The organism is Streptomyces sp. NPDC005962 (assembly GCF_040629205.1).
GTDB lineage: Bacteria > Actinomycetota > Actinomycetes > Streptomycetales > Streptomycetaceae > Streptomyces.
This window is the reverse complement of record NZ_JBEXVE010000010.1, coordinates 169780-283627: the sequence shown is the minus strand read 5'-3', so window position 1 is coordinate 283627 and position 113848 is coordinate 169780. Positions and strand designations below refer to the sequence as shown.

The 113848-nt window shown below is 71.9% G+C and carries 104 protein-coding genes and 1 pseudogene (2 of these 105 running past the window's edge); 63 read left to right on the top strand and 42 right to left on the bottom strand.

Translation table 11 applies throughout. The annotated features are described in order from the left end of the window. Positions 1–1299: the 3' portion of an RICIN domain-containing protein gene (locus ABZ370_RS19480; protein WP_358622166.1), read on the top strand. Its footprint begins 636 nt before the window's first position; 1299 of the gene's 1935 nt are visible here — the last part of the coding sequence; its start codon lies off the left edge, out of view; the stop codon is at positions 1297–1299. Between the two features lie 31 nt (positions 1300–1330). On the opposite strand, the gene ABZ370_RS19475 is transcribed toward ABZ370_RS19480, so the two are convergent. Beyond that, positions 1331–1915 carry a helix-turn-helix domain-containing protein gene (locus ABZ370_RS19475; protein WP_358622163.1) on the bottom strand — a complete coding sequence of 195 codons (585 nt, stop codon included), beginning with the start codon at positions 1913–1915 and terminating at the stop codon, positions 1331–1333. A gap of 110 nt (positions 1916–2025) precedes the next feature. Here ABZ370_RS19475 and ABZ370_RS19470 point away from each other — a divergent pair, with 110 nt between their 5' ends. After that, a complete protein-coding gene (locus tag ABZ370_RS19470) occupies positions 2026–2862 on the top strand; it encodes an oxidoreductase (RefSeq protein ID WP_358622160.1) in 837 nt (278 codons plus the stop codon). A gap of 41 nt (positions 2863–2903) precedes the next feature. Here ABZ370_RS19470 and ABZ370_RS19465 read toward each other — a convergent pair whose 3' ends face one another. Next, entirely contained in the window at positions 2904–3296 is a 393-nt protein-coding gene (locus tag ABZ370_RS19465; RefSeq protein ID WP_358622289.1) for a MerR family transcriptional regulator, read from the bottom strand. 362 nt (positions 3297–3658) lie between these two features. On the opposite strand from ABZ370_RS19465, the gene ABZ370_RS19460 reads away from it, so the two are divergent. From ABZ370_RS19460 to ABZ370_RS19410, 11 genes are all read left to right on the top strand, one after another. Further along, positions 3659–5164 carry a SulP family inorganic anion transporter gene (locus ABZ370_RS19460; RefSeq protein ID WP_358622158.1) on the top strand — a complete coding sequence of 502 codons (1506 nt, stop codon included), beginning with the start codon at positions 3659–3661 and terminating at the stop codon, positions 5162–5164. Positions 5165–5363: 199 nt separating this feature from the next. Further along, positions 5364–6530 carry a cation diffusion facilitator family transporter gene (locus tag ABZ370_RS19455; RefSeq protein ID WP_358622155.1) on the top strand — a complete coding sequence of 389 codons (1167 nt, stop codon included), beginning with the start codon at positions 5364–5366 and terminating at the stop codon, positions 6528–6530. Between the two features lie 460 nt (positions 6531–6990). Then, positions 6991–8409 (top strand): ABC transporter substrate-binding protein, encoded by a 1419-nt coding sequence (locus tag ABZ370_RS19450; RefSeq protein ID WP_358622152.1) that lies wholly within the window; start codon positions 6991–6993, stop codon positions 8407–8409. Between the two features lie 55 nt (positions 8410–8464). After that, positions 8465–9133 carry a haloacid dehalogenase type II gene (locus tag ABZ370_RS19445; protein WP_358622149.1) on the top strand — a complete coding sequence of 223 codons (669 nt, stop codon included), beginning with the start codon at positions 8465–8467 and terminating at the stop codon, positions 9131–9133. Then, positions 9130–10416: an FAD-binding oxidoreductase gene (locus tag ABZ370_RS19440; protein WP_358622147.1), complete on the top strand. Its 1287-nt coding sequence runs from the start codon at positions 9130–9132 to the stop codon at positions 10414–10416. The genes ABZ370_RS19445 and ABZ370_RS19440 overlap by 4 nt, the downstream gene beginning before the upstream one ends. Before the next feature lie 44 nt (positions 10417–10460). Next, entirely contained in the window at positions 10461–11408 is a 948-nt protein-coding gene (locus ABZ370_RS19435) for an ABC transporter permease (RefSeq protein WP_358622145.1), read from the top strand. Then, positions 11395–12300 (top strand): ABC transporter permease, encoded by a 906-nt coding sequence (locus ABZ370_RS19430; protein ID WP_358622143.1) that lies wholly within the window; start codon positions 11395–11397, stop codon positions 12298–12300. Before ABZ370_RS19435 ends, ABZ370_RS19430 begins: the two co-directional genes overlap by 14 nt. Beyond that, positions 12290–13003, top strand: a complete 714-nt coding sequence (locus ABZ370_RS19425; RefSeq protein ID WP_358622141.1) for a GntR family transcriptional regulator — start codon at positions 12290–12292, stop codon at positions 13001–13003. The genes ABZ370_RS19430 and ABZ370_RS19425 overlap by 11 nt, the downstream gene beginning before the upstream one ends. Positions 13004–13016: 13 nt before the next feature. After that, entirely contained in the window at positions 13017–14075 is a 1059-nt protein-coding gene (locus ABZ370_RS19420; protein ID WP_358622139.1) for an ABC transporter ATP-binding protein, read from the top strand. Further along, complete coding sequence (locus ABZ370_RS19415) at positions 14072–15082, top strand: ABC transporter ATP-binding protein (protein ID WP_358622137.1); 1011 nt, start codon at positions 14072–14074, stop codon at positions 15080–15082. Before ABZ370_RS19420 ends, ABZ370_RS19415 begins: the two co-directional genes overlap by 4 nt. 29 nt (positions 15083–15111) lie before the next feature. Continuing rightward, positions 15112–16590: an aldehyde dehydrogenase family protein gene (locus ABZ370_RS19410; RefSeq protein ID WP_358622135.1), complete on the top strand. Its 1479-nt coding sequence runs from the start codon at positions 15112–15114 to the stop codon at positions 16588–16590. Positions 16591–16617: 27 nt separating this feature from the next. Here ABZ370_RS19410 and ABZ370_RS19405 read toward each other — a convergent pair whose 3' ends face one another. The 8 genes from ABZ370_RS19405 to ABZ370_RS19370 form a co-directional block, all read right to left on the bottom strand. Further along, positions 16618–16977 carry a metalloregulator ArsR/SmtB family transcription factor gene (locus ABZ370_RS19405; RefSeq protein WP_358622133.1) on the bottom strand — a complete coding sequence of 120 codons (360 nt, stop codon included), beginning with the start codon at positions 16975–16977 and terminating at the stop codon, positions 16618–16620. A 143-nt stretch (positions 16978–17120) separates the two neighbouring features. Continuing rightward, on the bottom strand, positions 17121–17501 hold the full coding sequence (locus ABZ370_RS19400; protein ID WP_358622131.1) for a VOC family protein: 381 nt from the start codon (positions 17499–17501) through the stop codon (positions 17121–17123). Positions 17502–17650: 149 nt separating this feature from the next. Then, the gene (locus ABZ370_RS19395) at positions 17651–18493 is read right to left on the bottom strand and encodes a sugar phosphate isomerase/epimerase (protein WP_358622128.1); all 843 of its coding nucleotides are present in this window, start codon (positions 18491–18493) and stop codon (positions 17651–17653) included. Positions 18494–18577: 84 nt separating this feature from the next. Continuing rightward, positions 18578–20713 carry an ABC transporter ATP-binding protein gene (locus tag ABZ370_RS19390; protein WP_358622126.1) on the bottom strand — a complete coding sequence of 712 codons (2136 nt, stop codon included), beginning with the start codon at positions 20711–20713 and terminating at the stop codon, positions 18578–18580. Continuing rightward, complete coding sequence (locus ABZ370_RS19385) at positions 20710–21627, bottom strand: ABC transporter permease (RefSeq protein ID WP_358622123.1); 918 nt, start codon at positions 21625–21627, stop codon at positions 20710–20712. The genes ABZ370_RS19390 and ABZ370_RS19385 overlap by 4 nt, the downstream gene beginning before the upstream one ends. Then, the gene (locus ABZ370_RS19380; protein ID WP_358622121.1) at positions 21624–22565 is read right to left on the bottom strand and encodes an ABC transporter permease; all 942 of its coding nucleotides are present in this window, start codon (positions 22563–22565) and stop codon (positions 21624–21626) included. Before ABZ370_RS19380 ends, ABZ370_RS19385 begins: the two co-directional genes overlap by 4 nt. A 19-nt stretch (positions 22566–22584) precedes the next feature. Continuing rightward, positions 22585–24159, bottom strand: coding sequence for an ABC transporter substrate-binding protein (locus tag ABZ370_RS19375; RefSeq protein WP_358622119.1), 1575 nt, complete (start codon positions 24157–24159; stop codon positions 22585–22587). A gap of 185 nt (positions 24160–24344) precedes the next feature. Beyond that, positions 24345–25448 carry a Gfo/Idh/MocA family oxidoreductase gene (locus ABZ370_RS19370; protein WP_358622117.1) on the bottom strand — a complete coding sequence of 368 codons (1104 nt, stop codon included), beginning with the start codon at positions 25446–25448 and terminating at the stop codon, positions 24345–24347. Positions 25449–25665: 217 nt separating this feature from the next. On the opposite strand from ABZ370_RS19370, the gene ABZ370_RS19365 reads away from it, so the two are divergent. Further along, positions 25666–26898 (top strand): ROK family protein, encoded by a 1233-nt coding sequence (locus ABZ370_RS19365; RefSeq protein WP_358622114.1) that lies wholly within the window; start codon positions 25666–25668, stop codon positions 26896–26898. Between the two features lie 56 nt (positions 26899–26954). On the opposite strand, the gene ABZ370_RS19360 is transcribed toward ABZ370_RS19365, so the two are convergent. Both ABZ370_RS19360 and ABZ370_RS19355 read right to left on the bottom strand, forming a co-directional pair. Further along, on the bottom strand, positions 26955–27614 hold the full coding sequence (locus tag ABZ370_RS19360; RefSeq protein ID WP_358622112.1) for a hypothetical protein: 660 nt from the start codon (positions 27612–27614) through the stop codon (positions 26955–26957). A gap of 74 nt (positions 27615–27688) precedes the next feature. Beyond that, the gene (locus ABZ370_RS19355; RefSeq protein ID WP_358622110.1) at positions 27689–28888 is read right to left on the bottom strand and encodes a molybdopterin molybdotransferase MoeA; all 1200 of its coding nucleotides are present in this window, start codon (positions 28886–28888) and stop codon (positions 27689–27691) included. A 198-nt stretch (positions 28889–29086) separates the two neighbouring features. Between ABZ370_RS19355 and ABZ370_RS19350 the strand changes: the two genes are divergently transcribed. Further along, a complete protein-coding gene (locus ABZ370_RS19350; protein WP_358622107.1) occupies positions 29087–29506 on the top strand; it encodes a TOBE domain-containing protein in 420 nt (139 codons plus the stop codon). A 91-nt stretch (positions 29507–29597) separates the two neighbouring features. Beyond that, positions 29598–30206, top strand: a complete 609-nt coding sequence (locus ABZ370_RS19345) for a molybdopterin-dependent oxidoreductase (RefSeq protein WP_358622105.1) — start codon at positions 29598–29600, stop codon at positions 30204–30206. Between the two features lie 55 nt (positions 30207–30261). On the opposite strand, the gene ABZ370_RS19340 is transcribed toward ABZ370_RS19345, so the two are convergent. Both ABZ370_RS19340 and ABZ370_RS19335 read right to left on the bottom strand, forming a co-directional pair. Then, on the bottom strand, positions 30262–30462 hold the full coding sequence (locus tag ABZ370_RS19340; protein WP_358622102.1) for a hypothetical protein: 201 nt from the start codon (positions 30460–30462) through the stop codon (positions 30262–30264). Between the two features lie 81 nt (positions 30463–30543). Next, on the bottom strand, positions 30544–31785 hold the full coding sequence (locus ABZ370_RS19335; protein ID WP_358622100.1) for an MFS transporter: 1242 nt from the start codon (positions 31783–31785) through the stop codon (positions 30544–30546). Between the two features lie 249 nt (positions 31786–32034). Here ABZ370_RS19335 and ABZ370_RS19330 point away from each other — a divergent pair, with 249 nt between their 5' ends. The 3 genes from ABZ370_RS19330 to ABZ370_RS19320 all read left to right on the top strand — a co-directional run bounded on the left by ABZ370_RS19330 (position 32035) and on the right by ABZ370_RS19320 (position 35115). After that, positions 32035–32442: a YciI family protein gene (locus tag ABZ370_RS19330; protein WP_358622098.1), complete on the top strand. Its 408-nt coding sequence runs from the start codon at positions 32035–32037 to the stop codon at positions 32440–32442. 8 nt (positions 32443–32450) lie between these two features. Next, positions 32451–33599 (top strand): DUF6596 domain-containing protein, encoded by a 1149-nt coding sequence (locus tag ABZ370_RS19325; protein ID WP_358622287.1) that lies wholly within the window; start codon positions 32451–32453, stop codon positions 33597–33599. 160 nt (positions 33600–33759) lie between these two features. Further along, positions 33760–35115 (top strand): phosphatase PAP2 family protein, encoded by a 1356-nt coding sequence (locus ABZ370_RS19320; RefSeq protein WP_358622095.1) that lies wholly within the window; start codon positions 33760–33762, stop codon positions 35113–35115. A 15-nt stretch (positions 35116–35130) separates the two neighbouring features. On the opposite strand, the gene ABZ370_RS19315 is transcribed toward ABZ370_RS19320, so the two are convergent. Continuing rightward, complete coding sequence (locus ABZ370_RS19315; RefSeq protein ID WP_358622094.1) at positions 35131–36033, bottom strand: EamA family transporter; 903 nt, start codon at positions 36031–36033, stop codon at positions 35131–35133. A 136-nt stretch (positions 36034–36169) separates the two neighbouring features. On the opposite strand from ABZ370_RS19315, the gene ABZ370_RS19310 reads away from it, so the two are divergent. From ABZ370_RS19310 to ABZ370_RS19300, 3 genes are all read left to right on the top strand, one after another. Beyond that, on the top strand, positions 36170–37546 hold the full coding sequence (locus ABZ370_RS19310; protein ID WP_358622091.1) for an IS1380 family transposase: 1377 nt from the start codon (positions 36170–36172) through the stop codon (positions 37544–37546). Between the two features lie 220 nt (positions 37547–37766). Beyond that, positions 37767–38642, top strand: coding sequence for a LysR family transcriptional regulator (locus ABZ370_RS19305; RefSeq protein WP_358622088.1), 876 nt, complete (start codon positions 37767–37769; stop codon positions 38640–38642). A 144-nt stretch (positions 38643–38786) separates the two neighbouring features. After that, positions 38787–39431 (top strand): helix-turn-helix domain-containing protein, encoded by a 645-nt coding sequence (locus ABZ370_RS19300; RefSeq protein ID WP_358622086.1) that lies wholly within the window; start codon positions 38787–38789, stop codon positions 39429–39431. Between the two features lie 29 nt (positions 39432–39460). On the opposite strand, the gene ABZ370_RS19295 is transcribed toward ABZ370_RS19300, so the two are convergent. Further along, entirely contained in the window at positions 39461–40945 is a 1485-nt protein-coding gene (locus ABZ370_RS19295; protein ID WP_358622083.1) for a hypothetical protein, read from the bottom strand. Between the two features lie 139 nt (positions 40946–41084). Here ABZ370_RS19295 and ABZ370_RS19290 point away from each other — a divergent pair, with 139 nt between their 5' ends. Next, on the top strand, positions 41085–41756 hold the full coding sequence (locus ABZ370_RS19290) for a DUF305 domain-containing protein (RefSeq protein WP_358622081.1): 672 nt from the start codon (positions 41085–41087) through the stop codon (positions 41754–41756). Between the two features lie 157 nt (positions 41757–41913). Next, on the top strand, positions 41914–43257 hold the full coding sequence (locus tag ABZ370_RS19285; protein WP_358622078.1) for an FAD-dependent oxidoreductase: 1344 nt from the start codon (positions 41914–41916) through the stop codon (positions 43255–43257). A gap of 29 nt (positions 43258–43286) precedes the next feature. On the opposite strand, the gene ABZ370_RS19280 is transcribed toward ABZ370_RS19285, so the two are convergent. Beyond that, a complete protein-coding gene (locus ABZ370_RS19280; protein WP_358622076.1) occupies positions 43287–43652 on the bottom strand; it encodes an ArsR family transcriptional regulator in 366 nt (121 codons plus the stop codon). Positions 43653–43780: 128 nt separating this feature from the next. Here ABZ370_RS19280 and ABZ370_RS19275 point away from each other — a divergent pair, with 128 nt between their 5' ends. The 6 genes from ABZ370_RS19275 (at position 43781) to ABZ370_RS19250 (ending at position 50030) form a co-directional block, all read left to right on the top strand. Beyond that, a complete protein-coding gene (locus ABZ370_RS19275; RefSeq protein ID WP_358622073.1) occupies positions 43781–44896 on the top strand; it encodes an NADH:flavin oxidoreductase/NADH oxidase in 1116 nt (371 codons plus the stop codon). A 141-nt stretch (positions 44897–45037) separates the two neighbouring features. Then, complete coding sequence (locus ABZ370_RS19270; protein WP_358622070.1) at positions 45038–46129, top strand: exo-alpha-sialidase; 1092 nt, start codon at positions 45038–45040, stop codon at positions 46127–46129. A 58-nt stretch (positions 46130–46187) separates the two neighbouring features. After that, positions 46188–46865, top strand: coding sequence for a uracil-DNA glycosylase (locus tag ABZ370_RS19265; RefSeq protein ID WP_358622068.1), 678 nt, complete (start codon positions 46188–46190; stop codon positions 46863–46865). A gap of 39 nt (positions 46866–46904) precedes the next feature. Then, positions 46905–47768, top strand: coding sequence for a phospholipid scramblase-related protein (locus ABZ370_RS19260; protein ID WP_358622065.1), 864 nt, complete (start codon positions 46905–46907; stop codon positions 47766–47768). A gap of 22 nt (positions 47769–47790) precedes the next feature. Further along, positions 47791–48840 carry a BadF/BadG/BcrA/BcrD ATPase family protein gene (locus ABZ370_RS19255; protein WP_358622285.1) on the top strand — a complete coding sequence of 350 codons (1050 nt, stop codon included), beginning with the start codon at positions 47791–47793 and terminating at the stop codon, positions 48838–48840. Positions 48841–49028: 188 nt separating this feature from the next. Then, positions 49029–50030 carry a hypothetical protein gene (locus ABZ370_RS19250; protein ID WP_358622062.1) on the top strand — a complete coding sequence of 334 codons (1002 nt, stop codon included), beginning with the start codon at positions 49029–49031 and terminating at the stop codon, positions 50028–50030. A gap of 121 nt (positions 50031–50151) precedes the next feature. Here ABZ370_RS19250 and ABZ370_RS19245 read toward each other — a convergent pair whose 3' ends face one another. Next, positions 50152–51195, bottom strand: a complete 1044-nt coding sequence (locus tag ABZ370_RS19245) for a lactonase family protein (protein ID WP_358622059.1) — start codon at positions 51193–51195, stop codon at positions 50152–50154. Between the two features lie 136 nt (positions 51196–51331). After that, positions 51332–51646 (bottom strand): annotated as a pseudogene (locus ABZ370_RS19240) (FUSC family protein); the annotation flags it as partial. A 241-nt stretch (positions 51647–51887) separates the two neighbouring features. Here ABZ370_RS19240 and ABZ370_RS19235 point away from each other — a divergent pair. Beyond that, a complete protein-coding gene (locus ABZ370_RS19235; RefSeq protein ID WP_358622058.1) occupies positions 51888–52589 on the top strand; it encodes an HAD family phosphatase in 702 nt (233 codons plus the stop codon). 76 nt (positions 52590–52665) lie between these two features. Next, a complete protein-coding gene (locus ABZ370_RS19230) occupies positions 52666–53631 on the top strand; it encodes a serine hydrolase (protein WP_358622057.1) in 966 nt (321 codons plus the stop codon). A gap of 67 nt (positions 53632–53698) precedes the next feature. Here ABZ370_RS19230 and ABZ370_RS19225 read toward each other — a convergent pair whose 3' ends face one another. The 5 genes from ABZ370_RS19225 to ABZ370_RS19205 form a co-directional block, all read right to left on the bottom strand. Further along, the gene (locus tag ABZ370_RS19225) at positions 53699–54031 is read right to left on the bottom strand and encodes a hypothetical protein (RefSeq protein ID WP_358622055.1); all 333 of its coding nucleotides are present in this window, start codon (positions 54029–54031) and stop codon (positions 53699–53701) included. Between the two features lie 366 nt (positions 54032–54397). Beyond that, entirely contained in the window at positions 54398–55579 is a 1182-nt protein-coding gene (locus tag ABZ370_RS19220) for an XdhC/CoxI family protein (protein WP_358622054.1), read from the bottom strand. Further along, positions 55572–57710 (bottom strand): xanthine dehydrogenase family protein molybdopterin-binding subunit, encoded by a 2139-nt coding sequence (locus tag ABZ370_RS19215; RefSeq protein WP_358622052.1) that lies wholly within the window; start codon positions 57708–57710, stop codon positions 55572–55574. The genes ABZ370_RS19220 and ABZ370_RS19215 overlap by 8 nt, the downstream gene beginning before the upstream one ends. Further along, positions 57707–58699, bottom strand: a complete 993-nt coding sequence (locus ABZ370_RS19210; protein WP_358622050.1) for a xanthine dehydrogenase family protein subunit M — start codon at positions 58697–58699, stop codon at positions 57707–57709. The genes ABZ370_RS19215 and ABZ370_RS19210 overlap by 4 nt, the downstream gene beginning before the upstream one ends. Further along, positions 58696–59295 carry a 2Fe-2S iron-sulfur cluster-binding protein gene (locus ABZ370_RS19205; RefSeq protein WP_358622049.1) on the bottom strand — a complete coding sequence of 200 codons (600 nt, stop codon included), beginning with the start codon at positions 59293–59295 and terminating at the stop codon, positions 58696–58698. Before ABZ370_RS19205 ends, ABZ370_RS19210 begins: the two co-directional genes overlap by 4 nt. Before the next feature lie 265 nt (positions 59296–59560). On the opposite strand from ABZ370_RS19205, the gene ABZ370_RS19200 reads away from it, so the two are divergent. After that, positions 59561–60139 (top strand): TetR/AcrR family transcriptional regulator, encoded by a 579-nt coding sequence (locus ABZ370_RS19200; RefSeq protein WP_358622047.1) that lies wholly within the window; start codon positions 59561–59563, stop codon positions 60137–60139. Here the strand turns inward: ABZ370_RS19200 and ABZ370_RS19195 are convergent. Then, the gene (locus ABZ370_RS19195) at positions 60136–60933 is read right to left on the bottom strand and encodes a LysR family substrate-binding domain-containing protein (protein ID WP_358622044.1); all 798 of its coding nucleotides are present in this window, start codon (positions 60931–60933) and stop codon (positions 60136–60138) included. The genes ABZ370_RS19200 and ABZ370_RS19195 overlap by 4 nt on opposite strands. Positions 60934–61006: 73 nt before the next feature. On the opposite strand from ABZ370_RS19195, the gene ABZ370_RS19190 reads away from it, so the two are divergent. After that, on the top strand, positions 61007–61408 hold the full coding sequence (locus ABZ370_RS19190) for a DUF5997 family protein (RefSeq protein ID WP_358622042.1): 402 nt from the start codon (positions 61007–61009) through the stop codon (positions 61406–61408). A 68-nt stretch (positions 61409–61476) separates the two neighbouring features. On the opposite strand, the gene ABZ370_RS19185 is transcribed toward ABZ370_RS19190, so the two are convergent. After that, positions 61477–62268 (bottom strand): class II aldolase/adducin family protein, encoded by a 792-nt coding sequence (locus ABZ370_RS19185; protein ID WP_358622039.1) that lies wholly within the window; start codon positions 62266–62268, stop codon positions 61477–61479. 153 nt (positions 62269–62421) lie between these two features. Here ABZ370_RS19185 and ABZ370_RS19180 point away from each other — a divergent pair, with 153 nt between their 5' ends. Further along, the gene (locus tag ABZ370_RS19180) at positions 62422–64053 is read left to right on the top strand and encodes a PucR family transcriptional regulator (RefSeq protein ID WP_358622036.1); all 1632 of its coding nucleotides are present in this window, start codon (positions 62422–62424) and stop codon (positions 64051–64053) included. Positions 64054–64059: 6 nt separating this feature from the next. Here ABZ370_RS19180 and ABZ370_RS19175 read toward each other — a convergent pair whose 3' ends face one another. Both ABZ370_RS19175 and ABZ370_RS19170 read right to left on the bottom strand, forming a co-directional pair. Beyond that, a complete protein-coding gene (locus ABZ370_RS19175) occupies positions 64060–66393 on the bottom strand; it encodes a glycoside hydrolase family 95-like protein (protein ID WP_358622034.1) in 2334 nt (777 codons plus the stop codon). Positions 66394–66601: 208 nt separating this feature from the next. Next, complete coding sequence (locus ABZ370_RS19170) at positions 66602–66892, bottom strand: hypothetical protein (RefSeq protein ID WP_358622032.1); 291 nt, start codon at positions 66890–66892, stop codon at positions 66602–66604. A 142-nt stretch (positions 66893–67034) separates the two neighbouring features. On the opposite strand from ABZ370_RS19170, the gene ABZ370_RS19165 reads away from it, so the two are divergent. From ABZ370_RS19165 to ABZ370_RS19155, 3 genes are all read left to right on the top strand, one after another. Beyond that, positions 67035–68297, top strand: coding sequence for a hypothetical protein (locus tag ABZ370_RS19165; RefSeq protein WP_358622030.1), 1263 nt, complete (start codon positions 67035–67037; stop codon positions 68295–68297). 180 nt (positions 68298–68477) lie between these two features. Next, on the top strand, positions 68478–69098 hold the full coding sequence (locus ABZ370_RS19160) for a DUF4255 domain-containing protein (protein WP_358622283.1): 621 nt from the start codon (positions 68478–68480) through the stop codon (positions 69096–69098). Next, positions 69095–71287 carry an AAA family ATPase gene (locus tag ABZ370_RS19155; protein ID WP_358622027.1) on the top strand — a complete coding sequence of 731 codons (2193 nt, stop codon included), beginning with the start codon at positions 69095–69097 and terminating at the stop codon, positions 71285–71287. The genes ABZ370_RS19160 and ABZ370_RS19155 overlap by 4 nt, the downstream gene beginning before the upstream one ends. On the opposite strand, the gene ABZ370_RS19150 is transcribed toward ABZ370_RS19155, so the two are convergent. Then, positions 71281–72867: a helix-turn-helix domain-containing protein gene (locus tag ABZ370_RS19150; protein WP_358622024.1), complete on the bottom strand. Its 1587-nt coding sequence runs from the start codon at positions 72865–72867 to the stop codon at positions 71281–71283. The genes ABZ370_RS19155 and ABZ370_RS19150 overlap by 7 nt on opposite strands. Before the next feature lie 306 nt (positions 72868–73173). Between ABZ370_RS19150 and ABZ370_RS19145 the strand changes: the two genes are divergently transcribed. Next, positions 73174–73803, top strand: coding sequence for a response regulator transcription factor (locus tag ABZ370_RS19145; protein ID WP_358622022.1), 630 nt, complete (start codon positions 73174–73176; stop codon positions 73801–73803). Between the two features lie 61 nt (positions 73804–73864). Here ABZ370_RS19145 and ABZ370_RS19140 read toward each other — a convergent pair whose 3' ends face one another. Then, positions 73865–75178: an RICIN domain-containing protein gene (locus tag ABZ370_RS19140; RefSeq protein WP_358622019.1), complete on the bottom strand. Its 1314-nt coding sequence runs from the start codon at positions 75176–75178 to the stop codon at positions 73865–73867. 342 nt (positions 75179–75520) lie between these two features. Here ABZ370_RS19140 and ABZ370_RS19135 point away from each other — a divergent pair, with 342 nt between their 5' ends. The 4 genes from ABZ370_RS19135 to ABZ370_RS19120 all read left to right on the top strand — a co-directional run bounded on the left by ABZ370_RS19135 (position 75521) and on the right by ABZ370_RS19120 (position 78296). Further along, positions 75521–77128 carry a phage tail sheath family protein gene (locus ABZ370_RS19135; protein WP_358622016.1) on the top strand — a complete coding sequence of 536 codons (1608 nt, stop codon included), beginning with the start codon at positions 75521–75523 and terminating at the stop codon, positions 77126–77128. Positions 77129–77194: 66 nt separating this feature from the next. Continuing rightward, on the top strand, positions 77195–77638 hold the full coding sequence (locus tag ABZ370_RS19130; RefSeq protein ID WP_358622014.1) for a phage tail protein: 444 nt from the start codon (positions 77195–77197) through the stop codon (positions 77636–77638). Beyond that, complete coding sequence (locus ABZ370_RS19125; RefSeq protein WP_358622012.1) at positions 77638–78138, top strand: hypothetical protein; 501 nt, start codon at positions 77638–77640, stop codon at positions 78136–78138. The genes ABZ370_RS19130 and ABZ370_RS19125 overlap by 1 nt, the downstream gene beginning before the upstream one ends. Next, entirely contained in the window at positions 78135–78296 is a 162-nt protein-coding gene (locus ABZ370_RS19120) for a DUF6760 family protein (RefSeq protein WP_358622010.1), read from the top strand. The genes ABZ370_RS19125 and ABZ370_RS19120 overlap by 4 nt, the downstream gene beginning before the upstream one ends. Positions 78297–79223: 927 nt before the next feature. Here ABZ370_RS19120 and ABZ370_RS19115 read toward each other — a convergent pair. Both ABZ370_RS19115 and ABZ370_RS19110 read right to left on the bottom strand, forming a co-directional pair. Beyond that, the gene (locus ABZ370_RS19115) at positions 79224–79601 is read right to left on the bottom strand and encodes a hypothetical protein (RefSeq protein ID WP_358622008.1); all 378 of its coding nucleotides are present in this window, start codon (positions 79599–79601) and stop codon (positions 79224–79226) included. A gap of 222 nt (positions 79602–79823) precedes the next feature. Then, on the bottom strand, positions 79824–80495 hold the full coding sequence (locus tag ABZ370_RS19110; protein WP_358622005.1) for a hypothetical protein: 672 nt from the start codon (positions 80493–80495) through the stop codon (positions 79824–79826). A gap of 298 nt (positions 80496–80793) precedes the next feature. Between ABZ370_RS19110 and ABZ370_RS19105 the strand changes: the two genes are divergently transcribed. The 9 genes from ABZ370_RS19105 (at position 80794) to ABZ370_RS19065 (ending at position 90322) form a co-directional block, all read left to right on the top strand. Then, the gene (locus ABZ370_RS19105; RefSeq protein WP_358622002.1) at positions 80794–81312 is read left to right on the top strand and encodes an extensin; all 519 of its coding nucleotides are present in this window, start codon (positions 80794–80796) and stop codon (positions 81310–81312) included. A 111-nt stretch (positions 81313–81423) separates the two neighbouring features. Then, positions 81424–81861, top strand: a complete 438-nt coding sequence (locus tag ABZ370_RS19100; RefSeq protein ID WP_358621999.1) for a phage tail protein — start codon at positions 81424–81426, stop codon at positions 81859–81861. After that, complete coding sequence (locus tag ABZ370_RS19095; RefSeq protein WP_358621996.1) at positions 81861–82586, top strand: LysM peptidoglycan-binding domain-containing protein; 726 nt, start codon at positions 81861–81863, stop codon at positions 82584–82586. Before ABZ370_RS19100 ends, ABZ370_RS19095 begins: the two co-directional genes overlap by 1 nt. A 70-nt stretch (positions 82587–82656) precedes the next feature. Further along, a complete protein-coding gene (locus ABZ370_RS19090; RefSeq protein ID WP_358621993.1) occupies positions 82657–84561 on the top strand; it encodes a VgrG-related protein in 1905 nt (634 codons plus the stop codon). A gap of 69 nt (positions 84562–84630) precedes the next feature. Then, on the top strand, positions 84631–85101 hold the full coding sequence (locus tag ABZ370_RS19085) for a GPW/gp25 family protein (RefSeq protein ID WP_358621990.1): 471 nt from the start codon (positions 84631–84633) through the stop codon (positions 85099–85101). Continuing rightward, a complete protein-coding gene (locus ABZ370_RS19080; RefSeq protein WP_358621987.1) occupies positions 85101–87122 on the top strand; it encodes a putative baseplate assembly protein in 2022 nt (673 codons plus the stop codon). The genes ABZ370_RS19085 and ABZ370_RS19080 overlap by 1 nt, the downstream gene beginning before the upstream one ends. A gap of 1 nt (position 87123) precedes the next feature. Beyond that, entirely contained in the window at positions 87124–87690 is a 567-nt protein-coding gene (locus ABZ370_RS19075; protein WP_358621984.1) for a phage tail protein, read from the top strand. Then, on the top strand, positions 87687–88892 hold the full coding sequence (locus tag ABZ370_RS19070) for a zinc ribbon domain-containing protein (RefSeq protein WP_358621981.1): 1206 nt from the start codon (positions 87687–87689) through the stop codon (positions 88890–88892). The genes ABZ370_RS19075 and ABZ370_RS19070 overlap by 4 nt, the downstream gene beginning before the upstream one ends. Positions 88893–88981: 89 nt before the next feature. Further along, the gene (locus tag ABZ370_RS19065) at positions 88982–90322 is read left to right on the top strand and encodes a DUF4157 domain-containing protein (RefSeq protein WP_358621978.1); all 1341 of its coding nucleotides are present in this window, start codon (positions 88982–88984) and stop codon (positions 90320–90322) included. A gap of 17 nt (positions 90323–90339) precedes the next feature. Here ABZ370_RS19065 and ABZ370_RS19060 read toward each other — a convergent pair whose 3' ends face one another. From ABZ370_RS19060 to ABZ370_RS19045, 4 genes are all read right to left on the bottom strand, one after another. Continuing rightward, positions 90340–91878 carry a HAMP domain-containing sensor histidine kinase gene (locus ABZ370_RS19060; RefSeq protein WP_358621976.1) on the bottom strand — a complete coding sequence of 513 codons (1539 nt, stop codon included), beginning with the start codon at positions 91876–91878 and terminating at the stop codon, positions 90340–90342. Continuing rightward, positions 91875–92624, bottom strand: a complete 750-nt coding sequence (locus tag ABZ370_RS19055; protein ID WP_358621973.1) for a response regulator transcription factor — start codon at positions 92622–92624, stop codon at positions 91875–91877. The genes ABZ370_RS19060 and ABZ370_RS19055 overlap by 4 nt, the downstream gene beginning before the upstream one ends. A 42-nt stretch (positions 92625–92666) precedes the next feature. Continuing rightward, the gene (locus tag ABZ370_RS19050; RefSeq protein ID WP_358621971.1) at positions 92667–94835 is read right to left on the bottom strand and encodes a glycosyltransferase family 39 protein; all 2169 of its coding nucleotides are present in this window, start codon (positions 94833–94835) and stop codon (positions 92667–92669) included. A 101-nt stretch (positions 94836–94936) separates the two neighbouring features. Beyond that, positions 94937–96247, bottom strand: coding sequence for a bifunctional glycosyltransferase family 2/GtrA family protein (locus ABZ370_RS19045; RefSeq protein ID WP_358621969.1), 1311 nt, complete (start codon positions 96245–96247; stop codon positions 94937–94939). Between the two features lie 214 nt (positions 96248–96461). Here ABZ370_RS19045 and ABZ370_RS19040 point away from each other — a divergent pair, with 214 nt between their 5' ends. The 4 genes from ABZ370_RS19040 (at position 96462) to ABZ370_RS19025 (ending at position 100396) form a co-directional block, all read left to right on the top strand. Then, a complete protein-coding gene (locus ABZ370_RS19040; protein ID WP_358621967.1) occupies positions 96462–97391 on the top strand; it encodes an ATP-binding cassette domain-containing protein in 930 nt (309 codons plus the stop codon). Then, the gene (locus tag ABZ370_RS19035) at positions 97391–98254 is read left to right on the top strand and encodes an ABC transporter permease (protein ID WP_358621964.1); all 864 of its coding nucleotides are present in this window, start codon (positions 97391–97393) and stop codon (positions 98252–98254) included. The genes ABZ370_RS19040 and ABZ370_RS19035 overlap by 1 nt, the downstream gene beginning before the upstream one ends. Positions 98255–98342: 88 nt before the next feature. After that, positions 98343–99725: a histidine kinase gene (locus tag ABZ370_RS19030; protein ID WP_358621961.1), complete on the top strand. Its 1383-nt coding sequence runs from the start codon at positions 98343–98345 to the stop codon at positions 99723–99725. Further along, a complete protein-coding gene (locus tag ABZ370_RS19025) occupies positions 99722–100396 on the top strand; it encodes a response regulator transcription factor (RefSeq protein WP_358621958.1) in 675 nt (224 codons plus the stop codon). Before ABZ370_RS19030 ends, ABZ370_RS19025 begins: the two co-directional genes overlap by 4 nt. A 132-nt stretch (positions 100397–100528) precedes the next feature. Here ABZ370_RS19025 and ABZ370_RS19020 read toward each other — a convergent pair whose 3' ends face one another. Together ABZ370_RS19020 and ABZ370_RS19015 are read right to left on the bottom strand one after the other, a co-directional pair. Continuing rightward, positions 100529–101155, bottom strand: coding sequence for a hypothetical protein (locus ABZ370_RS19020; protein ID WP_358621956.1), 627 nt, complete (start codon positions 101153–101155; stop codon positions 100529–100531). Positions 101156–101316: 161 nt separating this feature from the next. Next, on the bottom strand, positions 101317–101721 hold the full coding sequence (locus ABZ370_RS19015; RefSeq protein ID WP_358621953.1) for a pyridoxamine 5'-phosphate oxidase family protein: 405 nt from the start codon (positions 101719–101721) through the stop codon (positions 101317–101319). Positions 101722–101911: 190 nt separating this feature from the next. Here ABZ370_RS19015 and ABZ370_RS19010 point away from each other — a divergent pair, with 190 nt between their 5' ends. Both ABZ370_RS19010 and ABZ370_RS19005 read left to right on the top strand, forming a co-directional pair. Then, positions 101912–104029 (top strand): non-reducing end alpha-L-arabinofuranosidase family hydrolase, encoded by a 2118-nt coding sequence (locus ABZ370_RS19010; RefSeq protein WP_358621950.1) that lies wholly within the window; start codon positions 101912–101914, stop codon positions 104027–104029. 274 nt (positions 104030–104303) lie between these two features. Continuing rightward, a complete protein-coding gene (locus ABZ370_RS19005) occupies positions 104304–106244 on the top strand; it encodes a beta-N-acetylglucosaminidase domain-containing protein (protein WP_358621947.1) in 1941 nt (646 codons plus the stop codon). A 49-nt stretch (positions 106245–106293) separates the two neighbouring features. Here ABZ370_RS19005 and ABZ370_RS19000 read toward each other — a convergent pair whose 3' ends face one another. Further along, complete coding sequence (locus ABZ370_RS19000) at positions 106294–106965, bottom strand: DUF5134 domain-containing protein (RefSeq protein WP_358621944.1); 672 nt, start codon at positions 106963–106965, stop codon at positions 106294–106296. A gap of 432 nt (positions 106966–107397) precedes the next feature. On the opposite strand from ABZ370_RS19000, the gene ABZ370_RS18995 reads away from it, so the two are divergent. The 5 genes from ABZ370_RS18995 to ABZ370_RS18975 are packed head-to-tail and all read left to right on the top strand — an operon-like array spanning position 107398 to position 111721. Further along, entirely contained in the window at positions 107398–107673 is a 276-nt protein-coding gene (locus ABZ370_RS18995; RefSeq protein WP_358621942.1) for a hypothetical protein, read from the top strand. Further along, a complete protein-coding gene (locus ABZ370_RS18990) occupies positions 107670–110057 on the top strand; it encodes a heavy metal translocating P-type ATPase (protein WP_358621940.1) in 2388 nt (795 codons plus the stop codon). Before ABZ370_RS18995 ends, ABZ370_RS18990 begins: the two co-directional genes overlap by 4 nt. After that, positions 110029–110565, top strand: a complete 537-nt coding sequence (locus ABZ370_RS18985) for a copper chaperone PCu(A)C (protein WP_358621938.1) — start codon at positions 110029–110031, stop codon at positions 110563–110565. The genes ABZ370_RS18990 and ABZ370_RS18985 overlap by 29 nt, the downstream gene beginning before the upstream one ends. Positions 110566–110619: 54 nt before the next feature. After that, entirely contained in the window at positions 110620–111240 is a 621-nt protein-coding gene (locus ABZ370_RS18980) for a hypothetical protein (RefSeq protein ID WP_358621936.1), read from the top strand. Positions 111241–111268: 28 nt separating this feature from the next. Then, positions 111269–111721 carry a hypothetical protein gene (locus tag ABZ370_RS18975; protein ID WP_358621934.1) on the top strand — a complete coding sequence of 151 codons (453 nt, stop codon included), beginning with the start codon at positions 111269–111271 and terminating at the stop codon, positions 111719–111721. On the opposite strand, the gene ABZ370_RS18970 is transcribed toward ABZ370_RS18975, so the two are convergent. The 3 genes in view from ABZ370_RS18970 to ABZ370_RS18960 are tightly spaced (at most 15 nt apart) and all read right to left on the bottom strand, a layout consistent with a single transcriptional unit that may run on beyond the window. After that, a complete protein-coding gene (locus ABZ370_RS18970) occupies positions 111667–112062 on the bottom strand; it encodes a GNAT family N-acetyltransferase (protein WP_358621932.1) in 396 nt (131 codons plus the stop codon). The two genes, ABZ370_RS18975 and ABZ370_RS18970, sit on opposite strands and share 55 nt — an antisense overlap. 15 nt (positions 112063–112077) lie before the next feature. Further along, positions 112078–112893, bottom strand: a complete 816-nt coding sequence (locus ABZ370_RS18965) for an alpha/beta fold hydrolase (protein WP_358621929.1) — start codon at positions 112891–112893, stop codon at positions 112078–112080. Between the two features lie 8 nt (positions 112894–112901). Beyond that, a protein-coding gene (locus ABZ370_RS18960; protein ID WP_358621927.1) for an SDR family NAD(P)-dependent oxidoreductase crosses the window boundary here: on the bottom strand, positions 112902–113848 show its end. Its footprint extends 6400 nt past the window's final position; 947 of the gene's 7347 nt are visible here — the last part of the coding sequence; its start codon lies beyond the right edge, outside the window; it ends in the stop codon at positions 112902–112904.

Here is a 113848-nt window from a genome sequence, read left to right as displayed (position 1 = left end):
TACCAGCGCATCCGCGAGCATGTGAAGTCCCTCCAGCCGGACATCGTCATGATCGACCATGGCGCACTCTCGGTGCCGTTCCTCGGTGACGCGATCTACTTCGAGGAGCCGTTGGGCATCACGGCGCCGGAGGGCAACACACACGCCGCGCTGCAGGGACAGACGATCAGCAACGGATGGTTCTGGCATCCCTCGACGCCGGACACCAACCCGATGAGCAAGGCGTCGATCCTGTCCCATCTCCTCGACCTGGAGCCGAAATACACGTCGTTCATCCTGAACTGCCCGCCGGGCCGCGGCGGAAGGCTGGACGGCAACATCGTGGGGCGGCTGGCCGAGGTCGGCGCGGCCTGGCGCCCCGACACCTCCCGTCGGCCGCTTCCGGCCCAGCCGCCACGCGCCGAGCACCCGGTGACACCGGTGAGCGCCTATGCCACCGGCTTCCACGCGGGCGAGGGGCCGATGAACGCGATCGACGGGCTCAGCGACAAGAACTTCGAGACCTGCTGGTCCACATGGGGTCTGACCCTGCCGCACTCGATCACCATCAACCTCGGCGGGGTCTGGAGCGATGTCTCCACACTCGAGTACCTGCCCAAGCAGTGGAACCGCGACAACTCCACCGACGGCGACATCGTGGCGTACACGATCCACACCAGCACCGACGGCATCCGCTTCGCACAGGTCGCCGGCGGCCTCTGGGGCGGCAGCCGGGCGACGAAGGTCGTGGAATGGAGTCCGCGGAAGGTGGGTTACGTGCGCGTCCAGGTCGAGGAGGGCACCGGCGGCTACGCGAACGTGGGCGGGGTGCGCATCGGCGGCAGAAGGCGGAAGCCCGCCCTGGTGTCACGCGTGCTGCCGGGAGACGCGACGGTGTACCGGCTGGTGAACCGCGACAGCGGTGAGGTGGCCGATGTCCTCGGCAGCGGAACCGCCGACGGCACCGACGTGCGCCAGCAGCCCTGGCGGAACCAGGCGAACCAGGCGAACCAGAAATGGACGTTCACCTCTACCGGCGACGGCTACTACAAGATCCGGAACGTGAACAGCGGCACACTCCTGGAAGTGGCGGGACTGTCGCGGGCGGACGGCGGCAACGTCGGCATCTGGTCGGACGACAACGTCCCGCAACAGCACTGGGCGGTGACGCCGACCGGTGATGGCCACTACTACCTCACCAACCGGCTCTCCGGGCTCGCCCTCAACGTCGACGGCGGCTCGACAGCGGACGGCGCCGACATCAACCAATGGGCCTACGCCCGGGCAGCGCGGCAACAGTGGCAGATCATGACCGGGTGACCTGCTCCAGGGACGCGCCCCGTGCCGATCTTCAGCCGTGGTGAGTGCTTGTGGGGCGGGCGTGGGTGGTGAGGCCGACGAGAACAAGCGTGAGCCAGCGGGCACGGGCGGTGGGTGGCTGGTCGGTGGGGGCGGTGGAGATGAGGAGGTAGATGTCGTCGACGGTGACATCGGGGTGGATGTCTCCTTCGGATTTGCCGGCCTGAAGGAGTTCGGTGAGTGCGGTGCCGGCGCGTGATTCCGCGGCGGTGTCGGCAGGGCGTGCGCCGAGGGTCCGGGCGGCGGCCTTGACGGCATGGTTGGTGGCAGTGGCCTCGACGACGCGCCCGAGGAAGCCGGTGATCTCCTCCAGCGCGCGGGAACCGCCGGCGGCACGTTCGCGGGCGGCGTCGACGTCGTCGGCGACATGGGTGGTGTATTCGGCGATGACGGCGGCGACGAGGTCGGTCTTGGTGGGGAAGTGCCGGTAGAGGGTGCCCACGGCCACACCCGCGGCGGCGGCGATCTCATCCATGCCCGCGTCGGGCCCGTGCAGTGTGATCTGTTCGCGGGCGGCGTCGAGGATCTTCTTGCGGTTGCGGACCGCGTCGGCGCGGGGCGCTCGGGCCTGGGCCATGGGGGCTCACTCTCCAGATGCGGATTCCGGGGCTCGGGACTTGCAATAACCTGAACCGAGGTTCACAGTAGTTTATGAACCAACGTTCATCTTAACTGACGGGATCTGTCATGACCACGAAGACCGCCCTGGTCACCGGCGCCTCCTCCGGCATCGGTGAAGCCACCGCCGTGAAGCTGCACGCCCTGGGTTACACCGTCTACGCCGCCGCCCGCCGCACCGACCGCATGCGCATGCTGGCCGACCGCGGCATGCGGCTCCTGGCCATGGACGTCACCGACGACGACTCCATGCGCTCGGGCATCGACCGCGTCGCCGCGGACACCGGCCGCCTCGATGTCCTGGTCAACAACGCCGGTTACGGCTCCTTCGGTGCCATCGAGGACGTCCCCCTGGACGAGGCCCGCTACCAGTTCGAGGTCAACGTCTTCGGTGCCATGCGCCTGGCCCAGCTCGCCCTGCCGCACATGCGCGCCCAGCACGCCGGCACGATCATCAACATCACCTCCATGGGCGGGAAGATCCACACCCCGCTCGGCGGCTGGTACCACGGCACCAAGTTCGCCCTCGAAGCCCTCAGCGACTGCCTGCGCATGGAGGCCAAGCCCTTCGGTATCGACGTCGTGGTCATCGAACCCGGCGGCATCAAAACCGAATGGGGAGCCATCGCCGCCGACCACCTGACCAAGACCTCCAGCAACGGCGCCTACGCCCAACAGGCCGACGCCGTCGCCACCGCTCTCAGCTCCGAAGCCAACGCCAAGCGCCTGTCCTCCCCCCAGGTCATCGCCGACGCCATCGGCAGGGCCGTCACCGCCCGCCGCCCCAAAACCCGCTACGCCACCGGCTTCGGCGCCCGCCCCATGATCACCCTCCGCCGCGTCCTCCCCGACCGCGCCTTCGACACCTTCATCACCCGCGCCACCGGCGTCCCGCGAGCGGCCTGACACGCCTGCCGGTCTGATCGCGCCAGACCAGGGAAGCCTCGTCAGGGGGAACGCTGTGCCGAGGTGAGGCGCTCGCTCAGGGTGGCGGCGAATTCCTCCGCCCGGGCCAGCTGGGTGCGCAGGTCCGCCACTCGCTGCCGCGCGGCCTCGTGGAAACCGTTCACCCGCTCCAGCAGCTCCTCCCGCTCACCGGGCGGCACCCGCGCACCGGAGTCGAGGCGGTCGGTGGCCTCCAGCAGGTCGCGCATCTGGTCCAGGGTGAAGCCGAGCGGCTTCATGCGCCGGATGACCATCAGGCGGGCGACATCGGCCTCGGTGTAGAGGCGGAAGCCGCCCTGGGAACGGGCGGAGGGGACCACGAGGCCGGTCTCCTCGTAGTGCCGGATGGTGCGCAGGGACAGCTCGGTCCGCGCGGCGACCTCACCGATCTGCATGTGCTTGCCGTCCACGCCCGTGATCCTCCGGCCCTTCTCCACTCCGGCGGGCCGCGTCCCGTCGCCGCCCTCTCCCGATCTCTACCCTAACGTTAGGGTAGAGTTGCCGGCGGTGCGGGCGGCCTGTCGCCGTCCCGCCGTTGCCGTGTCGGGGCCGATGGCGCCCCCGGCGAAGATCCGATTCCTGCGGGAAGAACCGCGTGCGCGAGCCCATGACGCCCGCCGCCGCGGCCTGCCCGCCGTGACGCCTCGTACCCGGATGTGAGTCCCGCCGGACCATCGCGTCACGCTCCCCCGCACCGTTTCCGCACGCCCCGGCCTTGCCGGCAAGGGCGCGCCCGAGCTTGAGGTTGCTCCTCCCCTTGTCTGGTTCCGTTGCGTCCCCGGCCGCGCGCCTGCGCGGACTGAAGCCCGATTGGCTGTCCGATCCGAAGGTCTGGCGTACCGAGGTCCTGGCCGGACTGGTGGTCGGGCTCGCGCTGATTCCCGAGGCGATCTCGTTCTCGATCATCGCCGGGGTCGACCCGGCCATCGGCCTGTTCGCCGCCTTCACCATGGCCGTCACCATCTCGCTCGTCGGCGGGCGCCGGGCGATGATCTCCGCCGCCACCGGCGCCGTGGCGCTGGTGATCGCGCCGATGAACCGTGAACACGGCCTGGGCTACCTGGTCGCCACGGTGATCCTCGCCGGTGTCTTCCAGATCGCGCTCGGCGCGCTGGGGGTGGCGAAGCTGATGCGGTTCATCCCCCGCTCGGTCATGGTCGGCTTCGTCAACGCCCTCGCCATCCTGGTCTTCATGGCCCAGGTCCCCGAGATGACCGGTGTGCCCTGGGCCGTCTACCCGCTGCTCATCGGCGGGCTGGCGCTGATGGTGTTCTTCCCGAAGGTCACCACCGTGATCCCGGCCCCGCTGGTGTCGATCGTGATCCTCACCGTCATCACGGTCGCGGCCGGGATCGCGGTCCCCACCGTCGGGGACAAGGGCGACCTGCCGTCCTCCCTGCCGGTGCCCGGTCTGCCCGACGTGCCCTTCACCCTGGACACCCTGACCACCATCGCGCCCTACGCCATGGCCATGGCCCTGGTCGGTCTGATGGAGTCGCTGATGACGGCCAAGCTGGTCGACGACATCACCGACACCCACTCCAACAAGACCCGCGAATCCATCGGCCAGGGCATCGCCAACATCGTCACCGGCTTCCTCGGCGGCATGGGCGGCTGCGCCATGATCGGCCAGACGATGATCAACGTGAAGGTCTCCGGCGCCCGTACCCGTCTGTCGACGTTCCTGGCGGGCGCGTTCCTGATGGTGCTGTGCATCGTCTTCGGGCCGGTCGTCTCCGACATCCCCATGGCCGCCCTGGTCGCCGTCATGGTCATGGTGTCGTTCACGACCTTCGACTGGCACTCGATCGCCCCCAAGACCCTCAAGCGGATGCCCGCCGGGGAGATCGCCGTCATGGTGATCACCGTCGCGGTCGTCGTGGCCACCCGCAACCTGGCCATCGGTGTCGTCGTCGGTTCGATCACCGCCATCGTCGTCTTCGCCAAGCGCGTCGCCCACCTCGCCGAGGTCACCGCCGTCACCGACCCCGACCACACGACCGTCGTCTACCGGGTCACGGGCGAGCTGTTCTTCGCCTCCTCCAACGACCTCGTCGGCCAGTTCGATTACGCCACCGACCCGGAGAAGGTCGTCATCGACCTGTCCGCCGCCCACATCTGGGACGCCTCCTCCGTCGCCGCCCTCGACGCGATCGAGACCAAGTACGCCCAGCGCGGCAAGACCGTCGAGATCACCGGCCTGAACGACCCCAGCGCCCGCCTCCACGGCAAACTCAGCGGCGAACTCACGGCCAACACCTGACCCCGGCCCGGACCCGGGGAAACCGCGGCTGAGTCGTCGGAGATCCGCGGCATCGCCGCGAGGGGCGCCGGTCGCCACGGCGCGGTACGCATTCTGTGCGATCCAACAAGTGCATTGGTGCACTCGTATGCACATAATAGAAGTACGGTGCCTCTGCACCCCTCCCTCCGCGGCGACGTTCCTAGAAGGTGAGCCCTACGTGAAGGCCCATGAGCACCCCCATCCCCCTGCGACAGCGCACGGCCACCCGAAGGCCCACGCGTCGGCCCAGGCCCCCGGGCATCAGCACGGAAACGGGCATGGCCACGGGCATGACCACGGCCACGAGCACGGACACGACCACGGCGCCGGGCACGACCACGGGCATGGCAAAAGCCGCTGGTCGCAGTGGAAGCACCAGATCACGCACGTAGTGAAGCCGCACTCGCACGAGGCGGCGGACAAGGTCGACTCCGTGATGGAGTCCTCGGCCGAGGGCATGCGCGCCCTGTGGCTCTCCCTCGCCATCCTGGGCGCCACCGCGATCATCCAGACGGTCGTCGTCATCATCTCCGGGTCGGTGGCGCTGCTCGGCGACACCATCCACAACTTCGCCGACGCGATGACCGCGCTGCCGCTCGGAGTGGCGTTCGTCCTCGGGCGGCGGGCGGCGAACCGCAAGTTCACCTATGGATACGGCCGCGCCGAGGATCTGGCGGGCATCGTCATCGTCCTCACCATCGCCGCTTCGGCGGCCGTGGCCGCCTACCAGGCCATCGACCGGCTGTTGAACCCGCGCGACATCTCCCATCTGGGCATCGTCGCCATCGCGGCGGTCGTCGGGTTCATCGGCAACGAGTGGGTGGCCCGCTACCGCATCGGCGTAGGACGCAAGATCGGTTCGGCCGCGCTGGTCGCCGACGGTCTGCACGCCCGCACCGACGGGTTCACCTCGCTGGCCGTGCTGGCGGGCGCCGGTGGTGCCGCGCTCGGCTGGCAGACTGCCGACCCCATCGTCGGTCTGCTCATCACGGGAGCGATCCTGCTCGTCCTCAAGGACGCGGCACGTGAGGTCTTCCGCCGCCTCATGGACTCCGTCGACCCGGCCCTCATCGACACGGGCGAGGAAACGGTGCGCGCTGTACCCGGAGTCCTGAGGGTGACGGAGCTGCGGATGCGGTGGATCGGGCACAAGCTGCGCGCCGAGTCCACGGTCGAGGTGGACGGCGATCTGAGCGTGCAGGAGTCCCATGCCGTGGCGGTCGAGGTCGAGCATGCGCTGATGCACGCCGTGCCACGGCTGACCGCCGCCATGGTGCACACCGACCCGGCCGTCGGCCCGGACGCGGAGGACCCGCATCTCAAGCTGGTGCGCCATATGACCTGAGCCCGGGCGGTCCCGGCCGCCACGGCCGGGACCGGCACGGCCCCTTGAGCATCCGGACGAGTATCCGGCCGGGCATCCAGACCGAATTGGCGTGACGGTCGTGGATTTTCTTTGGCATGCCATTTCGCCTGCCCCTGCCGCCGTCTCGCCCATTGCTGCCCTGGTGAACGGGGTGACCCGACGGAAATGGCTTGTTTACAAAATATCGTCGACAACGTATCGACACCGCCGTCATCACCTCTTACCTTCGTCAACCAAGCGCCGCCACCCCCATTCCGGCCATCCCCGCCGCGCACTCCCCGCCGACTGGGAAGTTCCCGTAGCTCCGATCGGACCAGTGAGATCCATGAAAAAACCGCGCTTGGCTCTTGTACTGACGGCGACAACCCTGACTCTCGCGTCCTGCGGAATGGGCGGCCAGGCTTCCAATACCGGCGGCGCCACCGGAGCTCGGAGCATCGTGATCGACGAGCCGTTCGGCCCGGCCGCCGACTGGGCCCTGGAGACCGATGACTCCTTCGTCCTCTCCAAGGCGGGCTGTCTGGAAACTCTGGTCAAGTACGAGACCGGCGGGACCATCCATCCGATGCTCGCCACGTCCTGGCGCCAGACCAGCCCGACCGCCTGGGACATCAATCTCCGCGCCGGCGTGAAGTTCCAGGACGGCACCCCGCTCGACGCCAAGGCCGTCGTCGGCGCCCTGAAGCACGCACTCGCCGCGAAGACACCCGCCCCCGGCCTCTCCCCCGACACGATCGCCGGTGTCACGGCGGTGGGCGGTTCGAAGGTCCGGATCACCACGCCCGCCCCCGACGCCCTCCTGCCGTACCGCCTCGCCTCCCCCAACACCGGAATCCTCGCCCCGAAGGCATACACCGGATCGTCGACCAATCCCGAGGGTACGTGCACCGGCCCCTTCCGGATCACCAAGGAAATTCCGCAGCAGGCCATTGAGCTCAAGCGCAACTCCTCGTACTGGGGCGGCCCGGTGAAACTGGCCTCCGCCGAAGTGCGGTTCATCGCCGACGCCGCCAAACGGGCCACCCAGATACAGACCGACGAGGCCCAGATATCCAGAAAGATATCCGTGCCGAGCGTGCAGGACCTCAAGGGAAGCAGCAACGTCACGGTGAAGACCGAGCAGCTTCCCCGGACCACGGAACTCGTCCTGAACAACAAGAAGGCCCCGTTCACCAACGAAAAGGTGCGGAAGGCATTCCAGGCCGCGATCGACACCAAGGCCATCACCGACGCCGTCTACAAGGGAGCCGGGCGACCGGCCGTCGGCCCCTTCGCCCCCGGTGAACCCTGGACTCCCCAGGCCGCCACCCCGGTCAAGGCCGACCCGGCGAAGGCCAAGGCGCTGCTCCACGAGGCCGGAGTCTCCCCCTCGTCCCTCACGGTGCGGCTCATCGCGTACAACGAGGGGTCAGGCTTCTCCGACCTGGCGGCGGTCATCCAGCAGGAGCTGAAGGCCATCGGCGTCAAGGCGACCATCCGCACCGCCGACTACGCCTCGGTGGAACCCGACCTGCTCTCCGGCGACTTCCAGGCCGCGCTGCTCTCCCGCAACCACCTCGGCGACATGCCCGACCCGCTCGGCTATCTGACCGCCGACTACACGTGCAAGGGCAGCTACAACATCTCGCACTACTGCGACCCGAAGACCGACTCCCTCATAAGGAAGGCGGCGGCCACCAAGGACCCGAAGGCCCGCTACGCCTACTACGCCCAGGTCGCCACCAGGCTGCAGTCCCGCGCGGTGAACGTCTTCCTCCTCCACGAGACCGAATCCGTCGCGGTCGCCTCCGGGATCAAGGGCTTCGCCGTCCACCCGTACTACACCCTCACCTCGGATCTGTCCCGCTCCGCGAAGTGACCCCCGTCCCCCCGCGTCACACCCACACCCACACCCACGCCCACAGGAGTACGTCGTGATCGACTTCCGGCCCAAGTACATCACCTTCGACTGCTACGGCACCCTCACCGCGTTCGGAATGTCCGCCCTCACCCGCGAGCTGTTCGCCGACCGCATCGCCGCGGACCGCATGGAGGACTTCCTGGACGACTTCGAGGCGTACCGGATCGACGAGGTGCTGGGCGCCTACCAGCTCTACCCCGACGTCATCGCGAGCGCGCTGAAGCGGGCCTGCGCGCTGTGGGGTGTGGAGTTCCACGACGCGGACAGCGAGAAGATCGTCGCCTCGGTGCCCTCCTGGGGCCCGCACCCCGATGTGCCGGACGCGCTGCGCACCCTCGCCGAGAGCTACCCCCTGGTCATCCTCTCCAATGCTGCGAATGACCAGATCGGCGGCAACGTCGAAAAGCTGGGCGCTCCGTTCCACGCGGTGTACACGGCGGAGCACGCACGCGCGTACAAGCCGCGCTTCCAGGCGTTCGAGTACATGCTCGACCAACTGGGCTGCGGGCCGGGCGAGATACTGCACGTCTCCTCCAGCCTGCGGTACGACCTCATCCCCGCGCACGATCTGCGGATTCCCCACAAGGTCTACGTCAACCGTGGTTACGAGCCCAGCGTGCCGTACTTCGGGTACCACGAGGTCTCGGTACTGTCCGAACTGCCCCCGCTGCTGGGGCTGTGAGTGCGGTGAAGACCGTTCCGTACTGGCTGGACACGGCCCCGGCCGGTCCCGACCGCACGGCGGCGGAGATCGGCGGCCGGACCGATGTGGCGATCGTCGGCGCGGGGCTGACCGGCCTGTCGGCCGCCGTCCATCTGGCCCGCAAGGGCGCCCAGGTCACGGTGGTGGAACAGGAGACCGTGGGCTGGGGAGCCTCGGGACGCAACGGCGGGATGTGCACCACGGGCCTGGCCATCGGCTTCCTCACCGCCGTGGCCCGCTACGGCATCCCGACCGCCAAGGCGGCCTACCTGGCCTATAGCGAGGCGATCGACACCGTCGAGCAGCTGGTGGACGAGGAGGGCATCGACTGCGACTTCGCCCGTACCGGGAAGCTCAACCTCGCCGCCAAACCCGAGCACTACGAGCGGCTGGCCCGCACGCATGAGGCGCTCGCCGACCTGATCGGCTACAAGACCCACCTGATCCCCAAGAGGGACCTCAGGTCCGAGATCGGCTCCGACCGCTACCACGGTGCGATGGCCGACCCCCGGGGTGCCGGTCTGCACGTGGGCAAGTTCGTCCGGGGGCTCGGCGAGGCCGCCGCGGGCCTGGGGGTACGCATCCACGAGAAGGCCCCGGTGACGAAGGTGCGCCGGGTCGGCGGCACCGTGCACGATCTGACCACCCCGGTCGGCACGCTGCGTGCCGACAAGGTGCTGGTCGCCACGAGCGGCTACACCGGGTCCCCGTTCCGCTGGCTGCGCAACCGTATCGTCCCGGTCGGCAGCTTCATCATCGTGACCGAGCCGCTGCGGCAGGAGGTGGTCGACGAGCTGATGCCCACCCGCCGTATGGCGTCCGACTCCAAGAACCTCCTCTACTACTTCCGCATCACCCCGGACAACCGGCTGCTCTTCGGCGGCCGGGCACGGTTCGCGATGTCCGGCCCGGAGTCGGACGCCAAGAGCGGACGCATCCTGCGCAAGGGCATGCTCTCGGTGTTTCCGCAGCTCGACGGCGTGCGCATCGACTACTGCTGGGGCGGGCTCGTCGACATCAGCCTCGATCAGATGGTCCACTCCGGCGAGCAGGACGGCCTGTTCTACTCCGTGGGCTACTCGGGCCACGGGGTCCAGATGGCCACCCACATGGGGCGGCAGATGGCCGAGGTCATCGAGGGCAGGCCCGAGGCCAACATCTGGCGGGGCATGAAGTTCCCGCGGGTACCCGGACACTTCGGACCGCCCTGGTTCCTGCCCTTCGCCGGGGCCTACTACCGGACGCTCGACGTCATCAAGTGAACGCCGCCTCGAACCGGGAGAGAGCCCGGAAGGAGGAGTGAAAGATGGTCAGATTCGCCGTCCGGCGGCTGCTGGTGCTGCTGGTCACCCTGCTCGCCGTGTCCGCCGCCACCTTCGCCATCCCGTACGCCGGAGGCGGCGACCCCGTGCGGACGATCCTGCGGTCCAGGGTCGCCGACCAGGCCCTCGATCCCTCGGCGATCGCGGCCCTGCGCTCCGATCTCGGGCTCGACCGGCCGGTCGTCGTGCAGTATCTGAGCTGGCTCGGCCGAGCGGCACACGGCGACTTCGGGCTGTCCTTCACCAGCCGGACGCCCGTCGACCAACTGCTGGGCACCGCGCTGGGGGTGTCCGCCACCCTCGCCGTCATAGCGATCGGGCTGGCGTTCCTCTCCGCGCTCCCGCTGGGCACGCTCGCGGCGATGCGGCCGGGCAAGCGGATCGACAACGGAGTGACCCTGCTGACGCAGAGCTTCGTCGCCGTCCCCGAATACTGGCTGGCCCCGGTGCTGGTGCTGGTCTTCTCCCGCTATCTGGGCTGGCTGCCCTCGGCCGGCTGGCGAGATCCGGCCTCCATCGTCCTGCCCGCCCTCACTCTCGCCCTGCGGCCCATGGCCTACTTCGCCCAGGTCACCCGGGCGGCGATGAGCGACGTCCTGGCCTCCCCGTACATGGTCGCCGCCCGCAGCCGCGGCCTGAGCGGGCGTCAAGCGATGCTGCGGCACGGACTGCGCAACGCGCTGCTGCCGGTGATGACGCTGTTCTCGCTCTGGTTCGCCGGACTCCTCGGCGGATCGGTGGTGGTGGAGGTGATCTTCGCTGTCCCCGGTATGGGCCGACTCGTCTACAACGCGGTGGTCAACCACGACGTCCCGCTGATCCAGGGCGGAATCCTCAGCATCGTGGCGCTCGCGGTCCTCATCACCACCGCGACCGACCTTCTCTACGCCCTGATCAACCCGGCCGTAAGGGTTCGCGATGGCGCTGTCTAGCACTCTTCCGCACAACCGCGCGCCCCGCCCCGCGGCACGCGGCCTCTCCCACCGCGCCGCCACCGTCCTGCGCGCGCTCACCGGGCGCCACTGGACCCTGCACGCCGGTGCCGTCGTCCTGGTCCTCGTCATCGCCGTCCTCCTGCTCACCCCCTGGATCGCCCCCTACGACCCCGCCCACCAGGACCTCGCCCACCGGCTCGCCGCACCCAGTGCCCAGCACTGGCTCGGTACGGACCAGCTCGGCCGGGACGTGCTCAGCCGGCTGATGTACGGCGGGCGGTTCTCGGTCTCCATCGCCGCCATCACCCTGGTGCTCTCCGTCGTCGCAGGCACGGTCATCGGGGCGTTCAGCGCGCGGCGCGGCGGGATCGTGGACGAGATCGTCATGCGCACCACCGACCTGTTCATCTCCATCCCCGACGTGGTCGTCGCACTGTTCCTCATCGCCGCCTTCGGCGCCGGGTACGGCATACTCATCGCCGCCCTGACCCTCGTCGGCTGGACCCCGTTCGCCCGCCTCATGCGCGGACTCGCCCTGGACATCAACAGCCGGGAGTACATCGAGGCCGCCGAGGCCCTGGGCTGCTCCAAGACCTTCATCATCTTCCGCCATGTCATCCCCAACGCGCTGCGGCCGGTGCTGTCCCTGGGCTTCCTGCGGTTCGGCCACAAGCTCATCACCGTCGGCGGACTGTCCTACCTGGGGCTGGGCGTACAGCCGCCCGACTCCGACTGGGGCGCCATGCTCCTCGACGCCCAGCCGTACATGGAGCACGTCCCGCTCCTCGTCATCGCCCCCGGCGCCACGATCTTCATCACCGCGCTCAGCGTCACGCTCATCGGCCACGGCCTGGAGCTGAAGCGGAAGCGGAGGGCAGATGCCGTATGAGCCCACGCCGTCGGCACCGCAGGCACCGTCCGCACCGCCGGTTCCCGCGGTCCGCCGCACGACGCTCACCTCGCAGGTCGCCGAACAGATCCGGGCCGACCTCCTCACCGGAAAGTTCCCGCCCGGCTCCCAGCTGGGCGAAGCCGAACTCGCCGAGTCCCTGGGGGTCAGCCGCGGTCCGGTACGCGAAACCCTCGCCCAACTCGTCCACGAGGGGCTGCTGCTGAGCCGTCCCCACCGCGGCGTCTTCGTGCCCCGGCCCGGGGAGGACGACATCCTCGACATCTTCTTCGCCCGGGAGGCGCTCGAAGCCGCCGCCGTCCGCCGCGTCATCACCTCGCCCACGCCACCCGGATTCCTGTCCTCGCTCGACGAGACCGTGGACGAGATCGCCCGCGCCGCCGGCCGCGGTGACTGGCCCGCGGTGGCGGATCTCGATGTGCGGTTCCACTCCCTGCTGATCGAGGCGGCCGGGAGCCCCCGTCTCAGCCGCATGTTCAGCACCGTGATCGCCGAGACCCGGCTCTGCCTCAGCCTCATCGCCGATGTCGACCCGGACCGGCGCTGCCTCCTCGACGAGCACCGTGAACTCGCGCGGATGGTCGCGGGCGACGACGTCGACGCCGCGCTGGCGGCCCTCTCCGAACACTTCGCGGGAGCCACCGCGACCCTGCGGAACCGCCTTCGAGCGGTCCGCCGCTGAAAGGAACCGGGAAATGCGCCTGTACCACCGTCCCCCTCCGGGCCCCGGCACCACACTCGACACCGCGCTCGACATCCGGGGCCTGCGGGTGGATTTCGCCGAGCCCGGTGCCGCCTCCACCACCCCGGCCGTCGACGGACTCGACCTGACCGTCCGGCGCGGCGAGATCGTCGCCCTGGTCGGCGAGTCGGGTTCCGGCAAGACCCTGACCGCGCTCGGTGTCATGGGGCTCCTGCCGCCGGGCGCCCGGGTCACCGGCGGCCGGATCACCCTCGGCGACGAGGACCTGGCCGCCCTCCCGCCGAAGCGGATGGACCGCATCCGCGGCCATCGGATCGCCATGCTCTTCCAGCAGCCCAAGGCCATGCTCGACCCCACCGCCACCGTTCGCAGCCAGGTCGCCGAACCCCTGCGGCTGCACCAGGGGCTCAGCCGCCGCCGGGCCGCGTCGCGGGTCGTGGAACTCCTGCGCGACGTCGGCATCCCCGAACCCGAGCGCCGGGCCTCGGCGTACGCGCACCAGCTCTCCGGAGGCATGGCGCAGCGTGTGATGATCGCGGCCGCCCTCGCCGGTGAGCCCGGGCTGCTGATCGCCGACGAGCCCACCACAGCGCTCGACGCCACGGTCCAGGCCCAGATCCTGCAACTGCTCCGCCGCAAGCAGCGGGAGTCGGGCATGTCCGTGCTGCTCATCACGCACGACCTCGGCATCGTCACCTCGATCGCCGATCGCGTCGCCGTCATGTACGCGGGGCGGGTCGTGGAGGAGGGGTCGGTGCACGAGGTCTTCGACGAGCCCGAACACCCCTATACCCGGGCCCTGTTGAAGGCGTCGCTGCTGCAGTCGGAGGCGGGCCGGTTCTTCTCCATTCCGGGCAGCGCGACCCAGTCCCGCAGCCTGGACCACGGATGCCGCTACCAGAACCGGTGTCAGCTCGCCCAGGCTCTCGGCATCACCGGCGAATGTTCGGGCACCGAGCCCCCGCTGCACACCTGCGGCGGCGGGCACCGCTGCCGCTGCTGGGCGTCCCGGCCCGGTGCCGAGCCCGTCGGCGAGGCGGTGGGCGTATGACCGCGCCCGCGGCGGCGGACCGTGTGCCTTCTCCCCTGGCACGGCCCCCGCTCGTCACCGTCGAGGACCTGGTCAAACACTTCCCGCTGAAGGGCGGGGCGTTCGGCCGCAGACAACACGTCCACTCCGTCGACCATGTCTCGTTCGCCATCGCGCCCGGCGAGGTGCTGGGTCTTGTGGGCGAGTCGGGCTGCGGCAAGAGCACGCTGGCCAGGGCCATGCTGGGGCTGACGCCGGTCGACTCCGGGCGGGTGCTGTTCGACGGGATCGACGTCGCCGGTACCAAGGGCCGTGGGCGCAAGGCGCTGCGCCGGTCGATGCAGCTGGTCTTCCAGGACCCGTTCGCCGCGCTGGACCCCCGGATGCGCCTGGGCACCAGCCTGGACGCACCGCTGGCCCAGCACCGCCTCGGCTCCCGGGAGGAGCGTCACGAGCGGATCGTCCAGGTGCTCGATCAGGTGGGGCTCGACGCCTCGTTCCTCGACCGGCGACCCGGTGAATGCTCCGGCGGCCAGCTCCAACGTGTCGTCGTGGCCCGTGCCCTGCTGCTCCGTCCCCGCCTGCTGATCTGCGACGAACCCACCTCGGCCCTCGACGCCTCGGTGCGCGCCCAGATCCTCAATCTGCTCATCGAGCTGAAGGACGAACTCGACCTCACGCTGCTGATGATCTCGCACGACCTGCGCGTCGTCCGCCACATCTGCGACCGGGTCGCGGTGATGTACCTCGGGGAGATCGTCGAAGTCGCCTCCCGGGAGGACCTGTTCGAACGTCCCGCTCACCCCTATACCCAGGCTCTGCTGACGGCCTCGCTGCCGGAGGTGCCCGGCGCCGAGGCGGGCCTCGACGCCCCGCGCGGTGAGCCGCCCAGCCCGGTGGACCCGCCCTCCGGATGCCGCTTCCACCCGCGCTGCCCCCTGGCCCGCGACCGGTGCCGCACCGAGGCGCCCGCGCTGGGCGCCATCCCTCCGGGGCGCGCCGTCTCGTGCCACTACCCGAGCGCGTGACGCGCCGTAACGACGAAGAGAGCGTTCCGATGACGACAGTCGAGACCGCGCCCATCGCCCCACTGGCCTGGCAGCCGCCCGCCGGGGCGGTGTGGTCCGGCAGATGGGTGGACGGCGCTTCCGCCATGCCCGTACACGACCCGGAGGACGGCACCCTCCTCGGCCACGTCACCGACGCCAGTCCGGCCGAGGTCGATCAGGCCGTCACCGGAGTGGCCACCGCCGTCGCCGCCGTCGGCTCCGGGGCGGGCTGGGCCGCCTGGCAGCGGCGGGAGGCGCTGGAGGCGGCCTCCCGGCTGGTGGCGCGGCACCACGAGGTGCTGGCCGAGCTGATCTCCCGGGAGGGCTGCAAGACCGTACGGGAAGCGAGGGGCGAGGTGTCCCGCGCCGCCGAGACACTGCGTCTTTCGGCTCAGCAGACCGGGCTCCTCACCGGTGAGACCCTGCCGTTCTCCGACACCGCCCGTGGTGCGGGCCGCCTGGGCTGGTACACCCGGGAGCCGGTCGGGGTGGTCGCCGCCATCACCCCCTTCAACGACCCGCTCAACCTGGTGGCGCACAAGCTGGGCCCGGCCCTGGCGGGCGGCAACGGCGTCGTCCTGAAACCGGCCGAGGCCACTCCGCTCACCGCCCTGGCGTTCGTCCAGATCCTGCTGGACGCGGGGGTGCCCGCCGACTACGTCGCGGTCGTCCCCGGCACCGGCGCCACGGCCGGGCGCGCGCTCGTCAGCCACCCCCTGGTCGACCTGGTGTCCTTCACCGGGGGCTTCCGCACCGGGAACGAGGTGGCGCGCGCGGCGGGGGCCAAGAAGACCCTCATGGAGCTGGGCGGCAACAACGCCGTGCTGGTGCTCGACGACGCGGACCGTGAGGCGGCGGCGCGGGCGGTGGTGGCGGGCGCGTTCGGGGTGGCCGGGCAGAACTGCCTCTCGGTGCAGCGCGTCTTCGTCGCCGCCCCGATCGCCGACCGCTTCGTCCAGGACGTGGTGGACGCCACCGAAACGCTGCGGGTGGGCAGCAAGTCCGACCCGCGTACGGACATCGGCCCGCTCATCGGCGAACGCGAGGCACGCCGGGTCCAGGAGTGGGTGGCCGAGGCGTGCGACGGCGGCGCGGAGCTGCGTACGGGCGGGCGCCGGGAGGGCGCGTTCCACTGGCCGACGGTGCTGACGAACGTGCCCGCCCGGGCCCGGGTGATGACCGAGGAGATCTTCGGACCGGTGCTGGTGATCGAGCGGTTCGACACGCTGGACGAGGCCGTCGCCCGGGCGAACGACACCCGCTTCGGGCTCCAGGCGGGCGTCTTCACCGCCGGTCTGGAGAGCGCCCTGTCCGTGGCGGAACGGCTGCGGGTCGGCGCGGTGATGATCAACGACAGCAGCGACTTCCGGATCGACGCCATGCCCTTCGGCGGGCCCAAGCAGTCGGGCGTCGGCCGCGAGGGTGTGCGCTACGCCGTGGAAGCCATGACCGAGCCGAAGATCATCGCTGTCCGCCACGGTGGGTGACAGCCGGCCCCGGCCCGGTCGTGGGGCTCAGTCGTGGGGCGGGGCCCCGGAGACCATGTGGTCGGCATGGTTGACGGCCTCGGTGACCAGGCGGCGCAGGTGACCGTCGTGCAGGGAGTAGACCGAGCGACGGCCCTCCTTGCGGACGTCCACCAGCCCGGCGAGCCGCAGCTTGGCCAGGTGCTGGCTCACCGCCGGGCGGGCCGCCCCGCTGGCCTCCGTGAGCGTGTTCACGTCGGCCTCGCCCCGGGCGAGGGACCAGACCAGATGCAGCCGGGTCTGGTCGGAGAGCAAGGAGAAGACATTGGCGGCGGTGGCGAATTGCGCCGCGCCACTGGGATGCGTATGGGATTTCGTCGCAGTGGAGGATTCATCGCTCACCGACATGCACCCATCCTAGAGTCCGCCCCGTGAGGCCATCTTAACGCGTGCATTCATGCGCACGTAATGGTCGGCCGTCGAGGCGGACGCCGCCGTGAGGGGTGCGGCGAGGCTCAGGACAGCGGCGGAAGCGGCGGCTCGGGGGCTGCTCAGACCGGGTTGAGGCGGCCCTTGAGCAGGCAGAACTCGTTGCCCTCCGGGTCGGCGAGGACGTGCCAGGACGCCTCCGCGGGCTGGCCGATGTCGATGCGTTCGGCCCCGGCGGCCAGGAGGCGTTCGAGCTCGGCGTCCTGGTCGCGGTCGGTGGGGTTGACGTCGATGTGCAGCCGGAGATTCCCGTCCCGCGGCCCGTCGTCGCGGATGAGGAAGATCGTCGGCTGGGGGCCGCCGAACCCTTCGCGCGGGCCGATCTCGATGCAGCCCTCCGCCTCGCGATCGAGCTCGACGAAGTCCAGGACCTCGCACCAGAACCGCGCCAGTGCCTCGGGGTCGTGGCACTTGAGCACGATCTCACCGATACGACATGCCATTGACGGAACCTACTCTCACCGTGGGTCTGTTGGGCTCTCGCGGGGAGAACACTTCGGCGACCGTACCGGGCGAGGCGGGCAGGGGCGACGGGTTTTCCAGGGACCTCGCCCGGGCGCACGGCGCCCGGGCCGGTGGGCGGACGGGTGCCTTACGACCGTGCCCGCATCCAGCGCGCCGATTCGACCGCGCTCTCGTAGGGGTCGGCGATGTCCGGGCGGTCGACCTCGACCATCAGCCAGCCGTCGAACGTGGCGGGCAGGTTGCCGATGATTCCGTTGAGGTCGAGCTCGCCGCGGCCGGGTTCGACCCAGAGGCCGGACAGGACGGTCTGCTGATAGCCCCAGCCCATTTCACGGCCCCGCGCCGCGACGCTGAGTCGGCAGTCCTTCACGTGTACGAAGGGAATCCGCTCCGCGTAGTCCTTGATGAACGCGCCGACGTCGGACCCCGACCAGGCCAGGTGTCCGGTGTCGGGCAGAAAGCCGAGCCGGGATGCGGGCAGGGCGTCGAGCACGGCCCGGCCCTCCTCCTCGGTCTCGATCCAGGTGCCGATGTGCGGGTGCAGATTGGGGCGGACGCCTTCGGCGGTCATGGCGTCGGCGATCTTCCCGATCAGCGCCGTCACGGCCTCGACGCGCGACGGGTCCGCGTCGTGGGCCTGTGCCGGGTGCGCCACGCGCGGCATGTCCTTGCCCATCGCCAGGCCGAGGCCGATCTCGGTCATGCCGAGTTCGGCGTGCTGGCGCGCGGTGGCGGCGGCGTTCGCGACGACGTCGTTCTCGTTGCCGTCCCGGCCGTCCGACCGGCATACGAAGTAGCCGGGCGCCGGGGCGAGGCCGAGCTCGTCCAGGACCGCCCGGTAGTGGGCGACGGTCCAGTCGGCGGGGACCTCGGCCATCACCTCGTCGAAACCGGACTGCTTGATCAGCGACAGCAGCTGCTTGCGCTCGGGTGCCTTGGACGGGTCGATCCAGCCGTCGTCGCTGGCCATCCACTGGATGGGATTGAGCGCGATACGCGGGGCCACAGAAGTTCCCTTCGATGATGGGGAGATGACGGGGGTACGGGACGTGGTTCAGGCGTGACGGGCGAGTTCACCGGCGAAGTGGCAGGCGGCACGCTGCCCGGCGGGGGTGACGGTGAGTTCCGGGGCGGTCTCCGCACAGATCGTCCGCTCCGGACGCGTCAGCGGGCCGATGGGGCACCGGGTGCGGAACCGGCAGCCCGAGGGCGGGTTCGCGGGGCTCGGCAGGTCGCCGCGCAGGACGATGCGTTCGCGCGCACGCGCCGAGACGCTCGGGATCGGTGACGACGAGAGCAGCGACGCGGTGTAGGGGTGCTGCGGGTTGCCGTAGACCTCGTCGACGTCGCCGTGCTCGACGATCCTGCCCAGGTACATGACGGCGACCGTGTCGCTGAGGTGGCGCACGACCGACAAGTCGTGGGCGATGAACAGGTACGCCAGGCCGAGTTCGTTCTGCAGTTTCTCCAGCAGGTTGATGATCTGCGCCTGGATCGACATGTCCAGCGCGGAGACCGGTTCGTCGAGGATGAGCGTCCGCGGTTGGCGGGCCAGCGCTCGTGCGATGCCGATGCGCTGGCGCTGTCCGCCCGAGAACGCGTGCGGGTAGCGGTCGAGGTGGTCCGGGCGCAGCCCCACCTGCGTCATCAGGGAGTGCGCCGCCGCTTCGAGCGCCCCCGCGCGGATGCCCCGGAACGCGAGCGCCTCGGTGAGGGACTGGCGGATCGTGCGCCGTGGGTTGAGTGACGCGTAGGGGTCCTGGAACAGGTACTGCACCGAGGACCGGACCCGTCCGAGGTCGTCCTCGCGCATGGCGCTCACGTCGGTTCCGTCGACGTGAATCGAGCCGCCCGCGATCCGGTTGATGCCGACGACGCTGCGGGACAGCGTCGATTTTCCGCAGCCGCTCTCGCCGACGAGCCCGAGGGTGCGGCCCGCGTGGACGGACAGGCTCACCGAGTCGACGGCGTACACCGGAGGTTCGCGGCGGAACAGCCCGCGCCCGCGCGATCCGACGTCGACCCTGAGGTCGCGGATCTCCAGTACGGGTACGGACGCCACGGATTCCGCGCGCGTTGCTGGTGCGGGGGCGGGGGCCGGTGCCTCTTGAACGGCGTTCGCGGAGACGGCGGAGATAGCGGAGGTGGCGGAGATGTCCGCGCCCCGCTGGGCGACGAAGCACGCCGCGGTCTGCCCCGCGTCCCCGATCCGCAGCAGCGCCGGTTGTTCCCGGCCGCACACGTCCTCGGCGTACCGGCAGCGCGGTGCGAACGCGCAGCCGGGCGCGGGCGCCGCGGGGTCGGGCGGGCTGCCGGGAATCGCCGGGAGCGGCTGCCCGTTCCGGTCGTCGTCGAGGCGTGGCATGGCCTCCAGCAGCGCCGCGGTGTAGGGGTGGCGCGGATGGTTGAAGACCTGCTCGGCGGTTCCCTTCTCGACGGTGCGTCCGCCGTACATCACGACGACGTCCGTACAGAGCTCGGCGACCACGCCCATGTCGTGGGTGATGATCGCGATGGCGATGCCGAGTTCGGTGCGCAGCCGGGCCAGCAGCCGCAGGATCTGGGCCTGGATGGTGACGTCGAGGGCGGTCGTCGGCTCGTCGGCGATGAGCAGCGCGGGATCGTTCGCCAGGGCGATGGCGATGACGACGCGCTGTCGCATGCCGCCGGAGAACTGATGCGGGTACTGGTCGATCTTCGTCGGCACGTCGGGAATGCCGACCTGTTCGAGGAGTTCGACCGCCCGCCCGCGCGCGGTCTTCTTGTCGACGCCGTGGACCGTCATGGCCTCGACGATCTGGTCGCCGACCTTGAGGACGGGGTTGAGCGCGGCCTGCGGGTCCTGGAAGACCATCGCCACCTTGGCTCCGCGCCGCCGCCGCATCTCGCGTTCGGGGAGCGCGAGCAGGTCCTCGCCGTCGAACCGCACCGACCCGGCGACGACTTCGCCCGGCGGGCGCAGCATCCGCATGAGGGAGCGCGCGGTGACCGACTTGCCGGAGCCGGACTCGCCGACGATGCCGAGGATGTCGCCCGGGTGGATGTCGAAGCTGACGTCGTTGACGGCCTTGACGCTGCCGTTCTTCAGCTTGAATTCCGTCTTCAGGCCCTCGACGCGCAGCAGGGGCGCGTCCTTGTGTGTCACGGGCGTCGGCGGTTCCGCCATCGCCGAGCTGGTCGTCGAGATCACCGACGGTTCACCGCCTCGTTGAGCGCGTCCGATATCAGGCTGAAGCCCACCGAGAGCAGCAGAAGCACCACTCCGGGGCCGATGATGTACGTGGGGGCCTGGGTCACGAACCGGAGTCCGTTGTTGAGCAGTACGCCGATCGACGGCGTCGGCGGCTGTACGCCGAGGCCGACGATGGACAGTCCCGCCTCGATGTAGACGCCGATGACCATCCAGACGGCGCCGTTCACGACGATGGCGTCCATCGCGTTCGGCAGTACGTGCCGGACGAGCAGCTGCCGTCGCGGGACGCCGAGCACCCGGGCGGCCAGGACGTACTCCCTCCCCTGCTGGGTGAGCCAGGCGCTGCGGGCCTGGCGCCCGGCGGTGGGCAGGCCGCCGAGGAGGATGGTGAGGAACAACGGGAGCCAGCCGGGGCCGAGGATGGCCACCAGGCAGACGCCGAGGATCAGCCCGGGGAAGCCGATGATCACGTCGAGCACCCGCTGCAACCCGGCGCCGAGCCATTCGGAGATGGCGCCGGAGAGGCCGATCAGTGTGCCGAGCGCCATGCTGAGCGGGACGGCGGTGAGGATGAGGCTCAGGTCGACGCGGAGCCCGTAGACGCTGCGGATGAAGATGTCGCGGCCGAACTCGTCGACGCCGAAGATGTGCTGTGCCGACGGGCCGGTCAGGGCGTTCGGGCCTTGCTGATCGTAGCCGCCCGGGAACAGGACGGGGGCGAGGAGGGCGGCGAGCACCAGGACCCCGAGGATCGAGAGTCCGACGACGCCCCTCGGGGTGCGGAAGGCGGACAGATAGCGGGCCAGCGTCGGATTGAGCCTGCGGCGGGCCTTCGCGGCGGTCGCGCCGGGCGCACCGGGCGCACCGGGCGCACCGGGCGCACCGGGCGCTGACAGGGGTACGTCGGTCATGACTGGTCTCCCAACCTGATCCGCGGGTCGAGCGTCGCGAGGACCATCTCGGTGACGATTTGGCAGATCACCGCCACGAAGACCACCCCGAGGATCAGCACCTGGAGGACGGTGAAGTCGCGCGACTGCACACTGGAGACGGCGAGTTGGCCGAGACCGTTGCGGTTGAAGATCGACTCGATGATCACGGCACCGGCGAGCAGGGTGCCGATCTCCAGCCCGATCGAGACGACGGCGGTGCCGAAGCTGTTGCGCAGCACATGGCGCAGCGTGATCCGTTTGGCCGAGGCCCCCTTGGCCAGGGCGAGATCGACGTAGTCCTCGTTGCGGACCCTGGTCATCTCCGTCTGGAGCAGCCGGGCCACGATCCCGGAGGGTGACAGGGCCAGGGCGACCGCGGGGAGGGTCAGGTACTGGATGCCGATCGCGGGGTTCTCCAGCACGCTCACCTCGCCGCTGACCGGCAGCCAGCGGTGGTACACACCGAAGATCAGGATCAGCGCCAGGGCCGTGAGGAACGCGGGGATGGCGACCAGGAAGCTGTTGCCCAGGTCGAAGGTCACCCGCGTCCACCGGCGCCTGGTCGAACCGGCGAGCACTCCCAGTACGGTCCCGGCGACGATGACGAGCAGGGTGGCGAACACGGCCAGCTCCACCGTGCTCTCCAGCCGGTCCCCGATGAGACTGGCCACGCTGCGGTGCAGACGGTAGGACTGGCCCAGGTCGCCGTGGAACAGGCCGGAGATCCAGTCCCAGTACTGCACGACGGGCGAGCGGTCCAGCCCCAGCTCCCCACGGATGGCGGCGACGTTGGCGGGCGTCGGGTCCGTTCCGGCGAGGCTGACGGCGACGTCCCCCGGGGCGAGCCGGGGCAGGGCGAAGGCGACGATGGAGCTGGCGAAGAGGACGAACACCACCGACGGCGCCTTGCGCATCATGAACCGGATCATCGACTCGCTACCCCTGGTTCGGATCGGACAGCCACGCCTGGCCGAGGTTCAGGAAGCCCGCCTGGGTGGGCGCGATGCCTCCGACGGATGTCGACCGGACCGTCAGGGTCGGGCGGGTGATCAGCGGAACCGTGAACGCCTGGTCGAGGAAGTAGGCGTTGTACGCGTGCAGCGCCTTCTTCTGCGCGTCGGGCGTGGTCGCACGGGTGACGTTCTGGACGAGCTTCGAATACGCGGGGCTCTTGAAACCCAGGAGATTGCCGTTCGGGACGAATTCCGGCCGGCTGGTGACCGCGCTCGCGGGAAGAAGGGCGTTGCTGTTCATCATGAGGACGGCGGGCGTACCCATGTCCCGCTTGGCGATCCGCCCGTCGTATTCGGTCGCGCTGAGCACTTCGGGCTTGGCGTTCAGCCCGACGGCGGCGAGGTTGTTCTTGACGATCTGGAAGATGCTGGTGGCTTCGGGGGTGTTGAGCGTGACGACCTTGAACGAGGCGCCCTTCACCCCCGCCTTGGCGAGCAGCTTCTTGGCCTTGTCCGGCTGATACGTGTAATGCCCCGCCTGAGCGCGGTCGTAGCCGACGGCGGAGGTCTTCCACGGCAGGTCCGTCGCGTCCGCGTGACCGCCCTCGACCTGCTGGACGATGCGGCGGCGGTCGATCGCGTACTGGACCGCCTGGCGCACCGCCTTCTTGTCGAACGGCGCCTTGGTCACGTCCAGGGAGAGCGGGATCGCCGATCCGCCGGACGACAGCAGGGCGTAGCCCGGCTGGCGGCTCAGGCTGCGGGCGTCGAGGGCGGCCGCGCCGACGCCGTACTGGACGCGACCGCTGCGGATCGCCGAGACGATGGCGGTCGGGTCGTTGATGACCTCGATGTTGATCTTGTTGAGATGGGTGTTCTTGGCGTCGCGGTACTTGGCGTACTTGGTGAGTACGACGCGGCCCCCGGGCGTCCACGACTTCCAGACGAAGCGGCCGGTGCCGTCGACGACCTTGCCCGCCGCGTAGTCGGAGTACGTCGCGGGGTTGAGGATCGGAGCCGTCTCGAACAGGTCGAAGATGTTCGGCGTGGGCTTGGTGAAGGTGAGCGTGAGCTCGTGGTCGCCCTTGGCCCGCATCGACTTGATCTGGTCGGCGATCGCCATGCCCGCCGCGCCCGTCGCCGGGTCCTGCGCCTTCTTCAGCGTGAAGATGACGTCCTGCGCCGTCAGCTTGCGGCCGCTGTGGAACGTCACATCGTCGCGGAGGGTGATGTCGATGCTCTTGGCGTCGGGGGCGAGCTTCCACGACTTCGCGAGGACGCCCTTGGGTTTACCGGTCTTGGCGTCCATGAGGGTCAGCGTCTCGAGGACCGTGTACTCGGACAGGATGTTGCCGACCGAGGTCTTGAGGAACGAGCCGGGATCGGCGTCGCTCGTCTGCGCGACGGTGAGGGTGCCGCCGTCGCGTACCGGGCCGGTGGTCGCGGATTGACCGGCCGCGGGGTGGGTCGCGGCGCTGCATCCGGAGGTGAGCAGCGCCGCGCCCGCGGCGGCGCCTGCTATCAGACGGCTCTGCCAGGCTGAAGTTCTCAGCGACATCGATACTCCTTGAGGGTCCGGGGGGGGATTACGTGCAGTGATATTGGCCGTTTTGAAAATCTTCGCCCGTTTTATGCCGCTGGGAATCGATCCTGATTTACTGCCTAAACGGGCGCAACCCCCGGTTTTGGGTTTTCCTGGCATGTGCCGCGGAAGCCGTGGTCGCGGCCCCGCGCGAGCGGGGCTCAGACGGGGTATCGCGGCTGCGGGCGTTCGCACGTGCTGCTCAGGCGGACGACGCGTTCCCCCTGGGACGCCTCCTCGACGGCGCACAGCGCTTCGAGTACGTGGAAGGCGAACGAGGCGGTCGCGCGGTGCGGGCCGCCCTCGATCGCGTCCGCGAGGTCACGGACGCCGAGGCCGCGGCGGGCCTGCTCCTTGGTGCCGACGGCGCCGAACAGGCCGACCACCGGTTCCAGCACCGTCCACTCGGCGTCGCTGTGCCGCTTGAGCCGCACCTCGCCGTCGAAGTGGTTCGGGTTGCCCAGGGAGAGCGTGCCCTCGGTGCCGTAGATCTCCATGTAGGGCAGGTCCGCGTCCCACACGTCGAAGCTCATCTGCGCCGTCCCGATGACTCCCGAGGCGAACGTCAGCACTGCCGCGGCGTGGGTGGGAACCGTGACCTCGATGGAGTCGACGGCCCGGCCGGGCGAGGTCACCGCCCGGTGCGGGGCGCCGATCCGGCTCGCCGCGGCTATGGCCTGGACCGGGCCCAGGCAGTTCACCAGGATGGCGACGTAGTACGGGCCCATGTCCATCACCGGGCCGCCGCCCTCCGCGAAGAGGAAGCGCGGGTCCGGGTGCCAGGTCTCCGCCTTGCTGTGGCCGATGAAGGCCGAGGCACCGACCGGTGTGCCGATGAGCCCGTCGTCGACGGCCTTGCGCGCCGTCTGGCTCGCGCTGCCGAGGAACGTGTCCGGCGCCGAGCCGAGGACGCGCCCGCTCCGGGCGGCCGCCGCCAGGACGGCGCGACCCTCCTCCACCGTCGTGGCCAGCGGCTTTTCGACGTAGACGTGCTTGCCCGCCTCCAGCGCGGCGATGATGGTGCGCGCGTGGTGCACCGGCGGGGTGAGGTTCACGATGATGTCCACCGACTCATCGGCGTACAGCTCCGCGTCGTCTCCCCAGGCCGGAATGGCGTGATCGGCGGCCGCCTGCTTGGCCCGGGCCGTGTCGATGTCTCCCACCCGCACGATCTCAAGCTCCGGGTAGCGGGCCAGACCGGCGACGTACCGGCCGAAGATGTTGCCGCTGCCCAGGATTCCGATCCGGTGCGTTTGCCTGGCCATAGCCGTGGTTCCTCTCGGGAGAGCGACGCTTCCGTGTCCGGCATCACCATCGTTTAGTTCGTCCAGCAAGAACAAGACGTCATTTTTAATCTCTTGAATGGACTAAAAAAGGAGCCCACGCACAGGAGAAGATCGCGTTCACTGGTGGTGCCGAGTTCCTGATGAGTGGCTGTCGCACTTATTGACGGCACAAGGCGGCGAAATTATGGTCACGAAGGTGCCTAAAGACGAGGATCACCCCGCCGGTCCGCCCCTGCTGCCCGCCGTACCCGCCGGGCTGCGCACGGTGCTGGATTTCGTCGTATCGGGCAAGGCGACCAGCCGTGCCGAGATCGCGCGGCGCAGCGGTCTGGTCCGGACGACGGTCGGCAAGCATGTGGACCATCTCGTCGAGCGCGGCATTCTGCGGGAGTTCGAGGCCAACGAGTCGGTACGGGGCCGACCGCCGCGGGTGCTGGCGCTCAGCCCTCGGGCGGGGACCGTCGCCGTGGCGGACATCGACACGCTGGCGTCACGCATCGCGATCGCCGATCTCTCGGGGCGGGTGCTCGCGCAGGAGACCGTGGAGATCCGGGCCGACGCCGGACCGGAGGTCGTCCTGGACGCGGTGACCGAACGTCTGCTGGGCCTGCTGGTACGGAACGGACATGACCCCGGCCGGGTGCGCGAAGTGGTGGCGGGCCTGCCCTCACCGGTGGACTTCGAGCGCGGCTGCGCGGTCCGGCCGACCGGGATGCCCGGCTGGGGCAGCTATCCCGTGGCCCAGGAGTTGAGCGACCGGTTCCACGCTCCCGCCGTGGTGGACAACGACGCCAACCTCATGGCCCTCGGCGAGGCCTGCCAGGAGCGGGCCGACACTCCGCTGCTGGGCATCAAGATCTCCACAGGGGTGGGGGCCGGGATCGTCACCGCGGCGGGCGAGGTGTACCGGGGGGCGGACGGGGCCGCCGGCGACATCGGCCACATCCGGGCCGTCGGGGGCAGCGACGTCCAGTGCGCCTGCGGCAACGTCGGCTGCCTCAGCGCGGTCGCCTCCCACCGGAGCGTCCTGCACAGCCTCGGCATCCCCGAGACGGCCGACGGCGATCTCCTGCACGGCGCGCGCGTGCTGGCGGAGCGCGTCGCCCACAACGATCCGCCCGCCGTACGCGCCCTCCAGCAGGCCGCGACCGAGATAGGCGAGGTCGTGGCCATGCTGATCTACATGTTCAACCCGCGCACGCTGGTCATCGGCGGTCCGCTGAGCGAACTGCGCGACAACCTCCTCTCCGGCATCCGCGCCGTGGTCTACCAGCGCGCCCAGACCCTGACCACCCGTGATCTCACCATCATCCCGACCCGGCTCGGCGAGAGCTCCGGAATCCACGGCGCCATCGCCCTCGCCACCCGGGATGTGTTCGGCCCCCAGGGCATCGCCCGGATGCTGGTCGACGACCCCCCGGACGGCTGACACGGACGGCTGGCACTGACGGCTGACACGGACAGCTGACGCCGAAGGCGGCCGGTTCAGCCGCCGACGGTACGGAGGAAGTGGTCGGCGTCCTCGGCTTCGTCCAGCCGTCCCAACTCCAGCCAGGAGCCATCGGCGAAGCAGAGCCGGAACGTGGCGAATCCGCGCGGCTGGCCCGCCTCGCCCTCGACACGGACCTCATCGAAGGAGAACTCGGAGACGGCCTGGAAATCACCGGCCTTGGTGGGCGACAGCCGCCGACGCGGGGAGGTGGCGATGCAGACACGGTCCCGGGCCAGCATGACCAGACGCTTGGGGTTGGGCGAGTGCCCGTACCAGCGCAGCAGCAGCTGGCCCGCGGTCAGATTCCAGTCGCCGTCGAAGACGCCGTTGGCCGGGTCGTCCCGACGCGGGTCGTCTCGGCGCGGCTCATTTCGGCGCCCGCCGGCCCGGCCACGGCCACGCCCACGGCTGGGCGGGTCGAACAGGCCATCCACCTTGTCGATCAGCATCATCGGGATGACGACGAAGAAGAACACGACGGCCCCGACATACAGCAGCCAGTGACGGCCGGGCTTCAGCCGCCCCTTGCCCGCGGCGCGGTGCACGTCCTCGGGCGGCGTGGGGATGGGCTTGCGGATCTCGCACCAGACCAGGGCCACGGGCTCCTCGCCCAGAACCTTCCGGGCCCGCCGGTGTACCGCGCGCTTCGCCATGCCGAAGATCCTAGGTCACGCTCTGCCCTCGCGATCGGCCTGCGGTTGCCACTCCCACCGCGGCACACGGGAGTTCAGGAGAGCAGGAGCAGCGGTACGGCCTCGCCCGGCTGCCACTTCGGGGGTACGGCGGCGAGCGCGTCGGCCAGCGCGGCGCCCTGGAGGAACGCGGGCCGGTGGCCACCGGCGGGCCGGGCGGTGGCGCCGTCCCAGACGACGGGGATGAGCCGGGTGCGCCCCGGGGCGGTACGGATGTCACCGGTCAGCGGGATATGGGGCAGGGCGGGCAACGGGCGCCCGGTCAGGCCCGCGAGGAGCGGGGCCAGCAGGGTGTACGCGGCGGCGAGGGCTGCGTACGGGTTGCCGGGCAGGCCCAGAATCCAGCGGCCGTCCGGGAGTTGGGCGAGCAGCTGGGGATGGCCGGGACGGCAGGCGACCATGTCCACGATCCACCGGGCACCGCTCCCGCCCAGCAGTGCCCGCAACTGGTCGGTGGCGCCGACCGAGGTGGAGCCGGTCACCAGGACCACGTCCGCCTCGTACGGCGTGGTGTGCACGGCGGTGGCCAGCGATCCGGCGGGACGGTCGGGGATGTGGCGGACGGCGGTGACCTCGCCGCCGAAGGCGTCGACCAGCGGGGGCACCAGCGGGCCGAGCGCGTCGCGTACGCGTCCGGGTCCGGGCGGCCCGGTGTGGATCAGCTCGTCGCCGGTGACCAGGACGCACACCCGGGGACGGCGCCGTACGGGAAGGGTGTCGTGGCCGCAGGCGGCGGCCAGCCCGACGAGGGCGGGGCCGATCCGGGTCCCGGGCGGGGCCAGGCACGCACCGGCCGGGGCGTCCTCGCCCGCGCGCCGGATGTGCTTGTCCTCGGCCGGGGCGGGGCCGCGGACCGTCGTCGCGTCCCGCCGGGCGTGCTCCAGCGGCAGCACGCCGCGCGCACCGGGCGGGACGGGCGCGCCGGTGGAGATCTCCACCGCCTCCCCCGCCGCCAGCGCGTCGCCCACCGGGTCGGCGCCCGCGCGTACCGTGCCCCGCAGCCGCCAGGGGCCGGGCCCGGGGCCGACGGCGTAGCCGTCCATGGCCGCGGTGTCGAAACCGGGCAGCGGCTGCGGGGTGCACAGCTCCTCGGCCAGCGTCAGCCCGGCGGCCTCCGCGAGCGGGACGTGGCGTACGGGCACGGGACGCGGGGCCGCGTGGGCCAGTTCCCGCGCCCGCGCCCACGGCACATCGCGGCACGAGGCTGTCGCCGGGTCTGCGGCAAGGAGGGACATGCCTCCCACTGTGCCACCGGCCCATTACCCTCGACGACCCGTCACCTTGCCGGTGCGCGCCGGTGCGCCCTGCTCCGCCCCGGGCCGCCGTGTGCTCCGCGATCCGGGCTTCGACGCACAAACGCATGTGCTCGCTTACGATAATCATCATGAAACGGTGTAAATACTGGCGAATCCCCCATCGACTGTGAGGTTCCCATGGGCCTGAGCATCCGCAACCAGCTCCCCGGCACCGTCACCGCCGTCACCCCCGGCGAGGCCATGGCCACGGTCAAGGTCCACCTCGACGGCGGCCAGGACCTCACCTCGGCGATCACCCTGGACGCCGTCGAAGAACTCCGCCTCGCCACCGGGTCCGCCGTGAACGCCCTGGTCAAATCCACGGAAGTATCCCTCGCCACCGGCACCGTCAACGGCCTGTCCATCCGCAACCGGCTGCCCGGCACGGTGAGCGGACTCGCCGTCGGCGCCGCGATGGCCTCCGTCAAGGTCACCGTCGAGGGCGCCGAACTGACCGCCGCCATCACCAAGGACGCCGTCAGCGAGCTCGGCCTGACCGTCGGCTCCCCGGTCACCGCGCTGATCAAGTCGACCGAGGTGTCCCTGGCCACCGCCTGACCCGGCCCCGCGACCCGCTGTCGGTGCCGCGCGGTACGAGCGCCTACGCTGTTCCGGGAGATCGTAACGGCGGGGCAGCGGGGAGCGGACAGTGGCAGGTGAGCGTTCCGGCACCGCCGGCACACCCCGCCACATCCCTCCCGGCCAGCGCCGCGTGAGCGGATGGCCCGTCTCGCACTACGGCCCCGTCCCCCGCTTCCGCCCCGAGCGCTGGAACCTGCGCGTCCACGGCACCACCGCCTCCGGCGCCGAGCACAGCTGGACGTTCGACGAACTGTCCGGCCTGCCGTACGCCACCGTCACCGCCGATCTGCACTGCGCGACCGGCCCCACCTCCACCGGCCACGAGTGGTACGGAATCCCCGCGACGGCCGTCGTGGACCTGGTCCCGCCGGCGCCGGAGGTCACCCACGTCATGGCCTGGGCTGAGTACGGCTACGCCGCCAACCTCCGCCTCGCCGACTTCACCGCCCCCGAAACCCTCCTGGCCACCCACCACAACGGCGAACACCTCACCGCCGAACACGGCTTCCCGCTGCGCCTGGTCGTGCCGCATCTGTACGGCTACAAGAGCCCCAAGTGGCTGCGCGCCATCGAGTACCTCACCGAGGACCGGCGCGGCTTCTGGGAGGAACGCGGCTACCACAACATCGGCGACCCCTGGAAAGAACAGCGCTACGCCCACCAGGAACACGAGTAACCGGATTGCCCTGGGGCCTCCCGGCCCGGTGCGGAGCATGGCCCGGTAGAGGGCGTCACGCTCCGGCGAGTCGGGCAGCGGGAGCCTCGAAGGACTGGACCATCAGGGCGACCACGCGCCGCCAGGCATCGGGAGCGGCGTCGCCCGTGGCGTTGACGACACCGGCGTTGGCCATGTGCATCAGCACCAGGTCCGCGGGGTCGAAGTCCTCGCGCAGACGGCTCGTCGCCTTGGCCCGGCCGATGAGCCGCACCATGGCCTCGTACGCCTCGTACGCCTCGTACGCCTCGTCGCGGCGCGCGCGGCGGCGACGATCCTCCCCCGGTTGCGCTCGGCGTCACTGCGCAGCGGCGGGGCGGACGCGGCGCCGGGTGAGGGCGATGGCGACCGTGGGCACCAGGGTCAGTGCGGCCATTCCGGTGCCGATCATGGCAGGACCGGTGGCCCCGAGGGTGGAGTCGAGGGCGACTCCGGCGATCGACGAGCCCACCGCGGTACCAAGGTTGAACGCCGAGACGGTCAGGGCGGACCCCAGGGTGGGAGCCCGGCCCGCGAACCGTACGGCCAGGGAGATCAGCACCGGATTGGCGCCGAGCCCGAAGAGCCCGAGCAGGGCGACCAGCACGACCGTGGGCGCGGCGAAGTCCGACAGCAGGCAGATCGCCAGCAGGACGACCGTGGTCACCGCGGCCGCCGCGATGGTCGTCGCATACGGGCGGACGTCGCCGAGACGGCCCCCGACGAGGAAGCCCATCAGGGCGCCACCGCCGAACCCGACGAGCACCAGCGGCACGAGACCGGCGGCGACACCCGCCCGGTCGGTCAGCAGCGGCGAGATGTAGGTGTACGTCGACAGCACACCGCCGGTGGTGGTCGCGCAGGCCGTCAGCGTCAGCCACAGGTGTCCGGAGCGCAGCGCGAACAGCTCGGCCCGGATCGACACCGCCTGCTGGTCAGGGCCGTCCTGCGGGACATGGCGGGCGATGAGGGCGATGGCGGCCGCCGCGAGGGCCGCGAGCGCCCAGAAGGGACCCCGCCAGCTCGCGAGGTGTCCGGCGAACGCGCCCAGCGGCACGCCGACGACGTTGGCGAGCATCGCGCCCGAGCCGACGACGCCCACCGCACGCGAGCTCGCGGCGGGCCCGGCGGCGCGGGAGGCCACCACATTGGCCACCGTCCAGAACGCGCCGGTCGCCAGCGCCGTCAGGAACCGCGCCGCCAGCAGCAGCGGGAAGCTGGAGCTGAGCGCGACGATGACATGACCGGCGGCGAAGACGCCCAGGGCGAGCACCAGCGTCAGCCGCCTGGGCAGCCGCAGCGTGAGCATGGACATCAGCGGCGCGCCGATGATCATCCCGACGGCGAAGACGGTGATCAGCAGCCCGGTCCGGGCCACGCTCACCCGCAGATCACCCGCGATCTCCGGCAGCAGGCCCGCGACGACGAACTCGGTCGTGCCCATCAGGAAGGTGCCCAGCGCCAGCACGTGGATGACGAGCGGCAGCCGGGCGGGCGCACGTTCGCGCTCGTCCACATCTATGTCGCCGGGGGCGTCGAGGACTTCTCCTCGCGTGGTCATGGTGGTTCTCCAGAGGGGACGGGTTCGGGCTTTCGTCCCCCAGAAGACCGTGGTGGCCGCGTACGAGGAAGGCCGTGCTTATCGGGGGTACAAGCCCGACCTCCCTGCGCGGCCCGAGTCCGCGCGGGCTCGCCGGAGACCCGGCGCCAAAAAATCTTCGGATGACGATGTCGAGAACCCGTGATCGGCTCCGTCCCCGGGGTGAACGCGACCACAATGGGGGTCGCACCAGCACCGAGGAGAATCACGATGGCCAAGTACCTGCTGCTGAAGCACTACCGCGGCGCCCCGGCAGCGGTCAACGACGTGCCGATGGCCCAGTGGAAGCCGGAGGAGATCACGGCCCACGTGCAGTACATGCAGGACTTCGCGAACCGGCTCGAGGGGACCGGCGAGTTCGTCGACGGTCAGGCGCTCGCCCCCGAGGGGACGTGGGTCCGGTACGACGGCGCGGGCCGCCCGCCGGTGACCGACGGACCGTTCGCCGAGACCAAGGACCTGATCGCCGGGTGGATGGTGATCGACGTCGACAGCTACGAGCGCGCCGTCGAGCTGGCCGGGGAGCTGTCGGCCGCCCCTGGTGCGGGCGGGCAGCCGATCCACGAGTGGCTGGAGCTGCGCCCGTTCCTGACCGCTCCGCCCACCGTCACGGAATGACCTCGTCGATGGACGAGGCCCTGCTCCGGAGCCTCACCCCGAGCGTGCTCGCCATCCTCGTCCGCCGCGGAGCCTCCTTCGCGGCGGCCGAGGACGCCGTGCAGGACGCGCTGGTCGAGGCGGTCCGGGTCTGGCCGGGCGACACCCCGCGCGACCCCAAGGGCTGGCTGGTCACCGTGGCCTGGCGGCGGTTCCTCGACGCGACCCGGGCGGACGCCGCCCGCCGCCGCCGGGAGGACCTCGTCGACGAGGAGCCGGAGCCCGGGTCCGCGCCCGCGGTGGACGACACGCTGCGGCTCTACTTCCTGTGCGCCCACCCGTCGCTGACGCCGTCGTCGGCGGTCGCGCTCACGCTGCGCGCCGTCGGCGGGCTGACCACGCGCCAGATCGCCCAGGCCTACCTGGTGCCCGAGGCGACCATGGCGCAGCGCATCAGCCGGGCCAAGCGCACCGTCTCGGGCATAAGGTTCGACGAGCCCGGCGACGTCGCCACCGTACTGCGCGTCCTCTATCTGGTCTTCAACGAGGGCTACTCGGGCGACGTCGACCTCGCCGCCGAGGCCATCCGGCTCACCCGCCAGGTCGCGGCCGCGATCGACCACCCCGAGGTGGCGGGGCTGCTCGCCCTCATGCTGCTCCACCACGCCCGGCGGGCCGCCCGGACCGCGCCCGACGGCAGCCTGGTGCCGCTCGCCGAGCAGGACCGTGGCCGGTGGGACACCGCGTCGATCGCCGAGGGCGTCGAGATCCTGCAAGCGGCCCTCGCCCGTGACCGGTTGGGCGAGTTCCAGGCCCAGGCCGCCATCGCGGCACTCCACGCCGACGCACCCGCCGCCGGGGAGACCGACTGGGTGCAGATCGTCGAGTGGTACGACGAGCTGGTGCGTCTGACCGACAGCCCGGTCGTCCGGCTCAACCGCGTGGTGGCCGTCGGTGAGGCCGACGGCCCGCGCGCCGGTCTGGCGGCGCTCGCGGCGCTGGACGACAGCGGTCTGCCCCGCCGCGCCGCGGTGGCGGCGTACCTCCACGAGCGCGACGGCGACCTGACGACGGCGGCCCGGCTGTACGCGGAGGCGGCCCAAAAGGCGCCCAACCTCGCCGAGCGCGACCATCTGACGCGTCAGGCCGCCCGGCTCAATGCCCGCCGGTCGCGATGATGAGACGCGCCGGGACGCGCCGGGACTTTCCCGCAGCTGTTCGACGCGCTGCTCCGATAACATGATCGAAGTCATGATGAGTACTCTCATCGCTCGCCTTTGATCCACTCAACCGTCATCTCACAAATCGGCCACACCATTGATACGAATACCATCGCGGATGTTCTCGCGAATGAGCAGCAGAATTCCCTTCGCCGCGTGGCGTGAGCCACGGGCGATTCTGTGGGCCATGGCGGGTGCGGCGACCCTCGCATTCCTCATCGCAATGGAGATCGCCGCACGCCGCTACGGCCAGCCGGGGCCGATCACCAACCAGGTGCGAGAGGTGATATTCACCCCCAAATCGGGCTTCATGCTGTATGCCGGTATGGCGTTGATGATGGTGGTGCTCACCCGGCGGCAACGGCTCATCGCGGTCGGGGCCGCGATCGGCATCGACGCCGTCTTCTTCCTGGTGCGGTGGGCGGTCGACGCGAAGGCGGCCGACGGCCACCCCTTCGGCAACGGCGCGTTGTGGGTGATCCTGGCCCACGCGGTCATCGCCGTCACCCGCCGCACGGGCCGCGAACGCGTCCTGCTGCTGAAGGGCGTCGGGCTGGGTCTGCTGCTGGTGGCGGGCCGCAAGATCGGCGACACCTGGCTGCTCGTCACGTCGAAGACCCGTCCGATGGTGCTCGACCAGTACCTGGCGACCGCCGATCACGCGCTGGGCAGCCCCTCATGGGCGGCAGGCCGGATCGTCGCGGCCACCGGCCCGATCGGCGCCCATGTCCTCGACTACGTCTACATCCAGCTCCCGGTGGCCGCGGCCCTCGTCGCCGCCTACCAGCTGCGCAACGTGGCGGTGGAGCGCCGCTTCCCGGGCCATCACCTGGTGCGTACCTTTCTGGTCATCGGCCTGGTCGGACCGGCCGTTTACATGATCTTCCCGGTGGTCGGCCCGATCTTCGCCTACGGCGGCGGCGCGTTCGGCACCGGCGGTGTGCACTGGGCGATAGCCGACCTGTGGCCGCACACGCCCCCGCCGGTCGGTGCCCCGCACCCGGTGCTCTACGACGAGGTCACCCCGCGCAACTGCATGCCCAGCCTGCACACCGCGTGGGCCACGGCGATCTTCATTCATTCCCGCCAGGGCCCGCGGATTCTGCGATTCGCGGGCACCTTCTGGCTGATGGCCACGCTCGGCGCGACGCTGGGATTCGGCTACCACTACGGCGTCGATCTCATTGCCGGTGTGGTGTTCACGATCACGATCGAGACAGTCCTGCGCTCGCTCGCCCGTGGCTGGGACCGGGCGGGAATCCAACTGGTCGCCCACGGCACAGCGGTCTTCGCCGCACTCCTGGTGGCCTATCGCTATCTGCCGGTGGAGATGGCCGAACACCCGTGGATCTTCGGACCGCTTCTCCTTCTGGCGATGGCCTCGGTGATCCACGGCTACGTACGGACCACCAGACTGTGGGACCCGAAGCCCGCCCCGGCGCTGCCCAAGGAACCACAGCCCGAACCGGCGTGACCCCGCCTGGAAGGCTCAGCGGTTGCCCGTGCGTACCGCGCCCGCGCTGGCCGCGACCACCATCGCGATCGCGGCGCACTGCGGCAGCGACAGCCCCTGGTCCAGCACCAGATAGCCCGCCACCGCGGCGATGGCCGGTGCCAGGCTCGTCAGCACCGCGAAGGTCGCCGCGGGCAGGCGACGCAGGGCGAGCAGTTCCAGGGTGTAGGGGACGCCCGAGCTCATCACCGCGATCGCCAGACCCAGGCCGAGTGCCACCGGTTCCAGCAGTGCCCCGCCCGATGCCCCGATGCCCAGCGGCAGGCTGACCAGCGCGGCGACGGACATCGCGATCGCCAGGCCGTCCAGCCTCGGGAAGCGGGCCCCGGCGCGGGCGTTGAGCACGATGTACGCCGCCCACATCACCCCGGCGCCGAGCGCGAAGGCCACGCCCGCGGCGTTGAGCTGGCCGAAGCCACCGTGGCCCAGCAGAAACACCCCGGCCAGGGCGAGACCGGCCCACAGCAGGCTGACGGCGCGGCGCGAGGCGACGACCGACAGCAGCAGCGGGCCGAGGACTTCGATCGTGACCGCCGTCCCCAGGGGGACGCGGTCGATCGCCTGGTAGAAGAGGATGTTCATGCCGCCGAGGGCCACGCCGAACCCGCAGACCACGGCCCAGTCGGTGCACGTGTATCCGCGCAGCCGGGGCCGGGTGATCGCCAGCAGCAGCAACGCGGCCATCGTCACCCGCAGCGCGACCGTGCCCAGCGCCCCGGCCCGGGGGAACAGCAGCGCGGCGAACGCCGCCCCGAACTGCACGGACACGGAGCCGGCCAGCACCAGGCCGACGCCGCCCAGAGAGCCGCGGCCGGGGGCGTGACGGAGGAGAACAGGAGGGGACGTCGTCGCGGAAGCGCTGGGCGCCGGGGATTTCATGACCCTCACGCTAACCTCGCGCTTTCACGAGGCGGGGTGTCCGATGCTTGATCAAATAAGCGGAGAGTGCTCCTGAACTGCAACGATGGGACTTGTCTAGGGTCCTGTTGGCTGCACGGAAAGAAGCACTCTCCAGGTGAAGAAGCGTATCGGGTCGTACCCGCGTGTCCGCATTGAGGGCGGCGGCCGGGCGGTGGTCTCGCAGGCCGGGGGCGTGCTGCTGGTCGAGACCGTCCGCAAGGCCGGCTTGGACACCGCGATATCAGCGGCGCTGACGCCGTGGAGGAAGGCCCGGGCGGTGCACGATCCGGGCAAGATCCTGCTGGACGTGGCCCTGGCGGTCGCGCTGGGCGGGGACTGCCTCGCGGATGTCGGCATGCCGCGGGCCGAGCCCGCCGTGTTCGGGCCGGTGGCCTCCGACCCGACGGTCTCCCGCCTCATCGACACCCTCGCAGCCTCCGGAGAGAAGGCCCTGCGGGCTATCCGTGCCGCGCGAGCTGAAGTCCGCCGACATGCCTGGCGGTTGGCCGACCGGGAAGCGCCTGATGCGGGCGGGACGGTGACCGTGGACCTCGACGGGGTGCTGGTGATCGCGCACTCGGACAAGGAGGACGCCGCACCCACGTGGAAGCGAACCTACGGACACCACCCGCTGATGGGGTTCGTCGACCACGGACCGGGCGGCACGGGTGAACCGGTCGCGGCCCTGCTCAGACCAGGCAACGCGGGATCGAACACGGCCACCGACCACATCACGGCCACCCAACTGGCCCTGGCCCAGCTACCGAAGAAGTACCGGCGCGGGCGGCGGACCCTGATCCGCACCGATTCCGCGGGCGGCACCCACGACTTCGTCGCCTGGCTCGCTCAGCGGGGACGGTGGCTGTCCTACTCGGTCGGCATGGTGATCACCGAGGCGATTCACCAGCATGTGCTGAAGGTTCCGGCATCGGCCTGGACGGCGGCCGTCGAGGCGGACGGCGAGATCCGTGACGGGGCCTGGGTCGCTGAACTCACCGGCGACGTCCTGGACGGCTGGCCCACGGGCATGCGACTGATCGTCAGGAAGGAACGACCGCATCCCGGGGCCCAGTTGCGGCTCACGGATGCGGACGGCATGCGGCTGACCTGTTTCGCCACCAACACCTTGGGCCCGCCGATCGCCGAACTCGAGCTCCGTCACCGGCTGCGGGCCCGGGCCGAGGACCGCATCCGCGCCGCCCGGGCCACCGGCCTGCGGAATCTCCCTCTGCACCGGACCGCCCAGAACCGGATCTGGCTGGAGATCGTGCAGATCGCTCTCGACCTGCTGGCCTGGATGCCGATGCTCGCCCTCACCGGCAAGGCCCGTCTCTGGGAGCCCCGCCGACTACGGCTCCGCCTGTTCACCGCGGCCGGACAACTCGTGACCACCGGCCGTCGGCGAATCCTCCGCCTGGCCCGGCACTGGCCCTGGACCGCTCACATCACCGCAGCCCTCGACCGGCTCACCCGGCTGACCGACCCCGGCTGACCATCGAATTCTCATCCCTTCGACAGCACCTCAACACCCGGAGCAGTGGAATCCGGCGCCACTCCGAGGCGAAACTCGGGTCTTCGGCCTGCACAGCCTCAGCCCACAGCACGAAAACGGTCCACCGACTCCGTCGGCGGACCGTCACGAAACTTCGAGGCTAAGGACCCGGCCCACGCCGTGGGAAATGCGGAATTCCCTGCGGTTATGCTTCTCGGGCATGACCATCGAGCTGCGGCATCTGCGCGCCTTCCTCGCCATCGCCGAGGAGGGCAACGTCACCCGTGCCGCCGCCCGTCTCCCCCTGAGCCAGCCCGCGCTCTCGCGCACGCTGCGCCAGCTGGAGGATCACTTCGGCGCCCGGCTCGTCGACCGCTCCACGCATCACCTGGAGCTGACCGCGGAGGGCCATACGTTCCGCGACAAGGCCCGCGCCGCCCTGGCCGCCGTCGAGACCGCCCTCGACCCCCGGGGCCTGCGAAGCCGACCCCTGCGGCTGGGCCATCCCTGGGCGGCACTCGGCGACCACACCGTCCCGCTGCTGCGCCGCTGGGACGAGACCCACCCCGGCACTCCGCTGGAGCTGCTGCGCATCGACGACCGCACCGCGGGCCTCACCCAGGGGAAGGTCGACGCGGCCCTGCTGCGCGGCGAGGTCACCGCGGCCGGACTCCGTACGGAGTCACTGATGTCGGAGGAGCGGGTGGTGGTCATGCCCGTGGACAGCCCCCTGGCGGCTCTCCCCCGGGTGACCCTGGCGGACCTCGCCGCCCATCCGATCGCACTCAACACCGTCTCCGGCACCACCACGATGGACCTGTGGCCGCCGGCGGCCCGGCCGGTCGCGACCATCGAGGTGACCAACACCGACGAGTGGCTGATCGCCATCGCGGCGGGCCGCGCGGTGGGAATCTCCACCTCGGCCACCCCGAGTCATCACACCCACCCCTCGCTGGCCTTCCGCCCGCTCGCGGACGCACCGGCCATTCCCGTCGTCCTGGCCTGGCGCGAGGGGCTGGGGCATCCGGCCATCCCGGACCTGGTGGCACTCGCCCACCAGGTCATCGCCGCCGATCGGACGGCCGGAACGCCATGAGCTCGAAACGGACACCGCCGGTTCGGACGATCCCCCGCGTCGCCCGAACCGGCGGAGGTAACAAGCCATCCTCGAAAGATCGCCGGACAGCATCTCGCCGCCTGAGTATATTGGCTCGCAGCCAGCCAACGCAGGAGTTACAGCATGTCCCCCCGCAGCCCGTCGGTCAATGAGGAGTTGCGCCGCCGCTCCCAGGCCCGTCTGTTACAGGCGACGGTCGAACTGGTCGGTGAGCGCGGCTACGAGGCGACGACGCTCGCCGACATCGCCGACCGGGCGGGGGCCGCCCGCGGCCTGGTCTCGTACTACTTCCCGGGCAAGCGCCAGCTGCTGCAGACCGCCGTGCACCGGCTGATGCACCTGGAACTGGCCAGGGCCCTGGAGCGTGAGCCGCGCCCGGAGGGCGAGGACGCGGGGCGCGAGCTGCTGGCCCGCGCGATCGACGCGATCCTGGGGCTCGCCCGGGACCAACCGCGGCTGATGCGTACGCATATGGCGGGCATCCTCATGGCGGACGGGTTCATCCAGTGCCCGGAGCAGCAGATGCTGGCCGCCCTGCTGCGCGAGACGGTGACCCGCTACGGCGCCCGGGACCCGGAGGCCGACTACCGGCTGCTGCGGGCGCTGTTGATGGGCGCGGTGGTCGCGGTGCTGCTGCCGGGGGCGCCGATGGAGCCCGAGCGGCTGCGGAGGGAACTGTTCCAGCGCTACGGGCTGGACTGGGAGCTGGGTGTCCCGCCGGGCGGGGAACCGCCCGGCGGGACACCGGAGAGCGATCAGCCGGTCTGAGCGATCTGGCCGGTCTGTAGGTCAGCCGGTCAGCGGTAGTCCGGCTGCGTCTGGACGTTCAGCTCGCGCAGCCGCACCGACCGGGCGCTGTCCGTGCGCCGGTCGTCGATCTTCAGGACGTCGAAGCCCTTGGTGATGTCGTTCGAGTAGATGTAGCCGTTGTAGTAGTACGCGGACCAGGAGCCGCCGGTGACGAGTGTGTCGGCGGAGACCGGGCCGCGCTCGAAGTAGCCGATCTCCTTGGGGCGGGTGGAGTCGGTGAAGTCCCAGATGGACACGCCGCCCTGGTACCACGCCTGGACCATGATGTCGCGGCCCTTGACGGGGATCAGCGAACCGTTGTGGGCGACGCAGTTCTCGGTGGCGGCCTGGTGGCGCGGGATCTTGTAGTAGCCCCGGAACACCAACTTCCGCTTGTCGCCCTTGCCGGTGATGTCGTAGATGCCGTCGGCCCCGCGCGTCGAGCCGGTCGCTTCGTCGCAGGTCGCGGCGACGCCACCGCCCAGCTCATCGGTGAACACGACCTTGTTGCCGCGCTCGTTGAAGGTCGCCGAGTGCCAGAACGCGAAGTTGACGTTGTCCTCGACCCGGTCGATGACCCGTGGCTTCGCGGGGTCGGCGATGTCCAGCAGGATGCCGTCACCCATGCACGCGCCCGCCGCCAGCTTCAGCTTGGGGAAGGTGGTGAGGTCATGGCAGCCGGTGGTCTGGGAGACGCCCGGGTTGGTGGTGCCGCCGGGGTTGCCGCCGTCCGGGAAGAGGACGGGGAAGTCGATGACCGCGGCCTTCTCGGGCGCCTTGCGGGGCACCTTGATGACGGAGATGCCGTCGTGCGGGGGCCGGCAGTCCGGGAAGGTCTCGCTGGGGGAGTACGAGGAGACGTAGACGTAGACGTTCTTGCGGTCGGGCGCCAGGGTGTGGGTGTGCGAACCGCATGAGGTCTCGACGGCGGCGACGTACCGCGGGTTGCGCTTGTCGCTGATGTCGAAGACCTTCATGCCCTCCCACGAGGACTTCTCGGTGGCGGGCTGCGTGGTGCTGTTGCAGGAGTTGTCGCTGCGCGAGGAGTCGGTGGAGAGAAAGAGCAGGTCCCCGGAGACCGATACGTCGTTCTGCGAACCGGGGCAGAGCACCTGACTGACGATCCGCGGCCGCTTCGGACGGCTGATGTCGTAGATGACGAAGCCGTCGTAGTTGCCCGCGAAGGCGTACTCGCCCTGGAAGGCGAGGTCCGAGTTGGTTCCCTTGAGGTCCTGCTTGGGGATGTTGGTGAGGTGACTGACGTTGTCGCTGTGAACGATCTCGTCCACCCCGGGGATCTCGCCGCTCTCGATGGCTGCCCTGGTGTCGTCGGCTGCCTGACTGCTCGTCACCCGCCCGCTGCTCGGCGCGTCACCGGGGTCCGGTGTCGCGGCGGCGGGGCTCACCGCCAGCAACGAGGCCACCAGGCCGAAGGCGGCTACGGCCGCACCGAGGTATCTGCGCCGCTGCGGGGATCTTTCCCACGGCTTCACTGCGTCCTCCCTTACGTCCCTTGTTCCCGCTCGGAGTTGAACGGTTCATTGGACGTGGGCAGTATCGCGCCTCTCATGTACACCACAACAGGCGGCAACATAGTCGTCAACAAAATCCCGACTTCCCCTGGAGGCAACGGTGTTGCACCGGCGTACGAGGCTTCACGCCGCATCTCTCGCGTTTGTGGCGACGGCCGCCGCCGTGACGCTCGCCCTCACCGGCTGTGAGCCGGAGGGCGGCAGGCAGGACACCGGGAAGGGGCAGGACGGTAAGCCCGCGGTGATCGCCCCGGGGCGGCCGGGCGAGGCGGCGAAGACGCTGTCGGCCGAGGAGGCGGCGAAGGCGGGCGACGACGACTCCCCCAACGCCGCAGACCGCGCGTACGTCGCGATGATGATCGAGCACCATCAGCAGGCCCTGGTCATGACCGACCTGGCCCCGGACCGCGCGAGATCGGCCAAGGTCAGACGGATCGCCGAGCGCATCGCGGCGGCGCAGGGGCCGGAGATCGACGCGATGCGGGGCTGGCAGCAGACCACCGGCGGCGCGGCGAAGGGCGGGCACGACCACGGCGGGATGGCGGACATGCCCGGCATGGCGACGCCGAAGCAGCTGGACGCGCTCCGCGCCGCCGAGGGCGCGAGCTTCGACAGGCTCTTCCTCAAGCTGATGATCGCCCACCACCGGGGCGCGGTCTCCATGGCCACGGATGTACTGGGCCGGGGGAACAACATCCGAGTGGAGGAGATGGCCGCCGATGTCATCGCACAGCAGACCAGCGAGATCCGCCGGATGCGGCTCGTGAGGTGAGCGAGCGCCGTGAGCGAGGGCGCGAGCGGGTGGCGTGAGCGGGGAGCAGGAGCCGGTGGCGTGAGCGGGTGGCGTGAGTTCTCGTCCGGCGCGTGGTGCCGGACACCGCCGCCCGCCGGGTGCGATGCTGGAGACAGCCTGCGGAAGGAGCTCCTCCGTGCTTCGCGTCGCCGTCGTGGGATCGGGGCCGAGCGGCGTTTACGCCGCCCAGGCACTCGTCCAGCAGCAGGCCGTACCCGAGGTGTCGGTGCATGTGCTGGACCGGCTGCCCTGCCCGTACGGGCTGGTGCGCTACGGCGTCGCGCCCGACCACGAGAAGATCAAGTCGCTGCAGAACACCCTGCGCGCGGTCCTGGAGCACCCACGGGTGAGCTTCCTCGGCAATGTGCACGTGGGTCCCCCGCCGCTGGTGCCGCAGCGGCTGCTCGGGCTCTACCACGCGGTGGTCTACTGCGTGGGCGCGGCGACCGACCGGCGGCTCGGCGTGCCCGGTGAGGAGCTGCCCGGCAGTTGCTCCGCCACCGATTTCGTCTCCTGGTACAGCGCCCATCCGGACGCCCCCGGCGACGCCTTCGCGCTCGGCGCGCGCTCCGCCGTCGTCGTCGGGGTCGGCAATGTCGCGGTGGACGTGGCGCGCATCCTGGCCCGCGGGGCGGAGGAGCTGCGGCCCACCGACGTCCCCCACCTGGCCCTGGGTGCGCTCGCCGACAGCCGGGTCGCCGATGTCCATGTGGTCGGCCGTCGCGGCCCGTCGCAGGCGAAGTTCACCACCAAGGAGCTGCGCGAGCTGGGTTCGCTGACCGGTGCCGATGTGCTCGTGGAGCCCGAGGAGCTGGCGCTGGACCCGGCGTACGGCGACCCCTCGGAGCTGCCCGCGGCCAACCGTCGCAACGTCGAGGTGCTGCGCGACTGGGCGCGGCGCGCGCCCATGGGCCGTCCGCGCCGTATCCATCTGCGCTTCTTCCTGCGGCCCGCGGCGCTGCTCGGCGAGGGCGCGGTGCGCGCCGTGCGGTTCGAGCGGACCGCGCCGGACGGGCGGGGCGGGGTGGCGGGCACGGGCGTCTTCGAGGACATCCCGGCGCAGCTGGTGCTGCGGTCGGTGGGCTACCGGGGTGTGCCGCTGCCGGGGCTGCCGTTCGACGAGCGGCGGGGCACCGTGCCGAACGCGGCGGGGCGGGTGCTGCGCGGCGGGGTGCCCGCGCCCGGCGAATACGTGGCGGGGTGGATCAAGCGCGGGCCGACCGGGGTGATCGGCACCAACCGTCCGTGCGCCAAGGAGACGATCGCCTCGCTGCTCGCCGACGCGGACGCCCTGGCGGCGCGGCCGGTGGCCGAGGACCCTCGCGCCGCGCTGCGCGCGGCGGGTGTGGAGCCGGTCGAGTGGACCGGCTGGCTGCGGATCGAGGCGGCGGAGGCCACGCTCGGGGAGGCGCTGGGCCGTACGAGGGTGAAGATCCCGGAGTGGACGGAACTGCTGGGCGCGGCACGCGGGGAGGGCTGAACCGGCGCGGGTCCAGGGGGGTGTCCGCCTCAGCCGTCCGCCCGGTCGTCCTGGCGGGCGGCGGCGGCCAGGACGCTGTCGAGCAGTCCGGGGAACAGCGCGTCCAGGTCCGCCCGGCGCAGGGCGTTCATCTTGGCGGTGCCCCGGTAGATCTGATTGATCACGCCGCATTCGCGCAGCACGCGGAAGTGGTGGGTGGTGGTCGATTTGCTCACGGGCAGGTCGAAGACCGAACAGGACAGGTCGCAGCTCTCCTCGGCGAGGGTGCGCACGACCCGCAGCCGCATGGGGTCGGACAGCGCGTGGAGCACGTCCTCCAGCCGGATGTCCTGGCGCCGCGGATGCTCCAGCGAACGGCCCGGCGCCTGCGCCTGAGGTGTGGTCTGCGTCTGCACGACTGCTGCTCCTCGTCGCGTCGTTCCGGACCCACCATTGTACGAAGCTTCTCGTAGTTTGACATCCACCGTACTACGACGCCTATCGTACTAGGTATCCCTGGTGGAAACCTGATACGGAGCCTGCCGTGAGCACCCTCTTCACGCCCCTTTCCCTGCGCTCGCTGACCATCCCGAACCGGATCTGGATGGCGCCGATGTGCCAGTACTCCGCCGAGGCCTCGGGGCCGGACGCGGGGGCGCCCGGCCCCTGGCACTTCTCCCACTACACCTCGCGCGCCACCGGCGGCACCGGGCTGATCCTCGTCGAGGCGACCGCGGTGAGCCCCGAGGGCCGGATCAGCCCGGCGGACCTGGGCATCTGGAACGACACCCAGGTCGAGGCGTTCCGCCCGATCACCGCGTTCCTCAAGGAGCGCGGCACGACGCCCGGCGTCCAGCTCGCCCATGCCGGGCGCAAGGGATCGACCGACCGGCCGTGGCGGGGCGGCGGGCCGCTCGGGGCCGGGGAGCAGGGCTGGCGGCCGGTGCTCGGACCCAGCCCGGTGCCGTTCGACACCGGCCACCCGGTCCCGGAGGAGCTGACCACCGAGCGGATCGACGAGATCGTGGATCAGTTCGCGGACGCGGCGCGGCGCGCGCTGGCAGCGGGCTTCGAGGTCGCCGAGATCCACGGCGCCCACGGCTATCTGATCGGCGAGTTCCTTTCGCCGTACAGCAACCACCGCACCGACGAGTACGGCGGATCGTTTGAGAACCGGACGCGGTTCGCCCTCCGGGTCGTGGACGCGGTGCGCGCGGTGTGGCCGGACGAGCTGCCGCTGTTCTTCCGGATCTCCGCCACCGACTGGCTCACCGAGACCCGCCGGGACCGGAACGCGGACGCCGGTGAGCGGGACGGCTGGACGGTCGACGAGACCGTACGGCTGGCCGCGGAGCTGCGGGCGCACGGCGTCGATCTGCTGGATGTCTCCAGCGGCGGCAACGCGACCCGGGTCCCGATCCCGGTGGGCCCGGGCTACCAGGTGCCGTTCGCGTCACGCGTCCGGGCCGAGACCGGGCTGCCGGTCGGCGCGGTCGGGCTGATCACCGAGCCGGAGCAGGCCGAGAAGATCGTGGCGGCCGGGGAGGCGGACGCGGTACTGCTCGGCCGTGAGCTGCTGCGCGACCCGTACTGGGCGCGGCGCGCCGCGCGCGAGCTGGGCGGGGACGCGCCGGTCCCGCCGCAGTACGCGCGCGCCTGAGACACCCCCGCTCCCACCTGCGGGAAGACACGCCCCTGGGCCGTTGTCAGTGGTGGGGTGCAGACTCTGTGATGTCGGACACGTCCCTCATCACCCTCTTCGCCCCTCACCTCTCCCTACGTCCCAAGGAGTGAGTCCGTCATGGACGATGTTCTGCTCGCCGTCGGCACCCGCAAGGGTCTCTTCCTCGGCCGCCGCCGTACCGGCCCGGACTGGGATTTCACCGGGCCGCACTTCCCCATGCAGGCGGTGTACTCCGTCGGTATCGACTCCCGCCGCTCCGGCGCGCCGCGGCTGCTGGCCGGGGCGGACAGCTCCCACTGGGGTCCGTCGGTCTTCCGCTCCGACGACCTCGGGGAGAGCTGGCATGAACCCGCCCGGCCCGCGGTGCGGTTCCCGGAGGGGACCGATGCCTCGCTGGAGCGGGTGTGGCAGCTGCACCCGGCCGGGCCCGCCGCGCCGGGGGTGGTCTACGCGGGCACTCAGCCGGGCGCGCTGTTCCGCTCCGAGGACGGCGGGGAGACGTTCGCGTTCGTGCGGGGCCTGTGGGACCACCCGCAGCGGCCCGAGTGGGGCGCGGGGTTCGGCGGCCAGGCGGTGCACACGGTGGTCACCGACCCGCGGGACGCCGACGCGGTGACGGTGGCCGTCTCGTCGGGCGGGGTGTACCGGTCGGCGGACGGCGGGGCGAGCTGGGCGCCGTCGAACAGCGGGCTGAGGGCGGAGTTCCTGCCCGATCCGTATCCGGAGTTCGGGCAGTGTGTGCACAAGATCGCGCCGGACGCGGTCGATCCCGACCGGCTGTATCTGCAGAACCACGGCGGGGTCTACCGCAGCGACGACCGCGGGGCGCACTGGTCGGAGATCGGCAAGGGGCTGCCCGCCGACTTCGGGTTCGCCGTCGCCGCCCATCCGCGGCGCGGCGGAGTCGCCTATCTCTTCCCGGTGTCCGACGGCTCGGACCGCTATCCGCCGGACTACCGCTGCCGGGTCTACCGCACCCAGGACGCGGGCCTGTCCTGGGAGGAGCGGTCCGCCGGGCTGCCGGGCGAACCGCACTATGGGGTGGTCCTGCGGGACGCGCTCCGCACCGACGACGCGGACCCGGTCGGGGTGTACTTCGGCAATCGCAACGGGGAGGTGTACGCGAGTGCGGACGAGGGCGAGAGCTGGCAGCGGATCGCCCGGTACCTTCCCGATGTGCTCTGTGTGCGAGCGGCGGTGATCGGATGAGACCGTGACCGGGTGAGATGGCACATAGCCACGGGCTGAGCCACTAGAGTGACGCGGTGTGGCTGCACGACCGTTGAACGAAATTGTGGAACCGGGCTGGGCCAAGGCACTTGAGCCGGTGGAAGAGCGCATCGCGGCGATGGGCGACTTCCTGCGGGCCGAGATCGCGGCGGGCCGTACCTATCTGCCCTCCGGACCGAATGTGCTGCGCGCCTTCCAGCAGCCCTTCGACGAGGTGAAGGTCCTCATCGTGGGCCAGGACCCGTATCCGACGCCCGGTCACGCGGTGGGGCTGAGCTTCTCGGTGGCACCGGAGGTGCGCCCGCTGCCCGGCAGTCTGGAGAACATCTACCGCGAGCTGCACACCGACCTCGGTCTGCCGCGCCCGTCCAACGGCGATCTGACGCCCTGGACCCGGCAGGGCGTGCTGCTGCTCAACAAGGCGCTCACCACCGCGCCGCGCCGCCCCGCGGCACATCGCGGCAAGGGCTGGGAGGAGGTCACCGAGCAGGCCATCCGGGCTCTCGCCGGGCGCGGGCGTCCACTGGTGTCCATCCTGTGGGGCCGCGACGCGCGCAACGTACGGCCGCTGCTGGGACCGCTCCCCTCGGTCGAGTCCGCGCACCCCTCCCCCATGTCCGCCGACCGGGGCTTCTTCGGTTCGCGCCCGTTCAGCCGGGCCAATGAGCTGCTCGTACAGCAGGGGGCGCAACCCGTCGACTGGCGCCTTTCCTGAGCGCTTCTTTCCAGGTGGGCGAGGGGTAGTCTGCCCGCCATGACGACGCATCCGAACACCCCTGCGGGCTGGTACGCCGACCCGCAGGGCACCCCCAACCAACTGCGCTGGTGGGACGGCGCCCAGTGGACCGAACACACCCATCCCGGGCAGCAGCCGGGCCAGCTCCCGCCGCAGCAGCAGGCCGCCCAGCCGGGGTACGCCGCGCAGCAGCGGCAGCCCGCCCAGCCGCACCCCAACCCGGCCAGGGTCCAGCACCAGGTGCAGCAGCAGGCGCACGTCGCCCCGGGCGCGGGCGGCGGCGGGACGCTGTTCAGCGAGCCGGTGCTGGTGGTGAACCAGAAGGCCAAGCTGATCGAGCTGACGAATGAGTACAGCGTCTTCGACCAGCACGGCCGCACCATCGGGTCGGTGGTCCAGATCGGGCAGAGCACGCTCAAGAAGGTCGCGCGGTTCGTCTCCAGCCTCGACCAGTTCATGACCCACAAGCTGGAGATCCGGGACGCGGCCGGGCAGCCGCATCTGGTGCTCACCCGGCCCGCCAAGTTCATCAAGTCCAAGGTCCTGGTGGAGCGCCCGGACGGCCAGCCGGTCGGCGAGATCGTCCAGCAGAACGCCATCGGCAAGATCAACTTCGGGATACAGGTCAACGGCCAGCAGATCGGCGCCATCAAGGCGGAGAACTGGCGCGCCTGGAACTTCGCCATCGTCGACCACACCGACACCGAGATCGCCCGGATCACCAAGACCTGGGAAGGTCTGGCGAAGACCATGTTCACGACGGCGGACAACTACGTCCTGCAGATCCACCGTCAGCTTCCCGACCCGCTGCTGAGCCTCGTGGTGGCCACCGCCCTGACCGTGGACACCGCGCTCAAGCAGGACGCGCGCGGGTTCGGCTGAGCCGGTGGGCGATACGGCACATGTGCTCGGGATCGACTCGGGCGGATCGGGCGTACGGGTGGCCGTGGCGTGCGCCGGGGCCCCGCTGGACGGCACCGCGCGGACGCCGCTGACCTGGGCCTCGGCCACCCCCGCCGAAGTCGGCGACCGGGGTATCGACGCGGCCGGACTGCTGGAGCGGGTGCTGCCCGCCGCCCATGAGCTGCTGCGCCGGGCCGGGGCACGGCGTCCGGCCGCCGTCTGTGTGGGCGCCGCGGGGATGGCCTCGCTCGGCGACGATCTGCGGGCGACGCTGCCGGACGCGCTCGCGCGGGAGTTCGGCGTACGCCGTCTCGCGCTCGCGGCGGACGCGGTGACCGGCTATGCCGGGGCGCTCGGCCAGCGGCCCGGCGCGGTGGTCGCCGCGGGCACGGGCCTGATCGCGCTCGGCGTGGTGCCGGTGCCGCCGCCCCTGGCCGGGGGTGCGGCGGGTGACCGTACGCCCGGGTGGCGGCGGGCCGACGGCTGGGGGCATCTGCTGGGCGACTGCGGCGGCGGGGCGTGGATCGGGCGGGCCGGTCTGGAGGCCGCGATGCGCGCGTACGACGGGCGCGAGGGCGGCTCACGGCCGCTGCTGGCCCGGCTGGAAGCGGTCTTCGGCCCGGCCGGTGAGCTACCGGGGAAGCTGTACCCACGGCCCGACCGGCCCGCCGTCCTGGCCTCCTTCGCACCGGAGGTCGGCCGGTGCGCCGCCGATGCCGATCCGGTCGCGGAGGCGATCCTGCGGGATGCCGCCCGCCACATCGCCCAGGCCGCGGAGGCGGTCTGTCCCCGGCCGCACGCCGACGGGGCCGGTGACGCCGGTACCACCGGTGACGCCGCTGAGATCGCGCTGACCGGCGGCCTCTTCCGCATGGGCGCGCCCCTGCTGGCGCCCCTGCGCGCCGAGTTGGCCGCACGGCTGCCGGGAGTCCGGGTCACCGAGGCGGCCGGGGACCCGCTGGACGGCGCCCTGTACATCGCGGCGGCGCTCGCCGCCGGGGAGCTGCGGCTGCCACTGGACGCGGGGCTGCTCAGCGTCATCACCGGGTGAGGAACGACGGCCACCACCGATAGCCGGGGCGGCGGTTACGGATTACGGACACCCTATCGGTTATGCGAGCAGCTCCGTTCGCCCACCACACAGCATCGAACAGCAAGGCTCGGCAAAAGGGGACAGAAAACGCCCAGTCGCACCCCTCCCGAACAGCCAACCCTATAGAGCGACTAACATGCGGCGCCATGAGCTCCCCCACAGGGCCCGCGTCCGGCCTGCCAGTACGAATGCCGCGTCCCCGCCAAGCCGGACGGCACCGCCGCCCGGAGCCCGCGGCCGCACCCGTGGGCGCACCGCCGCTGGTGGTGGCCGTTCCGGGGACCCCCGAAGCCGCCACCCGAGGCCTCGCCGAGGAGATCGTGAGCATCGCCCGCTCCGAGCTTCCCGGCCTCGACGCCCAGGTCGGCTATGTCGACGTGGAAGGCGGGAACGAAGAGTTCCCGCAGCTGGAGGCCGTGCTCGCGCGCGCCGTCCAGGACCGCACCGAGCGGCTGCGCCGGGCGCGGGAGGCCGCCAAGGCCACCGCCGCCGCCACCGCGGAGGCGATCGCCGAGGCCGAGGCCGCGGGCGAGGAGATCCCGGAGATGCCTCCGCCGCCCGCCATCCCGACCGACGGCCCGTCGGCCGTGGTGGTCCCGCTGCTCGCGGGCCCGGACAACGCGCTGCTGCGCCGGATACGGCAGGCCGTCATGAGCAGCGGCTCCGCCGCCGAGCTCACCGACGTGCTCGGCCCGCACCCGCTGCTCGCGGAGGGTCTGCACGTCCGGCTGTCGGAGGCGGGCCTGGCCCGCGCCGACCGGGCCCGCCTCTTCACGGTGGCGACCGCCGCGGACGGCATCATCCTGGCCACCGTGGGCGGCGGCGAGGCGGCCGACGCCGGTGGGATCACCGGCATGCTGCTCTCCGCGCGCCTCGCCGTGCCGGTGATGGCCGCCGCGCTGGACGAGGACGGGGCCGTGGTCCGCGTCGCCGAGCAGCTGCGCTCCGCCGGTTCGGCCCGGCTCGCGCTGGCGCCGTACCTCATCGGCCCGGAGGTCTCCGCCGACCTGATCAGGGCCGCCTCCGAGGAAGCGGGCTGCGCCGCGGCCGAGGCGCTCGGCGCGTACCCGGCCGTGGGCAAGCTGGTGCTGTCGAAGTACGCGGCGGCGCTGGGCATCACGCTTCCGGCGTCCTCGGGACTGCGCTGAATCGTCCCTCCCGCCGCAGGGCCCGCGCCGCGCGGGGCGTACCGCCCCGCGCACGGCCCGCCGCGTAGCGCCCCCTGCGAGCAACCAGCGGTCCCCCGCGGGCCCGAGCGGGCCCATGCGGTCAGCCGAAGAGCACGCAGGACGCGGCCGGGGCCGTGAGCGAACCGCCGCGGCCCGGCACCCCGGTGGTGGGGTCGAGGCCGAACCAGGCCACCTCGCCCGAGCGTTCGTTCGCGACGTAGAGACGGCTGCCCGAGGGGTCGAGGACCAGGTCACGCGGCCAGTGGCCGCCGCAGGGTGTGGTGGTGACCAGCTCCATGCGGTCGCCGGGGGTGTCGAGGGCGAGCGTCGCGACGCTGTCGTGACCGCGGTTGGCGACCCAGACGAACCGGCCGTCCGGGGAGACCACCGCCTCGGAGGGAAAGGTGGCGGTCTCCGTACCGGGCGGGACGACGCGGGTCTCGCCGAGCGGTTCGAGGGCGCCGGACGCCGCGTCCCAGCGGCACACCGTGACCGTCGGGTCCAGCTCGTTGACGACGTACGCGCGGTCGCCGCGCGGGTGGAACGCGAGATGGCGCGGCCCGCTCCCCGCCCGCAGCCGGACCTTCCGGTGCGCCCGGGGCCCGGAGGGCTCGTACACCCGGACGGCGTCGGCGCCGAGGTCGACGCTGAGCAGCCAGCCGCCGGACGGGTCGGGCAGCACCTGGTGGGCGTGCGGCTCGCTCTGCCGCTCGCGGTTCGGGCCGCTGCCCTCGTGCCGCAGCACCGCCGTCGGCTCCCCCAGCCCGCCGTCGTCGCGGACCGGCAGGGCGCTGACGCTGCCGGAGCCGTAGTTGGCGGTGAGCAGATGCCCGGCTGCGAGCGCGAGATGTGTGGGCGCCGCGCCGTGTACGGGGACGGGGGCGCCGAGGAGGGTGAGCGGGCGGTCGGGGCGGCCGCCGGTCCGGAAGGCGGCTGCCGCGCCGTCGTCCGTCTCGCTCACGGCGTAGAGAACGTCGCCGCCGGGTGAGAGCGCGAGATACGAGGGGTTGGCGACCTCGTCCGTGGTGTACCGCGGTGTCAGCGCCCCGGTGTCGCGGTCGACGTCCGCGACGGTGATCCCGGCTCCGCCCGCCTCGGTGAACGACCCGATGTACGCCCTGTACGCCCGTTGCTCCGTGCTCACCGTGCTGCCTCTCCAGGCTGCCTCTCCAGCGGTTCCGCTTGCGGCCGACGCTAACAGCCCGGTCCGGACGAGGACTCTGGAACGCACGATTCCGTGCGTGACGCGCCGTCGGCGCGCCCCGGCTGGGGGAAAGCCCTCAGGCCCGCAGCGGGCCCGCGAGGCCGGTCAGCGCGGCCTCCAGGTCGTGCAGATGGGCCAGGGCCCGGTCCGTGGCCGGGTGCGGCGGCGGCCCGGCGGCGGGCGCGGAGGCGGCGGCGGACGAGCCGACGGCGCGGTCAGACGGGCGTCGTGGGACGCGGCCGGGTCGGCGGCGAGCGCGGCGAGGCCACGCGCCTGGCGGGCGCAGTCGTCGAGCGCCCGTATGACCTGCCGGGCCCAGCGGGCTGAGCGGGTGCAGCAGCGGGGCGACCGACATCCGCAGGCCCCGCAGCGCCGCCTCCAGCTCGGCGACGCCGAGGTGTCGGAGACCGCTCTGCCCGGGGCCTACCGGGGCCCCGACGGCATGCGCGTCAGCCTCCACGCCGATGGGCGGCTCAAGGTGCGCCGCTGGCCGTACGACCCGTTTCTGGACGACGGGCGCCGCTTCGACGGGCGTGGCAGCTGGGCCTACGCTGTGCCGACGCGGAGTTCCGGCGCTAGGCCCTGTCCGGGGCGGTGGGGGCGGGTGGGGGCCTACCCGGCATGCTGGAGCCATGAGCACCAGCACTTCCGCGCCGCGGCTTCCTTCGGTGATCTTCGACCTCGACGGCACGCTCGTGGACAGCGAGCCCAACTACTACGAGGCGGGGCGGCGCACTCTCGCGCGGTATGGCGTCACCGGCTTCAGCTGGGAGGAGCACAGCCGGTTCATCGGGATCGGGACCCGGGAGACGCTGGAGACGCTGCGGGCGCGGTACGCGATCGACGCGCCGGTGGACGAGTTGCTGGCCGTCAAGAACGGGTACTACCTGGAGCTGGTGCGCACCGACACCGCCGTCTTTCCCGAGATGCGGGCGTTCGCCGAGCGGCTGCACGGCGCCGGGCATCCGATCGCCGTCGCGTCCGGGTCGTCCCGGTCCGCGATCGAGGCGGTGCTGGCCGCGACCGGGCTGGACGCGCTGCTGCCGCTGTATGTGTCCGCTGAGGACGTCGGCCGGGGCAAGCCCGAGCCGGATGTGTTCCTGGCGGCGGCGCGGCTGCTGGGCACCGATCCGGCGGACTGTGTGGTGGTCGAGGACGCCGGGCCCGGGGTGGAGGCGGCGCGGCGGGCCGGGATGCGGTGCGTCGCCGTTCCGTTGGCCGGGCACGCGGCCGGGGCCGACGCGGCGTACGGCCACGCCGGGCTGATCTTCCCCGGCGGGCAGGGGGAGTTCGACGCGCGGGTGGCGTACGACTGGGTGACGTCCGGGAGTTGAGACCCGACACATCATCATTTCTCGCCCGGTGAGAGGATGCCAGCGCCCATCCATCATCCGAGGAGAGCGAGGGCGTATGGGAAGACATGGGGGTAACGCGGTCCGGCGCTGGGGGGCGGCGGTCATCGCGTCCACGGCGGCGCTGGCGGTCGCCGTACCGGTGGCGAGCGCGCAAGCGGCACCGGCCGCGCCTGCAGCGCGGACCGTACAGGCCGCCGGGCCGTCCGGTATCAGCGCCAAGGGCGCCTATCTGCTCGACAACAGCGCGAACAAGAAGCTGTGGAGCAAGGGCCCGGACACCAGGCGCCAGATGGCGAGCATCACCAAGCTCACGACGGCGGTCGTGGTGCTCGACACCCGGGGGGTGAACCTCGGCAAAAAGGTCACCGTCAAGAAGGCGTACCTGGACTACATCAGGACCAGCGGCGGCAGCGCGGCGGACCTGCAGAAGGGCGACAAGCTCACGGTCAAGCAGCTGCTGTACGGCATGCTGCTGCCGTCCGGCTGTGACGCCGCGATGGCCCTCGCCGACACCTTCGGCAGCGGGACCACCACCGCGAAGCGCACCGCGTCGTTCATCTCCAAGATGAACAAGAAGGCGGCCGCACTGGGGATGACCAAGACCCGGTACGACTCCTTCGACGGCATCTCCACGCATGGCGCCAACTACACGACCGCCCGCGACCTGGCGAAGCTGGCGCGGCACGCGCTCGGCAACGCCACCCTGCGCACGGTGGTCAAGTCGGTCGAGACCGAGCAGAAGGCCCCGGCGGCCAACGGCCGGACCCGGACCTACTACTGGAGCAACAGCAACAAGCTGCTGGGCTCGTACAGCGGCGCCATCGGCGTGAAGACCGGCACGGGCACGGCCGCGGGCAAGTGCATCGTGTTCGCCGTCAAGCGGAACGGCCGGACGGTCGTCGGGGTGCTCCTCGGCGACAGCAAGCGGTACCCGGACGCGAAGAAGATGCTCGACTGGGCCTTCCGCACCACAACCAAGGTGACCTGGCGACAGCTTCCCGCGGGCGCCCCGCAGGACTGACGTCCCGCACGACGGGTGCCCCGGCCGGAAGCGATTCCGGCCGGGGCACCCGCGTAGCGCGAACGGCTCAGGCGCGCGGGGCGAAGTCCCGCCAGGGCTTGCCCGCGACCGGCTCCGTGTCGACCCACAGGGACGTCACACAGTGCGGGCAGACGTAGGCGACGGCGGTGAGCGCGTCGTGGACGCGTACGTCCCGGCCCAGGTCGTCCGGGCCGAGCGTCACCCGGCCCGCGAGGCCTTCCCAGCCGTCCGCCAGGGAGCCGAGCCCGGCGCCGCAGTGGCGGCAGGCGGCGGACGGCCCGTCCGGGCCGGGGAACGTGCTGAGGGCGCTGCCCCAGATCCCTGTGGGCTCCCCCGTGACGGCAGGCGCCGGGGCGGCCACGGCGGCCGGGGCGGTCATGCGGGCCCTCGCGCAGCAGCGGGGCGCCGTAGCCGCCGCCGCCGTTCTGGACGGTGCACTCGAAGACGTCGCCGTGGGCGATGCGGGCCGCCGGGAGACGCCGGGCAGCGTCTCGTGGCTGCCGTCGAGGTCGGCGAGCCGGGTGATGGCCCGCCCGCCCGCGAGCCGGTCCAGCGGCGCGGCGGAGGTGACCCGCTCGAAGCGGGCGCGAGCCGGGCAGACCGCCGAAGAGCCCGGTGCGGTTCGGCAGCGAGACGCCGTGGGTGCCGAGGACGCCGGTCACCTCCGGGGTGTCGGTCTGGATCACTCCTTGGTCTTCAGTCCGATGTACGACGCAACGAGCCTTTCCGTCGCGCCGGATCGCTGTCAACCAGAGATGATCTTGGTCAGTTGTCTGTCGCGGTGGATGGGTGTCCCCGAGCCGGTCAGCGGCGCGCCCGTGCCGCCCCGCCGCGCGGCGACGATTTCCGCCGCGATGGACAGGGCGGTCTCCTCGGGCGTACGGGCGCCGAGGTCGAGGCCGATCGGCGAGCGCAGCCGGGCCAGTTCACGGTCGGTGAGACCGGCCTCGCGGAGCTTGCGGGTGCGGTCCTCGTGGGTGCGGCGCGAGCCCATCGCGCCGACGAACGCGACCGGCAGCCGCAGCGCCTCCTCCAGCAGCGGTACGTCGAACTTGGCGTCATGGGTGAGCACGCACAGCACGGTGCGGCCGTCGGTGGCCGTGCCCCGCAGATAGCGGTGCGGCCAGTCGACCACGATCTCGTCCGCTTCGGGGAAGCGCCCCCGGGTGGCGAAGACGGGGCGGGCGTCGCACACGGTCACGTGGTAGCCGAGGAACTTGCCCGTGCGGGCCAGTGCCGAGGCGAAGTCCACGGCGCCGAAGACGATCATCCGGGGCGGTGGCACGCTCGACTCGACGAAGACCGTGATCCCCTCCGCCGTGCTTCCCTGCGACGTGCCTCCCTGCGACCGCGGCTCCGCCGTGCCTCCCCGCGGCTCCGGCAGGGTGAACGCGCCGGTGCGGCCCGCGGCCAGCAGGGCGCCCGCCTCCTCCGCCGCCCGGCGGTCCAGCTCCGCAACGCCGCCGAGGCCGCCGTCGTACGAGCCGTCGGGGCGGACGAACAGCGCCCTGCCGAGCAGACCGGCCGGGCCCCGGGACACCCGGGCGACCGCGGCCGTCTCCCCCCGGGCGGCGGCCGACAGCGCCGCCGCGAACACCGTGCGGCCCGGCGCGTCCGCCCGTACCGGCGTGACCATCACTTCGAGAACGCCGCCGCAGGTCAGCCCCACCGCGAACGCGTCCTCGTCGCTGTAGCCGAACCGCTCCAGGACCGTCGCGCCGTCCTCCAGCGCCTCAAGGCAACGGTCGTACACCGCCCCCTCCACACAGCCGCCGGAGACCGAGCCGATGACCGTGCCCTCACTGTCGACGGCGAGGGCGGCGCCGGGACCCCGTGGCGCACTGCCACCGACGGCCACGACGGTGGCGACGGCGAAGTCCCGGCCCTCCTCGACCCACCGGTTCAGCTCGGTGGCGATGTCAAGCATCCCCGTCCCCACCCGGCGCGGTGCCCGCCAGCAGGACGCGGTCGGGACGGATCGGCAGGTGCCGGTGACGCACACCGGTCGCGTGCCAGACGGCGTTGGCGATGGCCGCCGCCGCTCCGACGATCCCGACCTCGCCGATGCCCTTGATGCCGACGGGGTCGTCGGGGTCCGGGTCGTCCACCCAGCCCACCTCGATGGGCGGTACGTCGGCGTGGGCGGCGACGTGATAGCCCGCGAGGTCGGGGCCGACGTGGCTGCCGAAGGTCTGGTCCCTGACCGCCTCCTCGTGCAGCGCCATGGACAGGCCCCAGGTCATACCGCCGATGAACTGGCTGCGCGCGGTCAGCGGGTTGACGATCCGGCCGGCCGCGAAGATGCCCAGCATGCGCCGTACCCGGACCTCGCCCGTGGCGGTGTCCACGGCGACCTCGGCGAACTGCGCTCCGTAGGAGTGGCGTTCCTTCTGGGCGAGCGCGCCGATGGCCTCGGCGGTGTTCGACCGTGCGGTGATCCCCTCCTCCGGGATGCCGCCGCCGAGGGCCAGCTGCTCGCGCAGCTCCTTGGCCGCGCTGGTGACGGCCCAGGCCCAGGAGCGGGTGCCCATGGAGCCGCCGGCGATCATCGCCTGGCCGAAGTCGCTGTCCGCGATGCGCATGTGGATGCGGCCCGGCTCCACCTCCAGCGCGTCCGCGGCGATCTGGGTCAGCGCGGTCCGGGCGCCGGTGCCGATGTCGGCCGCGGTGATCCGTACCGTGAACGTGCCGTCCGCCTCGGCCGTCACCGCGGCCGTGGACGGCATGGCGTTCGAGGGGAACGTGGCCGACGCCGTGCCGGTGCCCAGCAGCCAGCGGCCCTCGCGGCGCAGCCCGGGAATCGGGTCGCGGTCCGCCCAGCCGAACCTGCGGGCGCCCTCCTCGAAGCAGTCGATCAGCCTGCGGGTGCTGTACGGCAGCCCGGAGACGGGGCCCGCCTCGGGCTCGTTGCGCGCCCGCAGCACGATCGGGTCGAGGCCGCACTTCTCGGCGAGTTCGTCGAGCGCGGACTCCAGCGCGAACGACCCCGGTGCCTCGCCCGGCGCGCGCACGAAGGTCGGCGTCGGCACGTCGAGCTTCACCAGGCGGTTGACGGTGTGGTGGGCGTCGGCGTCGTACATCGCACGGCCGTAGTCGGCGCTGCGCTCGATGAATTCGTGCACGGTCGAGGTGAGGCTCTGGTTCTGGTGGTCGAACGCGCACAGCCGCCCGTCCGCGTCGGCGCCGAGCCTGACGCGCTGCGCCGTGGGGCTGCGGTAGCCGGTGATCGCGAACATCTGGCGGCGGGTCAGGACGACCCGGACCGGGCGGTGGAGGATGGTCGTGGCCATCACGGCGGCCACCTGGTGCGGGCGGAGGCCCTTGGAGCCGAAGCCGCCGCCGACGTGCTCGGACCGCACCCGCACCGAGGCCGGGTCGAGGGAGAACATCTTCGCCAGCTCGTCGGCCACCCACATGCTGCCCTGGTTGGAGTCGACGAGCTCCAGCCGTCCGCTGTCCCAGCGGGCGGTGGCCGCGTGCGGCTCCATCATGGCGTGGTGCTCTTCCGGAGTGGTGTACTCCGCGTCCACGACGACGGCCGCCGCGGCGAGTCCGGCCTCGATGTCCCCCTTCTCGGTCTCCGCCCCCTGATCCTGCGGGATGTACGTACCGGGGCGCCCGGCGGAGAACACGACGTCGTGCGGCTCCTCGTCGTACCGGACCTCCAGCGCCTCGGCGGCCTCCCTGGCCTGCTCAGGGGTCTCCGCGACGACCAGCGCGACCGGCCAGCCCACGAAGGGCACCCGGTCGTTCTGGAAGAGGGTGATGGTCGGGTCGGGCTTCCCCAGCAGGCCCACGTACTCGCCGTCGACCTGCGGGGCGTTGCCGTGGTGGATGACGGTGAGGACGCCGGGCATCGCCTCGACGGCGGCGGACTCCACCAAGCGGATGCGGCCGCGGGCGATGGTGGACACCACCAGCCAGCCGTGGGCGAGACCGGCGAAGGGGATCTCACCGGCGTAGCGGGCCGCGCCGGTGACCTTCTCCCGGCCCTCCACGCGGGTGTGCGCGGCTCCGACGGACGGAGTGACGGCGGCGGTTCCGGTCGTCGTGGTCATCGCACGGCCTCCTCGGAGAGTTCGGTCAGCATGGCCACGACGAGGTTGCGCATCAGCGTCACCTTGTATCCGTTGTGCGGCAGCGTCTGAGCGGCCGCCAGTTCGGCGTCCGCGGCGGCGGCGAACGCCTCGGCGCTCACCGGGCCGCCGGTCAGCGCCCGCTCGGCCTCGTGGGCCCGCCACGGCCGGGACGCCACCGCCCCGAAGGCCAGGCGCACTTCGTGGACGACACCGTCCCGTACGTCGAGGGCGGCGGCGATCGAGCCGATCGCGAACGCGTACGAGGCGCGCTCGCGCACCTTCCGGTAGCGGGAAACGGTGGCGACCGGAGCGGGCGGCAGGGTGATGCCGGTGATCAGCGCGCCGGGCGGCAGGGCCGTCTCCAGGTGCGGGGTGTCCCCCACCGGCAGATAGAACGACGGAAACGGCAACTCGCCCGGCCCATCGGCCGTTTCGTAGTGGACGACGGCGTCGAAGGCGGTCAGCGCCACCCCCATGTCCGAGGGGTGGATGGCCACACAGTGCTCGGACGCGCCGAGGATGGCGTGGTTGTGGTGCTCGCCCTCGATGGCGGGACAGCCGCTGCCGGGAACCCGCTTGTTGCACGGCTTGGCGATGTCGGTGAAGTAGCCGCAGCGGACGCGCTGCAGCAGGTTCCCGCCGACGGTGGCCATGTTGCGCAGCTGGCCGGAGGCTCCGGCCAGCACGGCCTGGGCCAGCCCCGGGTAGCGGGAGCGCACATCGGGGTGGGCGGCGAGGTCGCTGTTGGTGACGGTCGCGCCGATGCGCAAGCCGCCGTCCGCCGTGTCCTCGATCCGGTCGAGGGGGAGCTCGCGCACGTCGACGAGGCGCGCGGGCCGCTCCACCCCGGTCTTCATCAGGTCGACGAGGTTGGTGCCGCCGCCGAGGTAGCGCGCGTCGGGGTCGGCGCCGAGCAGGGCCACCGCCCCGGAGACGTCGTGCACGCGCTCGTATCCGAATTCCTTCATACCGCTGCCTCCGCTTCGGTCGCGCCGATTCCGTCACCCGAGCCGCCGGACGGCGGCCGCGCGGCCTGGGCCGCCCGTGCGACCGCCTCGACGATCGACACATACGCGCCGCAGCGGCACAGGTTGCCGCTCATGCGCTCCCGGATCTCCTCGGCCGTGAGGGGCGTCGCTCCCGCCTCCGGCCGGACGTCCTGGGTGGCGGCGCTCGGCCAGCCCGCCGCGTGTTCCTCGATCACGGCGATGGCCGAGCAGATCTGCCCGGGGGTGCAGTAGCCGCACTGGTAGCCGTCGAGGTCGAGGAAGGCCTGCTGCACCGGGTGCAGGTCCTCGCCGTCGGCCACGCCTTCGATGGTGGTGATCTCGCGCCCCTCGGCGGCCACCGCGAGCTGGAGGCAGGAGACGGCGCGGCGCCCGTCGAGCAGCACCGTGCAGGCACCGCACTGACCCTGGTCGCACCCCTTCTTGGTGCCGGTCAGATCGAGACGTTCGCGCAGGGCGTCGAGCAGGGTGGTGCGGTGGTCGACGGGCAGCGTGTGCTTCTCGCCGTTGATATTCAGCGTGATGGCGCTGTACGTCGGGGAAGGGGCTGGGGCCATGATCAGCCTTCTTTCGCGTAGCTGGTGCGCGTCGAGCGAGATGATCCGGGCAACGGTGCGGGAGGGTCCCGGGAGTGCCCCGGGGGAACGTCTGGGAAGGTGAGCGGGCTGGTGGCGACCGGCACCAGCCGTTCGCACGGGCCGGTTCTGCCGCTAAGGTAGACCTAAGTGGACAGCTGTCCGGCAGTTATGAACTTATCGGACAGCTGTCCGGTTAGCAAGGGCGGCCCGGCCGGTATTCCGGGATTCCGGGAAGGAGCGACGAGTGCCCGAGAAGAAGGACACCCCACTGCGCTCGGACGCGCAACGGAATCGCGAGCGCATCCTCGAAGTGGCCCTGGCGGAGCTGACGTGCTCGGCGGACGCCCCGCTGAGCACGATCGCCAAGAAGGCGGGCGTCGGACAGGGGACGTTCTACCGCAATTTCCCCAACCGCGAGGCCCTGGTCCTGGAGGTCTACCGCTACGAGGTGCAGCAGGTCGCCGACGCCGCGGCCCAGCTGCTGCGGACCCGCGCACCGGACCAGGCGCTGCGGGAGTGGATGGACCGCCTCGCCCGGTACGCCATGACCAAGGCGGGGCTGGCCGAAGCGCTGCACAAGGCCACCAGCGCCCACGGCGGTCTGGTCCGGCTGGCACGCGGCCCGCTGACCTCGGCCGTCGCGCTCCTGCTGACGGCGAACGAGGAGGTCGGCACTATCCGCCCGGGAGTCACCCCCGACGACTTCATGCTCGCCATCGCCGGACTCTGGCAGATCGATCCGCACGGGGACTGGCAGCGGTGCGCCGGACGGCTCCTGGACCTCGTCATGGACGGCCTGCGCGCCGGCGCGCCCGGGCGCTAGCGGCGGGGCTTGCCGCGCTTGGAGGCGCCCTTGGGGGCTCCGGCACGGCCCCGGGGGCTCTTCGCGGTCGCTTTGCCGGACCCTGTCTTGCCGGACCCCGTCTTGCCGGAGGCCTTTCCGGATGTCTTTCCGGAGGCCGCTCTGCCCGCCGCGGGCTTGGTCTTCGGCTGTGCCGGGGGCTGGGCGCGGCCCCGGGTGCTGTTGACCGTCCGCCCGCGGACGATCCCGATGAAGTCCTCCACCTGGTCGGTGGTCGCGTCCTCCGGCCAGGACAGCACGACGCCCGACTCGGGCGCGTCCGTGACCGGCCGGTACGTGAGGTCCCTGCGGTGGTGCAGGCGGGCGAGGGACTGCGGCACGACCAGCAGTCCCACTCCGGCCGCCACCAGCTCGATGGCGTCCGCCGTCGTCGCGGGCCGCTCGATCGCGGGCCGCCCCGGCGGCCGTTCCCAGTCGAGGACGTCGTCGAGGGGATGCAGCACGATGTCCTCGGCCAGATCGTCGGCGGTCACCTCGTCGACCGCCGCCACGATGTGGTCCTTCGGCACCACGACCACGGTCGTCTCGGTGTAGAGGGGGATCGCGCTGAACACCGTACGGTCGACCGGCAGCCGTACGAGCCCCGCGTCGGCGTCGCCGCCGCGCAGCACACCGGGCGCTTCGGCGGCGGTCACCGCGACGAGGGTCAGGGGTACACCGGGCAGGCGCTCGTTCCAGATCCGCACCCACTTGGCGGGCGTCACCCCCGGGACATACGCGAGCCGGAACGAAGGGGATTCTTCCGAGCCTGTCACCCCGCCAGGCTACCGGTCGCGCGGGGCAAGGCCGTGGTCCGGGGCCGCCCGCGCGCTCGATACCCTTGACACCATGAAGTCGCACCAGACCACCCAGACGATGAAGCCCGCGACCGCGGCGAAGAAGCTGGGTGTGTACCTAGAGGCCACCCCCGCCGAGTTCCAGGAGGGTGTCGTCTCGCGCGCCGAACTCAACGCCCTCCAGACCGATCCGCCCGAGTGGCTGCGCGACCTGCGCCGCGACGGCCCGCACCCCCGGCCGGTGGTCGCGGCGAAGCTGGGCACCTCCATCGCGGGCCTTGCGCGCGGCGGTGTCACCGAGCCCCTCACCACGGAGCAGATCGACGCCCTGAAGGAGGAGCGTCCCGAGTGGCTGGAGAAGGAGCGCGCCACCCAGGCCGAGGTGCGGAAGGAAGCGGTACGGATCAAGGAGAAGCACGCCGAGAAGACGGAGAAGGCCGAGAGCGCCGAGTAGGCGGAGCGCGCCGACCAGCCCCGCCCGCCGCGGTCCTGACCCTTCCCGGCCCTTGTGGTGGTCGGGGGTCAGTCCTTGTAGTCGGGAGCGACGCGCTCCACGAGCCGTAGCAGCGCCGCCCAGGCCAGGTCGTACGCCATGTCGTCCTGGAAGTCGGAGCTGTCGTCCTCCCCGCCGAGCTGACGTGCGGTCAGCTCGCAGACGTCCGGATGAGGCGTGAGCGGTTTCGCGCCCCCGGCCGTCGCCGCGATCTGGATCTCGCACGCCTTGTCCAGGTAGTACATGCGCAGGAAGGCCTGGGCGGGGGTTTCGCCGACGGTCAGCAGGCCGTGGTTGCGCAGGATCATCGCCGGATGGCCGCCGAGATCGGCGACGAGCCGCCGTTGTTCGGCGAGGTTGAGGGCGACGCCCTCGTAGTCGTGGTAGCCGAGCCTGCCGTAGAACTCCATGGAGATCTGGTTGAGCGGCAGCAGGCCGTCCGCCCGGGCGGCGACGGCGCAGCCCGCCTTGGTGTGGGTGTGCAGGACGCAGTGGGCGTCGGGCCGGGCGGCGTGGACGGCGCTGTGGATGACGAACCCGGCGGGGTTGACGGGGTGCGGGGTCTTCTCGACGGGGCGGCCGGACAGATCGACCTTGACGAGGTTCGACGCGGTGATCTCCTCGAAGAGCAGACCGTAGGGGTTGATCAGGAAGTGGTGCTCGGGTCCGGGGACGCGGGCGCTGATATGCGTGAAGATCAGGTCCGTCATCCGGAAGTGCGCCACCAGGCGGTAGACCGCGGCGAGTTCGCGGCGCAGCCGCGGCTCCTCCGCCGAGGTGTCCCGGGCGGCCTGATCGGTGCGGTGGGGCGATGCGGTCACGGAGTGAGTCCTTCGGTCGTGGGGGGGGTGATACGTGACGCTATCGGCGGTGCACACTGGCGCTGAACCCGGGGATTCGTCTCAGGGGAGACCGCCCATTGGACGAATCCGCCACTCCGGCGCGGCGCCGCGGGATGAGAGGATTCCGGCCTTGTGACCCAGCGCGATCCAGTCCGTGCGGCCGACGCCGATCCGGCCGCCGACGAGACTTCCGTCCCTCTCGGTGTGCTGCTGGCCGACCCTTCGCTGGGGCTGCGCCAAGTGGCCGGGCCCGCCGAGGACCGGCGCGTCGGCACGGTCGGCACCACCGAGATCGAGGACCCCACGCCCTATCTCGTCGGCGGCGAGCTGCTCCTCACCGCCGGAATCCGGCTGCCGCACGACGCGGGCGGCGTCGACACCTATGTGGCGCGGGTGGTGGCGGCCGGGGTCGCCGCCCTCGGCTTCGGTGTCGCCCCGGTGCACCAGGAGGTGCCCGCCGATCTCATCGCCGCGTGCGACCGCCATGGGCTGCCGCTGCTGCGGCTGCCGCCCCACACCCCGTTCGTGGCGGTCGGCCGGGCCACCTACGCCGCCATGGCCGAGTCCCGCAACCGCGATCTGAAGAAGATCTCCCGGGCGCAGTCGGCCCTGGCCTCGGCCGCCGCCCGTCCGGACGCTCTGCAGGCCGTGCTCACCCAGCTCAGCGCCCACACGGGCACCTGGGCGGTGCTCTTCGACGGCCAGGGCAACGAACTGTTCCGAGCGGGCCGCCGCCCTGCGGAGCCCGCTCCCGGTCTGCTGCGCGACCTCGCCGTCCGTACGACGGCCCGCGCCGCCACCGGCCGGGCCGCGGGTGGCCCGCCGCCGCCCGCGGCCGCGGCCCACCACCACGACGGTGTGCATCTGACCGTGCACACGCTGCCCGGCGCCGACGGCACCACCGCTCCGCTGGCCCTCGGCCAGGCCGCCACCACCGTCCCGCCGCCGGTCCACCGCCAGGTGACCAGCACGGCGGCCGTTCTGCTGTCCCTGCTCACCAGCCCGCGGCATGCCCTGAACACCGGCAGCCACAGCGTCGGAGCGCTCGTGCGGCTCATGCTCGGCGCCACCCCGGCCGAGGTCGCGCCCGCCCTCGTCCCCTCCGAGCACCCGGAGCACGACCACTGGGTCGTCGTCCACGGGCGGCAGCACACCCGGCGGGACGCGCGGCGGGATTCCCGCCGGGCGGCGCGGCCGGGCGGGGACCCCGCGCAGCTCGCCACCCTCGGTACGGCCCTCGGCACTCCGTATCTGCACATCGACGGCTCGGCCCTGAGAGCGCTCGTGCCCAGCGCGCCGGACACCCGTCCGCGCGTCCCCGTGCAGGCCGCCGTCCTCGGGTGGACCCTCGGCTTCAGCACCCCCTCCCCCGCGGCCGACCTGCCCCGCGCCGACGCCAGGGCCGAACGGGCACTCCAGCGCGCGATCGCCGCCGATGTACCGGCCATCGTGCACGAGGCCACGGCAGCGGCCGTCCACACCCTCGTCTCGCCCGCCGACGCCCGGGAGTTCGCCCGGGCCCGCTTCGCCGCGCTCGACCGGGCGGGCCCGCCGGGCGCCTCCGTACTGCTCGGCACCCTGCGGACCTGGCTGACGTTCCACGGCAGTTGGGACCGTACGGCCACCGAGCTGCGGGTCCACCGCAACACCGTGCGCCACCGGATGACGCGGGTCGCCGAGCTCCTCGGCGCCGACCTCCAGGACCCGGCCGTCCGCATGGACCTCTGGTTCGCCCTGGAGTGGCTCTCCGACGAGGAGGACTGACGGGGCTCAGTCCGGCAGCCCCCAGGGCTTGGCGTCACCGACGGCCGGTACGTCGCGCGGGCCCGGGTCCGGGTGGGTGCCGCGCGGGGCGACGACGGCCGTCTCGTCCCGGCGGAGCGGGATCTCGATGCGTCCCGGCCCCGTCTCCCGGTACCGCAGCCGCCTGCCGCGCCCGTCCCGTACGTCGACGGCGCCGCGGATGCCGTGGTCCAGCACCAGGGGCGCGCCCGCCTCGCTGTGCACGCGCACCCACCGGGTGCGTCCGCCCGACCGGTCCGCGTCGACGAGGAACGCGCCCTGGGCGCGCAGGGACTGGACCGAGAAGTCGGGCCAGCGCCGCGATACGGAGGGGAAGACCCGCACCACGCCGCCGTGGCTCTGCACGGCCATGTCGAGCACCGACTGGGTCGCCGTCAGGGGGCTCTCGATGCCGAGGTTCCCGCCCTCGACGTACATGGTGTTGGGGGTCATCCAGGCGTTGTTGATCTCGTTGCCGTCGGTGAAGTAGGTGAGGAAGTCGAGGGCCTCCTCGGGGCGGTCCATCCGCGACGTCATCGACGAGGCGGCGGCGTAGCTGTAACCGGCCCACAGGGCCCGGTCCGCCACCCAGTGGTCGAAGGTGGTCCGCATGATGTCCCGGTCGCCCGGCCGGTCCCAGTCCAGCTCGTGCAGCGGATACAGCCACAGCATGTGGGAGAAGTGGCGGTGGGATTCGGTGAGCGGTTTCCCGGCGCCGATCATGACGCCGGTCGCGTCGCGCGGGTAGTCCACCAGGCGCCCCACGATCTCGCGCCAGCGCGCGGCGCGCGGATGGTCCGTACGGAGAATCCGCAGGCAGTCCAGGAGCGTGGCGCAGCCCCAGCGGAGCAGGGAGAGGTCGTAGGTGCAGTCCTCGGCGTCCGCCCACTCGGGGGACCGGGTGAGCGGAAGGTGCAGCTTTCCGTCGCCGCCCTCGTGCAGGAAGTGGTCGTAGAAGTTCACGGCCTTGACGAGGATCGGGTAGAGGACGTCGCGCACGATGCGGGTGTCCATGGTGTGGCGGTAGCTGAGCCAGACGTTGTGCATGGCCCAGATGAGGTTGCCGTTGTTGTCGGTCTTGGTGGCGGTGCCGGGGATGCCGACGGTCTTGGCGCCGGGGCGCAGCATCCAGTCGGAGGGGTGGGCGAGGGCGTAGGTCTGCCCGTCCTGGTACTCCGGCGGGACCGAGTGCGGCAGATACTTCTCGAAGTCCTTGAAGGTGGAGGTGACGGAGTCGAGTTCGAGGTGGTTGGAGCCCTGGATGAGCCAGGTGGCGATCTGCACGTTGAGGTTCCACCAGACGGCGGTCCAGCTGCCGCCGGTCTCCGGGTACCACGGCCCCCACTCGGACATCGAGGGCCCGCCCGCCCGGGTGGCGCAGGCGGCCTTGTAGAGCTGAATCCAGTAGAAGTCCTGGAGGCGCTTGTCGGGTACGGACAGCAGGCTGCGCCGGTAGAAGCGGTGCCACCAGGCGCGGTGTTCGCTCACCAGGTCGTCGGGGTCGGCGGACAGGGTGCGGGCCACTTCGGCGACGGCCAGCTCCGTGGTGCGCGACAGGTCCCCGGGGTAGCGGTAGACGATGTGCGCGGCCAGCAGCCGGCCGGTGCCGACGCGCCGTTCGCGCCAGGCGGTGGTCCAGCCGCCGCCCGCGATGAGCGGCTGCTCCACGTAGCCGGTGCCGCCCGCGGAGCCGGTGCGGGGGTCGGGGTTGCCCGTGTAGTCGGCGGGCTTGTCCTTGGTGCGCGGCGAGGCGGCGGGCAGCCAGCTGAACGACCAGGCCGCCGCCGTCTCGCCCGCGCTGGGGCGGGTGGAGATCAGCAGCGCGGTACGGGTGTTGTGCACCAGCATCGAGAAGCGGACGCTGCCCCGGGTGGTGGTGACGGTGCCGCGCAGCTCGGCGTCCCAGAGGTCGAGGGTCCAGTCGACGCCGGTCACCTCCCCGGCCAGGGTGAGGTCGAAGTGGCCGATGGGCAGCCGTGAGAAGCCGTACGGGGCGCGCCACTGCGGCCGCTGGTCCTGCACCTGGCCGTGGCTGACCATGACTTTCACGGAGTTGGGCGTCGCGCCCCGGTAGACCTGCGCGCCGAGCAGCCCGTTGGCGAGGAAGGGGCCGTCCTTCCAGTCGCCGGGCATCCGGCGCCACCTCAGGGCCGCGGCCCTGACCACGCGTTCGGTCAGGTCTTCCGCCCCGCCGGACCGCTGGGGCGCGGCCCAGGCGGTGCCGGACTGGGCCGTCCAGCCCGCGGTGCCGACGGTGCCGATGGCGGCGGCCGAGCCGATCACACCTCTTCGAGAGATCCCGTTCCCTGTCGTCGGGGTCACGTATGTGCCTCCCATACCTGGTGGTGAACTACCCGGCATGGTGCAGGCCGTGGGGGACCGAGGGGAAGACCTCCGACGTATCGGAAATCAGCGGGTTCCATATCCGCAGGTGTACGGGGCGAAGGCGACGGCCGGGGTATCAGTCAACCGATGTCTCGACGTTCGGCGGCGGCGTCCGTCTCGGCGTCAGGCGGCGGCGTTCAGCGCTTCACGCGCTGAACGAGAAGAGGAGCCAGACGACTCCCGCGAAGCCGATACCTCCGAGGGTGGTTCCGGCGACGGCGGTCCACAGGCGGCCCGCACCTCGGCGGGCGTGGTGGATGCCCATGGCCCCGAGGGCGATGGCGAGGCCCCCGGTGATGATCGTCCACGGAAACGTGAAGAACATGAGCGTGGGCGTCCATACGCCCACGGCGGAAAAGACGCCCAGAACAAGCGCGGTGGGCCCCAGCGCGACGGCGGGTGTGTCGCTTCGGTCGGCCGCGGTCGTCTCACGCATGAGCTGTTCCCCCTTCAAAGGCCCCCCGAGCGGGCTCATGTGACGTACCCGATCGTAGCGGCGTCTCACCGACGGAAGAGGCTCCGCCGGCAACGCCCGCGCACTTTGCCGAAACCGCTTCTCCCTCCGTAGGAATTGGAGGATGCGCATACAGAACGAGCCCAAGCCGGTGTCCCGTCGATGGCTCCTGGGTGCCTCCGGAGCGGCCCTGCTCACCGCGGGCTGCTCGGACACCGAGGGGAAGGCGGACACCGGTGGCAAGGCGGACGGTGGCGGGAGTACGTCGGGGAAGGACGCCGTCGTCCCGGGCGGCGTGCTGGGGGCCAACTTCAACGAGGACCCCTCCACCATGGACTTCTCCATGCTGGAGGGCCTCTCCGCGGGCTGGCTCCGCGGATTCGTGCCGATGCCGGAGATCGACGAGACCCCCGCCGAACAACAGGCCGCCGTCAAGGCGCTCCTGAGCGCGCACGACAGGGGGTACGGCACGGTTCTGTCGCTGAAGTTCCCGTACAACCACCGCCCGATGCCCGCGGCCGACAGCTCGGCCATGGACGCCGAACTGGCGCGGGTGGACAAGGTGCTGGACGCCGCGATGGGCAAGGTCGACATCCTCGCCATGGCCAATGAGCCCTTCATCGAGAGCCTGAAGAAGGACCACGACGGGACGCTGAACGCCTTCTACGAGAAGGTCGCGCGGCACGTCATCGCCTACCGCAAGAAGCGCTTCGGAGAGCGCTGCCGGACACGCCTGTACATGGGCTCCCTCAACCACCTCGACAGGCCCGACTGGCGTACGCAGGCGACCGAGCGCTGGATGACGTTCACCCGGGAGACCTCGGAGATCGAGGGCGTGGACATCCACCCGCACGTGGCCGCCATCGAGGACTCGCAAAAGTACCTGGACTACATCCTTCCCAAGCTCCGCCGCGATCAGAAGTTCCTGGTCACCGAGTTCTCCCTGGTTCTGCTGTGGGAGCAGCACCTGCGCGACGCCATCCCCGCCGAGTTCGCCCGACGCTACAAGCTGCCCGCGGGCACCAAGGTGTGGCAGGTGATCAAGCAGGCGACCGAGCACCCCTTCCCGCAGCACAAGTGGCACGACTTCCTGTCCATGAGCCCGTGGTTCGAGACCCACAAGCATTACCTGCGCAACCAGATCCAGAAGTTCCGTGACACGGGACAGCTCGCCGTGGCCACCTACGGTGTGGCGCAGGCGCCGGCGATGGTGAAGGACTTCGGGCCCGACAAGCAGCCGTGGCTGCTGAACAGCCTGTACTCCAACCTGGTCGTCCGGCCCGAGGACGGCAAGCCCGCGCCGAGCTACGGCTTCTTCGACGACTTCCGTGCCCTGCAGCGTGCCCAGGACCACCGTCCGGTGCGCACGGCCGAGACCCGGACATGAGCCTGCGCCCGCATCGCGGACACGCACGGAACGGGTGAACGCGGGGGCAGCGCCCGCTGCCCCCGATGGCGACCTTGTGCACGTGGCGGGCGTTCCGGGTGGTCGTGCAGGATGGCTGGCCGTGGGCCGGTGCCGTGGTCCACGGGCAACACGTACCACCGGCGCGAGGAGCGGCAGCACGTGATCCATGAGATCGACGAGGCGCTGCGCGGGCTCCTCCAGTCCCCGCTGTCGGGCTCGGGCGCCGAGCTGGTCCTCGACGCGCCGACCCGGGAGTGGGCAGCGCGCCGCACCGGGCCCGCGGTCAACGCCTATCTGTACGACATCCGGGAAGAGCTGTCCCGCCGCGAGCGGGGCCCCATGGCGCTGCGGGACGACCGCGGTGTCGTGGTCAAGCACCGGCAGCCGTACCGGTGGTTCCGGCTCTCCTATCTGGTCACGGCGTGGACGGCGAACCCGCAGGACGAGCACCGGCTGCTGTCGGCCGTACTGGCGTGCCTGCTGCGCAACGAGTTCCTGCCGCCGGAGGCGCTGGGCGGTGTGCTGGCGGGGCTGGGCGTCCCGGTGCCGGTGACCGCGGCCGTGCCGCCCGCGGAGTCCCGTTCCGTCGCGGACGTCTGGTCGGCGCTGGGAGGGGAGCTGAAGCCGTCCCTGGATGTGGTCGTCACGACCCCGTTCCCGGTGTCGCCGGAGTTCGAGGCCGCGCCGCCGGTCACGCAGGCAGGGGTCCGGGTCCGCAGCACGACCGGCTCCCCGGACGACTCGGCGCTGCGCACCGGCCCCCGCAAGGAACTGCCATGACGACTCCGCAAGAAGGCGCGCCACTCCCGGCGACCCGGGACGGGGAGGGCCCGGGTACCGATCCGGCCGGTCCGCTGTTGTCGCGGCTCGCGCTGCTGCGCGAGCGGATCGCCGCGCTCGTGGCGCGGCGCGGCGCGGACGACCCGACGGCGGGTGACCCGATGCGGGGCCTTTACGTCCCGCCGGAGGCGGCCCACCATCTGCTCCACGCGCCACCGGTCCGGGAGCAGGTGCCGGACGACGACGCCTACGCGCCGGTGCTGCGAGGGCGGACCGCGGACGGGGAGCCCGCCGGGCGCGACAGGGTGGCCGAGGTGGCGGCGCGGTTCGGACTGCTGCCCCTGGACGTGCACATCCTGCTCGTGGCCGCCGCCCCCGAGGTGGACCGGTCGCTGGAGCCCCTGTACGGCTACCTCAACGACGATGTGGGCCGTCGGCGCGCCAGCGTCTCCCTCGCCCTCGAACTCGCGGGGCTACCCGCTCATTCGGCCGCGGCCCGGGCGCGTTTCCACCCTTCCGCTCCCCTCGTGCGGCACCAACTCCTGGACGTCGCCGACGAGGACCGGCCGCTGCCCGGACGGGCTCTGCGGGTGTCCGAGCGGGTGGTCGCCCATCTGCTCGGGGACGACGCCCTGACCGGGGAACTGCTCGGCGCGGTGGAGTCGTCCGACGCTCCCGGCGCGGGGCAGGGGCAGCATTCCGGCGAGGGTTTCTTCCCCCGGCTCGCCGGACTGGCCACGCGGGTCCGGGAGCAGGGCTCCGCGGCGCTCCCGGCGGTGGTCCACGTACGCGAGGCACGGCCCGCGGCGGTGTCCGGCCCGGTGACCGGGGCGCTGAACCGCGCCGGGCTGCCCGTACTGCACCTCGATCCGTCCTCCCGGTCCGCCGATGACGTGGCGTGGCTGGCCGGTCCGCTCCTGCGGGAGGCGCGGCTGCGGGGTGCGGGCGTGGTGGTCGGCCCCGTCCCACGGGAAGCGAGCGCGCTGGTGCGGACGCTGTGCGCCGCGGCGCCCGGCGCTCCGGTCCCGGAAGCCGGCGCCGGAGGCGAAGCGCGCGGCGCCGCCCGGGCCGATGGGCCCGCGGCGGTTTCGGTGCCCGTCGTCCTCTTCGGCCCGCATCCGTTCGACCCCGGCTGGACCTCCGTGCCCGTGCCGTCCTTCGACGCTCCGGACACCGGGGCGGCCCCCGATGCCTGGGCGGACGCGGTCCCGGCGGAGGAGAGGGCCGGATTCGATCTCGCGTCCGCCGTCTCCTCCTACCGCCTCGACGCGGAACGGGCGGGCAGGGCGGTGACGGCCGCCAGGGGGCTCGCCGCGCTGGACGGCGGGCAGCTGACCGCCGAACACGTGCGGCGTGCGGCACGCCAGCAGTCCGCGCCCGCCCTCGAACGCCACGCCCGGCGCGTGGAGCCCGGCGTGGACTGGACGGACCTGGTGCTGCCCGCCGAGCCGCTGGAGCGGCTGCACGAGCTGGTGTCCCGGGCACGCCACCGGGACCGGGTCCTGCGGGAGTGGCGGCTGCGCCCGGGCGGCGGGCGCGGACGCGGCGTGGTGGCGCTGTTCACGGGTGATTCCGGCACGGGGAAGACGCTCTCGGCGGAGGTGGTGGCCGCCGAGCTGGGACTCGACCTCTACGTCGTGGACCTGTCCGCCCTCGTGGACAAGTACGTGGGAGAGACCGAGAAGAACCTCGAACGTGTCTTCGCGGAGGCCGACCGGACCGATGCCGTCCTGCTGTTCGACGAGGCGGACGCGGTGTTCGGCAAGCGCGGTGAGGTGAAGGACGCGCACGACCGGTACGCGAACCTGGAGAGCGCGTATCTGCTCCAGCGTCTGGAGTCCTTCGACGGCATCGCCGTGCTCACCAGCAACTTCCGGGGGAACATCGACGAGGCGTTCACCCGGCGCCTCGACCTCGTCGTCGACTTCCCGTTCCCCGACGCCGAACACCGCCTCGCCCTGTGGCAGGGCTTCCTGAAGGACGCCCCGTGTGCGCCGGACCTGGAACTGCGGCGCTGTGCCGGTGAGTTCGAGCTCGCGGGCGGCGGTATCCGGGGCGCGGCGGTCACCGCGGGCTATCTCGCGGCCGCCCGCGGCACCCCGCTCAGCACGGACGACCTGTTGGAGGGCGCGCGGCGCGAGTACCGGAAGGCGGGACGCCTGGTCGTGAGCGGCGGCCCCCTCTACTGACGCCGGGGCCGAGGGGGCTGCTCGGCGGTGTTGCTCCGTCCGGTCGACTCCGCACGGCCCGGACCGGGTCTGTACGGAGGCGGCCGGGTACGGGCCGGGCCGCCCGGTCCGGCGGGCTCTTCCTGGAGCGCGGCGGACCCTTCCGTGAGCGCGGGCCGAGCGACGCCAGGAGGGTCCGCCGCGACGCCGAGACGCGTCTGTTCCTGTTTCAGCCAGCGGCGGGCCAGTGCGATTTCCTCGGCGTGGACATCGAGGAACCGGCCCGCCTCCAGCAGTCGCCGTACGTAACCGCGTAACGTCATGCGCAAGCCCTCGGTGCCCGGCTCGGCCAGCCGTTCACGGGCGTAGAGGCGCAGCAGGTCGTGGAACCGGTACCGGCCGGAGGCGGCCGCGGGCTCCACGAGCCCCGAGTCCGCGAGTTCTTCCAGCGCCGTCGCCGCGCTGCGCCAGTCGCACCCGGCGGCCGCCGCGATCACGCAGACGCCGAAGTCCGGTGCCTGGACGAGGCCGAGCCGGTCGAAGACCGTGCGCGTGCCTGAGCTGAGCTTGCGGCGGGAACTCTCGAAGGCGTCGGAGATCTGCAGGTCGCCGGAGCGCAGCCGGGTCAGCCGCCGGCGCTCGTCCCGCAGCTCCTCGGCGAGGGGAGCCAGGCCCCACGAGGGCCGGGCCGCGAGCCGGTTGGACACGATGCGCAGCGCGAGGGGCAGATGTCCGCACAGCTCGGTGAGCTCCCGGGCCGCACCGGGTTCGGCCCGGAGCCGGGCGCTGCCCGCTCCCTGGCGCAGCAGGTCAAGAGACTCTTCCGGGGCCATCGAGCCGGATTGCAGACGTACGACGCCGTGCAGACCGCTGAGCGGGCGGCGGGAGGTGACCAGGGCGAAACTGCGGGAACCCACCGGCAGCAGGGGACGCACCTGGGCTTCGTCCGCCGCGTCGTCGAGGAGAACGAGGAGGGACCGTTCGCGGGTCACCGACCGGTACAGCGCTTCCCGTTCGGCCCCGTCGGCGGGAACGCGCTCGGCGGGCAGGCCCAGCGCGCGCAGGAGGGAGCCGAGCAGATGCGCCGGGCTCGGGGGCGCGTCCCGTGTGCCCCTGAGGTCGAGCGCCAGCTGTCCGTCGGGGAAGAAGGGGGCGGCCTCCTCGGCGGCTTGTACGGACAGCGTGCTCTTGCCGGTTCCCGGCTGCCCCGAGATCACGCAGGCCGCGGTCTCGCTGAGCCCGCCCCCGGACGCGCGCTCGACGAGGTCGCGCACGGTGCGCAATTCGGCGGTGCGGCCGGTGAAGCCGGCGAACCGGCCCGGGAGGGTGCAGGGGGCCGCGGGTCCGGGTGCGTCCGGCACCTTCCGCCGCCCCGTCAGGGAGCGGTACTCCCAGTCGTCGAGGCCCAGCGCGCCGGCCAGCGACCGCAGGGTTCTTCGCTGGGGACTGCGACTTCTGCCGCTTTCGATGTCGCGGAGCCCGCGGACACTGACGCCCGCTTCTTTCGCGAGGTCCCGCTGGGTGAGGCCGACGGCCTCGCGCCACTCACGGACCAGATCGCCGAGGGGCACGCGGGCCGCCTCCGCGCCTCCGCCCTTCATCCCCCCGCACTCTCCTGCACGTTCGTGCCCAACCATGTCCCTCTCAACCCCGTCGTGACTACGTGCTGACACCCCATCGGTTTTGGCCACCGAACAGGTGAGTTCTCGTCACTCTAACGCGAAAAGATGACAACTCTCCGAACACACCACACCGACCGGCAGTCACCTCCGGTCTTCTGCCGCTGACTGCCGGTCGCACTGCCTGCTGGTTGTCATCACCATGTGGTTGCCTGGCACCGTCCCGGCAGAGCACGGGACCCGACCTGAGTGGAGACAGGACAACAAGGGGGGAGAGTGAACGGAACGATGCCGACACACGTCATGTCGCCGCCCATCGACGTGGCGGTCCACGCCGCGGACCCGGTGTCCCGGGCCGGAGCGGTGGAACTCATCCGCCACCAGCCGGATGTCGAGGTGAAGTCGCGAGGCGACGCATCGGTGGGGGTGCTGTTGGTGGAGTCCCTCGACGAGGAGATACTCGCCACACTGCGGCGTCTGGTGCGGAACGGGACACGGGTGGTCCTCGTCGCCCGCGGCCTGCGGGAGGCGGAACTGCTCACCGTTGTGGAGTGCGGGGTGTCCGCCATCCTGTGGCGGCACGAGGCGACCGGGGAACGCCTGTCCCGCGTGGTGCGCTCGGCCCACCGCGGGGACGGCGATCTTCCCCCCGATCTCCTCGGACGGCTGCTGGAGCGGCTGGGAGAACTCCAGCGCAGCGCCTCACAGGGAACGGCCGCCCCGGCGACCGGTCTGACTCCGCGCGAGGTCGATGTGCTGCGGCTGGTGGCCGAGGGCCTGGAAACCCGGGAGATCGCGACCAAAATGGCGTACTCGGAACGCACGGTGAAGAGCGTGCTGCACGACCTGATGACACGGCAGCTGCTGCGCAACCGCGCGCACGCCGTGGCGTACGCGCTGCGCGAGGGCTACATCTGAGGGTCAGGGCCGCACCTGAGGGTCCGGGGCGGGCTCGCCACGGCTGTCGGGGGCGAGGGCCTCAGGGGAGGTCCCACTTCTGGTTGTCGTCCCCGGTGCAGGACCACAGCTGCAGCTTCGTCTCGTTGTCGTCCTTGCCCTCCGCGGGGTCGACGCACTTGCCGGACTGCGGATTCACCAGGGTGCGATCCTTGGTGTGACGGAACTGCTGAGCCGGCTCCCCGTTGCAGCGGGCGAGCTGGACGACCGTGCCGTTCTTCCGGCCGCCGCCTGCCGCGTCCATGCACAGGTCCAGCGCCCGGATCGTGCCGTCCTTCGCCATCGTCCACTTCTGGTTGTCGGATTTGGGCAAGCAGTCGAAGATCTGCAACTGCGCGAGCTCGGGCTTCGGGGCGTCGCCCGGGACGTCGATGCACCGCTTCGACGTCACGCCCACGACCGTGCCGATCCTGGGCTGCTCCTCCTGGCCGTTGCCGCCCGCGGGCGCGGGCGCGGCCGGGGCCGGGGCGGGCGGCGGGGCGGCGGGCGGCGGCGGGGTGGTCTTGGGCGACTTCGGAAGCTCCTGCTTCTGCTCGCCGCCGTCCCCCTCATGCACGGGCTTGTGCGTCGCGGCGGCCACTTCCGTGGCCTTGGTGCTCGGGGTCTTGTCGGTCGAGAGCCACAGGCCGACGAACGCCACGGCGAGGACCAGGGCGAAGACCGCGAACCCGAACAGCCAGCGCGGGAAGACCGGCCGCTGGACGAACGTGCCCGCGACGTCGATCGGAGTGGCGGCCGACCGCTGCACCGCGACGGTCAGGGCGTGGCTCTCCTTCTGCCCCGTCCACAGGATGTTCGACGGCCGCAGCCCCACCTTCACGAACGCCGCACGGCCCGGCTCGATCTGCACCGCGCCCGGCCGCACGTCGAACTCCAGGGCGCTGCCCTGGTCCCGGCCCGTCAGGGAAGCGGTCAGCTTGGTGTTGCCGTAGTTGTCCACCGCCAGCTTGGGGCGCCCACGGAACCGGCCGCGGGTGGTGGGCGGCAGCAGTTCCGCCTTGGCCTCCACGAACGGGGCGATGGTGAGGTTGCCCTCCACCACCGTCGTCAGCTCGGGGTTCTCGGTCGGCACGATCTGCACGCCGTACGGGTTCGCCCCTGCCCGGGCCTCGGGCGAACGGGGTGGGGAGAACGTCAGCTCCACACTCCCCGTCGCCCCGGGGTACAGCCGCAACGTGGCAGGTTCCACCGAGCACCACAGGCTCGGGTCTCCCACGGGTACGACGCGGTACTCCTCGACGACATCCGCCGTATTGCGCAGCCGCAGCGTGACCGTGGTGCTGCCACCCGCCTCTACCGGGGCGGATTCGGGTTCCAGGGAAGTCCAGATGCTCACCTCCCGCACGCTAGGAGGCGGAACCGGCGCCGTCACCGCACGCGGGGGAAGCATCGCGGGAAGCCCGCGGGGACCGCAGGGGCAGCCCCGCGGCCCGTGGCAGGGTTGGCACTCCCCGCGCGTACGGCTCGCGTACGGCGGTCCTGTTGGGGCGCGGTGCGGGGTGCGGTGATGCCGCCGTACCGGTGGGCCGTGACCGCCGTCGTCCGGGCAACGGCTCCTTCCCCCGGGGACGCCTACCGCCGCCCCGGACCCTGCACGGCCGCCCCTCGCCCCGCGTCCTCCGAACGCCGATGCTGGGCTGCGCAGTCTTGTACACCGCCTTGTCCTTCGAGGAGCAACATGCCCACGTACCTGTCCCCCGGCGTCTACGTCGAGGAGGTCGCCGGCGGCTCACGTCCCATCGAGGGGGTGGGCACATCGGTCGCCGCCTTCGTCGGACTGGCACCGACGGGCCCGCTCAACGAGCCCACGCTGGTGACCAACTGGTCGCAGTACGTGGCGGCGTTCGGCGAGTTCACGGACGGGTATTACCTCGCCCACTCCGTCTACGGCTTCTTCAACAACGGCGGCTCCGCGGCCTATGTGGTGCGGGTCGGCGGCTCCGCGGACGACCGGGGCGCCCCGGAGGGACGCGGTGCCGCGTCGTCCCAGAACACGCCCGCGCAGATCACGGCGGGCGAGCCGGCCACACTCGGCTCGTTCAAGGTGGCGGCCGTGGCCGCCGGTTCGGCGAGCGAGGACGGCTCGCTGACCGTCGAGGTGGCGCACCCCGAGGGGGACGGGCCCGCCGACCGCTTCACGCTCACCGTCAAGGACGGTGACCGCACGGCCGAGACGTACGAGGTGAGCGCGAAGAAGACCGCGCGCAACTACGTCGTCACCCAGGTCAAGGAGCGTTCCAAGCTCATCTTCGTGGAGGAGGCCGCGCAGGGCGGGCAGCTCGCCCGGCCGGACGCACAGAGCGCCCTCGTGGCCGCTCCCGCCAAGGCGAAGACCCCCGCGCCGTCGCGCGGCGGCACGCCCGCTCCGCAGGGTGGCGCCGGCGCCTCCCAGTACATCGGTGACTCCGCCGACCGCACCGGCTTCGGCGGCCTGGAGGCCCTGGACGAGGTCAGCATGGTCGCCGCCCCGGACCTGATGGCGGCCTACCAGAGCGGAGCCCTGGACCTGGAGACCGTCAAGGCCGTCCAGCTCGCGATGATCTCGCACTGCGAGCAGATGGGCGACCGGATGGCCGTCATCGACCCGCCCCCCGGGCTGAACGCCCGCCAGGTGCGCGAGTGGCGGCAGGACACCGCGGGCTACGACTCCCGGTACGCCGCCCTCTACTACCCCTGGATCAAGATCTTCGACCCCTCCACGGGCCAGGGCCGCACCGTCCCGCCGAGCGGCCACATCTCGGGGGTGTGGGCGCGCAACGACTCCGAACGCGGCGTGCACAAGGCCCCGGCGAACGAGATCCTGCGCGGCGCCGTCGACCTCGAACTGCAGATCACCCGCGGCGAGCAGGACCTGCTCAACCCCGTCGGTGTGAACTGCGTCCGCGCCTTCGCGGGGCGCGGCATCCGCATCTGGGGCGCGCGCACGCTGTCCTCGGACCCGGCCTGGCGGTACCTGAACGTGCGCCGGTACTTCAACTACCTGGAGGAGTCGATCCTCGTCGGCACCCAGTGGGTGGTGTTCGAGCCCAACGACCAGGCGCTGTGGGCCCGGATTCGGCGCAACATCTCCGCGTTCCTGGTGAACGAGTGGCGCGAGGGCGCCCTGTTCGGCGCGAGCCCGGAAGAGGCGTTCTACGTCAAGTGTGACGCGGAGACCAACACGCAGGAGTCCGTCGACGTGGGCCGGGTGGTCTGCGAGATCGGCATCGCACCGGTCAAGCCCGCCGAGTTCGTGGTCTTCCGGCTGGCCCAGTTCTCCGGTGGCGGCGGCGAGCTCGACGAGTAGTGGCCGACGGCCGACGAGCCACCGCGCAAACCGCCCCACCCATAAGGAAGCAGAGGAAGCCCCAGCATGTCCCTCCAGCCCGGTGACGCCCTCACCTCACACAACTTCGGCCTGCAGATCGACGGCGTGATGGTCGAGTACCTGCAGGAGGTGAGCGGCCTGTCCATCGAGCAGGACGTCATCGAATACCAGCAGGTCTCCGCCACCGGCAAGCCCGTCACGAAGAAGCTGCCCGGCACGAAGAAGGCCGGCGAGTGCACGGTCACCCGCGGTATGACGTCCTCCGGCGCGTTCACCCAGTGGATCAACAACTCCATCTCCGGGAACATGGGCAGCGCCCGGAAGAACGCCTCCATCATCATGATGGATTACCAGAACGCCCCGGTGAAGCGGTACAACCTGCGCAACGCCTGGTGCAGCAAGGTCGAGGCGGGCGGCGTCAAGGCCGGGGATGCCTCCGCGCTCACCGAGCAGGTCACGATCGTCTTCGAAGAACTGGTCATCGAGTGATGCGTCGCTCGGCACCCAAGGGGGCGGCTGCGGCCGCCCCCGCCGCCCCGGATCTTCCGGCCGACTCCGGCTTTCCGGCCGACCCGGGACTTCCGGCGGGCCCTGCCGAGGCCCCCGCCCGGCAGGAAGCCCTGCGGACGGAGTTCGACTTCGAGCTGCCGCGCGGCTACGTGGACGAGAGCGGCACCGTCCACCGCTCCGGGACGATGCGCCTGGCCACCGCGCGGGACGAACTGGTCCCGCTGCGCGATGTGCGGGTGCAGGAGAACCCCGCCTATCTGTCCGTGGTGCTGCTCGGCCGGGTCATCACCCGGCTGGGCACGCTGCCCATGGTGCACGACGGCACCGTGGAGAACATGTTCGCTTCCGACCTGGCGTTCCTCCAGGACTTCTACCGGCAGATCAACGCCGAGGGCCACACCCGCGCGGCCGTGGCCTGCCCGCACTGCGAGGAGTCCTTCGAGGTCGAGCTGGCCGGGAGCCGCCTGGGGGAATCGTGACGTACGCGGCCGAGCGCATCCACGAGGAGGTCGCGTACCTCGCCTACCACTTCCACTGGAGCATGGGGGAACTCCTCGACCTCGAACACCGGGACCGCGGCAGGTACGTGGAGCAGGCCGCGGCCCTGGTCGCCCGCGCCTCCGAGGGGAGCCGGTGACCTGACCATGGGCATCAGGGACGTATGGAGGAGCCTGCGGCACGGGACGCCACCGCAGCGGGGCGGCGACGTGGAACCGGCGGCGGCCGGTGCGGCCGACGCGGAGGGGACGGCCGGAGGCTCCGGCGCCCGCGCCGCGGGTGAGTGGGCCACCGCCGGGCCGGTGCAGCGTGTACTCGGCGCGCCGCGGACCGTTTCCGCCCGGGATTTCGCGTCCCGGCTCAGCACGCACCAGAACCCGTCGTTCCGCAGCGAGCCCGCCCATGTGGTCGCCCGTACGGCACCGTCGGGCATCGTCCACGGCCTCGTCACCGCACGGCCGGGCACATCCGAGGTGCCGCCACCGCCCCTGCCGGTCGCGCAGCCGCCCGCCCAGGGCCCCGCGGACTCCGAGGGCGGTGGCGACCCGTCCACCCCGACCGCAGGGCACCCACAGGTGCAGCGCCGGGTAGCCCCGTCGCGCCCCGGAACCGGGCACGGCCACGCGGCCGGTTCGCCACGGCCGGGCGCGGTCGCCTCCGACAGCCCGGCCTCGGCCGCCGTTCCCCCGGCACCTCGCGCTGTCAGGGGCGCCGCTGCGGACGACGGCGGTTCGCCACTGCGCGACGGAGCGGCTACGGCCCGGCCGCCGGGTGCCGCCTCGGGCCGGGCGGACACCTCGCAGCCCTCCTCCGGAACCCCGAGGCCTCCCCGCCGCACGACACGACAGACAGCCACCACGGGCGACACCACCGCGCAACGCGCACCCGCACCCGCACCCGCACCCGGCAACGGAACACCCGACACGGCCCCGACCGCCGCCCCACCGGCACAGCGCACGGCGGATGACGGCGGTCCACAGCGGCGTGACGGCGCGGCGACAACGCATCAGCCGGAAGCCGCCTCGAGGACCGCCCGTCCTGCGACGCGGCAGGCAGCCGCCACGGGTCATGCCGCCGTGCGGCGAGCGGCCGGTGAAGCCGGTGCGCCCACGTCCGGTGGCGGAACGGGCAGCCGGGACGTCACCGACGGACGGGAATCGAGCGTGTCGGGCTCGCCGACCGGTGACCCGGTGGCACCGTCGGCGACGAACCGCGCGCCCCGCCCCGCGCCGGACATCCGACGTCTCCCCGTCGCCCCGCGCCCGAGCGCTCCGGCCTCCCGCGCCTCCGGACCCGCGCTGACCACCGCGCCACGTCCGGTGATCTCACGTCGGCTCGGCACTGCCCAGCGGGCCATGACACGGCCGAACACCCCACGGCAGGAGCCCGCCGCGGCCGCCAGCACCGGCCCCACCACCGAAGCGAGCCCCACCCCTGGGGACACGGCACCCTCACGTCGGCCCGGCACCGCCCGGCGGCCGGAAGCCGCGGAGCCCTCCGCGCCCGGCGACACCGGCCCCACCACCGGAACGGTCCCCGCCCACGAGGGTGCGGCGACGGCCGCGAACCCCGGTCCGGGAGACCGGGTTCCGCGGTCGGCCGGACCGGTGCGACGGGCGGCGACGGCGCAGTCCGGTCCCGCCACGTCCGCCACCCGGGGCGGCGGTCAGGCGCCTTCGGCAGGCGCGGACACGCCGCCGCCCGGTACGGGCGAGGGTGCCCGGAGTGCGCCGTCCTCACCGAACACCTCTGCTCGCACAGCGGTTCCGGACGGGCAGCCGTCCGCACGGTCGGCCCCGCCGACGCACGCCCCGGTCCAGCGGTCCACGCTCCCCGGCCCGGTCCCACAGGTGCCCGGTCCCGTGACGCCGCCCCGTACGGAAGCGCCCCCCGCGAACGGTCCGGCCGACGCCGCGGGGGCAGCGGGCACGCCCGCTGCCGCGCCGCGCGTCCAGCGCAGGCGTGCGGGGCTCGGCGCCCCGCGCCCCAGTGCCCCGGCGGCTGCGGAGGCCGCGCCCTCGCACCGCACGGGCGCCCCGTCGGACGATCCGCACACCGCGCCGATCGCGCCCGAGGCGCCGCGTCGGCGCCCGCTGCTGGGTGCTCCCGTCACCACGGGCCCCGTGTCCGAGGGATGGGCGCGGACACCGGACCAGGACGCCGGGCCGGTGACCGCACAGCGCACCGTCTCCCCGGCCCCGCCCCCGACGCCGACCGCGACCGCGAACCCGACTCCGGCCCCGCCCCCGGCCCCGGCTCCGCCCCCGACTCCGACCGCGACCCCGTCTCCGGCTCCGACGCCGCAGCCGCAGCCGCAGCCGCAGCCGCTGCCGGGCATCGGGCAGGCCCCTCCCGTCGCGTCCTCCGACGCGCCGCGTGGGCGGCGCCCGGCCGCCACTCCCCCGGTCCAGCTCAGCCGTTCCGCCGGACCGGTTCGGCCCCCGGCGTCCCAAGTGCCCGGCACCATTCCGGTTTCAGCGCCCGCCGCTCCGCCGAGCAGGCGGGCTCCGTCCGCGCCACTCGCCACGGCACGTGCGCTGACCGGGCCGGCCTCCGCGACGCCCGCCGGGCCCGGGCCCGGTCCGTCGTCGCATGCGCCGGGCGGGGGGTCGGCCCCTGCCGTGAGGCCTCGCCCAGTGCGGCGAGCGAACGGTTCGGCCCAGCAGGCCGGTCCCCGTACTGCCGTACCCGTCGTACGGCCCGGTGCGGTGGCGTCCGGCCCGCGTTCGTCCCCCGGACCTCGTACGGCGGCCGCTCCGGCGGCCGTGCAACGGCGTACGGCCGCCACCGGCCCCGCCGCGCCCGCGCCGTGGCCGGGGACGGTGACCGGCGCGCCCGTACCCGCGCCCGCCGCGGTGCGGAGGCAGGCCGCATCGCCCCCGGCACCCGCGCCACGTCCCGCTGCCGCGTCCACCGGGCCCGCCACACCCCCGCCCGCCACCGTGCAGAGGCAGGCCCCGTCGCCCCCGACACCCGCGCCACGCGCCACCCCACCCGCACCCGCACCCGCACCCGCACCCGCCACACGGCAGCAATCCGCCACGGAGCTGGACGAGTTGGCGCGACGGCTGCTCGGGCCGCTGTCCCGGCTTCTGCGGGCCGAGCTGCGGGCCGACCGCGAACGGGTGGGGCGACTGCGCGACCCCCGCCGCTAGCCCCGGTCGGCCCGCTCCCGACAGGAGGAGCCCGGCCGTCCGCGCGGCACCGCCACCCGACCCGGCACCCGCCGGCCACCACCCGCCACCTCCCGGAGAAATCAGCCACCGATGACCACCACCAAGGACCCCGGCTCCACCATCTACTTCAAGCTGACCATCGACGGCCAGAACCTCGGGCTGTTCAACGGCTGCGAGGGCCTGTCGTCCGAGGTGCAGGTGGAGCAGCGGGAGGAAGGCGGCAACAACGGGTTCGTCTGGCAGCTCCCGTCCCGGGTGACGTTCTCCTCCATCCGTCTGACCCGCCCGCTCACGCCCGACACCGCGAAGGTGGCCGCGTGGATCTCGTCCGTGGCCACCGGGATACGGCGGCCCACCGCGCAGATCGCCGCGTTGCGCGCGGACGGTTCGCTGGTGGCGCAGTGGGGTCTGGTGGATGTGCTGCCGATCCGCTGGCAGGGGCCGACCCTGGACCCGTCCAGCCCGGCCGTGGCCACCGAGACGCTGGAGATCACGCATCACGGCTTCACCGACGCCGGAGGGGCCTGATGCCCGCGATCGGCTCCCGTGGCGGCAGCGCCAGCCTGGTCCGCGCCTCGCTCGCGATCCACCAGCCGCCGACCAGTCTCGAGGGTGGGCTCGGCGGGCGGATCGGGCAGGTGGAGTTCCAGTTCAATCCGAGCCAGCTCCAGTTGACGCGGTCGGCATCGTGGAGCGCTCAGCCGTCCGTGGGCTACGCCCGGGGCGCGCCGCCGGAGTTCGTGGGCGCGCAACCCGCGTCGCTGGAGCTGGAGGTGTTCCTCGACGCCTCGGCGAAGCCGGGGGCTTCGAAGGTGCAGAAGAAGGTGGATCTGCTCCTGTCGTGCTGCGAGGTGTATCCGCCGTCGCTGTCGACCAATCGCCCTTCACCGCCGTGGGTCAGGTTCTCCTGGGGTTCGTTCAACACCGTGCAGTTCGTGGCGCACGTGGACAGCGTCAGCGCCACCTACACCCTCTTCAGCCCCACCGGGGAACCGACTCGGGCGACCTGCAACCTGACGCTGACGGAAGTGCCGCTGGCGACGAAGGGGCAGAACCCGACGTCGGGCGCGCTGTCCGCGCGGCGGGTGCACCGCGTGGTGGCCGGGGACACGCTCCAGTCGCTGGCCTGGCGGGAGTACGGGGACGCGACGGGGTGGCGGGTGATCGCGGAGGCGAACGGGATCGACGACCCGATGCGCCTGGCGACCGGCACCGAACTGCTGCTGCCCGCGATCAACGACACCGGCGGGTGACCCCGGTGCCGTTCCGCCGCCGACGAGCCCGTACCGCCCGACCCCCACGAGACGAAAGACGACCACTGCGATGAGCCAGAAGACGTACACCAGCGTGCTGCACGTGGAGGTGGAGGGCGCCCCACTCCCCGACAAGCTGGAGCGGTTGCTGGTCGACGGCTGGGTGGACGCCAGCGTCAACGTGCCCTCGGCTTTCCAGCTCACCTTCAGCGACGTCGGCAGGGACCTGCTGAAGACGTTCCGGCAGATCACCGTGGGCGCGAAGGCGACGCTGTGCCCGGTCACCGACGGGCGCAAGGGCAAGCCGATGCTCACCGGTGACATCACGGCGATGGAGGTGGACAAGGACGGTGCCGGCAGGTCGCTGGTGGTGCGCGGCTTCGACCCGGGGCACCGGCTGCTGCGCAACCGCCGGGTCGAGGGCTACCCCAACATGACCGCCGGTGACATCGCCCGGCGCCTCGCGACACGCAACGGGCTGAAGCCGGGGCGCATCGACACCACGCGGTCGGTGTACGAGCTGGCCACCCAGCCCAACATCACCGACTGGGACTTCCTGTGCCGGTTGGCGCAGGAGAACGACGTCCATCTGTACTTCGACAACAACGGCAAGATGTGCTTCACGGAACTGGTGTCCGCCTCCGGTGCGCCGTCCGACTCCACCCCCTCGAAGCGGAGCCCCTACGTCCTGGAGTTCGGCACCAACGAACTGCACAGCAGGGTCGGGGTGACCTCCGCGGGGCAGACGCGGACGGTGCGGGTCCGGGGCTGGGACGTGAAGACGAAGCGGCCGCTGAAGGGCCAGGCGAGCGCGGGGACGACGCAGGACGCGCGCACGGACATCACCCCGGCCAAGGCCTCGGCCCGGTTCGGGAAGGCGGAGCTGGTCGGTACGGACGTGCCGTACGGGACGCAGTCCCAGGTGGGGCACGCGGCGCGGGCGCTGGCCGAGGACGTGGCGTCCTCGTTCACCGAGCTGGAGGTCGCGGTCACCGGCAATCCGGATCTGCGGCCGGGCATCCCGGTGGCGTTGAACGGCGCGGGGTTTCCGTTCGAGGGCAAGTACACGGCGACGGGCGTGCGCCACGTCTTCGCCAGCGGCAGCCCGTACACGACCTGGGTGTCGGTGACGGGCCGTCAGTTCCGTTCGCTGTACGGGCTGGCCTCGGGCGGTGGCGGGGGCGAGGACGCGCAGCGGCTTCCCGGTGTGGTCAACGCGATCGTCACCAACATCATGGACCCGCTGCGGATGGGGCGCGTCAAGCTGCGTTTCCCGTGGCTCTCGGACACGTACGAGAGCGACTGGTGCCGGGTGGCCCAGTTCGGCGGTGTGCGCGGTGGCGGGCTGCTGCTGCCGGAGGTCGAGGACGAGGTGCTGGTGTCGTTCGACCGCGGTTCGCTGGAGCATCCGTACGTCCTCGCCGGGCTGTACAACGGCAAGGACAAGCCGACCGACGACCCCGACGGCATGCAGCCGGTGGACCGCACCAGGGGCCGGGTCAACTGGCGCAGCCTCGCCTCCCGCAACGGCCACATCGTCGAGCTGCTGGACCGGCAGACCCCGCCCAAGCAGGGCATCCGGCTGCAGACGGGGAACGGCAAGCTCACCGTCCACCTGGACCAGACCCGTACGACGGTGACGATCAACAGCAGGGGCGAGGTGTCGATCGAGGGCACCCGTGGCGTCGAGGTCAAGAGCGGCGGAAACCTGGACCTGCGGGCCACGGGCGCGGTGAACATCCGCGGTGGCGGCGCGGTCAACATCCGCGGTGGCGCGGGGGTGAACGTCCAGGCGGGCGCCGAGGTCGGTATCCGGGCGGGCGGCGCGCTGACCATGAACGCGGGCAGCGCGGCCACGCTGAACGCGGTGGGCACCCTCCAGCTCTCGGCGGCCGCCTCGGCCCAGTTCCGGGCGGTCTCCGTGGCGCTCCAGGGCGTGGTCACCGCGAACGGGATACCGGTCCCGCTCCCGTGACGGGTCCATGGGACAAGGACGGCGGGACAAGGGGCGGCGGCGAGTACGGATCGGAAGGACGGAGCGGACATGGGTGAGCAGTTCGTCGGTGCGGGATGGGGTTTCCCGATGCGCACCGACGCGTCCGGGGGCATCGCGCTGGTGCAGCGCGAACGGGAGGTCGAGGAGGCGATCCGGCTGGTGCTGTCCACGGCCCCCGGGGAGCGGCCGATGCGGCCGGAGTTCGGCTGCGCCATCCACGACCTGGTGTTCGCGCCGGTCAACGAGGCGACGGCGGGCCGCATCCGCCACGAGGTGCGGGCCTCCCTCGACCGGTGGGAACCGCGGATCGACGTGAGCGAGGTGGGCGTCGCCCCCGCGCCGGACGAGCCCGCCGCGCTGCTCATCGACGTCCGTTACGAGATCCGCGGCACCAACAACCCGCGCAGCCTGGTCTTCCCCTTCTACGTCATCCCCTCGCACGAGGGCCCGGACGACGAAGGCCCGGACGACGGGGGACCGCGCGACGAGAACGACACCGCTTTGGAGAACCACCGCTGATGGCCCTGCCCTCACCCCACCTGGACGACCGGCGCTTCCAGCAGTTCGTCGACGACGCCAAGCGGCACATCCAGCGGCGGTGCCCGGAGTGGACCGACCACAATGTGTCCGACCCGGGCGTGACGCTCGTCGAGACCGTCGCTGACATGGCCGACCAGCTCGTGTACCGGCTCAACCGGGTGCCCGAAAAGAACTACCTGGCCTTCCTCGACCTGATCGGCGTCTCCCTCTTCCCGCCCGCCGCCGCCCGCGCGGACATCACCTTCTGGCTGTCCGCGCCGCAGCCGGAGACGGTGCTGCTGCCCGCCGGTACGGAGACGGCGACGGTGCGCACCGAAACGGAGGACGCCGTGGTGTTCGCCACGGAGGAGGACCTGCCGGTGGTGCCGTGCGAGCTGACCCGGGTGCAGACGCAGGGGCACGGGCAGCCGCCCTCCGAGTGCACCTCGGACATCCTCGACGGCCAGGACGTGATGGTCTTCGCCGAGGCCCCGAGGCCGGGCGACACGCTGCTGCTGGGCCTGGACACCGCCGTCCCCTCGTGTGCCGTCGTCCTGCGCCTGGACAGCCGGGTCGACGGTGTCGGCGTGGACCCGCGCAACCCCCCGCTGGTGTGGGAGGCGTGGACACCGGAGGGGTGGCGCGGCTGCGCGGTGGAGGAGGACTCCACCGGCGGCCTGAACCGCCCCGGAGAGGTGGTGCTGCACATCCCGGCGGGTCACGAGGTCTCGCGCGTCGGCCGGTTCGACGCGGGCTGGGTGCGCTGCCGCGTGGTGGCGGCCGATCCGGGCATGACGTCGTACACCACCTCGCCCACCGTCCGCGACGCGTCCGCGTTCACCATCGGGGGCACGGTGCGGGCGGCGCACGCCGAAACGGTCGCCGACGAGCCGCTGGGCGAGTCCTCCGGTGTGCCGGGGCAGCGTGTGCGGCTGGCGCGCACACCGGTGGCGGCCGGTGAACCGCCACTGGAGCTGGAGGTGTCGGACGGAGCGGGCTGGCAGCCGTGGTCCGTGGTGCCGCACCTGTCCGCGTCCGGCCCCGGCGACCGGCACGTCACGCTCGACCACGCGACCGGCGAGGTGGCGTTCGGCCCCGCGGTGCGCCTGCCGGACGGCACCCTGCGGCAGTACGGTGCCGTCCCGCCCAAGGGCGCGACGATCCGCGCCACCCGCTACCGCACGGGCGGCGGCCGGATCGGCAACGTGGCCCGCAACTGCATTCGTGTGCTGCGCAGTTCGGTCCCGTACGTGGCCCGGGTGGACAACCTCGAGGCGGCGCGCGGCGGTGTGGACGCCGAGACCGTCGACGAGGCGAAGGTCCGCGCGCCGATCGCGCTGCGCGCCCAGGACCGGGCCGTCACCCGGCGCGACTACGAGGAGCTGACCCGGCAGGCCGCCCCCGAGGTGGCCCGTATCTCCTGCCAGGCGGCGGACCCGGCCGCCGCGGGCGGCATGAGTGGCGGCGCTGACGGTACGTCTCTGAGGGGCGGGACGGACACCGGCGCAGGCGACTCCGGGGAGAACGCCGTACGTGTCCTGGTCGTGCCCCAGGCGGTACCGGACGTGGGCGGGCGGCTGCGCTTCGAGCAACTGGTGCCCGGCGACGAGCTGCTGGACAAAATCACCCGCTTCCTCGACGAACGCCGCGCCATCGGCACCCGCCTGGCCATCGGCCCGCCCTACTACCAGGGCGTGACGGCGGTGGTGACGTTGCACGCGTACCGCAGCGCCGACGCGGACACGGTGCGCCGTGCCGCGCTCGACGCGCTGTACGCCCACCTCGACCCGCTGACCGGCGGCGTGGACGGCAACGGCTGGCCGTTCGGCCGTCAGGTGCAGTCGGGCGAGCTGTTCGCGGTGCTCCAGCGCGTACCGGGCGTCGAGCTGGTGGACGAGGTACTGCTGCACCCGGCCGACCCGCTCACCGGCAAACGCGGTGACGCCACCGACCGCATCCGGCTGTCCGGTCCGTCGCTGGTCTTCCCGTTCGACCACCGCGTCCGCGTGATCGGGGGCTGATGTGAGAGGCGCACTCGAAGGACTGGAGTCGCCGCACCCGCTGGGTGAGCGGCTGCCGTCCGTCTTCGCCGACGACGATTTCGCGCAGCGTTTCACCGGCGGTCTGGACGCCCTGCTGGCGCCGCTGCTGAACGTCCTCGACTGCCTGGATTCCTACTTCTCCCCCGCGCTGGCGCCCGAGGACTTCGTGGACTGGCTCGCGGGATGGGTCGGTGCCGAACTCACCGGGGACGAATCGGAGGCCCTGCTGCGGCACACCGTCGCCACCGCCGTGGACCTGCACCGCAGGCGCGGCACCCGGAGCGGGCTGCGGGACGCCGTCCAGGCGGCGTTCAACGTCCCGCCCGAGATCACCGAAAGCGGCGGGGCGTCCTGGTCGCCCCGCCCGCTCGGCCCCTTCCCCGGCGATCCGCGCCCCGGTGTCCATGTGGTGCTGCGGGTTCCGGACCCGGACGCCGTGGACGTACGGCGGCTTGACGACCTGGTGGCGGCGGCCCGGCCCGCGCACCTGCCCTACACCGTGCGCGTGGAACGCACGGCAAGCACCGAGAGGAACACCCCATCGTGAATGCCAGCCCCCACCGCACCTGCACGGAGTGCGGCGCGGCCCGTCAGGACAACCAGTCGTTCTGCGACGAGTGCGGCGCCTTCCTCGGATGGGAGGAGGACACCGCACGTACGCCCGCGGCGGCACGGCCGGACGCGCCGACGCCGCCCACCGCCCCGGACCGCGATGCGCCCACCCAGCCCCAGGACACCGCGCCGCTCGCCGCACCGCACACCGCGACAGGTGCCGCACCGGACCCCACGCCGAACCCCGCACCGGGCACACCGCACCCCGTCCCCGACACCACACCGCCCCGGCGGGAGGCCGACGAACGGGCCCGCGCCCTGATCGTCCCGGTGGCGGAACCGTCGGCGCAGGAGCCCGCCGACCGCGTCGCCCCGGTCCTGCCCGGCACACCGCGGGCCGACGCACCGCGCGCCCGCGCCGTGGCCCCCGAGGAGGCACCGCACAACGGCATCGCGTGCCCGTGGTGCGACACGTCCAACCAGCCGCACCGCCACTTCTGCCGCCAGTGCGCCATGCGGCTCGCCGAGACACCCGCCGGGCCGGTCCGCCCGCGGCTGCCCTGGTGGCGCCGCCTCCTGGGCCTGCACGGCGACGTGGTCCCGTTCGCGGGCGACCGGCCGCGGCTGCGCCGGGGCGTGGGCGACTTGGTGTCCAAGGTGGTGGGTCTCCTCGTCATCGCGGCCGTGGTCACCGGCGCCATCATCTGGACGCCACCGGCCGTGGCCGCCGTTCAGGACCACTTCGCCGACCGCGCGCTCATCCACCCGGACACCAAAACGGCCACCCACTCCGACTCCGGCCACCTTCCCGGACTGGCGGACGACGGCAAGAACAACACCTGGTGGGGAACCGGCTACGCGGGCGACTCCTCGGGCCAGGCATGGGAAGCCAACTTCTCGGCACCCACCCGCCTGCTCGACGTCGTCATCACCCCGGGAGTCTCCACGAAGCAGGAAGAGGCCCGCGACCAGGGCCGTCCACGGGAGATCACGGTCCAGCTGACACACTCCGACGGGAAGGAAGAGTCGCGCGAGCTGACCCTGAACGACGGCCAGCCGCAGACCTTCCCGCTGCGCGCCCGGGACGTGGTCAGGGCCCGGCTCCAGCTCAAGTCCGCATACACGGAGCCGAACAAGCAGGTCGCGATAGCGGAGGTCGAGTTCTTCGGCCCGTCCGCCAACAACAACACGGCGTGAGACCCGCCTGAATGACGTGTCCCGGTGGCGGTGCGGCCCCGCACCGCCACCGGGTGACCAGGTTCCCGCCCCCTCACGGAGACGCACCCATGCACGCACGGGACACCGGCAAGACCCCCGACAGCGCCACCCGCGCCCCCGCCCCCGTCCACCCCACCGGACCCGTGACGGACCAGGCCGGGCCCGGGGCCGTCTCGGCCCACTCGCTCCTCGCCCTGCAGCGCACCGCGGGCAACGCCGCCGCTGTCCACTCGCTCCAGCGGGCCCAACAAGCCCAGGGGCAGGAGCAGCATCAGCACGCTCCCGGCTGCGGCCATGACGCGGTGCAGCGCTCGGCGGTCCCCGACGTGCTGAGCAGCGGCGGCAAGTCCATGGACGAACCGGTACGCCACGAGATGGAAGCCCGGCTCGGCGCCGACTTCTCCGACGTCCGTCTCCACACCGGCAGCGCCGCCCGCGCCTCCGCGTCGGAGATCGGGGCCCGCGCGTACACCTCCGGCAACCATGTCGTGCTCGGCGACGGCGGCGGCGACAAACACACCCTGGCCCACGAGTTGACGCACGTCATCCAGCAGCGGCAGGGGCCCGTCGCGGGCACCGACAACGGGTCGGGTCTCAAGGTCTCCGACCCCTCCGACCGCTTCGAGCGCGAAGCCGAAGCCAACGCCACCCGGGCCATGGCGGGCCCCGTCCAACGCGCCACGGCCCCGGCGGGACCCACCCGGCACCGCCCCACCGCACACCCGGGCACCGTCCAGCGCGCCGAAGGCCCCTCCAAACAGGGCGAGCACATCTTCAACGCCCTCGACGCCCTGGCCGAGAAGATTCACACGGAACTGCTGAGCAGAATAAGGGAGCAAGCCGGACATCTTAAGGGGCAGGGCAAGGGTAATGTGAGCGCTACTCAAATGGGAAGGGCGAAGGATCGGATTCCGGAGGCAATCAAGCGACTGGAACTCCTGAAAGAGAAAGCGACATCCGCAGGAAAGACGCGGAACCACGAAAGATTCCGCACCGCGACGCAGGGAGCCGGTAGGGACGCGAGCGGCTCCGATCCGAACGCGCGTATCTACTCGGAGTTCTCCCTCAGCGTGATGAACGCGATCAAACAATGCGGCAGGCGAGACTGGGACCAACAGGAACTGCCGCAGCTGAATGCCTACCGCGCCACCCTGGACTCGCAGATCATCGACGGCACCGCACGCGATCACGCACGGAACGAGGACCTCCCCAGGGACGCCAGGGGCAAATTCGACGAGTGGTACGACCAAACACAGTCGCAGATGCACACCCTCTACCGCGCGATCGTCGACACGGCTGCCTACGTGGACGCGACACTCCGACTCACCCGCAGAGGCGCGCTCGGCTACCCAGACCGCGGGCAAGAGGGCGGAGAGGAGATCTCCGACTCGGAGCGCAGCGACGCATAGGCCCGCGGCGGCCCGGCTCAGGGTGTGCCGGGTCCGGCGGGCAGGACGAGGCGGAAGACGCTTCCGCGTCCGGGGGCGGTATCCAGTTCCAGTCGGCCGCCGTGGCCCTGGGCTATCGCGCTCGCGATGGCCAGGCCGAGGCCGGAGCCGCCGTGGTGGTGGGAGCGGGACGGGTCGGCGCGGTAGAAGCGTTCGAAGACCCGGTCGGCCGCCTCCGGGGACAGGCCGGGGCCCTGGTCCGCCACTTCCAGTACGCAGATGCGGGTCCCTTCCCGCAGGGGTGGGGAGGGGCTCGTCCGGCCGGGGCGATCCGTGCCGCCGGTCGTGGGACCGGCTCGCCCGGCTCCGACGCGTACGTCCACCCTCGTACCGGGCGGGGTGTGGCGCAGCGCGTTGGACAGCAGATTGCCCGCGACCTGACGCAGCCGGTGGGGATCGCCGGTCGTCTCGACCAGCTCCAGTTCCTCCTGGTCGGCGGCCGTGCCGGTGCTGAGGGGGCCCAGCCGGATCGGGTGGCCGTGGGTCTGGTGGGCCGTCGCGCTCACGGAGTCGGCGGCGACCGCCAGCAGGTCGACCCGCTCGCGGCGGTAGTCGGGTTCCTTATCCAGCTTGGTCAGCAGCAGGAGGTCGTCGACGAGCAGGCTGATGCGTTCGGCGTTCTGGGCGATCAGCCGGTCGCCCTCGCGCCGTTCGGCGCTCGACCGTTCCTCGTGGCGCAGGGCCAGTTCGGCGAAGCCCTGGATGGAGGTGAGGGGTGTGCGCAGTTCGTGTCCGGCGTCGGCGACGAACCGGCGCAGCCGTGCCTCGGAGAACTCGCGTTCGCACAGGGCCTGTTGGAGCCTGTCCAGCATGGTGTTCAGCACGGTGCCGAGGCGGCCCGTCTCGGTACGGAGGTCGGTGTCCGGCAGCCGTGGGCTCAGGTCTCCGGCCGTGATGTCCTGCGCGGTCCGCTCCATGCGGGTCAGCGGCAGCAGGCCGATGCGGACGACCCACCGGCTGAGTGCGATCAAGCCGGTGAGGGTGGCCGCCAGCACGATGCCGTTGAGCCACAGCAGTTTGGCGGTGGCGCCGTCGAATGTGTCCAGGGGCAGCGCGACGACGTACCAGGTGTGTCCGGGGCCCGTCTTCTTCTCGACCCGCCAGTGTCCGTCGCCGGAGACGGCGGGGACGGTGCCCGGACGGCCGCCGGACAGCCTCAACTGGTCGATGGAGCTGGGGAGTTCGGGTCCGGGTGCCTCGCCACCGCCGAGGATGCCGCGCCGGTGTCCTGACGCGCCGTAGAAGGTGATGCGGAAGTCGGAGGGCAGGGTCACCGAGCCGGGGTCCGGGGACCGGGGCATCTGTTCGGGACCGATGTCGCGGGAGAAGGTCTGGGGCGGCAGATGGAAGTCGTCGAGCTGCTGATCGACGCGGTCCAGCAGCCATGACCTCAGCACCAGGAACCCGATGGTCTGCGCGGCGAGGACCGCGACGGCGGCCAGCAGCGCGGCGCCCCACACCAGGCGGCTGCGCAGCGACGTGGGCCGTCCGGCGCGCAGCGGAGTGCGGCGGGTCATCCGTCGGTCCGCTGGGCGTGGTCGCGCGGCAGGCGCAGACAGTAGCCCACGCCCCGTTCGGTGTGGATCAGCGGTGGATCGAGGTGGTCGATCTTGCGCCGCAGATACCTGACATACGTTTCGACGATGCGGCCGTCGCCGGAAAAGTCGAAGCCCCAGACGCGGTCGAGAATCCGGCTCTTGCTCAACACCCGGTTGGCGTTCTCCATCAGCAGGGTGAGCAGCTTGAACTCGGTGGGGGACAGCGGGATGTACTGCCCCGCCCGGTGGACCTCGTGGGCCCGCTCGTCGAGTTCGAGGTCCGCGTAGCGCAGCACCTCGGTCTCGTCCTCGCCCGCGCCGTACGGCACGTCGTGGCCCGTACGGCGCAGGATGGCGCGGATGCGCAGAAGCACCTCCTCGAGGCTGAACGGCTTGCCGACGTAGTCGTCGCCGCCCGCGCCGAGGCCCGCGATACGGTCGCCCACCTCGGTGCGGGCCGTCAGGAACAGGACCGGTGTCCGCACGCCTACCGCGCGCAGGTTCCGGGTGATCTCGAAGCCGTCGAGGTCGGGCAGCATCACATCGAGCACCAGAAGGTCCGGGCGGAACCGCTCGACCTCCAGCAGGGCGTCACGGCCGGTGGCGGCACTGCTCATCTGGTATCCGGCCAGGCCCAGGGCCGACTCCAGCAACAGGCGGATGCCGGGGTCGTCCTCGACGACGAGGATGCGGTGGCTGGGCGGGGTGGCGGGCTGCTCGGCCATGGTGTGTGGTGGTCCGTTCTGCCGTCGCTCGACGCGTGGCGGCTACTTCGTGGCGGCGCAGTCGTACAGGGTGGTGCCGATTCCCATCATGCCGGTCGGTCCGGAACCGCTGCCGGTCTTGGCGCTGCCGCTCTTTGCACTGCCGCCGTAGGCGGAGGCCGGGACCTTGGCGCAGTGCTCGCCGAGCCACGCGGAGCGCCGGGAGGCGGGGCTGTCGGCGCCGCCCGCCATCGCGCCGGGGCCTGCCATGCCCCCGGGGCCCGCCATCCCGCCGGGGCCCGCGCCGTTCCGGCCCGGCTCGGAGCCCAGTACGTAGCGCAGTTCGCCCTTGCCGGTCCACGTGTCCAACTGGCGTACGGACGGGGCGTCGTCGGTGCCGATGAAGCCGCCCATGCCGATGACCGTGGCGTCGCTGTTCAGAATGTACGCGGACGCGGCCATGGCTCCCCCTTCGGCGGCGAGGCTGATCCGGGCGGAGCCGGAGTGCTCGACCGCGTAGCGGAGGATCTTGCGCTGATCGGCGGTGAGGCCGGTGGCTCCCATGAGTTTGCCCATGCCGCCTGTGCCGCCCATGCCGCCCGTGCGGCCCATGTCACCGGAAGGCATTCCCGACGGCATTCCGGCGGGCGTCCCCGAAGGCCTCCCCGACGGCACCCCCTCCGGCTTCCCGCCCGGGCCCGCGCCGGGCATGCCACCCGCGCCGGGTCCCCCGCCGGGGAAGGCGCCCTGGCCGAACGGCAGGCCCGATGCCGGTCCGGCCATGGGGTTGGCGCCGCCCATCGCGGAGGTGGAGCCGGGGACGGCGACCGCCCAGGCGCCCGGGGCCAGCAGCACCGCCAGGACGGCACCGCCCAGCGCGGCCGGGAGCAGCCGGTGGTGTCGGCCCGCGAGCAGCAGAAGCGCGGCCCCGCCAAGTCCGGTGGCCGCCACCGCCCACGTCAGCCAGCCGTTCCAGGACGGCTGCCGCTCGATCACCACGACCGCCCAGACCACGGTGACCAGCACGGCCCCGGCCCCCGTCGGCAGGGCCCAGCGGGCTCCGGCCCGGTGGGCGCGGGCGAGCGCGGTCGCGAGGCCCGCGGTGAGCGCGGCGACGGCGGGGGCCAGCTGTGTCGTGTAGTACGGGTGGAACGTGCCCTCCTGGGTGGCGAACACCAGCCCGCACACCACCAGCCACGTCCCCCACAGCGCCCACCCGGAGGTGGCCAGTGGCTCACCCGTGGCCGTACCGCCACGTCGGCGCAGCACCGCGACGGCGAGCGCGACGCCCAGTGCCACCGCGCAGAGCGGCAGCAACCAGCTGATCTGGCCGCCGACCTGGTCGTTGAAGAGCCGTCCCGGACCGGCGGCGCCACCGAAGGAGACCCCGCCCATCCCGCCGGTGGCACCGTTCTCGCCGAAGATCCGACCGAGCCCGTTGTAGCCGATGACCAGGTCCCAGGCAGAGCCGTCCTCGCTGCCGCCGATGTACGGGCGGTCGCCGGGCCACAGCGCCACCATGGCCACCCACCACAGCGAGGACACCGCGAGCACCGCACCCGCGATGAGCAACCGGCGCACGCGTACGAGCCAGGTCCCGGGCGCGCCGGTCAGCCACGCCACCGCGAGGGCCGGGATCACCATCCAGGCGGCCAGCATCTTCGTCAGGAACCCGGCGCCGACGAGGAAGCCACTGCCGCACAGCCACCACAGCGCGTTCCGGCCGGACGGTGTCCGCAGCGCCCGGGTCAGCGCGTACGCGGCCGCGACCAGGGTCAGCACCAGCAGCGTGTCCGGGTTGTTGTCGCGGTTGATCGCCACCGTGATGGGGGTGAGCGTCAGGACCAGCGCGGCGAGCAGCCCGGCGCCTTCGCCCGCCCAGCGGCGTACCGTCCGGTGCAGGACCAGGACCGCCGCGACACCTTCCAGCGCCTGGGGCAGGAGCATCGACCAGCCGTGCAGGCCGAAGATCTTGGTGCTGATGACCTGGGGCCACAGGGCGGCCGGCGGCTTGTCGACGGTGAGCACCCCGGCCGGGTCGTACGCGCCGAAGAGGAAGTTGGTCCAGCCGCGGCCCATCGACTTCACGGCGGCCGCGTAATAGCTGTTGCCCCAGCCGAGCGAGCCGAGGGCCCAGCCGTAGAGCACCGCGGCCAGCAGCAGGATCGCGCCGAGCGCGGCCGGGGCGGCCCATCGGGGCAGCGCACGTCCGGCGAGGACCGGTGGTGGCACGCTCGCGGGCGTGGCCGTTGGCCCTGGTGATGTCTGGGTCATGGTGCGCTTTCCTGTTCCTGGAAGAGTTTTGCGACGGGACGGGACGGACGAGACGGGGCTCATGGGCGCCGGAAGACGGCCAGCCGCAGCACGAGGAAGCGCACGGCGGTGACCAGCACGGAGGAGGCGGCCAGGACGAGGGCCTCGGCACCCGTCGAGCCGTCCGGACTGCCCTGCCGGTACAGGAGCACGGCGGCGGAGGTCACCAGGTAGCCCAGGACGAACAGGGCGCCCGCGCCCAGGTGTGCGCGTCCCACACCGGTCCCGGACCAGCGGAACGTCAGACGGCGGTTGGCCTCGGTGTTGAGCACGGTGAGCACCAGCAGCGACACCAGGTTCGCCAGGACGGGCGGCCACCAGCCGCGCAGCAGCCAGTAGAGCAGCGCCTGTCCGACGGTCGAGGCGATGCCGATGGCGACGAAGCAGCCGACCTCCCAGGTGAACCGGGACCGGCCGGTGTCGGGGGCCAGCACCGCGTCCGGGTGTTCGGCGGCCGGAGCGGGACGGCGCGGCAGCGCGACCCGGGCGGCGCCGGACGCCTTGAGCCGTGCCATCCGGTACAGGCCGCGCAGGTCGTCGGTGGCGGTGCCGACGACGTCGACCCGGGTGTCCACGTCCTCGACCCAGTCGACCGGGACCTCGTGGATGCGCAGCCCGTTGTGCTCGGCCAGCAGGAGGAGTTCGGTGTCGAAGAACCAGGCGTCGTCCCGCGTCTTCTCCAGCAGCGGGCGCAGCACCTCGGTACGGGCCGCCTTGAAGCCGCACTGCGCGTCGCTGAACCGGGCCCCGTGGGTCAGCCGGATCAGCCCGTTGTAGCAGCGGGAGATCAGCTCGCGGCGGGGCCCGCGTACGGTCCGCGCGCCCGCCGCGAGGCGGCTGCCGATGGCCAGATCGGAATGGCCGCTGGCCAGGGGCGCGATCAGGGGCAGCAGTCCGTCGAGCCCGGTCGACAGGTCGACATCCATATACACGACGATGTCGGCCTCGCTGGCGCCCCACACCGTGCGCAGCGCCAGGCCGCGGCCCTTGCGGTCCAGGTGGAACACCTCCACTCCGGGCAGTTCGGCGGCCAGTTCCGTCGCCACCTCGAAGGTCCGGTCGACGCTGGCGTTGTCCGCCACCGTGATCCGCCAGGCGAACGGCAGCTGCTCACGCAGCCGGGTGTGCAGGGTGCGCAGGCAGCCGGGCAGGGCCCGTTCCTCGTTGTAGACGGGAACGACGATCTCGACGGTGGTCGTGTCCGTACGGAACGTGCCGGACGTGCCGGAGGGGCCGGGCGGGCCGGACGGACCAGGCGTGCCGGAGGGGCCGGGCCGACCCGCGGGCTGGAAGCCTTGGGCGACGCTGAGGCCATGGGATGTCTGGGGCATGAGGCAGAACCCTCGCGGCCCAACCAGGGAACTTCGCGACAGCGAGCTGGGAATTCGCCGAGAGTCGGCTAAGTCCTCGCTGAGAGTTATGGGCGAGGGCCGTGCGAGTGGTACCGCGGTACCACTGGCCGGCCGAAGTGTCCCCCGCGGTCCCAGTCCCGCGACCGATGGCGCTCGTAGCGTCGAACGCATCCGTCACGAGAAGGGCCCACCCATGATCGAAGCGCATGAGTTGACGAAGCGGTACGGGGACAAGACGGTGGTCGACCGGTTGAGCTTCACCGTCAGGCCAGGTGAGGTGACCGGTTTCCTGGGCCCCAACGGCGCGGGCAAATCCACCACCATGCGTATGATCATCGGCCTGGACTCCCCCACCGGGGGTTCGGTCACCGTGGGCGGACGCTCCTACGCCCGGCACACCGCGCCGCTCCAGGAGATCGGCACCCTGCTGGAGGCCAAGTCCGTCCACCCGGGGCGCACCGCGGTCAGCCATCTGATGACGCTCGCGCACACCCACGGCATCCCGCGCCGCCGGGTGGACGAGGTGATCGAGCTGGCCGGTCTGGGCAGCGTGGCCGACAAGCGCGTGGGCGCGTTCTCGCTCGGCATGGGCCAGCGGCTGGGCATCGCCGCGGCGCTGCTCGGCGATCCGGCGGTCGTCATGCTCGACGAGCCGGTCAACGGCCTCGACCCGGAGGGTGTGCTGTGGGTGCGTACCCTGCTGTCCGGGCTGGCCGAGGAGGGCCGGGCGGTGATGCTCTCCTCGCATCTGATGAGCGAGACCGCGCTGATCGCCGACCACCTGGTGATCATCGGACGTGGCCGACTGCTCGCGGACACCACGGTCGACGACTTCGTCCGGGAGGCCGGTGGCGGAGGGGTGCGGGTGGCCACCGCCGAGGCCACGAAACTGCGTTCGCTGCTGGCCGGACCGGACGTCACGATCACCTCGTCCTCCGATGAGGAACTGCTGGTCACCGGACGTGACGCCCGGGATATCGGGGCGATCGCCGCCCAGGGCGCGGTGGCGCTGTACGAACTCACCCCACAGTCCGTCTCGTTGGAGCAGGCCTTCATGGACCTCACCCGCGACGCCGTCGAATACCACAGCGCTCCCGCCGAGTCCGACCGAAAGGCCGCCTGATGTCCGCCACTCCCCTGTCCCTGGCGCCCACGCCTTCGTCCCCGACCCCGACCAGGACCACGCCCGTCTACAAGGTGACCGGCCCGCGGGTCCTGCGTGCGGAGTGGGCCAAGTTCTGGTCGCTGCGCTCCAGCTGGATCACGCTGGGCGTCGCCGTCGTCCTGCTGATCGTCTTCGGGGCGATCGCCGCCGCCACGTACAGCCCCGGCGCCGTCGCGACCAGCGGTCCGCCCGGCCCGGGGAGCAGCGGCGCCGACAGTGACGCGGTCGGTCTCGCCCTGACCGGCGTGTCCTTCGCACAGCTGGCCATCGGGGTGCTCGGGGTGCTGCTGTCCGCGGGCGAGTACAGCACCGGCATGATCCGGTCCACGCTCGCCGCGGTGCCGCGGCGGCTGCCGGTCCTGTGGTCGAAGAGCCTGGTCATCGGGCCGATCGCGCTGATCCTCACCACGATCGCCGCGGTGGCCGCGTTCCAGCTGGGCACGCCGGGCCTCGACGGTGAGAAGATCGCGCTGTCCCTGGGCGACGACGGTGTGCTGCGCAGCCTGGCGGGCGCGGGCGTCTACCTCGGTCTGGTGGCGGTGTTCGGCGTGGCCCTGGGCATGCTGCTCCGGTCGTCCGCCGGGGCCATCGCGGCGCTGGTGGGCACCCTGCTCATCCTCCCCGGCCTGGCCTCGCTGCTGCCCGACACGTGGTACGACACGATCACCCCGTACTTCCCCAGCAACGCGGGGTCGGCCGTCTACGCCCTGCACGAGTCCGCGAACTCCCTCTCCCCCGGGGCGGGGCTCGCCGTCTTCGCCGGGTGGGTGGCGCTGACCCTCGCCGGGGCGGCGTACCGGCTCGTACGCACCGACGCCTGACCCGCGGACCACGGGACCCGCGGACCACGGGACCTGTGAACCAGTGACAAGTGAACCGGTGACCTGTGACCGGAGGACAATGAAGCCGATGAGTCCGGAACGCGCGGCAGCCGCCGCGGACACCGCCCGGGGGACGGCCCTCCCGCCGTCCCCCGGGCTGGACGCCGCCTGGGCGCATCCGCTCCTGGGCCGTATGCTGCGCGGTCAGCGGGAGCGGCAGCGGCTGGACCGGCGGCATCCATGGCTGCTCGACACCGCGGTGGTGCTGTTCATCGTCCTCATCAGCCTGCCCGACCTGCTGTGGGGCAGTGGCAGCTCGCCCTTCGGGGACAGGGACGCCCGTGACCAGCTGCCGTCCGCCATCCCGTTCGTCTTCACCGCCGCGCTCGCCATGCCGCTGTGGTGGCGGCGCAGGGCTCCGGCCACCGTCTTCTTCGTGATCGCGCTGGTGTCCCTGGCGCAGTGGTCGCTCGGCCTGTGGCTGCCGTCCGGTATCAGCGCCCTCGTCGCCCTGTACACCCTGGCCCGGCAGGGTTCGTTGCGGGTGCTGGGCTGGGCCGTCGGGACGGCCGCCACGAACGTGGTGCTGGCCAGCTGCGTCCTGGTGCCGGTCGCCCATCCGCTGCTCGGCGTGTTCTTCCTGCTGGGGACGGTGACGGCGGCCACCGCCGTCGGTCTGACGCTCCGTACCCGCCGGATGTACCTGGCGGCGCTGGAGGACCGGGCCAGGCGGCTGGAGGTCGAGCAGGAGCAACGTGTCCGGCTCACCGCCGCCGCCGAGCGTTCCCGGGTGGCCCGCGAGATGCACGACATCGTCGGCCACAACCTGTCCGTGATGGTCAGTGTCGCGGACGGCGCCGCGACTCTCGCCACCAACCGGCGCGAGCGGTCCGCCGAGGCCCTGCGCATCCTCGGCGACACCGGCCGCCAGGCCATGGACGAACTGCGCCGCGTCCTGGGTGTCCTGCGGGACGGCCGGGACGGCCAGGAGGAGCGGGAGGGCGCGACGCCGCTCAGCCCGCAGCCGGGTATCCGCGACCTGGACCCCCTGCTGGCACGGGTCCGTGCGGCGGGGCTCGCGGTCACCTACCGGACCGCGGGCGATCTCGACGCCCTGGGCGACGGCGTACAGCTCACCGTGTACCGCGTCGTCCAGGAAGCGCTGACCAACACGCTCAAACACGCGGGGACGGGCTCCGCCGCCGAGGTCACGGTGGCCGCCGACGCGGACACCGTGCGGATACGGGTGGCGGACACCGGAACCCCGCCGGGGGCACCCACGCCGGACCGACCAGGGCCACGCACCCGCCCGGGCGGCACCGGACACGGCCTCATCGGCATCCGCCAGCGGGCCGCCATGTACGGCGGCGCCGTCACCATCGGCCCTCGCGGCGGCGGCCACGGCTGGATCGTGGACGTCGTCCTCGATGTGCCGTCCGCCCCGGCGTCATCGGGAGAGCGACTGCCATGACCACCGTGCTGATCGCCGACGACCAGCCGCTGCAGCGCCTCGGCTTCAGCATGCTCCTGGAGGGCACGCCCGGTCTGACGCCGGTCGGCCAGGCCGAACACGGGGCCGAGGCCGTCCGCCTGACCGCGGAACGGCGGCCCGACGTCGTCCTCATGGACATCCGCATGCCCGGCATGGACGGCCTGGAGGCGACGCGCCGGATCGTCGCCACCGGGGGCCGTACCCGGGTTCTCATCGTGACCACCTTCGACCTCGACGAGTACGCGTACGAGGGGCTGCGGGCCGGGGCCAGTGGCTTCCTGCTCAAGGACGCCCGTCCCGAGGAGGTCGTGGCGGGCATTCGCGCGGTCGCGACCGGCGACGCCGTCGTGGCCCCGCGGCTGACCCGGCGCCTGCTGGACGCCTACGCCCACCAGGTGCTCGCGCCGCCGCCCGGCGCACCCGCGGCGGCCGTGGACCCCCGGCTGCGCACGCTCAGCGACCGCGAACGAGAGGTCCTGGTCGCCATCGGCCAGGGCTGGACGAACACGGAGATCGCGGAACGGCTCGTCCTCACCGAGTCCACGGTGAAGAAGCACGTCGGGCGGGTCCTCGCCAAGGTCGGTGCCCGCGACCGCGTCCAGGCCGTGATCGTCGCGTACGACACCGGGCTGGTCAGGGCGAAGCGGTAGCCGGTGGCACGTCGCATACCGGCCTACCGGGGCGAGCCCCGCCCGGCGGGCTGATACGGCACGTGGCCGCCCGCCGGGCGAAGGCCTCTCCGGCCACCTGCGGCAGGTGGCCGGAGGGGCCTGGTCACGGCATCAGCCGAGACCGAATTGGAGGTTGGTCACATACCAGGCATCCTTGATCTTGGTGGACTCCACCTTCACGTGCAGGTCCTCCTGCTTCACCCCGGTGGAGTTGGACACGATGACCTTGTCGAGCGTCTGCCCGTCGATGGTGATCTTGTCGGCGGGAATCATCGCCTTGCCACCGGTGGCCGGGGTCTTGGCGACCTCCACCTTCGGGTCGCCCGTGGACTGCTTGGGCGTGAACGACTCATGGAACCTTCCGACGGTCTTGCGCATCTGCCGCACCTCAGGCGCGTCGCTGTCGCACCTCGCCGGGTTGCCGACCTTCGCGGGAGTCGACCCACGGGCCGGGGTCGCCATCACCAGACACCCTTCCTTCGGCTTGTCCTTCACGACCGCGGTGACCCACGTGGCCGCCGCCTCCTCGGCCGTGGCCTGGCGGGGCTTGGAGGCCTGCGAATCCGCCGGTCCTTCCCCCTTCTCCGACCCGGCGGCAGCGGTCGACCCGCCGGCCGCGGGCTTCTTCTCCGCGCCGGAGTCCGACTCCTTCGAGCACCCCGCGGCACCGACGACGGCCGCCACCACGGCGGCCCCGGCGATCCAGCGGACGGTCTTGTTTCTGTAGCTCTCTGACACGCTTTCAGGAGCCCTTTCCATAGACATCCATATGACTCGATGTCACCCCGAGGCGCCTCTCACGGAGACACCACATCCACCATGAAGACGCGATGAGCGGCGGAACGGTTCGCCGGACCGCCGGATCGCCTCAGCGGAAGGAAGCACACGCTTGGCCAGGGTCAATGAGCCGTACCGGCCAACAACCAACGGCGCATCCGCACTTCCAGGAGCACCCGCACCCCACCCGGGCGCGCGGGAGCGGTGACGTCCCAACCGTACTTCCCCTCGAACGCCGCCACGATCTCAGGGGGGAACCCGTCATGGATCAGCGAGACGTCCCCTTCCGCGACGACCGGGAACCGGCCGTCCTCCAGAGCCAGCGAGACACGCGGTTCCGCCTGGACGTTTCTGACCTTGACCGAGTGGAGATCCGTACCGATCCACCACCTGGATCTCGCGTAGACGAACCAGACGGGTGTCACATGTGCCGACCCATTGGGGCGCACAGTGCACAGCCACACGTTCCTCTCCGCGGCCAAGCGCTCGCGGACGGCTGGCCCTGGCTCGCTGACGAGATTGTCCATTCGCCCATCGTGAGCAATCCCCCTGGCACAGCACATCGGCCAAGCGGATCGGACCAACGTCCCTAGATCTCACCCGAACCCCGGCTTTGAGCAGCCCAGTCGCGGGAGCACTTCCCTGGCCGTCGTGTTCATGTCATCTTTATGGGAGCGCTCCCATCGGCTGTTCCCACGCCGTCCTCGAAGGAGAGACATGGCTCTTCCACAACGACACGGCCGACGCCGCGTTTCGGCGCTCGGACTCGGGATCGGGTTATTGGCCGCCACCGTCATGACGATGACCGGGACCGCCGGTGCGGTGTCCGGCCCCGCTCAGGACCAGGCGGCGAACGGCCCCACCAAGGCCGCCTCGACCAAGACCGCCTCGGCCAAAGCCGCCTCCACGCTGGGCGCCCAAGCGGCCCAGTCCGGGCGGTACTTCGGGGCCGCCGTGGCCGCGGGCAAGCTCGGGGACACGACGTACGCGGCGATCCTCAACCGGGAATTCAACATGGTCACCCCGGAGAACGAGATGAAGTGGGACACGATCGAGCGGTCCCGCGGCTCGTTCAACTTCGCTCCCGCCGACCAGATCGCCAACCAGGCCACCTCCCATGGCCAGCGCCTCCGGGGACACACCCTGGTCTGGCACTCGCAGCTGCCCAGCTGGGTCAGCTCCATCGGCGACGCCAACACTCTGCGCAGCGTGATGAAGAATCACATCACCACCACGATGGCCCACTACAAGGGCAAGATCTACGCCTGGGACGTGGTGAACGAGGCGTTCGCCGACGGTGGCGGCGGCCAGCACCGCCCCTCGGTGTTCCAGAACCTGCTGGGCGACGGCTTCATCGAGGAGGCCTTCCGCACCGCCCGGACCGCCGACCCGGCGGCCAAGCTCTGCTACAACGACTACAACATCGAGAACTGGACCGACGCGAAGACCCAGGCCGTCTACCGCATGGTGCGCGACTTCAAGGCGCGCGGGGTGCCCATCGACTGCGTCGGCCTCCAGGCCCACTTCGGCACCGGCGGCCCCCCGGCCAGCCTCCAGACCACGCTGGCCGGATTCGCCGCCCTCGGCGTGTACGTACAGATCACCGAGCTGGACATCGCGCAGGCCCCGACGACCGCGTACGCGAACACGGTCAAGGCCTGTATGAACGTCCCGCGCTGCAACGGCATCACCGTGTGGGGCATCCGGGACAGCGACTCCTGGCGTGCCGGGGAGAAGCCGCTGCTCTTCGACAACAACGGCAACAAGAAGGCCGCCTACAACGCCACGCTCACCGCGATGGGCGGCACACCCGCGGCCAAAACCACGGCCAAGACCACGGCCAAAAACGCGACCAAGGCCGCAGCCTCACCCGCCGCGTCCCTCCCCACCAGCTTCAAATGGAACTCCAGCGGAATCCTGATGTCCCCGAAGCCGGACGCCACCCACAACATCGCCGGGCTCAAGGACCCCACCGTGGTCCGCTACAACGGCAAGTGGCATGTGTTCGCCAGCGTCGCCAGCTCCTCCGGCTACAGCCTGGTCTACCTGAGCTTCACCGACTGGTCCCAGGCGGCCTCGGCCACCCACTACTACCTGGACCGCAGCGGCATCGGGACCGGCTACCGGGCCGCGCCACAGGTGTTCTTCTTCGCACCGCAGAACACCTGGTATCTGGTGTACCAGACCGGAAACGCCTCGTACTCCACCAACAGCGACATCAGCAACCCGAACGGCTGGAGCGCCCCGCGCCACTTCTACTCCTCGATGCCGGACATCATCGCCAAGAACATCGGCGGCGGGTACTGGGTGGACATGTGGGTGATCTGTGACAGCGCCAAATGCTACCTGTTCTCCTCCGACGACAACGGGCACCTGTACCGCTCACAGACGACCCTGGCCCAGTTCCCGAACGGGTTCACCAACACCGTCATCGCGGCCCAGGACTCCAACAAATACGCCCTGTTCGAAGCGAGCAACGTCTACAAGGTGCAGGGCAGCAACCAATACCTGCTGACCGTCGAAGCGATCGGCTCGGACGGCAAACGCTACTTCCGGTCCTGGACCTCCGGCAGCATCGCGGGCTCGTGGACACCGCTGGCCGCCTCCGAGAACAACCCCTTCGCCCGAGCGAGCAACACCGCCTTCCCCGCAGGCGCCTGGACCAAGGACATCAGCCACGGCGAGATGATCCGCGCCGGAAACGACCAGACGCTCACCATCAACCCCTGCCAGCTGCAGTACCTCTACCAGGGCCTGAACCCGAACGCCGGTGGTGACTACAACACCCTGCCGTGGCGGCTCGGCCTCCTCACCCAGACGAACTCCACCTGCTGACCACATCGGAACCACCGGCACGTGTCCGGCCGTCCGCCGACCCCAGGTCAGGCGGAGGGCCGGACGTCGACGTCGCCGACGGCCTCTTGCCGGGGCGCTCGTCCGCGCCAGTTGAACCGCCGTGCCGGGATTCGGCGGTCCCGGTCCATGGGTATGTGTCTGCGGAAAGCCACGCACCGGGCACCGCATCCGTCCCGCCGTTCACTCCGCTCCACGTGTCACCGCCGTACGCCATGCCAGGCCACGCCATGTCACGCCACGGAGGAGATGCCCCATGGGCCGTAGCTCCCGCCCACTGGCCGCTGTGATCGCGTTCCTCACCTTCCTCGGGCTGCTGCTGCCCGTCGGCGCCACCGCCGCCGGAGCCGCACCGGCGCGCGGCTACGGGCCGTTGCCGTCCGTCGTCCCGCGTCCGCAGACGATGGCCCGGCTGGGCCCGGACGTCGCGGTGCCCGCCGAGGTGCGGGTGGTCTACGGCGACGGGGTGGACCGGCCCACGCGCGACCTCGTCGCCTCCGTACTGCGCCGCGCGGGGGCGCAGCGGCTGCGGGGCGGCGGCGGGCCGGGGCTGACGGTGACCGTCGGACGGATCTCCGACGCCCGGGTCGCGAAGGCGCTGCGGGCCGCCGGGGGCCGGGTGCCCGGGGAACTGCCCGCGGAAGGGTACGCGCTCGCCGCGCGCGGCAGAGCGGTGGCGCTCGCGGGCGCGGACGCCGACGGGACGTACTACGCGGCGCAGACGCTGCGTCAGCTCGTCGCCCGCAAAAGGGCGATCGCCTCGGTGTCCGTCGTGGATCATCCGCTGATGCCACTGCGCGGGGTGATCGAGGGGTTCTACGGAAGCCCGTGGACCCACGCCGAGCGCATGGACCAGCTGGCGTTCTACGGGGACGTCAAGATGAACACGTACGTCTACGCGCCCAAGGACGACCCGTACCACCGGGAGAAGTGGCGCGAGCCGTACCCGGCCGACAAGCTCGCCCAGCTCGGTGAGCTGGTCCGGCAGGCCGCCGACCACCATGTGCGGTTCACCTTCGCCCTCTCCCCCGGCAACTCCCTGTGCTACAGCGATCCCGCCGAGTTCACGGCGCTTCAGACCAAGCTGGGCGCGATGTACGACCTCGGGGTGCGCAGCTTCTCGGTGCCACTGGACGACATCAGCTACACCCGGTGGAACTGCGCCGCCGACCGCGCCGCCTACGGCGAACCCTCGCAGCGCGCCGCGGGCGAGGCGCAGGCCGATCTGCTGAACCGGGTGCAGAAGCAGTTCCTGGACACCCATGAGGGCACCGCGCCGCTCCAGACGGTGCCGACCGAGTACGGCGACCTCACCGACACGGCGTACAAGGGGGCCCTGCGCGAGGCGCTGGACCCGCGGGTCGAGGTCATGTGGACCGGCACCGACGTGGTGCCGCCGCGGATCACCGTGGCCGACGCCACGCGGGCCGCCGCCGTCTGGGGGCGCAAGGTGTTCGTCTGGGACAACTACCCGGTCAACGACTACGGCCAGGCCGAGGGACGGCTGCTGCTCGCCCCGTACGACGCGCGTGAGCCCGGTCTGCACGAGCAGCTCTCCGGCCTCGTCCTCAATCCGATGAACCAGGCCGCCGCGAGCAAGGTCGCCCTCTTCGGCGGGGCGGACTTCGCCTGGAACGACACCGGGTACGACCCGGACCGCACCTGGCGGGCCGCCGCCGCGTACCTGGCCGGGGACGGTCCGGCCGCGGCCACCACGTCCGCGCTGCTGGCCTTCTTCGACACCCAGCACCTCGCGCCCACCTTCGGCACCGAACCCTGGCAGCCCCAGGCGCCCGAACTGGCCGCCCGGCTGGCCCGGTTCCGCACCGACTGGGACGCCGGACGGCAGCGGGCGGCGCTGGACGCCCTGCGTCCCTCCGCCGCGCTGCTGGCCACCGCACCGGCCACCATCAGGGCGAAGGTGACCGACCGCGGCTTCGTGGCGGACTGCGCACCCTGGCTGGACGCGCTGACGCTGTGGGGCCGCGCCTTCGAACGCACCCTGGACGCGCTGGGCGCCCGCCTCGACGGCGACACCGGCCAGGCCGAGCGGTGGTTCGCCGAGGCGTCGTCGCTGGCCACGCAGGCCGGGCGCATCCGCACGATCCCGGGCGAAACCCGCCCCGAGGGCCCGGTCCGCGTAGCCGACGGAGTCCTCGACACCTTCCTGTCGGCCGCACCCGGACTCGATCCCTAGCCACCGGACATGGCTGTCCCCATACGAGCCGTCCTCATACGAGCGGTCCTCATACGAGCAGTACGAACGTCACCGCCATCCCCAGTGCCATGGCGCTGTGGCAGGCGAGACCGAACGCATCGCGCTCGATCGGCACGGCGGGGCGAAGCGGGCCGGTGGCGCCGACGAGGCGGGCGGCGTCGAAGCTGCGGGCCAGCCACCGCAGACCCAGTGCGAGCAGCACCGCGGCCAGCACCCCGGCGGTCAGCCTCGGGCCGGTGTCGGTGAGCGCCATGGTCACGGTGGCGGAGCCACCGGACATGTCCATCCCCGGCATGTCCGCCATGTCGTGGGAGCCGCCGTGTCCCGCCATCGAGCCGGACGAGACCATCGCGGCGGCCATCCAGGCCATCGCGCCCATCATCACCACATGCGGGAGGGCGCCCCGCAACGCCTGGGTACGGGAGGCGGACACGGGCCGCGCCAGAGCCACCCCCGCGAACCACAGCGCGCCCAGCGTGAAAAGCGCGACCTGTGGCCCGGCGGGGAGGTTCATGCCCCAGGGCCACACCATCGCGGCCATGGTGAGGGCCATCACCGCGTGCAGCAGATGCGCGACCCGCTCGACCGCGCCCGGGCCGCCTCCGGCGCGTCCGGGTGCGCCGGTCCGCCACACCGCGGCGAGGGCGGGCACGACGAACAGCAGGGTCAGGACCCAGCGCAGCCCCGTCGCGGCGATCACCGGGCCACTCCCGGCGCCGTCGTGACGGGGTCGGGCCGGTGGGGTTCGGGCGACGCGTCGTCGCGGGGTATGTGGCCTTCGTCGTCGGGGCCGTTCGGCCTCTCTGTCATGGTCATCGCTCCTGGTGTGGGGAATTCGACGGGGAATACGCGCATATGGGCGCCCATGTTCACCTCGGGCGCCGACCGCCGGTGCCCATTTCCCGTACCGGTCCACTAGTCGGGCTTCCACGGGAAGGAGTTCCGGAGGTCTGGTGTGGCGTAGGCCACAGAGCGCGGCGGCCGTCGTCCGGCAGGCCCGGACAGTTCCCGGCCGGGTCGGATTTCTCCTTGTGCGACAGAGCCTCCGTGCGGTGAGCCGTCGGCCGCCCCGGCCCGTAAAGGTGAGCAGGCCCCAGCCTTTTCCGGAAGCCAGTACAGGGGAGTGCCGAAGATGCCGTTGACCGATACCGCCTCGCCGCCACGGCCGGGGCCCGACGCGGCGGAGCCACGCGGCGCCCGGGTGCGTCGCGCGCTGCCGCCTCCCGCCCTGGGCGGATTCCTCGTCCTGCTGGTGGTGTTGATGGCCGCCTCCTACGCCGTGGGGCGGGCCGCCGGTCCGGTGGCGCCCGGCATCCACCGGAGCGTGCCGGACGACGAGGGGGGCGGCGGCATGGTCGACCACGGCATCGGACCGCTGAGCCACAGCGCGTGGACGGGGGCACGATGAGCGAGCGCCCGGACACCGCCTCCCCTCCGGCGGACCCCTCCGACGCACCCGCCCGCACCACCGACCTGCTGATCGGCGGCATGACGTGCGCGGCCTGTGTGAACCGGGTGGAGAAGAAGCTGGCCCGCGTCGAGGGCGTGAGCGCCACCGTGAACCTGGCCACCGGCACGGCACGGGTCTCCCACCCGGACACCGTCACCCCGGACGAGCTGATCGCCGCCGTCGTGCGGGCCGGTTACACCGCCGAACTCCCGGCCCCTGCCACGGAAACCACGGATGAGTCCGATGAGCGGGACCGCGAAGACGACGGTGACCTCGAACGGCTCGTCTTCACCGCGCTGCTGGCAGTGCCCGTGATCGTGCTCTCGATGGTTCCCGGCTGGCAGTTCGACCGGTGGCAGCAGGTGTGTTTCACCCTCGCCACACCGGTCGCGATCTGGGGTGCGTGGCCCTTCCACCGGCGGGCGCTGCGCGGTCTGCGGCACGCCGCCGCCACCATGGACACGCTGGTGTCCCTCGGTGTCCTCGCCTCCTACGCGTGGTCCGCGTACGCGCTGTTCTGGGGTGGCGCGGGCCTGCCGGGCATGCGCATGCCGTTCAGCCTGCTGCCCTCGGCCGGTGACGGGGTGCCTCATATCTATCTGGAGGCGGCGGTCGCCGTGCCGCTGTTCGTCCTCACCGGACGGCATCTGGAGGCGCGGGCCAGGCACCGGAGCGGTTCGGCGCTGCGGGCGCTCGCCGAACTGGGCGCCAAAAACGTGGAGTTGCGGGAGCCCGGTGGCAATCGCCGCATCCCGGTGGCCGCGCTCACCACGGGGCAGGAGTTCATGGTGCGCCCCGGCGAGAAGGTCGCCACCGACGGGGTGGTGGTCGAGGGCGGGTCGGCGCTGGATCTGTCCCTGGTCACCGGCGAGAGCGTGCCGGTGGAGGTGACACCCGGCTCCGCCGTGGTCGGCGGTGCCGTCAACGCCGGTGGGCTGCTCGTCGTACGGGCCACGGCCGTCGGCGCCGACACCCAACTCGCCCGCATCACCCGGCTGGTGACCGAGGCCCAGGCGGGCAAGGCCGGGATGCAACGGCTCGCGGACAAGGTGGCGGGCATCTTCGTACCGGTGATCGTGGCCATCGCCGGGACGGTGCTGAGCTTCTGGCTGGGTGCGGGCGCCTCGGGTGAGGCGGCCGTCACCGCGGCCGTGGCCGTCCTCGTCGTGGCCTGCCCCTGCGCGCTGGGGCTGGCCACACCGACCGCGTTCCTGGTGGCCAGTGGGCGCGGGGCACAGCTCGGTGTCCTCGTCCGTGGCCCGGAGGCGCTGGAGCGGCTGCGCCGCGTGGACACCGCGGTGCTCGACAAGACCGGCACGCTCACCACCGGGCGCATGTCCCTGGCCGACGTGGCGGTGGCGGAGGACGGGCCGGAGGCGAAGGAGGTACTCCGGCTGGCCGCAGCCGTGGAACAGGGCTCCGAACACCCCATCGGCCGGGCGGTGGTGGCGGCGGCCCGCCGCGACGTGGCCCGTGACGCCGGACTGCCGGAGGTGACGGAGTTCCGGGCCCACCCCGGGGAGGGGGTGTCCGGCCACGTCGAGGGCCACCGGGTGCGCGTACGCCGCCCGCGTCCGTCGGAGCCGGTGCCGGACGCGCTGCGCCGGGCACACGAGGCCGCCGAGCGCGCCGCGCACACCGCCGTGGTCGTGGAGCTCGACGACCGTCCGGTGGGGCTGCTCGCCGTCGGTGACACCTTGCGGCCCACCAGCCGCGAGGCGGTGGCCGCGATGCGCGCGCTGGGCATCGAACCGGTGCTGGTGACCGGCGACGGGACCGCCCCGGCCCGGGCGATGGCCGAACGGGCGGGCATCGCCACGGTCCACGCCGGGGTGACCCCGGAGGGCAAGGAACGGATCGTCACCGCGCTGCGCGCCGAGGGCCGGTGCGTCGCGGTGATCGGCGACGGGGTCAACGACGCCGCCGCGCTGGCCTCCGCCGACCTGGGCATGGCGATGGGCGGTGGCACCGACGCGGCCATCGGCGCCGCCGACATCACCCTCGTACGGGAGGACATGCTGGCCGTCGTCGACGCCATCCGGCTCACCCGGCGCACGCTGAGCACCATCCGCGCCAACCTCGCCTGGGCCTTTGGCTACAACGTGGTCACCGTGCCGCTGGCCGCGACCGGCTGGCTCAACCCCATGGTCGCGGCGGCGGCCATGTCCGCGAGTTCGGTCCTGGTCGTCACCAACAGCCTGCGGCTGCGGACCTACGCCCCGGGCGGGCGGCGGACCGGCACACCGCCGCCCGCGCCCCTCGCGTCCGATGACTCAGCGGCCGCCGAGCACGGCCGTACGGGAAGGAAGAACGATGTCCTCAGCGACCTCAGCGACCGATGACCGCACCCCGCCGCGGCGCCGCCTGAGCCGTCTGAGAGTGGCGGTGGCCCGGGGAGCGCGGGCGGCCCTGGTCCCGGTGGGCGGCTGCGTCCTGGCCCTGGCCCTGCTCACCGGCTACACGGCGACCGGGGCGGCGGGAGAGCCCGCACCGGAGATCCAGGTCAGCGGCGGCCGCATCGTCCAGTCCCCCGAGCGGGTGGCCGCCGCGTACTTCGAGATCCGCAACACCGGCGACCGGGACGACACCCTGGTCTTCGCCGACTCCCCCGCGCTGGGAGTCTCCATGCTGCGCGAACCCGACAGGAGAAAGCCGGGTGCGGTGCGGCGGGCGGAGAAGGTGACCATCCCCGCGCACAGCACACTGCGGATGAAACGGGGAGGCATCCACATCGCCATCCTCGACCCTCCGCAACTGCATCCGGGCGAGCGGGTGTCGTTCAACCTGTGGTTCACCAGCCGCGGCCGGGTGGGCGCCGAGGCGATCCGATCACATCTCATCGACCGCTGAGGCCGCCACGCGCCCGCCGACGCGGAGGCTCCCCCGAGGAGATAGCGTCCCGCCATGGCGATGCAACTGCTGCCCTTCGACGACGCCCTCCTCGACCGCATGGTCGAACTCGCCACCCTGCCCTGGAGCCGCCAGGCGTTCGAGGACGCCTTCGCACGCAACGGCTGGTGTGACGGCGAGGACCCCGACGAGCCGGGCGTGGGCTGGGAAGAGCCCTGGTGGATCAGTGGGGAGGAACTGGTCGACGACTGGTGGCTGATGCTCGGAGAGGCCCCCGGATGCCGCCGCCGGCCGGACCCCACCGTGGTCTGCGAACACCCCGACTGCCGTACGGGCTGCTTCGTGGAACATCCCTTCGCGTACTTCACCGATCCGCTGGACCCGAAGGAATGGGACAACGAGTTCGGCCCCTTCCACAGCCGCCCGGATGTGAACCCCGAGGCCACGGCCGAGGACTTCACGGCCCAGTACCAACGGGTATCCGACATGCTCCGCGCCCGCCTCGGCGACCCACTGCCCGAGGGCACGTACCAGCCACCCGACAACGAGGAGGACGTGGACAGGTTCCAGGTGTGGGAGCGGGGAGACTCCTGGATCGTGCTGCTCATAGCCGAGGACCAGATCACCTACGGCGCCTACGAGCGAGCAGGCATCCAGGTCCGCCCCCGGACCTGACCCCGCCACCGGCGGCTACCATGCGCGGATGGGCAGCAAGAGCAGGGCCCGGCGCCTTGTCGTCGACGGGCGGACCTTCCTGTGGTCCGTGAACCACAGCCACCGCGCGCTGGGCAACGGACGGTACGAAGACTGCTGCGAATCCCTCGTCATCCGCCTGTTCAAGGCGAGAGGGCAGCTGCGCGTCGCGTTCCGGCAGAGTCCCGGCAGGCTGGTCGCGGACGGCTATCTGCCGTCCGGCGCGGTCGGCACCGACGGGCGCTTCCTGAACCTGCACGAACCCGGCACCGCCAGGGCTCTGCTCGACGAGGCCCTGGCCCAGGGGTGGCATCCGGATCATCCCTCGGGCCACGAGATCGACGGATGGGCCCTCTTCGACGTCGTGGCCACACGCCGCGGCGCGAAGCCGGGCGGAGCCCCGTGCGGTCAGAGGGCGATCAGCCCAGCCGACGTCTCCCTGAAGCCACAGGCGTCGACGTAGAACGCGCGCAGCGGCTCCTCGAAGTCGACGTGCAGCCACTCGCACCGCGCGCTACGGGCCTCCGCCGCCGCGGTGGCGACGAGCGCGGCGCCGACGCCGTGCGACCGGCGGTGCCGGGCGACCACCGTGTCCAGGAGGAAGGCGTGCGCTCCGCCGTCCCAGGCGACGTTGACAAAGCCGATCAGTGAGGTGTCTTCCCGCGCGCACACCCAGCCGAGGCTGTGGCGCTCAAGGCGTGTTCTCCAGTCGGTCCGGCCGACCGGGGTGCCGAAGCCGTCGGCGTGCAGCGCGTTGAGGGAGGCGTTGTCGACGTCGCCCCGCCACTCGTACGTGATCGTCACGACCGGATCTTAGTGTCAGGCGAAAGGGCCATCGGGCCCCCGCCCGGTGGCGGCCGGATTCCGGTACGCGGCCAGCAGGTCGCCGGTGAGCCGGTCGGCCACCTCTGCGGCCTGGGCGCGGAGGTAGTGGTGGCCGCCGGGGAAGCGGTGGACCCGGGTGTCGGCCGTCGTGCAGGGGCTCCACTCGGGCAGCGACTCGGGGTCGACCATCGGGTCGTCGAGTCCGCCGAAGACGCTCAGCCGCGCGCGCAGCGGTGGCCATGGCTGCCGCGTATGTTGCAGCAGCGCCACCGCGTCCGCGAGGAACGGGGTGTAGACGGTCCGTGTGAGCGCGGAGTCGGTCGGCTCCTCCCAGCCCATGACGTCGGTGATGGCGGCGATGCCGGAGCCGAGGTTGCGCGCGATGTGTTCGTCGAGGCCGTCGCGGTTCGGTGGCGGGACGGCGGACAGCCCGAGCAGGTCCGGTTCGGTGCGGGCGTCCGAGCGGAGCCGGTGGGTGGCCTCGAAGGCGAGGAGCGCTCCGAAGCTGTGGCCGAAGACGGCGTAGAAGCCGTCGGCGGGTGGCCGGTGCGTCAGGTCCGTGGCGATCGCTTCCGCGATGCCGGTGGCGGCCCAGCCGATATCGGTGATCGAGGGTTCCCCGGCGCGGGTGCCACGGCCCGGCAGGTCGACGGCCACCAGGTCGAAGAGTTCGGAGAACGCGGCCACCCAGGGCAGGAAGAACTCCGATCCGGTGCCGGACGGCGGCACGCAGTAGAGCCGGATCCTGGCCGTCTGCCGGTCGGTGAGCCGGTGGAGCCGTGGGGCGGGGAAGGGCGAAGGCGAGGTCATGCGGCCTGTCATGCGGCACCCCGCCTGACCCGGCCGAGAAGGCGCGGGGCGAGCTGCCGGACACCGGCCGCGGTGGCCAGTTCCATCGTCGGGACGACGCAGTCCAGCCTGCGCTGGAGTACGGAACTCAGCTCGGCCGCCATCAGCGACTCCAGGCCGAGCTGATCGAGCCGGGTGTCCGGGTCGATCCGCTCCGGGGTGGTCTGCAACACCGTGGCCAGCGCCGAGACCAGCACCTCGGTGACGATGCCCAGCGCCTCCGGCTCGGCCGCCGAGCGCACCAGCTCCGGTATGTTCCGGTCGGTGTCCTGGGGACCGGCGTCCGGCGCCGGCAGCAGGTCGGTGAAGCGCGGTGCGGCGACGGCGGGGAGGAGCTTCGCGGTCTGCGCCCAGTCGGTGTTGCCCACCATGATGACGTCCACATCGGGATCGGTGATCAGCTCGCCGAGAACCCGGGTGGCGGTGGTGGAGTCGAGTTCGCCGAATCCGGCCTGCCGCATGGTGTCCACCATGCCCACCCGGTCGGCGTAGCCGGTGTCGGAGATGGCGCACCACTGCACGGCCAGGCCGGGCAGCCCCGCGGCCCGGCGCTGCCGGATGATCGCCTCGCCTGCCAGATTGCCCGCGGCGTAGATGCTCTGCCGGAGGTTTCCGGCGAGTGCGGAGATGGAGCTGTAGAAGACGAAGAAGTCGAGTGGCCGGTCACGGGTGAGCCGGTCCAGATGTGCCGTCCCGCCGAGTTTCGGGCTCACCACGGCGCGGGTCCGCTCGTCGTCGAGCTCCACGGCGGTGGCGTCGTCGAGGACGTCGTCGAGCACCATGGCGGCGTTGATGACACCGCGCAGCGGACGGCCGGTGGCGTCGATGGCGGCCACCAGTTCCCGGGCGGCGACGGGGTCGGTGATGTCGGTGGCGTAGGCGGTCCCCCGGGCCCCCTCCTCGGCGAGACGGGCGA

Coding starts and splice junctions, on each gene's coding strand:
- ABZ370_RS19045 (WP_358621969.1), bottom strand. CDS start 96,247: ATGCCCCAGACATCCCATGGCCTCAGCGTCGCCCAAGGCTTCCAGCCC.
- ABZ370_RS18975 (WP_358621934.1), top strand. CDS start 111,269: ATGGGCAGCAAGAGCAGGGCCCGGCGCCTTGTCGTCGACGGGCGGACC.
- ABZ370_RS19350 (WP_358622107.1), top strand. CDS start 29,087: ATGGGCCTGAGCATCCGCAACCAGCTCCCCGGCACCGTCACCGCCGTC.
- ABZ370_RS19010 (WP_358621950.1), top strand. CDS start 101,912: ATGGCTCTTCCACAACGACACGGCCGACGCCGCGTTTCGGCGCTCGGA.
- ABZ370_RS19470 (WP_358622160.1), top strand. CDS start 2,026: ATGACCACGAAGACCGCCCTGGTCACCGGCGCCTCCTCCGGCATCGGT.
- ABZ370_RS18965 (WP_358621929.1), bottom strand. CDS start 112,893: ATGACCTCGCCTTCGCCCTTCCCCGCCCCACGGCTCCACCGGCTCACC.
- ABZ370_RS19205 (WP_358622049.1), bottom strand. CDS start 59,295: ATGGCCCCAGCCCCTTCCCCGACGTACAGCGCCATCACGCTGAATATC.
- ABZ370_RS19190 (WP_358622042.1), top strand. CDS start 61,007: ATGAAGTCGCACCAGACCACCCAGACGATGAAGCCCGCGACCGCGGCG.
- ABZ370_RS19260 (WP_358622065.1), top strand. CDS start 46,905: ATGACGACGCATCCGAACACCCCTGCGGGCTGGTACGCCGACCCGCAG.
- ABZ370_RS18985 (WP_358621938.1), top strand. CDS start 110,029: ATGTCCTCAGCGACCTCAGCGACCGATGACCGCACCCCGCCGCGGCGC.
- ABZ370_RS19060 (WP_358621976.1), bottom strand. CDS start 91,878: ATGACCCGCCGCACTCCGCTGCGCGCCGGACGGCCCACGTCGCTGCGC.
- ABZ370_RS19465 (WP_358622289.1), bottom strand. CDS start 3,296: ATGCAGATCGGTGAGGTCGCCGCGCGGACCGAGCTGTCCCTGCGCACC.
- ABZ370_RS19110 (WP_358622005.1), bottom strand. CDS start 80,495: ATGCCCGGCAGCGGCTGCGGCTGCGGCTGCGGCTGCGGCGTCGGAGCC.
- ABZ370_RS19035 (WP_358621964.1), top strand. CDS start 97,391: ATGTCCGCCACTCCCCTGTCCCTGGCGCCCACGCCTTCGTCCCCGACC.
- ABZ370_RS19085 (WP_358621990.1), top strand. CDS start 84,631: ATGGGTGAGCAGTTCGTCGGTGCGGGATGGGGTTTCCCGATGCGCACC.
- ABZ370_RS19235 (WP_358622058.1), top strand. CDS start 51,888: ATGAGCACCAGCACTTCCGCGCCGCGGCTTCCTTCGGTGATCTTCGAC.
- ABZ370_RS19370 (WP_358622117.1), bottom strand. CDS start 25,448: ATGGCCAGGCAAACGCACCGGATCGGAATCCTGGGCAGCGGCAACATC.
- ABZ370_RS19475 (WP_358622163.1), bottom strand. CDS start 1,915: ATGGCCCAGGCCCGAGCGCCCCGCGCCGACGCGGTCCGCAACCGCAAG.
- ABZ370_RS19250 (WP_358622062.1), top strand. CDS start 49,029: ATGAGCTCCCCCACAGGGCCCGCGTCCGGCCTGCCAGTACGAATGCCG.
- ABZ370_RS19030 (WP_358621961.1), top strand. CDS start 98,343: ATGAGTCCGGAACGCGCGGCAGCCGCCGCGGACACCGCCCGGGGGACG.
- ABZ370_RS19055 (WP_358621973.1), bottom strand. CDS start 92,624: ATGGCCGAGCAGCCCGCCACCCCGCCCAGCCACCGCATCCTCGTCGTC.
- ABZ370_RS19135 (WP_358622016.1), top strand. CDS start 75,521: ATGCCCACGTACCTGTCCCCCGGCGTCTACGTCGAGGAGGTCGCCGGC.
- ABZ370_RS19420 (WP_358622139.1), top strand. CDS start 13,017: ATGCGCCTGTACCACCGTCCCCCTCCGGGCCCCGGCACCACACTCGAC.
- ABZ370_RS19025 (WP_358621958.1), top strand. CDS start 99,722: ATGACCACCGTGCTGATCGCCGACGACCAGCCGCTGCAGCGCCTCGGC.
- ABZ370_RS19155 (WP_358622027.1), top strand. CDS start 69,095: ATGACGACTCCGCAAGAAGGCGCGCCACTCCCGGCGACCCGGGACGGG.
- ABZ370_RS19015 (WP_358621953.1), bottom strand. CDS start 101,721: ATGGACAATCTCGTCAGCGAGCCAGGGCCAGCCGTCCGCGAGCGCTTG.
- ABZ370_RS19040 (WP_358621967.1), top strand. CDS start 96,462: ATGATCGAAGCGCATGAGTTGACGAAGCGGTACGGGGACAAGACGGTG.
- ABZ370_RS19395 (WP_358622128.1), bottom strand. CDS start 18,493: ATGGCCAGCGACGACGGCTGGATCGACCCGTCCAAGGCACCCGAGCGC.
- ABZ370_RS18995 (WP_358621942.1), top strand. CDS start 107,398: ATGCCGTTGACCGATACCGCCTCGCCGCCACGGCCGGGGCCCGACGCG.
- ABZ370_RS19380 (WP_358622121.1), bottom strand. CDS start 22,565: ATGATGCGCAAGGCGCCGTCGGTGGTGTTCGTCCTCTTCGCCAGCTCC.
- ABZ370_RS19415 (WP_358622137.1), top strand. CDS start 14,072: ATGACCGCGCCCGCGGCGGCGGACCGTGTGCCTTCTCCCCTGGCACGG.
- ABZ370_RS19355 (WP_358622110.1), bottom strand. CDS start 28,888: ATGTCCCTCCTTGCCGCAGACCCGGCGACAGCCTCGTGCCGCGATGTG.
- ABZ370_RS19410 (WP_358622135.1), top strand. CDS start 15,112: ATGACGACAGTCGAGACCGCGCCCATCGCCCCACTGGCCTGGCAGCCG.
- ABZ370_RS19215 (WP_358622052.1), bottom strand. CDS start 57,710: ATGACCACGACGACCGGAACCGCCGCCGTCACTCCGTCCGTCGGAGCC.
- ABZ370_RS19300 (WP_358622086.1), top strand. CDS start 38,787: ATGTCCCCCCGCAGCCCGTCGGTCAATGAGGAGTTGCGCCGCCGCTCC.
- ABZ370_RS19315 (WP_358622094.1), bottom strand. CDS start 36,033: ATGAAATCCCCGGCGCCCAGCGCTTCCGCGACGACGTCCCCTCCTGTT.
- ABZ370_RS19425 (WP_358622141.1), top strand. CDS start 12,290: ATGCCGTATGAGCCCACGCCGTCGGCACCGCAGGCACCGTCCGCACCG.
- ABZ370_RS19100 (WP_358621999.1), top strand. CDS start 81,424: ATGACCACCACCAAGGACCCCGGCTCCACCATCTACTTCAAGCTGACC.
- ABZ370_RS19400 (WP_358622131.1), bottom strand. CDS start 17,501: ATGGCATGTCGTATCGGTGAGATCGTGCTCAAGTGCCACGACCCCGAG.
- ABZ370_RS19080 (WP_358621987.1), top strand. CDS start 85,101: ATGGCCCTGCCCTCACCCCACCTGGACGACCGGCGCTTCCAGCAGTTC.
- ABZ370_RS19335 (WP_358622100.1), bottom strand. CDS start 31,785: ATGACCACGCGAGGAGAAGTCCTCGACGCCCCCGGCGACATAGATGTG.
- ABZ370_RS19145 (WP_358622022.1), top strand. CDS start 73,174: ATGCCGACACACGTCATGTCGCCGCCCATCGACGTGGCGGTCCACGCC.
- ABZ370_RS19065 (WP_358621978.1), top strand. CDS start 88,982: ATGCACGCACGGGACACCGGCAAGACCCCCGACAGCGCCACCCGCGCC.
- ABZ370_RS19325 (WP_358622287.1), top strand. CDS start 32,451: ATGGACGAGGCCCTGCTCCGGAGCCTCACCCCGAGCGTGCTCGCCATC.
- ABZ370_RS19385 (WP_358622123.1), bottom strand. CDS start 21,627: ATGACCGACGTACCCCTGTCAGCGCCCGGTGCGCCCGGTGCGCCCGGT.
- ABZ370_RS19340 (WP_358622102.1), bottom strand. CDS start 30,462: ATGGTGCGGCTCATCGGCCGGGCCAAGGCGACGAGCCGTCTGCGCGAG.
- ABZ370_RS19090 (WP_358621993.1), top strand. CDS start 82,657: ATGAGCCAGAAGACGTACACCAGCGTGCTGCACGTGGAGGTGGAGGGC.
- ABZ370_RS19360 (WP_358622112.1), bottom strand. CDS start 27,614: ATGGCGAAGCGCGCGGTACACCGGCGGGCCCGGAAGGTTCTGGGCGAG.
- ABZ370_RS19320 (WP_358622095.1), top strand. CDS start 33,760: ATGTTCTCGCGAATGAGCAGCAGAATTCCCTTCGCCGCGTGGCGTGAG.
- ABZ370_RS19305 (WP_358622088.1), top strand. CDS start 37,767: ATGACCATCGAGCTGCGGCATCTGCGCGCCTTCCTCGCCATCGCCGAG.
- ABZ370_RS19170 (WP_358622032.1), bottom strand. CDS start 66,892: ATGCGTGAGACGACCGCGGCCGACCGAAGCGACACACCCGCCGTCGCG.
- ABZ370_RS19430 (WP_358622143.1), top strand. CDS start 11,395: ATGGCGCTGTCTAGCACTCTTCCGCACAACCGCGCGCCCCGCCCCGCG.
- ABZ370_RS19230 (WP_358622057.1), top strand. CDS start 52,666: ATGGGAAGACATGGGGGTAACGCGGTCCGGCGCTGGGGGGCGGCGGTC.
- ABZ370_RS19405 (WP_358622133.1), bottom strand. CDS start 16,977: ATGTCGGTGAGCGATGAATCCTCCACTGCGACGAAATCCCATACGCAT.
- ABZ370_RS19375 (WP_358622119.1), bottom strand. CDS start 24,159: ATGTCGCTGAGAACTTCAGCCTGGCAGAGCCGTCTGATAGCAGGCGCC.
- ABZ370_RS19165 (WP_358622030.1), top strand. CDS start 67,035: ATGCGCATACAGAACGAGCCCAAGCCGGTGTCCCGTCGATGGCTCCTG.
- ABZ370_RS18990 (WP_358621940.1), top strand. CDS start 107,670: ATGAGCGAGCGCCCGGACACCGCCTCCCCTCCGGCGGACCCCTCCGAC.
- ABZ370_RS19130 (WP_358622014.1), top strand. CDS start 77,195: ATGTCCCTCCAGCCCGGTGACGCCCTCACCTCACACAACTTCGGCCTG.
- ABZ370_RS19005 (WP_358621947.1), top strand. CDS start 104,304: ATGGGCCGTAGCTCCCGCCCACTGGCCGCTGTGATCGCGTTCCTCACC.
- ABZ370_RS19270 (WP_358622070.1), top strand. CDS start 45,038: ATGGACGATGTTCTGCTCGCCGTCGGCACCCGCAAGGGTCTCTTCCTC.
- ABZ370_RS18980 (WP_358621936.1), top strand. CDS start 110,620: ATGGCGATGCAACTGCTGCCCTTCGACGACGCCCTCCTCGACCGCATG.
- ABZ370_RS19330 (WP_358622098.1), top strand. CDS start 32,035: ATGGCCAAGTACCTGCTGCTGAAGCACTACCGCGGCGCCCCGGCAGCG.
- ABZ370_RS19150 (WP_358622024.1), bottom strand. CDS start 72,867: ATGAAGGGCGGAGGCGCGGAGGCGGCCCGCGTGCCCCTCGGCGATCTG.
- ABZ370_RS19435 (WP_358622145.1), top strand. CDS start 10,461: ATGGTCAGATTCGCCGTCCGGCGGCTGCTGGTGCTGCTGGTCACCCTG.
- ABZ370_RS19125 (WP_358622012.1), top strand. CDS start 77,638: ATGCGTCGCTCGGCACCCAAGGGGGCGGCTGCGGCCGCCCCCGCCGCC.
- ABZ370_RS19225 (WP_358622055.1), bottom strand. CDS start 54,031: ATGACCGCCCCGGCCGCCGTGGCCGCCCCGGCGCCTGCCGTCACGGGG.
- ABZ370_RS19095 (WP_358621996.1), top strand. CDS start 81,861: ATGCCCGCGATCGGCTCCCGTGGCGGCAGCGCCAGCCTGGTCCGCGCC.
- ABZ370_RS19210 (WP_358622050.1), bottom strand. CDS start 58,699: ATGAAGGAATTCGGATACGAGCGCGTGCACGACGTCTCCGGGGCGGTG.
- ABZ370_RS19220 (WP_358622054.1), bottom strand. CDS start 55,579: ATGCTTGACATCGCCACCGAGCTGAACCGGTGGGTCGAGGAGGGCCGG.